The 115,343-nt window shown below is 68.5% G+C and carries 102 protein-coding genes, 1 tRNA gene and 1 pseudogene (1 of these 104 running past the window's edge); 65 read left to right on the forward strand and 39 right to left on the reverse strand.

Annotation, left to right across the window (positions count from 1 at the left end; genetic code table 11):
- Positions 1-219 precede the first annotated feature (219 nt).
- Positions 220-2,058 carry an acyl-CoA dehydrogenase gene (locus ON04_RS06485; protein ID WP_010540784.1) on the reverse strand — a complete coding sequence of 613 codons (1,839 nt, stop codon included), beginning with the start codon at positions 2,056-2,058 and terminating at the stop codon, positions 220-222.
- Positions 2,059-2,278: 220 nt separating this feature from the next.
- Here ON04_RS06485 and ON04_RS15935 point away from each other — a divergent pair, with 220 nt between their 5' ends.
- Positions 2,279-3,463, forward strand: a complete 1,185-nt coding sequence (locus ON04_RS15935; protein WP_029457917.1) for a hypothetical protein — start codon at positions 2,279-2,281, stop codon at positions 3,461-3,463.
- Positions 3,464-3,535: 72 nt separating this feature from the next.
- Here ON04_RS15935 and ON04_RS06495 read toward each other — a convergent pair.
- Positions 3,536-3,606, reverse strand: a tRNA-Gly gene (locus ON04_RS06495).
- An 82-nt stretch (positions 3,607-3,688) separates the two neighbouring features.
- Positions 3,689-3,943: a hypothetical protein gene (locus ON04_RS06500; RefSeq protein WP_010540786.1), complete on the reverse strand. Its 255-nt coding sequence runs from the start codon at positions 3,941-3,943 to the stop codon at positions 3,689-3,691.
- A gap of 181 nt (positions 3,944-4,124) precedes the next feature.
- Between ON04_RS06500 and ON04_RS06505 the strand changes: the two genes are divergently transcribed.
- The 3 genes from ON04_RS06505 to dcd all read left to right on the forward strand — a co-directional run bounded on the left by ON04_RS06505 (position 4,125) and on the right by dcd (position 6,528).
- Positions 4,125-4,940: a hypothetical protein gene (locus ON04_RS06505; protein WP_010540787.1), complete on the forward strand. Its 816-nt coding sequence runs from the start codon at positions 4,125-4,127 to the stop codon at positions 4,938-4,940.
- 213 nt (positions 4,941-5,153) lie between these two features.
- The gene (locus ON04_RS06510) at positions 5,154-5,984 is read left to right on the forward strand and encodes a DUF2470 domain-containing protein (RefSeq protein ID WP_010540788.1); all 831 of its coding nucleotides are present in this window, start codon (positions 5,154-5,156) and stop codon (positions 5,982-5,984) included.
- The gene (dcd, locus tag ON04_RS06515) at positions 5,965-6,528 is read left to right on the forward strand and encodes a dCTP deaminase (protein WP_010540789.1); all 564 of its coding nucleotides are present in this window, start codon (positions 5,965-5,967) and stop codon (positions 6,526-6,528) included. Before ON04_RS06510 ends, dcd begins: the two co-directional genes overlap by 20 nt.
- 135 nt (positions 6,529-6,663) lie before the next feature.
- Here the strand turns inward: dcd and ON04_RS06520 are convergent, their stop codons facing one another.
- The 4 genes from ON04_RS06520 to ON04_RS06535 all read right to left on the reverse strand — a co-directional run bounded on the left by ON04_RS06520 (position 6,664) and on the right by ON04_RS06535 (position 14,559).
- The gene (locus ON04_RS06520; protein WP_029457921.1) at positions 6,664-7,917 is read right to left on the reverse strand and encodes a pyridoxal phosphate-dependent aminotransferase; all 1,254 of its coding nucleotides are present in this window, start codon (positions 7,915-7,917) and stop codon (positions 6,664-6,666) included.
- A gap of 171 nt (positions 7,918-8,088) precedes the next feature.
- Complete coding sequence (locus ON04_RS06525) at positions 8,089-11,298, reverse strand: (Fe-S)-binding protein (protein ID WP_010540791.1); 3,210 nt, start codon at positions 11,296-11,298, stop codon at positions 8,089-8,091.
- A 173-nt stretch (positions 11,299-11,471) separates the two neighbouring features.
- Complete coding sequence (locus ON04_RS06530; protein ID WP_010540792.1) at positions 11,472-13,055, reverse strand: S1 family peptidase; 1,584 nt, start codon at positions 13,053-13,055, stop codon at positions 11,472-11,474.
- A 124-nt stretch (positions 13,056-13,179) separates the two neighbouring features.
- On the reverse strand, positions 13,180-14,559 hold the full coding sequence (locus tag ON04_RS06535; protein ID WP_081477138.1) for a peptidase S1: 1,380 nt from the start codon (positions 14,557-14,559) through the stop codon (positions 13,180-13,182).
- A 234-nt stretch (positions 14,560-14,793) separates the two neighbouring features.
- On the opposite strand from ON04_RS06535, the gene gdhA reads away from it, so the two are divergent.
- The 12 genes from gdhA (at position 14,794) to ON04_RS06595 (ending at position 29,131) form a co-directional block, all read left to right on the forward strand.
- Positions 14,794-16,140 (forward strand): NADP-specific glutamate dehydrogenase, encoded by a 1,347-nt coding sequence (gdhA, locus tag ON04_RS06540; protein ID WP_010540794.1) that lies wholly within the window; start codon positions 14,794-14,796, stop codon positions 16,138-16,140.
- A 299-nt stretch (positions 16,141-16,439) separates the two neighbouring features.
- Positions 16,440-18,299 (forward strand): molecular chaperone DnaK, encoded by a 1,860-nt coding sequence (gene dnaK, locus ON04_RS06545; RefSeq protein WP_010540795.1) that lies wholly within the window; start codon positions 16,440-16,442, stop codon positions 18,297-18,299.
- Positions 18,296-18,490, forward strand: a complete 195-nt coding sequence (locus tag ON04_RS06550; protein WP_010540796.1) for a hypothetical protein — start codon at positions 18,296-18,298, stop codon at positions 18,488-18,490. The genes dnaK and ON04_RS06550 overlap by 4 nt, the downstream gene beginning before the upstream one ends.
- Entirely contained in the window at positions 18,487-19,080 is a 594-nt protein-coding gene (gene grpE, locus ON04_RS06555; protein WP_010540797.1) for a nucleotide exchange factor GrpE, read from the forward strand. Before ON04_RS06550 ends, grpE begins: the two co-directional genes overlap by 4 nt.
- A 152-nt stretch (positions 19,081-19,232) precedes the next feature.
- Positions 19,233-20,435 (forward strand): molecular chaperone DnaJ, encoded by a 1,203-nt coding sequence (gene dnaJ / locus ON04_RS06560; protein WP_010540798.1) that lies wholly within the window; start codon positions 19,233-19,235, stop codon positions 20,433-20,435.
- Complete coding sequence (locus ON04_RS06565; RefSeq protein ID WP_010540799.1) at positions 20,432-20,860, forward strand: heat shock protein transcriptional repressor HspR; 429 nt, start codon at positions 20,432-20,434, stop codon at positions 20,858-20,860. Before dnaJ ends, ON04_RS06565 begins: the two co-directional genes overlap by 4 nt.
- A gap of 61 nt (positions 20,861-20,921) precedes the next feature.
- On the forward strand, positions 20,922-21,944 hold the full coding sequence (locus ON04_RS06570; protein WP_010540800.1) for an iron ABC transporter substrate-binding protein: 1,023 nt from the start codon (positions 20,922-20,924) through the stop codon (positions 21,942-21,944).
- 4 nt (positions 21,945-21,948) lie between these two features.
- Positions 21,949-23,565, forward strand: a complete 1,617-nt coding sequence (locus ON04_RS06575) for an ABC transporter permease (RefSeq protein ID WP_081477139.1) — start codon at positions 21,949-21,951, stop codon at positions 23,563-23,565.
- A complete protein-coding gene (locus ON04_RS06580) occupies positions 23,562-24,608 on the forward strand; it encodes an ABC transporter ATP-binding protein (protein ID WP_010540802.1) in 1,047 nt (348 codons plus the stop codon). The genes ON04_RS06575 and ON04_RS06580 overlap by 4 nt, the downstream gene beginning before the upstream one ends.
- 59 nt (positions 24,609-24,667) lie before the next feature.
- Positions 24,668-27,316 (forward strand): AMP-binding protein, encoded by a 2,649-nt coding sequence (locus ON04_RS06585; protein WP_141564662.1) that lies wholly within the window; start codon positions 24,668-24,670, stop codon positions 27,314-27,316.
- A 40-nt stretch (positions 27,317-27,356) separates the two neighbouring features.
- Positions 27,357-28,211, forward strand: coding sequence for a carbon-nitrogen hydrolase family protein (locus ON04_RS06590; protein ID WP_010540804.1), 855 nt, complete (start codon positions 27,357-27,359; stop codon positions 28,209-28,211).
- The gene (locus ON04_RS06595) at positions 28,208-29,131 is read left to right on the forward strand and encodes a hypothetical protein (protein ID WP_010540805.1); all 924 of its coding nucleotides are present in this window, start codon (positions 28,208-28,210) and stop codon (positions 29,129-29,131) included. Before ON04_RS06590 ends, ON04_RS06595 begins: the two co-directional genes overlap by 4 nt.
- On the opposite strand, the gene ON04_RS06600 is transcribed toward ON04_RS06595, so the two are convergent.
- Both ON04_RS06600 and ON04_RS06605 read right to left on the reverse strand, forming a co-directional pair.
- Complete coding sequence (locus ON04_RS06600; RefSeq protein ID WP_010540806.1) at positions 29,112-30,416, reverse strand: FAD-binding oxidoreductase; 1,305 nt, start codon at positions 30,414-30,416, stop codon at positions 29,112-29,114. The genes ON04_RS06595 and ON04_RS06600 overlap by 20 nt on opposite strands.
- A gap of 77 nt (positions 30,417-30,493) precedes the next feature.
- Entirely contained in the window at positions 30,494-31,186 is a 693-nt protein-coding gene (locus tag ON04_RS06605) for a hypothetical protein (RefSeq protein WP_141564663.1), read from the reverse strand.
- 162 nt (positions 31,187-31,348) lie between these two features.
- On the opposite strand from ON04_RS06605, the gene ON04_RS06610 reads away from it, so the two are divergent.
- Complete coding sequence (locus ON04_RS06610; protein ID WP_010540808.1) at positions 31,349-32,359, forward strand: DUF368 domain-containing protein; 1,011 nt, start codon at positions 31,349-31,351, stop codon at positions 32,357-32,359.
- A gap of 77 nt (positions 32,360-32,436) precedes the next feature.
- Complete coding sequence (locus ON04_RS06615) at positions 32,437-35,772, forward strand: DEAD/DEAH box helicase (protein ID WP_010540809.1); 3,336 nt, start codon at positions 32,437-32,439, stop codon at positions 35,770-35,772.
- A 10-nt stretch (positions 35,773-35,782) separates the two neighbouring features.
- On the opposite strand, the gene ON04_RS06620 is transcribed toward ON04_RS06615, so the two are convergent.
- On the reverse strand, positions 35,783-36,574 hold the full coding sequence (locus tag ON04_RS06620; protein ID WP_010540810.1) for an ROK family protein: 792 nt from the start codon (positions 36,572-36,574) through the stop codon (positions 35,783-35,785).
- A gap of 212 nt (positions 36,575-36,786) precedes the next feature.
- Here ON04_RS06620 and clpB point away from each other — a divergent pair, with 212 nt between their 5' ends.
- The 3 genes from clpB (at position 36,787) to ON04_RS06635 (ending at position 42,347) form a co-directional block, all read left to right on the forward strand.
- Positions 36,787-39,339, forward strand: a complete 2,553-nt coding sequence (gene clpB, locus ON04_RS06625; protein ID WP_010540811.1) for an ATP-dependent chaperone ClpB — start codon at positions 36,787-36,789, stop codon at positions 39,337-39,339.
- 88 nt (positions 39,340-39,427) lie between these two features.
- Positions 39,428-40,306, forward strand: a complete 879-nt coding sequence (locus ON04_RS06630) for a sulfurtransferase (RefSeq protein ID WP_010540812.1) — start codon at positions 39,428-39,430, stop codon at positions 40,304-40,306.
- A gap of 91 nt (positions 40,307-40,397) precedes the next feature.
- Positions 40,398-42,347 (forward strand): hypothetical protein, encoded by a 1,950-nt coding sequence (locus ON04_RS06635; protein WP_010540813.1) that lies wholly within the window; start codon positions 40,398-40,400, stop codon positions 42,345-42,347.
- A gap of 69 nt (positions 42,348-42,416) precedes the next feature.
- Here ON04_RS06635 and ON04_RS06640 read toward each other — a convergent pair whose 3' ends face one another.
- Positions 42,417-43,607, reverse strand: a complete 1,191-nt coding sequence (locus ON04_RS06640) for a hypothetical protein (RefSeq protein ID WP_010540814.1) — start codon at positions 43,605-43,607, stop codon at positions 42,417-42,419.
- Between the two features lie 476 nt (positions 43,608-44,083).
- On the opposite strand from ON04_RS06640, the gene ON04_RS06645 reads away from it, so the two are divergent.
- The 6 genes from ON04_RS06645 to ON04_RS06665 all read left to right on the forward strand — a co-directional run bounded on the left by ON04_RS06645 (position 44,084) and on the right by ON04_RS06665 (position 48,719).
- Positions 44,084-44,809, forward strand: coding sequence for a hypothetical protein (locus ON04_RS06645; RefSeq protein ID WP_010540815.1), 726 nt, complete (start codon positions 44,084-44,086; stop codon positions 44,807-44,809).
- A gap of 89 nt (positions 44,810-44,898) precedes the next feature.
- On the forward strand, positions 44,899-45,642 hold the full coding sequence (locus ON04_RS06650) for a hypothetical protein (RefSeq protein WP_010540816.1): 744 nt from the start codon (positions 44,899-44,901) through the stop codon (positions 45,640-45,642).
- Positions 45,643-45,673: 31 nt separating this feature from the next.
- The gene (locus tag ON04_RS15940; RefSeq protein ID WP_010540817.1) at positions 45,674-46,525 is read left to right on the forward strand and encodes a hypothetical protein; all 852 of its coding nucleotides are present in this window, start codon (positions 45,674-45,676) and stop codon (positions 46,523-46,525) included.
- Positions 46,526-46,673: 148 nt separating this feature from the next.
- On the forward strand, positions 46,674-47,231 hold the full coding sequence (gene pyrE, locus ON04_RS06655) for an orotate phosphoribosyltransferase (RefSeq protein WP_010540818.1): 558 nt from the start codon (positions 46,674-46,676) through the stop codon (positions 47,229-47,231).
- A 5-nt stretch (positions 47,232-47,236) separates the two neighbouring features.
- Positions 47,237-47,998 carry a lysoplasmalogenase family protein gene (locus ON04_RS06660; RefSeq protein WP_010540819.1) on the forward strand — a complete coding sequence of 254 codons (762 nt, stop codon included), beginning with the start codon at positions 47,237-47,239 and terminating at the stop codon, positions 47,996-47,998.
- A gap of 22 nt (positions 47,999-48,020) precedes the next feature.
- Entirely contained in the window at positions 48,021-48,719 is a 699-nt protein-coding gene (locus tag ON04_RS06665) for a TrmH family RNA methyltransferase (RefSeq protein ID WP_010540820.1), read from the forward strand.
- Positions 48,720-48,764: 45 nt separating this feature from the next.
- On the opposite strand, the gene ON04_RS06670 is transcribed toward ON04_RS06665, so the two are convergent.
- Positions 48,765-49,400: a DedA family protein gene (locus tag ON04_RS06670; protein ID WP_238529256.1), complete on the reverse strand. Its 636-nt coding sequence runs from the start codon at positions 49,398-49,400 to the stop codon at positions 48,765-48,767.
- Positions 49,401-49,537: 137 nt separating this feature from the next.
- Here ON04_RS06670 and ON04_RS06675 point away from each other — a divergent pair, with 137 nt between their 5' ends.
- A complete protein-coding gene (locus ON04_RS06675) occupies positions 49,538-50,530 on the forward strand; it encodes an MsnO8 family LLM class oxidoreductase (RefSeq protein WP_010540822.1) in 993 nt (330 codons plus the stop codon).
- A gap of 129 nt (positions 50,531-50,659) precedes the next feature.
- A complete protein-coding gene (gene fbaA / locus ON04_RS06680; protein ID WP_010540823.1) occupies positions 50,660-51,703 on the forward strand; it encodes a class II fructose-bisphosphate aldolase in 1,044 nt (347 codons plus the stop codon).
- Positions 51,704-51,794: 91 nt separating this feature from the next.
- Here fbaA and ON04_RS06685 read toward each other — a convergent pair whose 3' ends face one another.
- The 3 genes from ON04_RS06685 to ON04_RS06695 all read right to left on the reverse strand — a co-directional run bounded on the left by ON04_RS06685 (position 51,795) and on the right by ON04_RS06695 (position 55,743).
- Positions 51,795-52,376: an Rv0361 family membrane protein gene (locus ON04_RS06685; protein ID WP_010540824.1), complete on the reverse strand. Its 582-nt coding sequence runs from the start codon at positions 52,374-52,376 to the stop codon at positions 51,795-51,797.
- An 85-nt stretch (positions 52,377-52,461) separates the two neighbouring features.
- Positions 52,462-54,192: an alkaline phosphatase D family protein gene (locus ON04_RS06690; protein WP_081477140.1), complete on the reverse strand. Its 1,731-nt coding sequence runs from the start codon at positions 54,190-54,192 to the stop codon at positions 52,462-52,464.
- A gap of 63 nt (positions 54,193-54,255) precedes the next feature.
- Positions 54,256-55,743: an NAD(P)-binding domain-containing protein gene (locus ON04_RS06695; protein ID WP_010540826.1), complete on the reverse strand. Its 1,488-nt coding sequence runs from the start codon at positions 55,741-55,743 to the stop codon at positions 54,256-54,258.
- Between the two features lie 248 nt (positions 55,744-55,991).
- Between ON04_RS06695 and ON04_RS06700 the strand changes: the two genes are divergently transcribed.
- Both ON04_RS06700 and ON04_RS06705 read left to right on the forward strand, forming a co-directional pair.
- Positions 55,992-56,408: a DUF3151 domain-containing protein gene (locus tag ON04_RS06700; protein WP_010540827.1), complete on the forward strand. Its 417-nt coding sequence runs from the start codon at positions 55,992-55,994 to the stop codon at positions 56,406-56,408.
- On the forward strand, positions 56,365-57,654 hold the full coding sequence (locus ON04_RS06705; protein ID WP_010540828.1) for an FUSC family protein: 1,290 nt from the start codon (positions 56,365-56,367) through the stop codon (positions 57,652-57,654). The genes ON04_RS06700 and ON04_RS06705 overlap by 44 nt, the downstream gene beginning before the upstream one ends.
- Here the strand turns inward: ON04_RS06705 and ON04_RS06710 are convergent.
- On the reverse strand, positions 57,599-58,255 hold the full coding sequence (locus ON04_RS06710) for a hypothetical protein (protein WP_010540829.1): 657 nt from the start codon (positions 58,253-58,255) through the stop codon (positions 57,599-57,601). The two genes, ON04_RS06705 and ON04_RS06710, sit on opposite strands and share 56 nt — an antisense overlap.
- 55 nt (positions 58,256-58,310) lie before the next feature.
- Between ON04_RS06710 and ON04_RS06715 the strand changes: the two genes are divergently transcribed.
- From ON04_RS06715 to ON04_RS06730, 4 genes are all read left to right on the forward strand, one after another.
- Entirely contained in the window at positions 58,311-59,156 is an 846-nt protein-coding gene (locus ON04_RS06715) for a LamB/YcsF family protein (RefSeq protein WP_010540830.1), read from the forward strand.
- Positions 59,153-60,007, forward strand: a complete 855-nt coding sequence (locus tag ON04_RS06720; protein ID WP_033444139.1) for a 5-oxoprolinase subunit B family protein — start codon at positions 59,153-59,155, stop codon at positions 60,005-60,007. Before ON04_RS06715 ends, ON04_RS06720 begins: the two co-directional genes overlap by 4 nt.
- Complete coding sequence (locus ON04_RS06725) at positions 60,004-60,891, forward strand: 5-oxoprolinase subunit C family protein (protein ID WP_010540832.1); 888 nt, start codon at positions 60,004-60,006, stop codon at positions 60,889-60,891. The genes ON04_RS06720 and ON04_RS06725 overlap by 4 nt, the downstream gene beginning before the upstream one ends.
- Before the next feature lie 117 nt (positions 60,892-61,008).
- Positions 61,009-62,295 carry an adenylosuccinate synthase gene (locus ON04_RS06730; protein WP_010540833.1) on the forward strand — a complete coding sequence of 429 codons (1,287 nt, stop codon included), beginning with the start codon at positions 61,009-61,011 and terminating at the stop codon, positions 62,293-62,295.
- Between the two features lie 90 nt (positions 62,296-62,385).
- On the opposite strand, the gene ON04_RS06735 is transcribed toward ON04_RS06730, so the two are convergent.
- A complete protein-coding gene (locus ON04_RS06735) occupies positions 62,386-62,685 on the reverse strand; it encodes a hypothetical protein (RefSeq protein ID WP_010540834.1) in 300 nt (99 codons plus the stop codon).
- Between the two features lie 452 nt (positions 62,686-63,137).
- Here ON04_RS06735 and ON04_RS06740 point away from each other — a divergent pair, with 452 nt between their 5' ends.
- Positions 63,138-64,070 carry a hypothetical protein gene (locus ON04_RS06740; protein ID WP_010540835.1) on the forward strand — a complete coding sequence of 311 codons (933 nt, stop codon included), beginning with the start codon at positions 63,138-63,140 and terminating at the stop codon, positions 64,068-64,070.
- 194 nt (positions 64,071-64,264) lie between these two features.
- On the opposite strand, the gene ON04_RS06745 is transcribed toward ON04_RS06740, so the two are convergent.
- Both ON04_RS06745 and ON04_RS06750 read right to left on the reverse strand, forming a co-directional pair.
- Complete coding sequence (locus ON04_RS06745) at positions 64,265-64,702, reverse strand: GntR family transcriptional regulator (protein ID WP_081477141.1); 438 nt, start codon at positions 64,700-64,702, stop codon at positions 64,265-64,267.
- 2 nt (positions 64,703-64,704) lie between these two features.
- On the reverse strand, positions 64,705-65,802 hold the full coding sequence (locus tag ON04_RS06750; RefSeq protein WP_010540837.1) for a CaiB/BaiF CoA transferase family protein: 1,098 nt from the start codon (positions 65,800-65,802) through the stop codon (positions 64,705-64,707).
- Positions 65,803-65,908: 106 nt separating this feature from the next.
- On the opposite strand from ON04_RS06750, the gene purT reads away from it, so the two are divergent.
- From purT to ON04_RS06770, 4 genes are all read left to right on the forward strand, one after another.
- Positions 65,909-67,144: a formate-dependent phosphoribosylglycinamide formyltransferase gene (purT, locus tag ON04_RS06755; protein ID WP_010540838.1), complete on the forward strand. Its 1,236-nt coding sequence runs from the start codon at positions 65,909-65,911 to the stop codon at positions 67,142-67,144.
- A gap of 10 nt (positions 67,145-67,154) precedes the next feature.
- Complete coding sequence (locus ON04_RS06760) at positions 67,155-67,718, forward strand: DUF1648 domain-containing protein (RefSeq protein WP_010540839.1); 564 nt, start codon at positions 67,155-67,157, stop codon at positions 67,716-67,718.
- 149 nt (positions 67,719-67,867) lie between these two features.
- Positions 67,868-68,242 carry a hypothetical protein gene (locus tag ON04_RS06765; protein WP_010540840.1) on the forward strand — a complete coding sequence of 125 codons (375 nt, stop codon included), beginning with the start codon at positions 67,868-67,870 and terminating at the stop codon, positions 68,240-68,242.
- Complete coding sequence (locus ON04_RS06770; RefSeq protein WP_010540841.1) at positions 68,220-69,671, forward strand: alpha/beta hydrolase; 1,452 nt, start codon at positions 68,220-68,222, stop codon at positions 69,669-69,671. Before ON04_RS06765 ends, ON04_RS06770 begins: the two co-directional genes overlap by 23 nt.
- Before the next feature lie 79 nt (positions 69,672-69,750).
- Here ON04_RS06770 and ON04_RS06775 read toward each other — a convergent pair whose 3' ends face one another.
- Entirely contained in the window at positions 69,751-71,193 is a 1,443-nt protein-coding gene (locus ON04_RS06775) for an FAD-dependent oxidoreductase (protein WP_033444140.1), read from the reverse strand.
- A gap of 78 nt (positions 71,194-71,271) precedes the next feature.
- Between ON04_RS06775 and ON04_RS06780 the strand changes: the two genes are divergently transcribed.
- From ON04_RS06780 to ON04_RS06790, 3 genes are read left to right on the forward strand one after another with little or no spacing between them, the layout of a single operon-like run.
- The gene (locus ON04_RS06780; RefSeq protein WP_010540843.1) at positions 71,272-71,688 is read left to right on the forward strand and encodes a rhodanese-like domain-containing protein; all 417 of its coding nucleotides are present in this window, start codon (positions 71,272-71,274) and stop codon (positions 71,686-71,688) included.
- Between the two features lie 38 nt (positions 71,689-71,726).
- Positions 71,727-72,932 (forward strand): O-succinylhomoserine sulfhydrylase, encoded by a 1,206-nt coding sequence (locus ON04_RS06785; RefSeq protein ID WP_010540844.1) that lies wholly within the window; start codon positions 71,727-71,729, stop codon positions 72,930-72,932.
- A gap of 6 nt (positions 72,933-72,938) precedes the next feature.
- Positions 72,939-74,087, forward strand: a complete 1,149-nt coding sequence (locus tag ON04_RS06790) for a hypothetical protein (protein WP_010540845.1) — start codon at positions 72,939-72,941, stop codon at positions 74,085-74,087.
- A gap of 20 nt (positions 74,088-74,107) precedes the next feature.
- Here ON04_RS06790 and ON04_RS06795 read toward each other — a convergent pair whose 3' ends face one another.
- Positions 74,108-74,737, reverse strand: coding sequence for a hypothetical protein (locus tag ON04_RS06795; protein ID WP_010540846.1), 630 nt, complete (start codon positions 74,735-74,737; stop codon positions 74,108-74,110).
- A 286-nt stretch (positions 74,738-75,023) separates the two neighbouring features.
- Here ON04_RS06795 and fgd point away from each other — a divergent pair, with 286 nt between their 5' ends.
- The 9 genes from fgd to ON04_RS06840 all read left to right on the forward strand — a co-directional run bounded on the left by fgd (position 75,024) and on the right by ON04_RS06840 (position 85,287).
- Positions 75,024-76,043, forward strand: a complete 1,020-nt coding sequence (gene fgd, locus ON04_RS06800; protein WP_010540847.1) for a glucose-6-phosphate dehydrogenase (coenzyme-F420) — start codon at positions 75,024-75,026, stop codon at positions 76,041-76,043.
- On the forward strand, positions 76,040-76,678 hold the full coding sequence (locus ON04_RS06805) for a suppressor of fused domain protein (RefSeq protein WP_010540848.1): 639 nt from the start codon (positions 76,040-76,042) through the stop codon (positions 76,676-76,678). The genes fgd and ON04_RS06805 overlap by 4 nt, the downstream gene beginning before the upstream one ends.
- Before the next feature lie 2 nt (positions 76,679-76,680).
- Complete coding sequence (locus ON04_RS06810) at positions 76,681-77,244, forward strand: methylated-DNA--[protein]-cysteine S-methyltransferase (RefSeq protein WP_238529253.1); 564 nt, start codon at positions 76,681-76,683, stop codon at positions 77,242-77,244.
- 121 nt (positions 77,245-77,365) lie between these two features.
- A complete protein-coding gene (egtB, locus tag ON04_RS06815; RefSeq protein WP_010540850.1) occupies positions 77,366-78,658 on the forward strand; it encodes an ergothioneine biosynthesis protein EgtB in 1,293 nt (430 codons plus the stop codon).
- A complete protein-coding gene (gene egtD, locus ON04_RS06820; protein ID WP_033444145.1) occupies positions 78,655-79,680 on the forward strand; it encodes an L-histidine N(alpha)-methyltransferase in 1,026 nt (341 codons plus the stop codon). The genes egtB and egtD overlap by 4 nt, the downstream gene beginning before the upstream one ends.
- Positions 79,681-79,773: 93 nt before the next feature.
- On the forward strand, positions 79,774-80,358 hold the full coding sequence (locus ON04_RS06825; RefSeq protein WP_010540852.1) for a hypothetical protein: 585 nt from the start codon (positions 79,774-79,776) through the stop codon (positions 80,356-80,358).
- A gap of 69 nt (positions 80,359-80,427) precedes the next feature.
- Positions 80,428-81,717: an HNH endonuclease signature motif containing protein gene (locus ON04_RS06830; protein ID WP_010540853.1), complete on the forward strand. Its 1,290-nt coding sequence runs from the start codon at positions 80,428-80,430 to the stop codon at positions 81,715-81,717.
- A gap of 85 nt (positions 81,718-81,802) precedes the next feature.
- Positions 81,803-84,079: a phosphate acetyltransferase gene (gene pta, locus ON04_RS06835; protein WP_141564666.1), complete on the forward strand. Its 2,277-nt coding sequence runs from the start codon at positions 81,803-81,805 to the stop codon at positions 84,077-84,079.
- Positions 84,076-85,287 (forward strand): acetate/propionate family kinase, encoded by a 1,212-nt coding sequence (locus tag ON04_RS06840; RefSeq protein WP_010540855.1) that lies wholly within the window; start codon positions 84,076-84,078, stop codon positions 85,285-85,287. The genes pta and ON04_RS06840 overlap by 4 nt, the downstream gene beginning before the upstream one ends.
- A gap of 66 nt (positions 85,288-85,353) precedes the next feature.
- On the opposite strand, the gene ON04_RS06845 is transcribed toward ON04_RS06840, so the two are convergent.
- From ON04_RS06845 to ON04_RS06855, 3 genes are read right to left on the reverse strand one after another with little or no spacing between them, the layout of a single operon-like run.
- Positions 85,354-87,831, reverse strand: coding sequence for a serine/threonine protein kinase (locus ON04_RS06845; protein WP_010540856.1), 2,478 nt, complete (start codon positions 87,829-87,831; stop codon positions 85,354-85,356).
- Entirely contained in the window at positions 87,828-88,904 is a 1,077-nt protein-coding gene (locus ON04_RS06850; RefSeq protein WP_010540857.1) for a glutamate ABC transporter substrate-binding protein, read from the reverse strand. Before ON04_RS06850 ends, ON04_RS06845 begins: the two co-directional genes overlap by 4 nt.
- The gene (locus tag ON04_RS06855; RefSeq protein WP_010540858.1) at positions 88,901-90,349 is read right to left on the reverse strand and encodes a hypothetical protein; all 1,449 of its coding nucleotides are present in this window, start codon (positions 90,347-90,349) and stop codon (positions 88,901-88,903) included. The genes ON04_RS06850 and ON04_RS06855 overlap by 4 nt, the downstream gene beginning before the upstream one ends.
- A 163-nt stretch (positions 90,350-90,512) precedes the next feature.
- Here ON04_RS06855 and ON04_RS06860 point away from each other — a divergent pair, with 163 nt between their 5' ends.
- Together ON04_RS06860 and ON04_RS06865 are read left to right on the forward strand one after the other, a co-directional pair.
- Positions 90,513-91,538, forward strand: coding sequence for an NUDIX hydrolase (locus tag ON04_RS06860; protein ID WP_010540859.1), 1,026 nt, complete (start codon positions 90,513-90,515; stop codon positions 91,536-91,538).
- A gap of 56 nt (positions 91,539-91,594) precedes the next feature.
- Complete coding sequence (locus ON04_RS06865; protein WP_010540860.1) at positions 91,595-93,406, forward strand: alkaline phosphatase D family protein; 1,812 nt, start codon at positions 91,595-91,597, stop codon at positions 93,404-93,406.
- 18 nt (positions 93,407-93,424) lie between these two features.
- Here ON04_RS06865 and thiE read toward each other — a convergent pair whose 3' ends face one another.
- A complete protein-coding gene (gene thiE / locus ON04_RS06870; RefSeq protein WP_010540861.1) occupies positions 93,425-94,174 on the reverse strand; it encodes a thiamine phosphate synthase in 750 nt (249 codons plus the stop codon).
- Positions 94,175-94,214: 40 nt separating this feature from the next.
- On the opposite strand from thiE, the gene thiO reads away from it, so the two are divergent.
- The 3 genes from thiO to thiG all read left to right on the forward strand — a co-directional run bounded on the left by thiO (position 94,215) and on the right by thiG (position 96,506).
- Positions 94,215-95,411, forward strand: a complete 1,197-nt coding sequence (gene thiO, locus ON04_RS06875) for a glycine oxidase ThiO (RefSeq protein WP_010540862.1) — start codon at positions 94,215-94,217, stop codon at positions 95,409-95,411.
- A gap of 86 nt (positions 95,412-95,497) precedes the next feature.
- Positions 95,498-95,698 (forward strand): sulfur carrier protein ThiS, encoded by a 201-nt coding sequence (gene thiS, locus ON04_RS06880; RefSeq protein ID WP_010540863.1) that lies wholly within the window; start codon positions 95,498-95,500, stop codon positions 95,696-95,698.
- 37 nt (positions 95,699-95,735) lie between these two features.
- Entirely contained in the window at positions 95,736-96,506 is a 771-nt protein-coding gene (gene thiG, locus ON04_RS06885; protein ID WP_029457944.1) for a thiazole synthase, read from the forward strand.
- Between the two features lie 26 nt (positions 96,507-96,532).
- Here the strand turns inward: thiG and ON04_RS06890 are convergent, their stop codons facing one another.
- Complete coding sequence (locus ON04_RS06890) at positions 96,533-97,198, reverse strand: DUF1707 SHOCT-like domain-containing protein (protein ID WP_010540865.1); 666 nt, start codon at positions 97,196-97,198, stop codon at positions 96,533-96,535.
- Between the two features lie 199 nt (positions 97,199-97,397).
- On the opposite strand from ON04_RS06890, the gene ON04_RS06895 reads away from it, so the two are divergent.
- From ON04_RS06895 to ON04_RS06905, 3 genes are read left to right on the forward strand one after another with little or no spacing between them, the layout of a single operon-like run.
- On the forward strand, positions 97,398-98,312 hold the full coding sequence (locus ON04_RS06895; protein ID WP_029457947.1) for an ABC transporter ATP-binding protein: 915 nt from the start codon (positions 97,398-97,400) through the stop codon (positions 98,310-98,312).
- The gene (locus ON04_RS06900; RefSeq protein WP_010540867.1) at positions 98,309-99,073 is read left to right on the forward strand and encodes an ABC transporter permease; all 765 of its coding nucleotides are present in this window, start codon (positions 98,309-98,311) and stop codon (positions 99,071-99,073) included. The genes ON04_RS06895 and ON04_RS06900 overlap by 4 nt, the downstream gene beginning before the upstream one ends.
- Before the next feature lie 49 nt (positions 99,074-99,122).
- Entirely contained in the window at positions 99,123-100,352 is a 1,230-nt protein-coding gene (locus tag ON04_RS06905) for a CapA family protein (RefSeq protein ID WP_010540868.1), read from the forward strand.
- Positions 100,353-100,380: 28 nt separating this feature from the next.
- Here the strand turns inward: ON04_RS06905 and ON04_RS06910 are convergent.
- A pseudogene (locus tag ON04_RS06910) lies at positions 100,381-100,655 on the reverse strand (phosphomethylpyrimidine synthase ThiC); the annotation flags it as partial.
- Positions 100,656-100,845: 190 nt separating this feature from the next.
- Here ON04_RS06910 and ON04_RS06915 point away from each other — a divergent pair.
- Positions 100,846-101,142 (forward strand): GNAT family N-acetyltransferase, encoded by a 297-nt coding sequence (locus ON04_RS06915; protein ID WP_010540870.1) that lies wholly within the window; start codon positions 100,846-100,848, stop codon positions 101,140-101,142.
- 166 nt (positions 101,143-101,308) lie between these two features.
- A complete protein-coding gene (locus ON04_RS06920; RefSeq protein WP_010540871.1) occupies positions 101,309-101,779 on the forward strand; it encodes a CD225/dispanin family protein in 471 nt (156 codons plus the stop codon).
- A gap of 64 nt (positions 101,780-101,843) precedes the next feature.
- Here ON04_RS06920 and ON04_RS06925 read toward each other — a convergent pair whose 3' ends face one another.
- The 5 genes from ON04_RS06925 to ON04_RS06945 all read right to left on the reverse strand — a co-directional run bounded on the left by ON04_RS06925 (position 101,844) and on the right by ON04_RS06945 (position 106,146).
- The gene (locus tag ON04_RS06925) at positions 101,844-102,260 is read right to left on the reverse strand and encodes a CoA-binding protein (RefSeq protein ID WP_010540872.1); all 417 of its coding nucleotides are present in this window, start codon (positions 102,258-102,260) and stop codon (positions 101,844-101,846) included.
- A 395-nt stretch (positions 102,261-102,655) separates the two neighbouring features.
- The gene (gene ppk2 / locus ON04_RS06930; protein ID WP_010540873.1) at positions 102,656-103,549 is read right to left on the reverse strand and encodes a polyphosphate kinase 2; all 894 of its coding nucleotides are present in this window, start codon (positions 103,547-103,549) and stop codon (positions 102,656-102,658) included.
- 3 nt (positions 103,550-103,552) lie between these two features.
- A complete protein-coding gene (locus ON04_RS06935) occupies positions 103,553-104,353 on the reverse strand; it encodes an exodeoxyribonuclease III (protein WP_010540874.1) in 801 nt (266 codons plus the stop codon).
- Positions 104,354-104,396: 43 nt separating this feature from the next.
- Positions 104,397-105,494: a GNAT family N-acetyltransferase gene (locus ON04_RS06940; RefSeq protein ID WP_010540875.1), complete on the reverse strand. Its 1,098-nt coding sequence runs from the start codon at positions 105,492-105,494 to the stop codon at positions 104,397-104,399.
- Entirely contained in the window at positions 105,487-106,146 is a 660-nt protein-coding gene (locus tag ON04_RS06945; protein WP_010540876.1) for a peptide deformylase, read from the reverse strand. Before ON04_RS06945 ends, ON04_RS06940 begins: the two co-directional genes overlap by 8 nt.
- A 147-nt stretch (positions 106,147-106,293) precedes the next feature.
- Between ON04_RS06945 and ON04_RS06950 the strand changes: the two genes are divergently transcribed.
- The 3 genes from ON04_RS06950 to ON04_RS06960 all read left to right on the forward strand — a co-directional run bounded on the left by ON04_RS06950 (position 106,294) and on the right by ON04_RS06960 (position 107,844).
- The gene (locus tag ON04_RS06950) at positions 106,294-106,626 is read left to right on the forward strand and encodes a DUF3263 domain-containing protein (protein ID WP_010540877.1); all 333 of its coding nucleotides are present in this window, start codon (positions 106,294-106,296) and stop codon (positions 106,624-106,626) included.
- A gap of 15 nt (positions 106,627-106,641) precedes the next feature.
- Positions 106,642-107,388 carry a LytR C-terminal domain-containing protein gene (locus ON04_RS06955; protein WP_010540878.1) on the forward strand — a complete coding sequence of 249 codons (747 nt, stop codon included), beginning with the start codon at positions 106,642-106,644 and terminating at the stop codon, positions 107,386-107,388.
- A 90-nt stretch (positions 107,389-107,478) separates the two neighbouring features.
- On the forward strand, positions 107,479-107,844 hold the full coding sequence (locus ON04_RS06960) for a hypothetical protein (RefSeq protein ID WP_010540879.1): 366 nt from the start codon (positions 107,479-107,481) through the stop codon (positions 107,842-107,844).
- Between the two features lie 474 nt (positions 107,845-108,318).
- Here ON04_RS06960 and ON04_RS06965 read toward each other — a convergent pair whose 3' ends face one another.
- From ON04_RS06965 to ON04_RS06995, 7 genes are all read right to left on the reverse strand, one after another.
- Positions 108,319-108,693, reverse strand: coding sequence for a cation:proton antiporter (locus ON04_RS06965; protein ID WP_010540880.1), 375 nt, complete (start codon positions 108,691-108,693; stop codon positions 108,319-108,321).
- The gene (locus ON04_RS06970) at positions 108,693-108,983 is read right to left on the reverse strand and encodes a monovalent cation/H+ antiporter complex subunit F (protein WP_010540881.1); all 291 of its coding nucleotides are present in this window, start codon (positions 108,981-108,983) and stop codon (positions 108,693-108,695) included. Before ON04_RS06970 ends, ON04_RS06965 begins: the two co-directional genes overlap by 1 nt.
- On the reverse strand, positions 108,980-109,672 hold the full coding sequence (locus ON04_RS06975; protein WP_010540882.1) for a Na+/H+ antiporter subunit E: 693 nt from the start codon (positions 109,670-109,672) through the stop codon (positions 108,980-108,982). Before ON04_RS06975 ends, ON04_RS06970 begins: the two co-directional genes overlap by 4 nt.
- Position 109,673: 1 nt before the next feature.
- Complete coding sequence (locus ON04_RS06980; protein ID WP_010540883.1) at positions 109,674-111,299, reverse strand: Na+/H+ antiporter subunit D; 1,626 nt, start codon at positions 111,297-111,299, stop codon at positions 109,674-109,676.
- Complete coding sequence (locus tag ON04_RS06985) at positions 111,296-111,889, reverse strand: Na(+)/H(+) antiporter subunit C (protein WP_010540884.1); 594 nt, start codon at positions 111,887-111,889, stop codon at positions 111,296-111,298. Before ON04_RS06985 ends, ON04_RS06980 begins: the two co-directional genes overlap by 4 nt.
- The gene (locus tag ON04_RS06990; protein WP_010540885.1) at positions 111,886-114,930 is read right to left on the reverse strand and encodes a Na+/H+ antiporter subunit A; all 3,045 of its coding nucleotides are present in this window, start codon (positions 114,928-114,930) and stop codon (positions 111,886-111,888) included. The genes ON04_RS06985 and ON04_RS06990 overlap by 4 nt, the downstream gene beginning before the upstream one ends.
- Positions 114,931-115,061: 131 nt before the next feature.
- Positions 115,062-115,343, reverse strand: partial view of a hypothetical protein gene (locus tag ON04_RS06995; RefSeq protein WP_010540886.1) — the 3' portion only. 276 nt of this gene lie beyond the right edge of the window; only the last 282 of its 558 coding nucleotides appear in the window; its start codon lies beyond the right edge, outside the window; its stop codon occupies positions 115,062-115,064.

Genomic DNA, 115,343 nt, shown 5'->3' on the forward strand with positions numbered 1-115,343 from the left:
CCACCGACGATGAACTCGCGCGTGTCCCGCGGTACGTGCGCGAGTTCATCGTCGGTGGCAGATTTTGGGCGGGGCGCTGGGTGGGCGGGGCGCTGGGTGGGCGGGGCGCTAGCGAGCGGCGGGGAGTCCTGAAATGCAGCGAATCCGCCACCCATTGAACGGGTGGCGGATTCGCTGCGGGTGCCGCGAGGCAGATGCGGTGTCAGATCCCGGGGAGGATCAGAACGCCGCTTCGTCCAGCTCCATCAGATCGTTGCCGAGGCCGGCGACGATACCGCGGGTGGCGGTGATCAGCGGCAGTTCGTTCTTCGCGAACCAGCTGGCAGCCGCGATCTTGCCCTCGTAGAAGGCCTTGTCGTCGTCGGATGCACCGTCGAGCGCACCGATCGCGACCTCGGCGCCGACCAGCAGGCGCCAGCCCATGACCAGGTCGCCGAACGCCATCAGTAGGCGGACCGACGCCAGGCCGATGGTGTACAGACGCTTGGGATCCTCCTGCGCGGCCATCAGGTGCTCGAAGCAGAGCCCGATGATGGCCTCGACGTCGCCCATCGCGGTGGCCAAGTGCTCGCGCTCGGTGGCCAGCCGGCCGTTCGAGGCGTCGTTCTCGAGGAACTGCTTGATCTGCGCCGACAGGTGGCCCACGGCGGTGCCGCGGTCGCGGGCGATCTTCCGGAAGAAGAAGTCCTGCGCCTGGATGGCAGTGGTGCCCTCGTAGAGCGAGTCGATCTTCGCATCGCGGATGTACTGCTCGATGGGGTAGTCCTGCAGGAAGCCCGAGCCACCGAAGGTCTGCAGCGACTCGGTGAGCAACTCGTAGGCGCGCTCGGAGCCGACGCCCTTGACGATCGGCAGGAGCAGGTCGTTCACGCGGTGCGCGAGCTCGGCGTCGGCGCCGGAGACACGCTTGGCGACTTCCTCGTTCTGGTGGGCTGCGGTGTACATGTACACCGAGCGCAGACCTTCGGCGAACGCCTTCTGCCGGATAAGCGCGCGGCGCACGTCCGGGTGATGGGTGATCGAGACGCGCGGGGCGTTCTTGTCCGCCATCTCGGCCATGTCGCCGCCCTGGATGCGCTCCTTGGCGAACTCCAGCGCGTTGAGGTAGCCGGTGGAAAGTGTGGAAATGGCCTTGGTGCCCACCATCATGCGGGCGTGCTCGATCACGTCGAACATCTGACGGATGCCCTGATTGAGCTCATTGCCGCCGACCATCCAGCCCTTGGCGGGGACGCCGTGACCACCGAAGGTGACCTCACACGTGGTGGAGACCTTGAGTCCCATCTTGTGCTCGACGCCGGTGACGAACACGCCGTTGCGCTCGCCCATCTCATTGGTTTCGAAGTCGAAGTGGAACTTCGGTACGAAGAACAGGGACAGGCCCTTGGTGCCCGGCCCGGCGCCCTCGGGGCGGGCCAGAACCAGGTGGAAGATGTTCTCGAACATGTCGTCCGAGTCAGCCGAGGTGATGAACCGCTTGACGCCCTCGATGTGCCAGGTGCCGTCTTCCTGCTCGACGGCCTTGGTGCGGCCGGCGCCGACGTCCGAACCGGCGTCGGGCTCGGTGAGGACCATGGTGGAACCCCAGCCGCGCTCGACGCAGGTGGCGGCCCACTTCTTCTGCTCCTCGGTGCCGTTCTCGTACAGCACGCCGGCGAACGCCGGGCCGGCACCGTACATGAAGGCGGCAGGGTTGGCACCGAGCATCATCTCGCTGACGGCCCACACAAGGGTGTTCGGGGCGGGCATGCCGCCGAGGTCCTCAGGCAGGCCCATCGACCAGTAGCCGGCGTCGAACCACGCGCGGAACGACTTCTTGAAATCCTCGGGGATCGAGACCGAGTGGGTCTCCGGGTCGAAGACCGGCGGGTTACGGTCTGCGGAGGCGAAGGACTCGGCGACCGGTCCCTCGGTGAGCGTGGCAACTTCCGCGAGGATGCCCTTGGCCGTGTCGGTGTCGAGGTCGCCGAACTCGCCGGCGTCGAGTGCCTCGTTGATGCCGAGAACCTCGAACAGGTTGAACTCGAGATCGCGGACGTTGCTCTTGTAGTGACCCATGACGGTCTTCTCCGATCGGAGTGAGGTGTCGTTGCTGTGTGATTGTCGACGAGAAGGACTCGGTATCAGTGGACACCGAACCTACTCGCCGGTAACAAGACAGATGTTAGTGCGTCGTCAGCGAACAGTCCAAGGTGAGGAAGGCTTCTGATTTGCGGACGTGGGAACTCGGACGATCGGAACGTCCCTCCGGTCCCACGACGTGGGGCATCATCTGAGTATGTCTGATCTTCAGCCGCGGTTCCCCGGGCCGTCATCCTTCATGGACGCCGCGACCCGATTCATCGAGTGGGAACTACGGGTCTCGCGGTACATGCTGTCGATCCCGGCCCGCATCGCGCTCCTGTTGGAAGACGCCGAGCTGATCATTCTCCGGATGAACGCGATCATCGAGAACGTCGAGCGTGCGCTCCTGGCGGTCGACCAGATCATCCTGGCTGCGGCGAAGTCGTTGGACGAGGTCGACGACTCCCTCGCCCGTGTCGGCGGAGTGCTCAGCCGCGCGGATGTCGCGGTGAGTTCGGCCGAGGTGATCGTCGCCCGCGTCGAGACGGCGGTGGATACGGTCGAGCCGGTGATCGACCGGGTGGAGCCCCTCGTCGGTCGTGTGGAGGCCGTCGCGGGCACCGCCGAGGGGCTGGTCGTGCGCGTGGATGCGGCTGTCGGTGACGTAGAGCAGTTGGTCGGACGGCTGGGGGTGGCTGTAGGCGACGCGGAGGGGCTCGTCGTGCGGGTCGATTCGGCGGTGGGCGACGCCGAGGGGCTCGTGCTTCGCGTCGGGTCCGCCGTGGGCGACGCGGAAGAGTTGGTGCTCCGCGTGGGTTCAACTGTCGGAGACGCCCAGGAACTCGTGCGACTGGTCCAGACAACGGTCGGAGATGCTGAGGAACTGGTCCTCCGCGTGGACTCCGCCGTTGATGACGCGGAAGGTTTGATCCTGCGCGTCGACTCGACTGTCGGGGAGGCAGAGGGGCTCGTCACGAGGGTGGCGCCTGTCGTGGAGTTCGTGGAATCGACCATCGCGCAGGTCCAACCGGTCCTGGAGGCCCTGCTGCTCGAGGAGGGTGTCCGGACCGAGCAGGCGAAGGTCATCGCTTCCCGGGTCACCGAACTACTGGTGGTGGCGGACGACGTAGCCACCAAGCTCATGACGATCGTGGGCCGAGTTGCCGACACGGTGGCCGCGGATGATCTCGAGGCGGTCCTCGAAGTGATCGACCATCTGCCGGCAATCGTCCAGGCAGTGGAACGGGATGTGCTGCCGATAGTCAGGTCGCTCGACTCCGTGGGGCCCGAGGTGTCCGAGATTCTGGTGGTGGCCAACAACTGCCTCGAGGCCCTGAACGGCATCCCGGGTTTCCAGATGCTCCGGCGGCGTGGAGGGGATAACGGCAAGCTGAGCTAACTTGCCGGCCGCAAGTCGAGAAAAGCGAAGTCCCTGCTCGCCGCGGTGCGGTGGGCAGGGACTTCGCATCTGAGCCGATGACGGGAATCGAACCCGCGCTGTCTGCTTGGGAAGCAGAAGTTCTACCATTGAACTACATCGGCAGTGCCTGCTGGAGGCCGGTTCAGATTAGCACGCGGCGTATCCGGCGAGGCGGCGGCGGGGCCTTCTATGGGCGCGCCGGAGTCACTTGCCGGAGCTCTTGCGTTTGGCGCTGGTGGTCATCGGCCGCTTGCGCTGGTTGAGCGAAGCGCGGGGCACGAAGCCGAATCCGACGCCGCCGATCACCGCCACCGCGATGGCCCCGATGATCCACGGCGTGGGTGCGCCGCCGCCGGTGATTCCCATGACCACGATGAGTACGGCCAGTCCGACGCACACCCATGACCACTGGGTCCAGCGCCAGATGTACTTCGAGGGCTCTTCCCTGAACTCGTCCATGTGCCCATTTGACCACGTCAGCCGGGTGTGGCGCATATCCGTGGCCACTTCCGGGGCCCCACCGGCTCCTCGCGGAACGTTGATGTGTCCAGTTTCACGCACCCGGATGTTACTGGCGGGTAGCAATTCGGTCGTCGCGGGGGCTTAATGAAGAGGACAGTCCGTTTTGTGGAGGTGCGTGATGGACAACGTGATGGATTCCGTGGTCGAGCGACCGGTCGCCGAGCGTGTGCGCACTGTGCTGGCGCGCGGTGCAGCCGGATCCATGGAGACGGGGATGCTCAGGCGTCCGCTCAGGTCGGCGCGGGTCCGTGACGACGGCACGGTCGTCCTGGTTGTGGATGTGAGCGGCATGTCCCGCGAGGCCGGTGACGCCGCCCGGGTCGCGTCCGTCGGAGCCGCGGCCGCCATCGAGATCGTGGACTCTGTCTGCACCGGACGATGCCGCGGGTCGGCACCGCGCCCGTCGTTCGCCCTGGACGGGCGCCGGCCGGGAGGTGCCGGACAGTGCGACGACGAGTGCGTCGTGGCCCGCGGGATCGTCACCCTCTCCGGGATCGTGACCGCGTCGTCCGAGGCGCGCCCGCGCAGGCTGGTCGCCGCAGACGGTGTCGGGGCAGGCCGGGAAGGGGAGGGGCCCTCTCTGCGGTTGAGCGAGCTGCAGCCGCTCGAGATCACCTACGTCTCCGCTGACGGGGTGCACATGATCCCCCGTGCCGAACTGGCCGCCGCAGGGGTCGATCTGATCGGGGTGGACGAGCAGGCGTGGCTCCGGCGCCTGGCCTCCGATCCGGGCCTCGCGAGCCGTCTGGCACTGCGTGCAGGCCAGCAGATCGCGGGTACCGATCCGTGGGTCGTGGGCCTGGACCGGTGCGGTGTGGATCTGGCGATCGATTTCGTGGGAGGGGGTTTCCGCGAAACCGTTCGACTGCCGTTCTCGCAGGCCTGTCGCGATTCCGAGGATGTCACGCGCGAGCTCGCCGCCCTGTCTGGGTAGGCCGTCGGCGAAGGTTGGCAGGGGCCGTCACTGAGTCTCGTTCCCTGACTACCGGGATGCGCCGCGGAAAATATTCCCGAAATCACTTGCGCTTGAGGTAAGCCTTACCTAAGTTTATCGGCGCGGGTAGTCACGTCCCCGCCCCCGGACCGTTCCGGCGCCAATCCCTGAGGCGCCGGAACGGGTCGGGTACGACGACGAGGGAGAAGGCGAATGCGAGCACTAGTGGGGCCCGTCCCCGAACCGGCCGAGCGGGCGAGTTCAGCCCTCCGCCGCTGCCCCACCGGCACGGTCGAACTCGATGGCAGGCCCGCGTTCCATTCCGCTGGAGACAATCCAGCCGTCGCGAATCCTGCTTTCGGCCATCCCGCGATCACAACCTCGGTGCAGTTGGTGCACCAGGTCCCAGACACCGCCGACCTCTGGATGGCGCTCCCGATCGCGGACGCTGCCACGATTCCGTTCGGCGGCACGCGGGCCCGACTCGAGGTGCTCGACGAGATCACCGGGGGAGCGGCACAGGGCCAGTGTCGTCGTGTCGTCGTCGTCGACGGTCTTCTCGAGGCTCCCGGAGTGCGCGCACAGCGTCGAGCCGCCGCCGACATCGCCGCTGATCTCCCCGATTCCGTCCTGCTCGGGGTGGGCACCGACATCGCCCTGGGCCGCCTTCGCGCCGACCGCATCCGCCTCGCCGACCATCACGGCGTGACCGATATCGCTCCGGACGACCTCGCCACCTCCGGCCCCGACCCCTTCACTGACCTCGAAGGACACTGGCTCGAGCACCTCAACGACCCGCGCTGCGATGTGGTCCCGCGGATCGCCCTGCGCGTCTGCCGCTGCCTGCCCGCCGAACGGCCCCTGCTGGTGGGGATCGACCGCGCCGGCGTGGACCTCGAGATCGTTGACCGCGAGGACCGGGTCCACCGCAAGCGGCTGCCGTTCGCCGAAGCGTGCGCCGACGTGCGCGGACTGGGCACCCAGCTCAGGCTCCTCGCTGGCGACGCACGGTACCCTCTGGATCGTGCTGCTCTCCGACCGTGACCTCCGTACCGAGCTCGCCGACGGGCGGCTCATCATCGACCCGCTCGACCCGACGCTCATCCAGCCATCGAGTATCGATGTCCGCCTCGACCGGGTGTTCCGCGTCTTCAACAACTCGCGCTACACCCACATCGACCCCGCGCAGCAGCAGGACGAGCTGACTGAACTGGTCGAGGTGGCAGATGGCGATCCCTTCGTGCTGCACCCCGGGGAGTTCGTGCTGGGCGCCACCCTTGAAAGGCTGGGCCTGCCCGACGACCTCGCCGGTCGTCTCGAGGGCAAGTCCTCCCTCGGACGACTCGGCCTGCTCACACACTCGACCGCCGGATTCATCGATCCCGGTTTCGACGGCCACATCACGCTCGAGCTGTCGAACGTGGCGAACCTGCCCATCACCCTGTGGCCCGGGATGAAGATCGGTCAGCTGTGCCTGTTCCGGCTCTCCAGCCCCGCCGAGAACCCGTACGGCAGCGCATCGATGGGCTCCAAGTATCAGGGACAGCGCGGACCCACGGCGTCCAAGGCATACCTCAACTTCCAGTGAGCTGAACTCCCGGCGGGCATCCGCACCCGCAGATGCACTCCCGCCCCCGTGTCGGACAGCCGCCCGTGAGCAAGAACTCGCGCGTGCGCGCCGGCGGTGGCGGGAGTTCATCGATGGTGGCGGATCTGGCCACCGCTACTGCCGGTACGAGCTGAGGAAGTTGCCGATCCGCTCGATCGCCATGCCCAGATCCCGGCCGGCGGGAAGGGTGACCACCCGGAAGTGGTCGGGATTCGGCCAGTTGAAGCCCGTGCCCTGGGTGACCAGGATCCGCTCACGCTCCAGCAGGTCGAGGGCGAACTGGCGGTCATCGTGGATCTCGTGGACGTTCGGGTCCAGTTTCGGGAACACGTACAGCGCACCCATGGGCCGTATACAGCTCACGCCGTGGATCGAGTTGAGCTTTTCCCACGCGATGCCGCGCTGCTCGTGAAGTCGGCCGCCCGGCTCGATGAGCTCGTTGATCGACTGGTAGCCGCCCAGGGCGACCTGGATCGCGTGCTGCGCCGGAACATTGGGACACAGTCGCGTGGATGCCAGGAGTTCGAGCCCCTCGAGGAACCCCGCCGCGTGGGCCTTGGGGCCCGTGATCGCGAGCCAGCCCGCCCGGTAGCCGGCCACCCGGTAGGTCTTGGAGAGGCCGTTGAAGGTCAGTACCAGCAGGTCAGGCGCCAGCGTCGCGATGGAGATGTGCTGCGCCTCGTCATAGACGATCCGGTCGTAGATCTCGTCCGCCAGGATCAGCAGACTGTGCTCGCGGGCCAGGTCCACGATCCCCTGCAGCACCTCGCGGGAGTAGACCGCCCCCGTCGGGTTGTTGGGATTGATCACCACGATTGCCTTGGTGCGCGGGGTGATCTTGGACGCGATGTCCTCCAGCGACGGGTTCCAGTCGTCCTCCTCGTCGCAGAGGTAGTGCACAGGCTTACCGCCGGCGAGCGATGTCATCGCGGTCCAGAGCGGATAGTCCGGGGCTGGTATCAGGACCTCGTCGCCGTCGTCGAGCAGCGCCTGCATGGTCATGGTGATGAGTTCCGAGACGCCGTTGCCCAGATAGATGTCGTCCACACTGAGTCGAGGGAAGCCGGGCACCAGTTCGTAACGTGTGAAGATCGCGCGGCGGGCCGACAGTATGCCCTTGGATTCGGAGTAACCCTGCGCGTGCGGGAGCGCGGCGATCATGTCCCGCATGATCACGTCCGGCGCGTCGAACCCGAACGGAGCCGGGTTGCCAATGTTGAGCTTGAGGATCCGGTGCCCCTCGGACTCGAGCTGATTGGCTCGAGCCAACACAGGGCCGCGGATCTCGTAGAGGACGTCCTTGAGCTTGGAGGACTGGTCGAGCGTGCGCGGCTGGCGGAGCGAGCGTCCCGGATTCTCAGGCGTCATACCTGCCGATTGTGCCACCTCGGGCGCAGTGTCCGGGGTCACCCGTACTTTGCGGCGCGATCGCGAGACCGGCCAGTTGGTCACGCCACGCTGGCAGGGATCCTCCGGCGAAATGACCGCGGCCCGTGATCAGAACCTCCTGATCACGGGCCGCGGGCGTGGTGCGTCAACTCAGCCGAGCGACAGTCCGTATCCGCCGGACTTCTTCGACCGGGGGATCGCCCCGCCCGCTGCGGGCTTGGCCGTTGCGTCGGCATCCGAGGTCTCCGCAGCAGCGTCAGTGGCTGTATCGGTGGCCGTTCCGGCGGCAGCCTCCGCCTGTGCCGACCCTTCTGCCTTGACGTGCTCCGCCTTGACATCCTCCGCGTCGGCGTCCGGGGTCTCCTTCGGCTTCTCGGTTGCCGGAGCAGCCGCAGCCTTCGGGGCGCCCGGGGCCTTGGGGGCACCGGGAGCCTTGCCCGATCCCTTGAGACCCAGCCCGACGGTCGGCTTGGCCGGTGCCGCAGTCTTGGACTTCGTCTCCGCCGCCTCGCTGGCGTCCGACTGGGTCTCGGGTGCGGGAGCAGCAGACTCGGGTTCGACGGGTGCCTTGGCACCGGCCGGAGCCTTCGGAGCACCCGGGGCCTTTGGAGCACCTGGAGCCTTCGGGCCGCCGGGGGCCTTGGCTCCGCCACCGAGTGAGAGTCCACCCGACTTGGGTGCACCCTTTGTCACGCCGGTCGTGGCCGGAGCCGAGCCCTCGGCGGCTTCCCGCGTCTCCTCGGTGCGCTCGGCGTCCTTGACCGCGGACTGGGCCTCGGTGCCGGACGCCTTGCTCGCGCCCGGGGCCTTGGGGCCGCCCGGGGCCTTGCCTCCGCCGCCGAGCGAGAGGCCGCCGGACTTGGGGGCACCCTTGGAGTCGGCCACTGCTGCGCCGGTCGCGGCGGCACTGGCAGCACCGGCGGTTCCGGCTGCCGAGACCTCGGCGCCCTCGCCCTTGTCGACGACCTCATTGTCCGCTGCGTCCTCGGTGGGGGCAGTGGGAGCGGCGGACTTGGCGGCGGCGTCGCTCTCGGCCTGTTCGGCCTCCTTCTCGGCCGTGGTCTTCTCGCGCTTGGGCTTCTCGAGCCACTCCGCTTCACGCGGCTCGGGCAGGCTGCCGTCGCGGGAGACGGACTCCAGCAGAAGCTGTGCAACGTCCACGACCTCGACCTGGCCCTCGAGCTCGGTGTCGGCGGTCTGGGCGGTGGCGCCGTCGGAGAGCATCACGCGGCAGAACGGGCAGCCCGTGGCGATCTTCTTCGGCTTGACCGAGAGTGCCTCGTCGACGCGGTCGATGTTGATGCGCTTGCCGACCGTCTCCTCCATCCACATACGCGCGCCACCGGCGCCACAGCACATCGAGCGCTGTCCGTGACGGGGCATCTCCTTGAGGGTGACACCCGACCCGTCCATGAGCTCACGCGGCGCCTCGTACACCTGGTTGTGGCGGCCGAGGTAGCAGGGGTCGTGGTAGGTGACGTCGCCGTCGATCGGCGCCACCGGCACGAGCCGCTTGTCCCGCACGAGGCGGTTGAGCAGCTGCGTGTGGTGAACCACCTGGTAGTCGCCGCCCAGCTCGCCGTACTCGTTCTTGAGTGCGTTGAGGCAGTGGGCGCAGGTCACGACGACTTTGCGCTGGGCGGTGGGTACGCCGTCAAAGGCGTTGTTCATGGTCTCGATGTTCTGCTCCGCGAGCATCTGGAACAGGAACTCGTTGCCCGCGCGGCGCGCGGAGTCACCGGTACAGGTCTCTCCCTGGCCCAGCACCGCGAACTTCACACCGGCGGTGTGCAGCAGAGTGGCCACGGACTGGGTGGTCTTCTTGGCACGGTCCTCGAAAGCGCCGGCACAACCGACCCAGAACAGGTACTCGGTGTCGGAGAAGTCCTCGATGTCCGACCCGATGACCGGGATGTCGAAGTCGAGCGCCTTCATCCAGTCGTCGCGGCCGGAGTTGTTCTGGCCCCAGGGGTTGCCCTTGTTCTCGAGATTCTTGAACAGGCCAGCCAGCTCGGTCGGAAACTCGGACTCGATGAGCACCTGGTAGCGACGCATGTCCACAAAGTGGTCGACGTGCTCGATGTCGACGGGGCACTGCTCAACGCAGGCACCGCACATGGTGCAGGACCACAGGGCCTCGGGGTCGATGATGCCGGCGGCGGTCGGGTCGTCGTTCACATCGGCGGTGGTGGGGCCCACCAGCGGACGCTGAGCCTCGAGGCGGGCGGCCTCGGGGATCTTGGCCAGCTTCTTCTCGTCCGGGTTGCCATCGGCGTCGACAAGCCCGACCTCCTCGCCCATGACGGTCTTTCCACCGGCAAGCAAGTACGGAGCCTTGGCGGCGCCGTGATCGCGCAGCGACATCATCATGAGCTTGGGGCTCAGCGGCTTGCCCGTGTTCCAGGCTGGGCACTGCTCTTGGCAGCGGCCACACTCGGTACACGTGGAGAAGTCCAGCCAGCCCTTCCACGAGAAGTCTTCGATCGCGCCGGCGCCCAGCTTCGGCTCGAAGTCCTCGTCCTCTTCAGTGAGCTCTTCGACCTTCTCCATGGTCAGCGCGACGCCGTCCATGGTCATGGGCTTGAGGGCGCCCAGCGCGGTGCGGCCGTCGGCCTCGCGCTTGAAGTAGATGTTGAAGAACGCGGAGAAGCGGTGCCAGGCGACGCCCCAGGTGATGTTGCGACCCACGACGTACAGCCAGATCATGCCGGTGAGCAGCTTGATCAGTGCGAAGATCGAGACCATCAGTTCGTTGGCCGGGAGGATCGTCGACAGTGGTCCGGTGACCCAGTCGGTGGCCCAGTGGAAGTCGTTGCCGTCGGCGGCCTGCAGCGAGAGCTTGCCGGCCTTGACGAAGATCATGCCCAGGCCCTCGAGGAGCACGACGGCTTCGACGAAGTAGGCGGCCTTACGGTCGGAACCGACGAAGCGGTTGAGTCCGCGCCGATGGTTGACCTGGCGGATGATGATCAGCACGACGATGCCGATGACGGTGCCCAGGCCCAGGAACTCGTCGATGGCGTGGTACCAGGTCTGGTCCGACAGCCACGGCCAGCCGCCGCGTGGGTTGAACGTCTGGATGTAGGCCTCAAACCAGACGATGAAGCCCAAAAGGAAGCCCACCATGACAAACCAGTGGAAGAACCCGACCGAGCGTTTGCGAGCCATCCGGGTGTGGATACCCACTTCGACGACGACGTTCTTGAGCCGGGAGAACACCGGCCCGAATCGATTGAAGCCGTCCTTCTGGCCGAGCATGATGCTCCGCACCATCCGGGAGACTCCGCCTATGAAGGAGGCCCAGCAGAAGAGGCTGAGCAGGACGCCTATCGTCCCGAGGGTGATGGTCACGCCTGACATGGTTCGCGGCCTTTCGTCGCACTTATCGACGCACGGGCGCTACTGGACCAGCGTGGCGCCCGTCGACTGTGTCGAGGTCAAAGGTATGTCACGAAGGCCCCGTCGGACGAGTTGAGGCTGCCCTTACTGGAGCGGACTCGACTCGCCGGCGGGGCCTGCGTGTCATGAGGGTTTCAGTTGTCGCGCAGTGACAGGCCGGGGTGGGCGGCCAACACGTCGGAGATCGGGACCGCCGACAGGCGCGGGGTGATGCCGGCTGCGCGGGAGACGGTGTCGGCATTGGCGCAGGTCCCGGTGTCGGCGACGTTGGATGCGCTCGAAATTCCGAGCGCGCGATCGCCGGAGAACACGACGCCGCCGCTGTCGCCCGGGAGCGCGCACAGGTCGACGGTGAAGGCGTTGTCGATCACCCGCGAGCCCGACACGTCGATGGATGTGCCGACCTGCGAGATCGTGCCGCAGGAGAAGCCGGTGCGGAAGCCGGTCTTGCAGGCCTTCTGTCCCACGACCGGGTCGGCGGTGCCGATGATCTCCTGGGTGTTGCCCTCGCTGCTGCCCACGAGGTTGGTCTGGAAGCGGTCGGCGAACTCGGTGTCGACCGCGATGAGGGAGGTGTCGATACCTTCGCGCTTGGTGTCGCTCATGGTCCCGAACTCCTGGCCGTCGGCGAACGCCGCGCGCGTCCCGTCCTCCCCGGCGCAATGGGCGGCGGTGATGACGACGGGCTTGCCGTCGAGCTCACCGTTGAACCCGGTGGAGCATTCGAGGATCCCTCCGGGGACGGCGACCTGGTAGGCGGTGCCTCCCACAACCGGGCCGGAGGGCGCGGTCTCGGCCGCCTTGACCTGGCCGGCGGGGGTCGGGGTGATCGGGTTGGGCATGGCCTGGCTCATGCCGTCGATGATCGATCCGGTGCCGGGGGTGAGGCCCGACAGGAGATCGACGACCGTGCGCAGCGGTCCCTCGGGGATCACGCCGGCGTCGTTGAGCAGGCTCAGGCTGCCCAGTGATCCGGGGTCGCCGGCGGTCTCCGGCACTTCACGGGCGGTGGCGGGTTCGAGCCCGTCCATGGTCGGTCCGCCGTCGGATCCGGTCGCGCCTCCCTCGCTGCCGAAGGGCGCGGTGTCGGTGGCGGGGTCGGGAGCCTCGATCATGTCGATCTCGGCGAGGTCGCGCAGGCGGGCATCGAGGTTGCCCAACTTTGCTGCTTCGCCGCCCCGGGTGGTCACCACGACCGCGTTGCGGGTGGGATCGACGCGGACGTCGGTGACGAGTTTTTGCAGGTCTTCGGGGAAGCCCTCGACGACCTTGACGACCTGGCGCTCTCGAGCGTTCAGCTCACTCGTTGTCATGGCGACGTCTCGGACGGTGAACCCGGCCCGGGTTGCTTCCTCGCGCAGTCCCTCTCCGTTCGGCCCGTTGACCACGCCGACGAGGCCGGTTCCCGCCTCGTCGAGCCAGACCCCGCCGAACGCCTCGCGGAACTGCTGCTCCCACTTGGGGCGGGCCTCGGAAAGCCGCTCGCCGACACCTGCCTGGTCGAGGAACTGCTCCGGCGTGAGCCCGAGGTCGCGCTTGAGCGCATCGACCAGGCTCGTGAGTTGGGGGCCGAACGCGTCGGTGAGTGCCGGAAGCGTCTGTTCGGCGGCGGGGACCGGGGCGGGGGTCGTGTGAGAGGGGATCGCGCCCGCTGGTGCTGCGGAGACGACCAGCGCCGCGGCAGCGGCGAGGGCGACGAGTGTGGGTGAGGTGCGCATGTTGGCCTTCCGTGATGCACGGGTGGACGACGGCAAGTCGACCAGTTGCGGCCCAGATTACGGAGATGTGATTAACGAGTCCAGTGTGACACGTGTGATTAATGTGATTGTTGGGGTTTCTCGGTCATAGCGCACCGATCTGTAACCCCGGGAAACGCGACTCGATCGACTTGACGGTCACACCGACCATCATGGGGACCGTGCCGTGGTGGAGTCTGAGGTCGCGGTCGGCCTCGTCGCAGCTGCTGTAGGGCGCTCCGGCGGCGTTGAAGGCATTGGACAGGCTCGTGACCGCCACGGCGCCGGTAGCGGAGAACACCACCCCGCCACTGTCTCCCGCGATCACACACAAATTGATCTCCACTCCTCGGTGGTCAGATGTCGAGGCGGAGCCGACGCCGGTGACCTTCCCGCAGGTGTAGCCGGTGGTCTGACCGAACTTGCACAGGGTCTGCCCCTTGACGGGCGACTGGCTGTCCGAGAGTGCGAGAGGTTGAGCGCCCCGTGAGCGTACGTGTGAGTTACGGAAGCGCGACTGGTCCTCGGAGTCGATGGTGACGAGGGCGGCGTCGAGGATCGTGTCGGCTTCCTCGTTGGTGAAACTGCCGAGCTGAGTCCGGTCGAGAGTCTGTTCTGAGATCGTGCCGGGGGAGAAAACGGATTTGGATGTCGCGGGATCGGCGAAGGTGCTGCAGTGGGCCACGGTGATGTTGACCACCTTGTTGTTCCGGATCCCATTGAAGCCGAGGGAGCAGATGTTGGACGCGTCGCCGGAGGGGGACGTGACGTAGATGGGGGATCCACCGACCATGGAATCCGGCGGCAGCGTGGACGGGAGCGGGTCGACGGGATTCCCGGTGCCGGGCGAGGCATCCGGCGGGGCTGTCGAGGATCCGACGGAGCCCTGTGCCGGGCGGAACCCGCCGGGACGCACGCTGACCCCGAGTTCGGCAGGCGGAGGAGGAGCGGATCCGGATTCGCCGGTGACCATCGTGACCTCACCGGTGGACGGATCCACATCAATCGTCGCGATCCGGTCCCGTTGTGCCGGGGGTAGGGAGTCCGCCCAATTCTGGAGTCGATCCGCGGTCTCGTCGAGCTCACGCGCCGGTGCTGGGGCGTAGGAGACGGTGAAACCTCGTGCGAGGGCGTCGTTGATCAGCAGGTCCGAGCCGTCTGCACCGTGCACCACCGCGATCTGCCCGGAGTCCCCGACGATCTGAACGCCGGCGAAGGACGACGGGAAACTGGCGGTGTACTCGGCCGAGGCGGCGGCAAGTAAGTCCGCCAGCGAGGACTCCGAACTGAACTCTGCACGGGTGGTCCCGACCTCCGCGAGGGCATCCTCGAGTGAATGGTGTTCGATGGCGCTCGTCGCGCTGGTGCCGGCGCCAGCCCGGGTGCCGTCGTCGGGTTGGGCCTGGGCGGCGACGGGCACCGTGACAACGGCCACAGCGAGTAGGGCGCCGATACTCCACTGGCGAGGTCGCGGGAGAGGTCGCATGAAGTTTTCCTATTCGCTCATTAGTGCCGTTCAGCCGAGTCAGCCACGTGTGATCCTAAGGTGCGCTCCACATCTATGAACAGTTTCTTCCGTGTTTTTCAGTCTCGCCGGTCACGGGCTGAGTCGGAGATTCGGCACCAATACCGCTAGGCTCCCTCTTCGGCAAGGACGCACGCGTCTTCACCAATCACTTCACGCAGGTGTCTTCACCAAGACTTATCGACCGGAGGTCCCATGTCCGACGCAGACGCCGCACTTCACGACGCTCTCGACACCGTGGTGCGACGCAATCCCGGACAGGTTCTCTTCCGGCAGGCCGTCCACGAGGTTCTCGAGTCCCTTGAGCCCGTCATCCACCAGCACCCCGAGTATGTCGAGGGCGGGATCCTCAAGCGGATCATCGAGCCCGAGCGCGTGATCTCCTTCCGTGTGCCATGGGTCGACGACGCCGGTGTCGTCCAGGTCCAGCGCGGCTTCCGGGTGCAGTTCAGCTCCGACCTCGGCCCGTACAAGGGCGGCCTGCGCTTCCACAAGTCCGTGGACGAGGACACCCTGAAGTTCCTGGGCTTCGAGCAGGTCTTCAAAAATGCCCTCACCGGACTCGGACTGGGCGGCGGCAAGGGTGGCTCCGATTTCGACCCTCACGGTAGAAGTGACGCCGAGGTCATGCGCTTCTGTCAGTCGTTCATGGCGGAGCTCGCTCACCACATCGGCGAGGATCTCGACGTCCCCGCCGGTGATATCGGTGTGGGTGGCCGCGAGATCGGCTACCTGTACGGCCAGTACCGGAAGGTGACAGGCCGCAACGAGGCCGGCGTCATCACCGGCAAGGGTGTCGGTTACGGCGGCTCGTGGGCGCGTACCGAGGCCACCGGCTACGGGCTCGTCTACTTCGTGCGCGAGATGCTCCGCGACACCGAATACCAGCTTGAGGGTTCCCGGGTCGTGGTGTCCGGATCGGGAAACGTGGCACTGTACGCCGCGAAGAAGGCCGCCCAGCTCGGCGCCACCGTCGTGGCCTGCTCAGACAGTCAGGGCTACGTCATCGATGAGGACGGGCTCGACCTGGACCTGCTGTCGGACATCAAGGACGTTCGCCGTGAGCGGCTCACGGCGTACGCCGAGGAGCGCGGAAATTGCACGTATGTCGAGGGCCGTTCGGTGTGGGAGCTCGAGTGCGACATCGCGCTTCCCTGCGCCACGCAGAACGAGCTCGACGGCGACGCCGCGCGACTGCTGGCGGACAACGGCTGCCGGGTGATCGCCGAGGGCGCCAATATGCCGTGCACCGAGGAGGCCGTCCAGGTGATCCACGAGCGGGGCATCCTGTTCGGCCCCGCCAAGGCCGCCAACGCCGGCGGTGTGGCGACCAGCGGTCTGGAGATGCGTCAGAACGCCGGACGTCTGCTGTGGGACTTCGAGCGCGTGGACTCCGAGCTCGATCGCATCATGACCAATATCCACGCCACGGCCGCCGCGACCGCCGAGGAGTACGGTGCGCCTGGTGACCTGGTCGCCGGAGCCAACATCGCCGCGTTCCGTCGGGTGGCCGACGCGATGCTGGCCCAGGGCGTCATCTGAGTTGGTCCCGCGGCGCCGCCGCATCGATAAAGAGCGTTCCGCACACTCCGTCTTCGGGCGATGTGTGCGGGACGCTCTTTTTGTTGAGCTGGGCCTGCTCAAGTTTCAGTGTGAGTCCGGTCACCCCCGGAATGGATTCCGCCACCACGCGGTTGTAGGGAGTGTCAGACTTCAGTGGATCAGACTCAAGTAGGGTTGACCCGGCAACCTCCACGGAGGCATCCTAGGGTCTCAATCCGGTCCTTGAGCCGGGCCCGCTAAACACGAGTCAGAATTTGTCGAAAGAGAAGGAGATCACCATGGGACGTGCAGTAGGTATCGACCTGGGCACCACCAACTCGGCCGTCGCCGTGCTCGAGGGCGGCGAGGCCAACGTCATCGCTAATGCCGAGGGCGCTCGCACCACCCCGTCGGTGGTCGCGTTCGCCAAGAACGGCGAGGTCCTCGTCGGCCAGCCCGCCAAGAACCAGGCGGTCACCAACGTCGACCGCACCCTCCGCTCGGTCAAGCGCCACATCGGCACCGACTGGAAGTCGGATTCGATCGACGACAAGACGTACACGCCGCAGGAGATCAGCGCCCGTACGCTGCAGAAGCTCAAGCGTGACGCCGAGTCCTACCTCGGTGAGGACGTCACCGACGCCGTGATCACCGTTCCGGCCTACTTCAACGACGCGCAGCGCCAGGCCACCAAGGACGCTGGCCAGATCGCCGGACTCAATGTGCTCCGCATCGTCAACGAGCCCACGGCCGCCGCGCTGGCCTACGGGCTCGACAAGGGTGAGCAGGAGCAGACCATCCTCGTCTTTGACCTCGGAGGCGGAACGTTCGACGTCTCCCTGCTCGACATCGGCGACGGTGTCGTCGAGGTCCGCGCGACCTCCGGCGACAACCACCTCGGCGGCGACGACTGGGACCAGCGTGTCGTCGACTGGCTGGTGGAGAAGTTCAAGGCGCAGAACGGCATCGACCTCACCAAGGACAAGATGGCCCTGCAGCGTCTGCGGGAGGCCGCCGAGAAGGCCAAGATCGAACTGTCGAGTGGACAGTCCACCTCGATCAACCTCCCGTACATCACGGTTGACGCGGAGAAGAACCCGCTTTTCCTGGACGAGACGCTGACCCGCGCTGAGTTCCAGAAGATCACCCAGGACCTGCTCGACCGCTGTCGTAAGCCGTTCCAGGCAGTCATCAAGGATGCCGGGATCTCCGTGTCGACCATCGATCACGTGGTCCTGGTGGGCGGTTCCACCCGTATGCCCGCCGTGAGCGACCTGGTCAAGGAGCTCACCGGCGGCAAGGAGCCCAACAAGGGCGTCAACCCGGACGAGGTCGTGGCCGTGGGTGCCGCGCTGCAGGCCGGCGTGCTCCGCGGCGAGGTCAAGGACGTTCTCCTGCTCGACGTGACCCCGCTGTCGCTGGGCATCGAGACCAAGGGTGGCGTCATGACCAAGCTCATCGAGCGCAACACCACCATCCCGACCAAGCGGTCCGAGACCTTCACCACGGCGGACGACAACCAGCCGTCCGTTCAGATCCAGGTCTTCCAGGGTGAGCGCGAGATGGCTGCGCAGAACAAGCTGCTCGGCTCGTTCGAGCTGGCCGGAATCGCGCCGGCACCGCGCGGCGTGCCGCAGGTCGAGGTCACCTTTGACATCGACGCCAACGGCATCGTGCACGTGACGGCCAAGGATAAGGGCACCGGCAAGGAGAACACGATCGTCATCCAGGACGGCTCCGGTCTGTCCAAGGAAGAGATCGACCAGATGATCAAGGACGCGGAGGATCACGCCGCCGAGGACGCGAAGCGTCGCGAGGAGGCGGACGCCCGCAACCAGGCTGAGTCCACGATCTACCAGACGGAGAAGTTCGTCTCGGAGAACAAGGACGGCGGCAAGGTTTCCGCGGACCGCTTCGAGTCCATCGAGGCCGCTATCGCCGAGGCCAAGACCGCGCTCGAGGGTTCGGACGTCGAGGCCATCAAGGCGGCCGTGGAAAAGGTCAACACCGAGGCCCAGGCCGTCGGCCAGGCCATCTACGAGGCCTCAGCGGCCGAGGGTGCAGAAGCCGGTGAGGGCGCGTCCGCGGGCTCGGATGACGACGACGTGGTCGACGCCGAGGTCGTGGACGAGGACGAGTCCGAGGGTGGTTCCAAGTGACCCGGCCCGAAGGCACGCCCGATCCCGGCGCCCCCGAGGCCACCGATGAGGAGTCCGTGGACGAGAAGTTCGTCCAGGACACCCCGGTGGCCCCCGAGGCCGAGATCGTGGCCGAAGGCGAGTCCGACGTCTCGACCAGTGAGATCGAGAGTGCGGCTGATGATGAGACACTTCGAGGTGAGTTCGAGTGACCACACCACATGCGGACGGGCCCGAGGCGGACAAGGCCGCCTGGGCAGGCGGTGACGCCGAGGACGTGGCCGCGGCTCAGGTCGCGGACGAGCAGGCCGAGGTCGAGGGCGAGCTCGTCGAGGACCCCGACGCCGATGCCGACGCGTCGACGGACGAGGGGCGGGGCGCCGATGCGACCGCCGGGCTGCAGGCCCAGCTCGATGAGCGCACCGCGGACCTGCAGCGGGTATCGGCGGAGTTCGCCAACTACCGCCGTCGTGTCGAGCGCGACCGACAAGCGATGATCGACTCGGCCAAGGGCTCGGTCCTGTCCGAGCTGATCCCGCTGGTCGACGACCTCGAGCGGGCACGAGAGCACGGGGACCTTGAGGATGGGCCGCTGAAGGTCTTCTCCGACAAGGTCCGCGCGCTCCTCGCCTCGCAGAAGGTCGATGCCTTCGGCGAGGAGGGAGACCCGTTCGACCCATCCCTCCACGAGGCCGTGCAGGACGAGTCTGAGGGGTCCGAACCGGTCCTGGGCACGGTCCTGCGTAAGGGCTACCGCCACGGCGACCGGATCCTGCGAACGGCCATGGTCGTCGTTCGCTGAGTCCCCACCGGTGTGCAGGTGCGTCCCGTCTTCCGCCGGAGCGCACCTGCACACTGCTCTAGACCTGAATGGCGCGTGCGAGAGAAACGCGTAGAGAAGTAACCCGTAGAGAAGAAGAATCCAGTAGAGAACCTCAGGAAAGGAGGCGTCTGGTGAGTCAGCGCGAATGGGTCGAGAAGGACTACTACGCCGAACTGGGCGTCTCCAAGTCCGCAACGCAGGACGAAATCCGCAAGGCGTACCGCAAGCTCGCCCGCGAGAACCACCCGGACTCCAATCCGGGAAATACCGCCGCCGAGGAGAAGTTCAAGCGGATCAGCGAGGCCAACGACGTCGTGGGCGACCAAGCCAAACGCAAAGAATACGATGCGTTCCGGGCGCAGGTCTCCTCCGGCGGCTTCGGTGGCTTCAGTCCGGGCGGTGGCGGCGGCGGTGGCTACACAAGCACCGGCGGCGACTTCGACCTCGGCGACCTCTTCAACGGCGGCCCCGGCGGTGCTGGTGGTGCCGGCGGTGCCGGAGGGTTCTCCGACCTGTTCGGTGGACTGTTCAACCAGAGCCGCGGCGGCGCCGGTGCAGGTGCGGGCCGCGGGCGGGCCCAGCGGACGCGTGGCGGACAGGACGTCGAGACCGCACTGACACTGTCGTTCCGCGAGGCCGCCCTGGGCGAAACCGTTCAGATCAAGCTCTCTTCGGCCTCGCCGTGCCTGACCTGTCACGGCAGTGGCGCCAGGCCCGGCACCAGTCCGAAGGTGTGCGGCACCTGTCACGGTGCCGGCGTCACGCAACGCAACCAGGGCGCGTTCGGGTTCGCCGAACCGTGCGCTGACTGTGGCGGCACCGGATCGAAGATCGACGACCCGTGTGTCGATTGTGCAGGCAGTGGCGTCACCGACCGCACCCGCACCATCAACGTCAAGGTCCCCGCGGGAGTTCAGAACGGTCAGCGAATTCGTCTGTCCGGCCAGGGCGAGGCGGGGTTCCGGGGCGCGCCTTCGGGCGACCTGTACGTGACGGTCACCGTTCAGAAGGACGCGGTGTTCGACCGCGACGGGGCGGACCTGCTCGTCGACCTGCCGGTGTCCTATCCCGAACTCGTGCGGGGTGCCCAGGTGTCGGTGCCCACGCTGTCCGGCCGGGTCACCGTCAAGATCCCGTCCGGGTCGCGGGACGGTCAGATCCTCCGCGTCCGTGGTCGCGGCATCGCCCGCAAGTCCGGGACCGGCGATCTCAAGGTCACGCTCCGGGTGGCTACTCCCCCTGCCGGGACCGCGGAGGCGGAACTAGCCGCCTACGACGCCGCGCTCCGCGCCGCGGGCTTCGATCCACGGTCGGGTTGGGCCGGGTCGGCATGAGCCCCCGGCGGGACGTCGGGGAGCTGGGGCCGGACGACAGCGTCCTGGTGATCTCCGTCGCCGCGGAATTGTCCGGCCTGCACGCGCAAACCCTACGTACCTACGATCGACTGGGGATCGTCATCCCCGAACGCACCAGCGGTGGCGGCCGACGCTACTCACTGCGCGATGTCGCACTGTTGCGGGAGGTTCAGCGCCTGAGCCAGGAAGAGGGCGTCAACCTCGCCGGGATCAAGCGGATCATCGAGTTGACCAACCAGGTCGATGCACTTCGCAGTCGCGTGTCCGAACTGGTCGACGAGGTGGCCGCGCTCCGCCGCCGTACCGGAACGGCGGGTCGGGCCGGTGAGTTGGTCCACGTACCGCGCTCCACGTCGGTCGTGGTGTGGCGGCCTCGTCACGAACGTGAGCGCCGCGAAGACTGAGGTAAGGCTTGCCAATGGTAGATTTCGGGTGTTCCCGATAAGGCAATCATCGGAGTCTGTAGTGACCCATCGAACTCGCGGCCTCGCCGTCGCTCTCACCGCCGTCCTGGCGGCCTCGCTGACTGCATGCGGGCTGTCCGGAGGTAGCAGCGACGCGTTGGTCGTCTACAACGCCCAGCACGAATCCCTGACCCGCGAATGGGCCGAAGAGTTCACCGCGGAGACCGGGATCGATGTGGAATTGCGCAACGGTAGCGACTTTGACCTGGGCAACCAGCTCGTCGCGGAGGGAGATGCCTCCGGGGCGGACCTCTACCTGACGGAGAACTCCCCGGCTATCTCCATGGTGGCCCGTGAGGGACTCCTGGCGCCCGTGTCCGAGGAGACGCTGACGCAGGTGCCTGAGGAGTACCGGCCGTCCAGCGGCGACTGGGTCGGCATCGCTGCCCGCTCCACGGTTTTCGTCTACAACCAGGACGCGGTCGCCGAGGACGAACTCCCGAGGTCCTTCGCCGACCTGGCGAGTCCGCGGTGGAAGGGCAAGTGGGGTGCCGCGCCGGCAGGGGCGGACTTCCAGGCCATCGTCTCCGCCTCACTCGATCTCGCGGGCGAGGATGCCACCCGGACCTGGCTCGAGTCGCTGAGAGGTCCCGACGGTAAAACCGCCACCTACAAGGGCAACAAGCCGATCCTCGCCGCCGTCAACTCGGGTGAACTCGACGGTGGGGTGATCTACCACTACTACTACTTTGGTGACCAAGCCGGGACCGGGGAGTCCTCGCAGAACGTGGTCCAGCACTACTTCCGCAACGGCGGGCCGGAGTCGTTTGTCTCTCTCTCGGGCGGGGGCGTCCTCGCCGACGCCCCGCACGCCGAGGACGCGCAGCGCTTCTTGGCCTTCATCACCTCGAAGAAGGGCCAGGAGATCCTGCGGGACTCATCCTTCGAGTACCCCGTCGCATCCGGTGTGGAGGCGAACCCAGAGCTGGTCCCACTCGCGGAGCTCAACGCCCCGGCCGTCGACCCGTCGGGCCTGAACGGCCCGGAGGTGACCGACCTGATGATCTCGCTCGGACTGGCCTGAGCTGATGGCGATCGTCGCGCCACCACGGCCCACCGCACCGCCCGGCCCTGACCTGCAGGCCGGGCCATCAGAGCGGACTGTGCGCCCCGTGACGCGAGATCAGGTACGCCGCCCCCCGATCGCGCTGTCGGTGATCGTCGCGGCGCTCACGGTCCTGTTTCTGGTGCCGGTGGGCTACATCGTCTGGCTCGCCGCGGACATCGGACCGGCACAGGCCGCCGAACTGGTGCTGCGTGAGCGCGTCTTGCGGCTGCTCGGTTCCACACTCGCCCTAGTGGCGGTGACCGTCCCGCTCACCGTGGTGCTGGGCGTGGCCGCGGCCTGGCTGGTTGAAAGGACCACGCTGCCCGGCCGCCGGATCTGGGGAGTGCTCTTCGCGGCGCCGCTCGCGGTGCCGGCGTTCGTCATCAGTTACGCCTGGCTGGGAATCGATCCGTCGATCGGCGGACTGTCCGGTGGCGTGCTCATCGCCGTGTCGGCGTATTTCCCACTCGTCTATCTGCCGGCGGCGGCGACGCTGCGGTGGATCGACCCCGCCGAGGAGGAGGTGGCCCGGTCCCTCGGTCTGTCGGGGGCGTCGATCGTGTTCAGGGTGCTGGTCCCGCAACTGCGGCTCGCCGTTCTGGGCGGGGCGCTGCTCGTGGCGTTGCACCTGCTGGCCGAGTACGGCGCGTTCTCCATGATCCGCTTCGACACGTTCACCACGGCGATCGTGGACCAGTATCAGTCGTCCTTCGCCTCCGCATCGGGTGGCGTGCTCGCCGGGGTCCTGGTACTGGTGTGCCTTGTTCTGCTGGTGATGGAGGCCGGGGCCCGCGGGCGTGCCCGGTATGCCCGACTCGGTTCGGGCACCGCGCGTCGCACCACTCCGGTGCGTCTTGGGCGATGGACGCCGGTCGCGCTGCTCGGCGCGCTCGCGGTTGTGGTGATCTCCCTGGGCGTGCCCGTGTTTGTGGTGAGCAGGTGGCTCGTCGTGGGCGGGGTCGAGGTGTGGGCGAATCCGGACCTGGCGGAGGCGTTCGGACAGTCGGTGGGCTACGGGTTCTACGGCGCCGCCGGCGCCGTGCTGCTGGCGCTGCCGGTGGCGTGGCTGACCATCCGCTACCCCGGGCCCACTGCCAGGCTGGCCGAGGCCGGCAACTATGTGGCCAGCTCGGTCCCGGGCATCGTTGTGGCGCTGGCCCTGACCACGGTGTCTGTGCGGATGCTGCCGCAGATCTACCAGACCGTGGTGCTGGTCCTGGCCGCGTACGTCCTGCTATTCCTCCCGCGCGCCGTGGTGACCCTGCGCGCCGGCCTGGCTCAGGCTCCGGAGAGCCTCGAAGAGGCGGCCCGATCGCTCGGCTGCCCGCCGTGGCGCGCGGTCCTCACGGTGACTGTACGACGCATGGCGCCGTCGATGCTCGTCTCGTTTGCGCTGGTATTCCTGGCGGTGATCAACGAACTCACCGCTACGCTGCTGCTCTCACCGGCCGGCACCAGCACCCTCGCGACCCGATTCTGGGCTCTGGGACTGGACCTGGATTATGCGGCCGCAGCGCCCTTCGCGATGATCTTGATCGTGATGTCCGCACCCATGACCTATCTGTTGCTGCGCCAGACCACGGTGGGTGGGCGGTGAATGCGCGCCGAGACGAAGTCGGGCAGGGGCACCTCGCCGTACGCGACCTGACCAAGTCGTTTGGCGGGCGCGAGGTCCTGAGCGGGATCGACCTGGACGTCCCCTCGGGTGGCTCGGTGGCGGTGGTGGGCCCGTCCGGCTGCGGTAAGACGACGCTGCTCAGGGTGATCGCAGGCTTTGAACAGCCCGACTCGGGCTCCGTCAGCCTGGGAGGTCGTGAGCTCACCGGGCCACGCGGGGTTCCGGCGCACCGGCGGCGGATCGGGTACGTCCCGCAGGACGGCGCGCTGTTCCCGCACCTGAGCGTGGGTGCGAACGTCGGCTTCGGGTTGGCGCGGCGGGATCGGACCCGGGACAGGATCGCCAGCCTGCTCGAGCGGGTCGCCCTCGACCCCGATATGGCGCGGCGCCGCCCCGACCAGCTCTCCGGCGGGCAGCAGCAGCGGGTGGCGGTGGCGCGGTCCTTGGCCCAGTCGCCGCATGTCGTGCTGCTGGATGAGGCGTTCTCCGCACTCGACGCCGGGCTGCGTTCCGAGATTCGCTCGGCGGTGGCCGATATCCTGCGCACGGGCGGGGTGACGGCCCTGCTGGTGACCCACGACCAGGAGGAGGCGCTCTCGTTCGCCGATCGCGTGGCGGTGATGCGGGAGGGAGCCTTCGTGCAGGTGGGCCGACCGCGGGACGTGTACCTGCACCCCGCCGACGACACCACCGCCGAGTTCTTCGGGGAGGTGGTGAACCTGTCCGGGCAGGTGCGCGACGGTGTGGCCGAGACCGTGCTGGGGCCGGTCAGGGTCGATGCGGGGGATGGGCCCGTGGCGCTCACCCTCCGTACCGAACAGTTGGAGCTGAGCGCGCCGGAAGACGGCGCCGCCCGCGGGGTTGTCCGTGACACCCGGTTCTTCGGCCCGGCCGTGCGATGCGAGATCGACGTCTACGGCGCGGGGATGATGGTGGCCCGATGCCGACCGCAGAACGCGCCGGAGGTCGACGACGAGGTGGGCATATCCCTGGTCGGCGACGCCCGGCTGCGCGGTCGCTGACAGCACATTGATTCCTCTTCGATTTCTCTAAGGGTAGGATTGCCTAATACAGTGTCCGTGTGACGGCCACATATTCGCATCAGGCACTGGGGTCCCGGGCACCGATGTCGCTCGGCCTGGCCTCCGCGTTCACCGATCGCGGCAGCGCGGTGGCCGTGGTGACGGATGACGCGGAGTACTCGTACGCCGATCTCGCGGACATGGTCGACGTTCGCAGTCGCGACTACCCGAGCACGGTCACCGGACGTCGGATGGTCGGCATGCTCGCCCACAACACGATCGACTTCCTGGTGGACTACCTGGCCGCCCACGAGGCCGGCCACGCCGTCCTGCTGCTGCCCCCGGACAGTCCGGCCACCGATGCGCTGGTCAGCGCGTGGACCCCCGATGTGATCGCAGGCGACGGTCGCGCGATCCCGGATGCGGCCCACCACGCGGCGCCACGGCACGACCTGCACCGGGACCTCTCGCTACTACTGAGCACCTCCGGCTCCACCGGCGCCCCCAAACTCGTCCGACAGTCCCGTGAGGCGGTGCTGGCCAACGCCCGCTCGATCGCCGAGTACCTGCGCATCCGCGACCGGGACCGCGCCATCACCACGCTCCCGCCGCACTACTGCTACGGGCTGTCGGTGATCCACAGCCATCTGCTCCGGGGCGCATCCCTCGTGCTCAACACCGATTCGGTCTCCACGCCGGAATTCTGGGACCGGGCGGCCCGCCACGAGGTCACCACCTTCGCGGCCGTCCCGCACACCGTCGAACTCATCGAACGCGCGGGCCTGCACGTGCTCGACCGGCTCACCCGCCTGCGGTACCTCACCCAGGCAGGTGGCCGGCTCGCCCCGGACTCGGTCCGTCGGGTGGCTCATCACCTGGAATCGCGGGGTGCCGAACTCGTGGTGATGTACGGCCAGACCGAGGCCACGGCCCGCATGGGCTATCTGCCGCCGCACCTGGCGCGCAGCCGTGCCGAGGCGATCGGCATCGCGATCCCCGGCGGCTCGTTTCGCGTGGACACTCCCGCCGGAGCCGCACCGGGGGAGCCCGGCGAGCTGGTCTACGCCGGCCCCAACGTCATGATGGGGTACGCCCGAACCTCGGCCGACCTCGCACGAGGCTCCGAGCTGGCGGAACTGCGGACCGGCGACCTCGCCCGTATCGCCGATGACGGACTCGTGGAGATCGTGGGCCGCATGGGTCGCGAGGCCAAGATCTTCGGCCACCGGATCGACCTCGGCCGGGTGGAATCCGTTTTGGCGGACGGCGGGTTCGACGCCTGGTGCGTCGGGGAGCCGGCCCGGCTCGTGGTGGTGGCGCGGGCGCAGTCGCCGGAGTTGGTGGCCGCTGCCGCGTCTGCCTCGGGACTGCCGACGTCGGCGGTGGAGGTCCTCGTCGTCGTCGAACCCCCACGCACCTCCGCCGGCAAGATCGACCAGGCCGCGCTCCGCACACTCGTCGCGGATCGCGACCGCACCCACGGCCCCGGAACCGGACCAGGGGACGGCGCCCCCAGCGCGCTCGTCGCCCGCGAGCTCGGCTTGGACTCGTGCCCGCCGGAAGCCACATTCGTCGACCTCGGCGGCGACTCCCTGACCTACGTCGTGCTCTCCACCCGCCTCGAGGAACGCGTCCCTGACCTGCCGCGCGACTGGCACCTCCGCCCGATCGGCGAGCTGGACGCGCTGGCTGCCGGGCCGCCGCCCGCCCCGGTCTCGCGCTGGACGCCGTGGCGCGCGTGGACCCGCATCGACACCTCGGTGGTGCTGCGCGCGGTGTTCATCCTCACCATCGTCGGCGGTCACACCCGCGCCTTCGCGGTCTACGGTGGTGCCCACGTGCTGGTCGCGCTCACCGGATACTCCCTGGCCCGGTTCCGTCTCCACTCGCACTACACCCGGGAGCGGGCGCGCGGCGTCCTGGTCACCGCGAGCCGGATCGCCCTGCCGGCGATCGTGTGGTTGCTGCTGGTTACACCGCTGACCAGCCGATATCACTGGTACTCGCCGCTGCTGGCCACACACTTTTTCGGCCCGCACTCGTGGTCGGACGACCGCTGGTGGAACCCGTGGCAGATGTGGTTCATCGAGGCGGTGGTCTACCTCTTGCTGGGCGTGGCCGCGCTCATGGCGATCCCGGCGGTGACCCGGCTGGACCGGCGCTGGCCGTTCGCCCTGCCCGCCCTACTGGTGGCGGCGGGCCTGGTCGTGCGGTTCGGCGTGATCGACCTCGGCGGCGGGCCGCTGGTCTGGTACTCGGCGCCCGCCGTGTTGTGGCTGTTCGGCCTGGGTTGGGCGATCGCGCGCGCGGAACAGACGGGCACCGGTACGGAGGGCATCAGCCGTCGTCTCGGCCTGTGGCCCCGACTGGCCTGCACCGCCGTCGCCCTGGCGTGCGTGCCCGGGATGTTTGGGCACCCGTCGCGAGAGCTGCTGATCGTGGCGGGCATCGTGGCGCTGATCTGGGTTCCGGCGGTCCGGCTGCCGAGGCCGGTGGTCCGGCTGGTCACCCCGCTCGCAGCGGCGTCCCTGTTCATCTACCTGACGCATTTCCTGGTCTACCCGCCAATCCGCGATGCAGGCTACGAGTGGCTCTCGCTGGCCGCCTCGCTGGCCGTGGGGGTGGCTGCGTGGCTGCTGTGGGAGCGCGGGACCCGGGTGGTGCGGCGGCTCGTCGGCGCGTCTGTCGGCTCCCGCACGGACGGGTAACGTCGAACGCAGCCCGAGCACGCCGACGAGGAGGTCCTCCGTGCGCATCGCCGCCGCCCAGATCCTTACCGGACGCGACCCGCAGGACAACCTGCGTTTGGTTCGCGAATCGGTGACCGAGGCCGCCGCGCGGGGCGCCCGGATGGTGGTGCTGCCCGAGGCCACCATGCGCGCGTTCGGTGCCGGACGCCTGGACGAGATCGCCGAGCCGCTGGACGGCCCGTGGGCGAGCGCCGTCGCCGAGATCGCCCGGGAGCAGGGGATCGTGGTGGTGGTGGGGATGTTCACGCCCGGTGAGGGCGGCCGCGTCCGAAACACGCTTCTGGTCACGGGGCCGGCAGGCCGCGCCGATGGTGGCGCCGGCGAGGACCTGCACCTGGGTTACGACAAGATTCACCTGTTCGACGCGTTCGGGTACGCCGAGTCCGACAACGTCGAGCCCGGAGACGTCACCCGCGTGGTGACCGTCGACGGAGTGGGGATCGGGCTGAGCGTCTGCTACGACATCCGCTTCCCCGGCCAGTTCCGGCAGCTCGCCGCCGACGGTGCACGCATCACGCTGTGCAGCGCGGCCTGGGGGCAGGGGCCGGGCAAAGTCGACCAGTGGCGCCTGCTCGCCAGGGCCCGAGCCCTCGACGCCACCACGTTCCTGCTCGCCGTGGGGCAGGCAGACCCCGAGGTGATGGGGGTGGAGGTCAAGCCCGGCGCCCCCACCGGGGTGGGCCATTCGCTCCTCGCGGGCCCCGACGGGACCGTGCGGGCTGAAGCCGGCGCGGGCGCGGAACTTCTGGTGGTGGATATCGACGACGACGAGGTCGCCAGCATCCGTAAGGTGATCCCGGTGCTGGCCAACGGAAGGGTCACGGAGAACTCTGGCGCCGGGGTCGGTCGATGACCGGGCCCGACGGTACGCGCCCTGGCGACGACGCGCCCACGGAGAAGTTCCCGCCCACCGGCCCGGGCGATTCCGACGCGGACCCGCCCACGCAGCAGCTTCCCCCCACCGAGCAGGCCCCGCCGACCGCACACATCCCGCCCGTCCCCGGTGGAACGCCGAGCACGGCGTGGTCCGAATACCCGGATGACCCCACCGTGCCCATCCCGACCGGTGACGTGCCTCCACCGCCCGACGTGCCACCACCGGGAGATATGCCCCCGCCCGGTGGCGGAGGGTGGGACGACGACGGCTGGGACGACAACGGCGGCGGGGGCTCGACGCCCTGGATGATCGCCGCAATCGTGCTCGCGGTGGCACTGGTCGCGGGGCTGCTGATCTGGTTGGTCAACGTCACCGGCGATGACTCCGAGTCGACCGCTACGTCCACCTCGACCGCGCCCTCGACGGTCACCCGGACCTCCAGCTCCACACGGCCGACCTCGCCCACCGCCACCACGACCCGGCCGCCGAGTGCGGCCGAGCGATGCACGCCGGGGTTCGTGACCGACCGACTGGGCGAGGGCACCACCGTGCGTGAGTGTGACAGGGAGTTCCTGCTGGTCAGTGGCAAAGACGGCGAGACCGGCCTGTACACGTGGCGCGACGACAGCTGGGCGTTCCTTGCTGATCCGGGCTCTGACGTGTGCCGCGAACAGCTGGAAGAACTGGGCGTCCCGGACCGCTTCCGCCGGGTGTTCCAGCCCTGCGAGGCACCCATCCCCAGCCCCACGCGGAGCAGCACCGCCAGCTCGGAAGCCGCCCCGCCTCCCCGGGACACGGCCACCACCGACCGGACCACCACCTCGACATCGACCGACACCTCGACAAGCGAGGTCGACGAGGAGGACTCGGACGAGGTCAGGGGCGATCGAAACTGATGTGCTCGCGCGGGGTGCCGGCAGCGACCATCCCGCGGACAGTGGCCCGCAGCATGTCAGGCGACCCGGCAACGAGCACCTGCCGGTCGGCCCACGATCCCCAGCGGGTGACCGCGTCGACGAGCGTGCCCGTCTGTCGGCGGTGCAGGGTGCGGGGCAGCTCTTGGCGGGCACCCGCCCACCAGGGGTCCTCGTCCTCCTCGGAGACGGGCTGGATGGTCAGCCAGGGTGCTGTGGAGGCGAGCTCGACGAGAGTCGGCAGGTCGTAGAGATCGCCGGGGTAGCGGGCTCCGTAGAACAGGTGGACGCGTGGATTGGCGCCGTGGCGCATCATGTCCAGAAGCAGGCAGCGCAGCGGAGCGATCCCGGTGCCACCGCCGATCATCAGCACGTCGCGGAACGGCTCGGAGCGATCGACTTCGAGCAGACCGAGTGGCCGGGCGAGCACCCAGCGGTCGCCCACCCCGACTCCCCGCACCAGTGAGCCGCTCAGCGTTCCGCCGGGTACCTCACGCACGTGGAATTCGATCTGGCCGGCCGGGTTCGACGGCATCGACGGGCTCAGCCGACGCCAGACTCCGGGCGCATACGGCGTCAGCGCGCTGAGGTACTGGCCCGGGTGATAGTCGAGCGTCGAATCGCAGATGAGACGCACCACCACCACGTCGCGGGTGGGCCGCAGGACATCGACGACGGTGGCGCCCACCCGGGACGGGCCGACGTCGGAGTCCGCGCCTTCCTGCAGCGCTGTGGAGAGCACCCGGTACACGGTTGTCAGGGTGGTGGCGAGCGTGTCGTCCCAGCCCCGGCCACCGAGGTGGCGCAACGTGTCCGCCAAGGCGTCGCCGAAGTGCAGGTAATGGTGGGGCGACAGCTCGAGCTTGCGGTGGTCCGCGCCGAGGTGCCGTGCGAACTCGACCACCTCGTCGGTTCGAGCCCTGTCCCCGTGGGACGCCTCGGCGGTCTCCAGCGCCCACGTCATGGCGCGGACGAACTTCGTCAATACCGGCGTCGCGTCGCGGGGGAACAGTTCGCGGAAATCCGGGTGTGCGGCGCGGAGTGCGCGCGCGAACAGGCCGGGGAATCGTTCGTCCACGATCAGATCCCGCAGCGTGAGCAGGGGCGGCGACTGGTCGTTCACCTCGACAGGCCTGTCGAGCGGTTCGGTCAGTGGGGCGACGGGCTGCCCGAGAAAGGGGTCCAGGTCTATCCCCGACACCAGGCGTTCGACGTCGGATGCACGGAACGCATCGTCCGATTGGTCAGTTTTCGGGCTGTTGCCCACGTGGTGCACCTCCCGTCTCGTCGTGGTGCTGGCGGTGTTTTTCTTGAGTCGATGCTCACATTAGCCGCGGCGTCAGACTACTTGCCGAGCGTGATCTCGACTCCCGCCCGGAGTTCAGCCTCGGTGTAGCCGAGTTGGCCGCGGCCGGGTAGTTCGATCATGTAGATCGAGCTGCCGGGGGCGACGTCGGGGAACCGGAAGGTGAACGTGCAGGAGGCGAGGTCGCCGCCGTCGTAGACGAGTTCATCGCTGGTGACCTGGGAGGTGTCCGCCTCGTAGAGCGAGATGACGGTGCCCTCGCTGATGTCGGCGAGGGAGCCCGGCATGTCGCAGCCGGTGAGATCGCCCGAGACCGGTTCCCCGGGGGACGAGACCACGGTGAAGGTCCCCTGTACATCGAGGGGACCAGACTCACGCCCGGGGGCCGGGCCGGCCTGCGGGTACGGCCCGAGCAGGTCGGACGAGTCCCTGTCGGGCCCGGATTGACTTAAAAAGGCCAATCCGAGGACAGCGACACCGGGGATTGCCAGCCCCGCCACGATCGCCGCCGCCACGATTGTGCCGCGCGAGCGGGGTTGTTCGCGCGGCGGCTCAGGCGGTGGGCCGGAGGACTGGCCGGGGGCGAGAGCGGGAACGGGAGCGCCATCCGGACCCGGCGCAGGGTGGGGACCGGGCGTCGTGTCTGGACCTGGGACAGGGGAGGGCAGGGGACGAGGGGGGTCGCCGTAGCGGTAGGTGCCGTCGGAGAGCGGTGGATAGTGCATGGGCATGTCGCTCTCTCCTTTCCTGCCGGCCGCGACGTGAGGCGGGTCGCCTCGCGTGACGCTGCTGGTTGATTCTAGTCACCGGACGGGCGCCGGGTCGGGCGTCGTTCTGGCGCGGGTGCGGTCCACGAATGGCCGGTTGGGTGGTTCGTCGGGGAAGGTGGAGTCATGTCTGCCGAGCCCTCCCGCCCCGACTCCACCTCTCACGAGCGGGCGTATCACGATCCCGTCGATGATTCCGACCTGGATCCCCGCTCGCCCGTTCCGCAGCGACCGGGACCGGTCGGGGCTGTTGCCAACGTGGTGCGAGGAGCCCTCATCGGCATGGCAGAACTCGTGCCGGGGGTCTCGGGAGGCACCGTCGCGTTGGTAACCGGCGTCTACCCCAGGTTGCTGGACTCGGGGGCGCACGTCGTCGATGGCCTCCGCTCGGCCGCCCTCGGCCCCCAGCGGCGGGCCCGGACCCGTGCGGCGTTCCGTCACGTCGACTGGTGGCTGCTGCTGCCGATCGCGCTGGGCATGCTTGTGATGGTCTTCACGTTGGCCGGGGTGCTCAAGGGCTTCGTCGAAGGTAGTCCCGAGATCGCGCGCGGGCTGTTCCTGGGCATGGTCGCGGCCAGCATCGCCGTTCCGCTGGGGATGGCGCGGGCCACGCCGGGTGGGCGCGGCTGGGTGTCAGGATTGGTTTTTGTCCTCGCGGCCGTGTTGGCCTTCGTGCTCTCCGGCCTGCCGAGTGGATCGATCGACGAACCCTCCTACCTGCTGGTGTTCGTCGCGGCCGCGGTGGCGATCTGCGCCCTCGTGCTGCCCGGCGTCTCCGGTTCATACCTGCTGTTGGCGATGGGGCTCTACGCGCCAACCCTCGGTGCGGTGGACGACCGGAACCTCGCCTACCTCGGAGTGTTCGCGCTCGGTGCGCTGGTGGGGATCTCGCTGTTCGTCAAGGTGCTCGACAGACTGCTCGAGAGCTTTCGCAAGCCGACTCTGATCGCGATGGCCGGGCTCATGTTGGGGTCGCTGCGCGCGCTGTGGCCGTGGCAGACCGACGAGGCCGACGTCCTTGCTCCCGGTTCGGACTGGCCGGTCGTCGTGGCGGCTGTGGTGGGCGGTGCGCTCGTCGTCGGCATTGTGGTGATCGCGGAGCGGACGCTGTCTCGGCGAACGGCTGCGCGGTCGTAGGCCTTCTCGACTCCTCGGAGACGGGCGGGCAACGTGCGTGGAGACTCGTTGTCGTCGTCGTCATCTAACCTGGCGCCGTGCTCCAGTCAGACGTGTGGGTCCCCGAATCCGAGATCGAGTCCTCTGTGGGCTCGGCGGCTCTGGGACGAGCCCGCGGTTACGCGAACGCGGAGAAGATCCGGCGCGTCACCTACCGCGCGAGCGACCATCGCCTCCACGCCGAGGTCAAGGGCAGCGGCGTCCGGTGGTACTCCACGGCCGTCACCCTCACCCCTCCGCAGGCGGACGGTTCGGTGCGACCGACACGGGCCCTCTGCTCGTGTCCGGTCGCGCTGAACTGTAAGCACGCGGCGGCGCTCCTGCTGTTCGTGAGCGCCCGGGCGAACCCGGACGAGGCGCTCCCGGAGTGGCGGAGGAAGGCAGAGGAGTCTCTGCGCTCCCTCGACGCGCACCGCCCGCGGTTTGAGGAGGCTCCCGCGATCGGGTTGCAGTTGTCGTTGGTGGCCGACGACGCCGACGGTGACGGCGCCCCGAGCGCCATCCAGCCGGGCCTGGGCAACCGCCTCAAGGCGCGGATCGTGGTGCCGGGTAAGGGTGGGCGCTGGAAATCCGCGGGCGTGGAGTGGGACCGGTTGCGTTACGGCTGGGACGGCGGGATGTCCCACGCGCAATCCGGGTGGTTCCGGGCCGTCGACGCCCTCGCGCGCAGTCACCGTCAGGCGCGGGTGTGGCTGGATCTGTGCGACGCCGAGGTCCCCGCCCTGTGGCCCCTGTTCGCCACGGCGGCGGAGGCGGAGGTCGAGATCATCCCCGGCGACGGGTTGCTCGACGTCCAACCCGGGCCGCCGCGACGAGTGGGCCTGACCACCTGGAGCCCCGACGGATCGACCCTGGTGGTGACCGCTGCGGCCGAGGTGGCGCCGGATGCCGACGGTGGCCGCCAGTTCTTTGACGACGACGACGAGCTCAGCCTGCCCCTGCCCGGCGCACTCGTGGGTGATCGCGGAGACATGGTCGCGGTGATCAACGGCCGTGTGCTTGAGCTCTGCCCGGTAGGGCGGCTGGACCCCGGAGTGGCCGGGCGACTGCGCAGATGGAACGCACTGAGCATCCCCGACGAGGCGGTGGCGGAGTTCTGTGCGGAGTTCCTCCCCGACCTGGTCGAACGATTCCCGGTGATCGATCGCGTGGGCCGCCTCGAACTGCCCGAATTCGACCGGGTGGAGCTGGAGCTGACGATCCGCCCCTCGGTAGGAGGCGACGCGAGGCCCGGTCAGGGGTTGGACCTGGTCCTGATGTGGCAGCGCGTGGAGGTACTGCGGATGGCCGACGGGACCGAAGCCGGACGGCGGCATCCGCTGACCGACGATGACCTGGGCGAGGGTGGGCCCCTGGACGGCGATCCGGAGACGCTCGCGCTCACGCATTCGATCGCGGACGCCGGATGGGGCTGGCTGGTCTCGGCGGGATCGTTCCGCGTCTTCGGGCAGGACGCAGGGTCGCTCCTGGCCGAGGGTGTGGACGCACTGAACGCGCTGGACGGCGTCAGCGTGTCCGTGGCCGAGGAGGTGCCCGAGATCCGGCGGGCCACCGAGGGGCTTCGGGTCTCCGTGGCCACCGAGGATGACGGCTCGGGGATCGACTGGTTGGGACTGTCGGTCTCGGTGAGCGTCGAGGGACGCCCGGTACCGTTTGCCGCTGTTTTCCAGGCGGTCGTCCGGGGGCAGGACGAGTTCGTCACCGCCGACGGGGTCCTGGTGCCGGTGGATCTCGAGCGGTTCGGGGAGTTGCGGGTGCTGCTCGAAGAGGCGATGGCAGCGTCGGCCGATCGGGCTGGTCGTCAACCGGACGGCACCGGGATGCGTTTGGGACTGGGGCAGGCCGGACTGTTGGCGGATCTGGCAGACCTGGCTGACGACCTGGCGCCGCCCACCGGTCGCGCCAAGACTCTGCTGGACCTGGCCTCGGACACTCCAGACCCGGTTCCCGTCCCCGTCGCACTGAAGGCCGAACTCCGGCCGTACCAGCAGCAGGGTCTCGACTGGTTGGCCATGCTGTGGCGGCACCGGATCGGCGGGATCCTGGCCGACGACATGGGGCTGGGCAAGACCATCCAGTCGCTGGCGCTCATCGCCCACGCGCACGAGAGTGCGGAGGCATCCGGTGAGCCCGTGCCGGGGCCGTTCCTGGTGGTGGCGCCCTCGTCGGTCGTGCCGAACTGGGAGGCTGAATCGCGCAGGTTCGTGCCCTCGCTCCGCGTGACCCGGCGGTCGTCGACGGAGGCCAAATCCCCCACCACCGTCGCGGACGATGCGGCGGCGCACGACATCGTGGTGACCACCGCGACCGTCCTACGCCTCGACGCGGCGGCCTACGCGGGCGTCGGGTGGGCGGGCGTGATTCTCGACGAGGCACAGCAGGCCAAGAACCCCTCGTCCAAGCTTTTCGCTGCCCTGGCGGGGTTGCGGGCGGACTTCCTGTTGGCCGTCACCGGCACCCCGATGGAGAACAACCTCACCGAACTCTGGGCGGTGGCGGCGCTGTCCTGCCGGGGCGTGTTGCCCGACGCCAAGGAGTTCCGGGCGCTCTACCGGACACCCATTGAGAAGAACGGTGACGCCGAGGCGTTGCAGCGCCTGCGCCGCAGACTGCGCCCGTTCCTGCTGCGCCGCCGCAAGGAACTCGTGGCCGCCGACCTGCCGCCGCGATCCGACGCGGTGATGGAGGTGGAACTGTCGGCCGCGCACCGCCGGATCTACGAGCGCGAACTCACGCGTCAGCGGGCATCGCTGCTGGCGTTGCTCGATGACTTCGATTCGAACCGCATCTCGATCCTGGCCGGCCTCACCGTTCTGCGGCGGCTGTGCCTGGACGCGTCGCTGGTCGATCCCGACCACGCTCACATCGCTTCCGCCAAGACCGAGGAGCTCATCACCGCACTGGGCGAGGTGGTGGCGGAGGGCCATCGTGCGTTGGTGTTCAGCCAGTTCACCACCTACCTCGACACGGTGGTCGAGAGGCTGCGGAGCGAGGGCATCTCGGTGGCGCACCTCGACGGCAAGACCACCGACCGCGCCGGAGCCGTGGACGAGTTCACCCGTGGTGGGGCGCAGGTGTTCTGTCTCAGCCTCAAGGCGGGGGGCGTGGGCCTGAACCTGGTGGGGGCCGACTACGTGTTCCTGCTGGACCCGTGGTGGAACCCGGCGACCGAAGCCCAGGCCGTGGACCGGGCCCATCGCATCGGGCAGACCCGGCCGGTGCTCGTGTACCGGATGGTCGCGCGGGACACCATCGAGGAGCGCGTGGTCGAGCTGCAGAAACGCAAGGCCGAACTGTTCGCGTCCGTGCTCGACAGCGGAGAGCACTTCTCCGCGGCTCTCACCGCCGACGATCTACGGGGGCTGTTGGAGTAGAGGCCCTCGGTCACCGCGTCTCGGGCAGTGCGAGTCCGGCGGCCACGGCGGCGCCGAATAGTGCGGTGTCGCGTGAGGGGGAGTAGACGACCCGCGGAGTGGTCACGGACAGTGGCAGGCCCCCGAGCTGTTCCGCGACGGGGCCGTGCAGTGCCTCACCCAGACCCACCACGATCCCTCCGGTGAGCAACACGGTCCGCGGGCGGAACAGTTGTACGGCGTCCACGAGGAACGAGCCGAGTCGGTAGGCGTAGATCTCGGGGGCGCCGTCGCCGTGCTCGCGCTCGAGGTCGTACAGGCCGTGCCCACCGAGCGCCCACCACACCTCGGTGTTGGTTCCGTCGCCCGTCAGTCGCCAGTGCCCCAGATCCCATCCGGTGTGACCGCAGGGATGGATGAGTGCCCCGTGGTGGTTGAGCGCACCGAAGGACAAGGAGGCGCCGAGGGAGATCGCGATGCCGCCGTGCGTGACATCGGGTAGCCGGGTGAGCGCCAGCGCGTGAGCATCACCGTCACCGATCACGGAGACGGGAGCGTCGATCAGAGATACGAGTTCGGAGCGCAACCCGCCCTCGGCCCACGCGGCTGCCCGTGAAGCGAGAACCTGTCCCTTGTCGGCATCGACACGACCGTTGATGGATACGCCGACACCGGCGGGGGAACTGTCGACCGCCAGGATCGCGGCGGCCAGATCCTCGGCGGTGGACACCTGGGCGCTGTGAACGCCCACGACATTGCCGTTCACCACCGCGCCGATCCGCGTGCCACTGCCGCCCATGTCCACGACGACGCCGTTTCTCATCACCGACCTCCTGATCTCAGGCCCTATTCTTCAGCATCTGTCGGTGTAGTGCAGCCAGCGTTCTGTGGTCCGCGAGCATAGTCCATAGGCCGCGGAATTACATTGAGCGGAATAGACTCAAGTCGGGTGGCGTTACACGTACTGTCCGGCCCGAAGAGGTGCCGGTATTGACCCAGGTACGCTCCACAATACGTCGAAGAAAGGACCGGTCGATGAGCCAGTTCAACCCCACGACCAAGACCCAGGCGGCTCTGTCGGCCGCCGTCCAAGCCGCTTCCGCGGCGGGTAACCCGGACGTCCGGCCCGGCCACCTGCTCGTGGCACTGCTCGAGCAACAGGACGGGATCGCCAAACCACTGCTCCAGGCCTGCGGGATCGATCCGCAGCTCGCCCTCACCCAGGCGAAGGACCTCGTCGGCAGCTACCCGAAGGCATCAGGTTCGGGACTCGCCGCCCCCAACTTCAATCGCGACGCTATCGCCGTGATCAACCATTCCCAGACCCTCGCTGCTGAGATGGGTGACGATTACGTCTCCACGGAGCACGTCCTCGTGGGCATCGCTGCCGGGCACACCGGTGGCGACGCCGCCAAGCTTCTCAGTGAGTTGGGCGCCACCGAGGCCGCCCTCAAGCAGGCTTTTGCTGCCGTCCGCGGGAACACGCGGGTGACCACCGAGAACCCCGAAGACCAGTACCAGGCACTCGAGAAGTACGCCACGGACCTCACGGCTCGCGCTCGCGAGGGGAAGATCGACCCCGTCATCGGACGTGACTCCGAGATTCGGCGTGTGGTCCAGGTTCTCTCGCGTCGTACCAAGAACAACCCGGTGCTCATCGGCGAGCCCGGTGTCGGCAAGACCGCCATCGTCGAGGGCTTGGCCCGACGCATCGTGGCCGGTGACGTCCCGGAGTCCCTCAAGGGTAAATCTCTACTCTCGCTGGACCTGGGCTCGATGGTCGCCGGCGCAAAGTACCGCGGTGAGTTCGAGGAGCGGCTCAAGGCCGTGCTCGACGAGATCACCGCAGCCGAGGGCCAGGTCATCACGTTCATCGACGAGATCCACACGATTGTCGGCGCGGGCGCCACGGGTGAGGGCTCGATGGACGCCGGCAACATGATCAAGCCGATGCTCGCCCGAGGTGAGCTGCGGCTGGTCGGTGCCACCACGCTTGACGAATACCGCAAGTACATCGAGAAGGACGCGGCGCTGGAGCGCCGATTCCAGCAGGTGTACGTGGGTGAACCGAGCGTGGAGGACACCGTCGGCATCCTGCGCGGGCTCAAGGAACGGTACGAGGTGCACCACGGCGTGCGCATCACCGACTCGGCACTCGTCTCGGCTGCCACGCTCTCTGATCGCTACATCACCCAGCGGTTCCTGCCGGACAAGGCGATTGACCTCGTCGACGAGGCGGCCAGCCGCCTGAAGATGGAGATCGACTCCCGACCGGAGGAGATCGACGCCGTCGAACGCATCGTTCGGCGCCTCGAGATCGAGGAGATGGCGCTTCAGAAGGAAACGGACGCCGCCTCCAAGGACCGGTTGATCGCGCTGCAGGGCGAGCTCGCCGATTCCAAGGAGAAGCTCGCCGAGCTCACCGCGCGTTGGCAGAACGAGAAGCACGCCATCGAGGGTGTGCAGAAGGTCAAGGAAGAGCTCGACGCGCTGCGCACCGAGTCCGAGAAGGCCGAGCGCGACGGCGACTACGCCCGGGTGGCCGAGATCCGCTATGGCCGGCTGCCCGAGCTGGAGAAGCAGCTCGCGGACGCCGAGGAGTCCGAGGCGGCTTCGGGCGCCATGCTCAAGGAGGAGGTCGGTCCGGAGGACGTGGCGGAGGTCGTCTCCACCTGGACCGGCATCCCCGTGGGCAAGATGCTCGAGGGCGAGACCGAGAAATTGCTCCGTATGGAGGACGAGCTCGGCAAGCGGGTCGTAGGCCAGAGCGAGGCCGTGCAAGCGGTCTCCGACGCCGTCCGTCGTGCCCGCGCTGGCGTGGCCGATCCCAACCGGCCGACGGGGTCGTTCCTCTTCCTCGGGCCGACCGGCGTGGGTAAGACCGAGCTGGCCAAGACCCTCGCGCAGTTCCTGTTCGACGACGATCGGGCGATGGTCCGGATCGACATGAGCGAGTACTCCGAGAAGCACTCCGTCTCGCGTCTGGTCGGTGCACCTCCGGGCTACGTCGGCTATGAAGCCGGTGGGCAGCTCACTGAAGCGGTTCGGCGCAGGCCGTACACGATCGTTCTGCTCGATGAGGTGGAGAAGGCGCACCCGGACGTCTTCGACATCCTGCTGCAGGTTCTCGATGACGGTCGACTCACCGACGGGCAGGGCCGCACGGTCGACTTCCGCAACACGATCCTCGTGCTCACCTCGAACCTGGGGGCAGGCGGGTCGCGGGAGCAGATGTTGGACGCGGTCAAGCGGGCGTTCAAGCCGGAGTTCATCAACCGGCTCGACGACGTGGTGATCTTCGACGCGCTCAGCGAGGAGCAGCTCGAGCATATTGTCGACATTCAGATCGACGAGCTCGCGCAGCGACTCAAGAGCCGGCGCCTGGTCCTGCAGGTCGATGACGCTTCCAAGGGCTGGCTCGCACGGAGGGGTTACGATCCCGCCTACGGCGCCCGTCCGCTGCGCAGGCTGGTCCAGCAGTCGATCGGCGACAAGCTCGCCCGTGCACTGCTCGGGGGCGAGATCCGCGACGGCGACACCGTGAGGGTCTCGCTGGCTGAGGACGGGGAGTCTCTCAACCTCAACTGATCCACAATTGACGCACTCGGCGAGACGGGCCCGACCACGCAAGGGATGGTGGTCGGGCCCGTCTCGTCGGAGGGCCTATCCTTGACACGTGACCACTGACCTTGCCCCCGACCTCCAGGACAGCCCCCTTCTCGTCTCGGCGCGTGAGCTGATAAGCGACGTCGCCAGCTTGCCGACTCCGGTGATCCTCGACGTGCGCTGGCAGCTCGGCGATCCGCACGGCCGAACGCACTACTACTCCGGCCACATCCCGGGCGCCCAGTACATGAACCTCCAGGCGGACCTGGCGGGTCAGCGCAGTGCTCGCGAAGGCCGACACCCGTTGCCGAAGCGTGGCGAGTTCGAGGAAGCGATGCGCCGCATTGGTATCAACGACGACAGCCGCGTGGTGGTCTACGACGACTTCGGCAACACCTCAGCGGCGCGCGCCTGGTGGCTCCTGCGCTGGGCCGGCAAGAAAGATGTGTACCTCCTCGACGGTGGGCTCAAGGCCTGGATGGCGGAGGGCGAGGACCTGGCCGTGGGGCCCGGCAACCCGGTCGAGCGCGGCGACTTCACTCTCGGTCAACAGGATATGCGCACGGTCAACGCCGACGAGACCGCCGAGTGGCCCGACCGGGGAGTGCTCATCGACGTCCGCGCCCACGAGCGTTACGCCGGTCGCACGGAACCCATGGATTCCCGCGCCGGACACATCCCGGGCGCGGTGAACCTCCCCACGACGTCGTTCCTGGATGCCAAGGGTCACTTCCTTCCGGCGGAACGGATCCGCGAAATGTTCGCTGATATCGGTGTGACCAGTGGAAACGAGGCGGTGGTCTACTGCGGCTCCGGTATCCACGCCACTCACGCGCTGGCGGCGATGGAGGTCGCGGGCCTGGAGCCGGGCCGGTTGTACCCGGGATCGTGGTCGCAGTGGTCGGCCAATCGGCAGCGGCCGATCGCGGTGGGCGACAACCCCGGCTGACCTGGCGCCCCACGTCAGGTGGCGCACGGGGTTGGGGCTTCCCGCGCCCGCCTCACCGGCGACGGCGTAGAGGCTGACTACCCTCTGGGTCATGGTTGTGTTCTGGTTCCTCCTCGCGCTGGTGCTCCTCGTGCTGGCGATCGTCCTGTTGCGACTGGACGCGAAGCAACGCGGCGGGGGCGCAGGCCGCTCACGCCAGGCGGTGCCCGAAGCCGATCGGGCGGAAGAACAACCCGACGACGACGACGAGGCCCGGCCCGTCGCCGCGCCGGCGGACGACGTCGATCAGACGTCGGAGAACGCCGACGAGTCCGGAGTCGCCGAAGAACCCGGAGTCGCGGAGGAGAACGTCGAGTCCGACGAACCACCGACCGTGCCGGCCCCGCTGGAGCCGGCCGAGCCGACGCCGCTGGAGCCGGCCGAGCCGACGGTGGAGTCGTCGCCGCGACTACTGGATAAAGTCCGGGCCCTCCTGCCCGCGCGACGCCAGAACGGCCGCACTGTGGAACCTCCCGAGCAGGCGCCGGACAATCCGCTGGCGGACTCTCCGGTCGTACGTTGGCTGGAGGAGCGGGCCTTCGAGCCCACTCCGACGCCGGCACCCGAGTTCCGGCACGGCGACTTTGCTCTCGGCTTGAGCGCACTGGGCACGGTGTCGCACGGGATGTTCCGTGGTCGCCGCGCGATCATGGGCGTGACCGGTGGCCGCACGGTCCTGGCGATGCGACGCGACACGGCCTCTGATGTCGTTCTGGATCTGAGTCGCCCGGATGTGGACGTCGAGCCCGGGTTCCACGACGCGGGCGAGGTCGGTGTACTCGAGGCCCGGACCTCGGACTACGGCCGCCTCGATCTGGTCGACTGGGATCGCCTCGTCGACGCACTCAGTGAGGTCCCCGCCGACGTGCGCCGGATCTGGGCGGAGGCCGAGTGGGTGGCGGCGACGATCGACAGCGACGAGGACCCCTCCACGTGGGACGACGTGGTCGCGGCGTTGCACTCGGTTGCCGACGTGCTGGCTCCGTTCCCTCCGATCGGCGGGCGTGCTCGGGCGCTTCCCGCGGAGATCGACCCCGGCGCTCCCGGTGCCGCATCCGGTCCGGACGCTGATCCCACAGTGGGCATGGATGGCGAGGTCGGTACAGGAACGCAGTCGGCCCAGGCGCCCGCTGAGCAGGCCGCGGGCGAGCACGACGCGGACCCGATCGACTCCGCACCGAAGCCCGACGCGCCGACCGGCACCGAAACTACTGACGGCCCGGCCGACACTCCAAACGACGGCCCGGATGACAGCCCGGATGAGAGCCACGACTCGTCCCTGGCGCCGCAGCCGGAGCCGAGACGGACCGGGCACCTCCGATTGGTGCCTGACCGCTCGGGCGCCCGGGACCTCACCGGGCAGCCGGTGGTTGCGGACCGCGGTGACACCGATATCCAGGCCGAGACCGAGGACCAGGCGGAGCGGGACGATCACGCGGAGCATGGTGACTCGGCAGAGCCGACGCCGATCGAACCCGACCCGTTTGCCGAGATCATGGAGCCGTCGTCCCCTGTTCCCGCGCGTGGAGACGTGGCATCGGATCATCTCGCCCCGCGTCCGCCGCTGTCGCGCCCGACCAGGGGGACCGGCCAGGCCTACCCAGAGGACGCCTCAGTGCCTCCGCTCGCGGCCGGCGCGGCCACCGGCAGTGCTGGTATCAAGCCGCTTGGTTCTGACGATCCCGAGGACGAGGACGAGATCCGCGGCGAGGTCGAGCGGTTCGACGCCGCGCGCATTGACGGCGGGTCGGACCTCGACGCCGCAACCACCGGCCGCCACGGGGCGGTGGACGACGAGAGCAACCCGGGCGGACAGGCAGGTCGCCTGACGGTCGCCGATCTCGCTGCCCGGGCCGGCGTGACCCCGTCCAGCGGTGGGCGCCGGCGGCGTGCGGAGCCGGAGGACGACGATGCGCCGCCCGCCGGCCGCGAGCGTCCGGGCATAGAGCCGGACGTTGAGCAGACCGCCACCCTGCGCCTCCCGCCCGACATCCGGGACTGACCTTTCACGCCGGAAGAGCCCGCCCACGCACTCAGCGCGGGCGGGCTCTTCTGCGGTTCGCGAGCTAACTCAGCTGGCCGAACTCAGCATGCCGGTGACCGTTGGGCTCGAGAGGGGCGCGAGGTCGTAACCGGCGGAACCGGACAAGCTGGAGGTGAGTGATCCGGCGATCGCGGAATCGATCGGATCAACCAGAGAGCCGATCCCGATGGAGCCGAAGTCCAGCGACCCACTTCCTTCGGGTGCCTCGCCGGTGCCGGTCACGATGACGGGGGCTTCGGCTGTACTCGCGCCGGACCAACTGTCTCCGGACTCGTCCGTGGTCTCGACGATCTCAGCGGTGTAGCGGTGCACCTTATTTTTTGGTGCGCGCGTCAACTCATCCGCAAGAGTCACGGAGGTGCCGGTTTCCGGGATAGCGACGTCACCAATCGCTTCCCCGTCGCGGAAGACCCGGATCATCGTTCCTTCGGGGAGGTCTTTCGCAGGCCGAGCGAACGTGGTGACCACGTCCACCGGAAGGGTCGTCTCCCCGAGCGTTCCGACCTTGGCTCGGACGGTCAGATCGGTTTCCCACTCGAACGGGACCCAGGGGGCGTCACTGACGGTGGTGGAGGTGAGTGCGTCCATTCCGTCCGGGTTGGTTGGCGTACACGTGACGGCGGTGCCCGAGTTGCTCGTCCCGCGGGTGTAAAGGAACTGGCCGAGGTCGAAGTTGATCTCCGTGCCTGACGTACTCGGGGCGCGCATACTGAAGGAGACCTCCGGCAGCTGGAACGGGGTGGAGCTGGACGTCTTCGCCAACCCCGAGTTCGTCGAGGTGCCATTCTGGGGCGAAGTGCCGCCCCATATCCGGACCGTGGTGGCATCTGGGGCGGTCAGTTGCGCCGTACCGTTATTGAAACCGGTCGCGCTGCCCGTTATCCCGTATGACAGATAATCCACATTGTTTGGCACACGGATGTCGTAGGTGACCCGGCCAGTCCTTGTTTGATTCGGCTGCATGGACCCTGGGTGGATCGACACGGAAAAGAACTCACCGGGCGCGACGGTCTCGGGGTAGACGACCTCGACCTCGTTGACCCAGGCGCCCTGCCCGCCGACATTCTGCGTGGCATCGGGGGTGCAGGTGTAGGAGACGGCCACCGGCGACGGGTCGGCCGGAGTTTCCTGCGCGGTCGCCGTGGGGGAGAGAGCAACAGTGGCGGCCAGTGGCATAGCCGCACTTGCCACGATCGCCGCAGCGCGTTTCAACAACATTGGACGTCCTTTTTCTCGAGAGGGCTCGCCCGAACCAGTCCATGAACAAAAGGTGAAGTAAAGCAGGGCCCGGGCGGAAGGCGTGCGGGTCTGGTGGTCCCATGTGCCTCTAGCGTTCGAATTGTGACACAGATTACTAAGCCGCATCACGAATTCGTCGGCCCGACTTGGACAGGTTGTGTTTTCGATCCACCCGGTGGTGGGCGCATCCTCCGAAGATGTTCCCTGTTTAGAGGGACTTTTTTTGCCAAGTCTCCGGGGGGTGCCAGCGGGACGGGGGGTGCCAGCGGGACGGGAGGGAAATTTGATTACAAAGTTTTATAAAGTTATGAGAATGAGATGCCAACAAACGCACTATTGCTGTGTGGCGTGTCACAGTCTTGGGGACTATCGATGTGGGCCGAAGGCCGGGCCCCTGATGGCGGCCTGGAATCCCACCTCGACCAAAGTTAAGCTGACTCTAAGGAGAATGATCCATGGCACGCACGTGGCACCCTTCCGCCAGGTTTGCGGCGCTCGGAATGGCCGCGGCGTTCGTCGCTGCTGCAGCGCCGACCGTCAACGCTCAGATTCCAGGCAATAACCCGCGCACCACCGTGTACCCGGTCGACAGCACTCAGATCCAGCTCGACATCGAACCCGTAGATCTCGCAGCGGGGACCGTCCGGGTTGTGGTGCAGAACAACACTGATACGAACCTCAACTGCACCGGAATCGACGGCGGTCCGGCGGCCACGGTCACGACTGCCGAGGTCGTTGCCCGGTCGATCGACTACTTCACTCAGTACCCCCTATCCGAGCTCGCGGATCTCACCCTCAACCTCCCGTCCCAGGCGGGCGGTGCTCAGCAGATCAGCCTCGGCTCCGCGCAGGTACAGGCAGGCAGCGCCGCCGAATTCCTCAACCCGGAGTGGGATGCACTGAACCAGAACGATGCAGCCCTCGAGCAGGCGCGGCTCGCCGGCCACTACGGCGTGGTGGGAACGAATATTTCCATCCAGGCCAACCAGGCGTTCGAAAGGACTGTGAGGCTCGACCACCCGTCCTCGGGGCAGCGCGCCGACTTCCAGACCGGCGTGTTCATGACCTGCACTGTCGATGGCCAGCGCTACGCGTTCCATGCCTACGAGGGTGGGGTAAAGCCGAACTACGGAACGAATGACTCCACAGGCAGCCTCGGCAGCGCAGGCCTAGGCAGCTGACGACCATGGCGGCAGCTTCACTGCACGCAGACAGATTCGACAGGAACCCGGTCCCGCCACGTGGATCGGTACGACAGGAGCACTCAAGCATGATCTCATCCACCTCTACAGCAGTACGAGGGGCTGTTGCCGCGGCTGCCGTTTTCGGACTTGTCGCCGGCGCTGCCCCGGCGCTAGCTCAGGTGCCCGGCGGTAACCCGGGCGGCTACGTCGTCAAGGTCGACGACCCCTCGCTCATCGTCACGGTCGCCGACAAGGGTGAGGCTCCCAGCCAGATCACCGGGACCATCGAGAACACGACGGATGCGAACTTCCGTTGCGAGGTCCCCCAGTTCGATATCGGTGGCGTGAACACCACGCTGGGGTACGGCCAGGTGAGCACCGCAGCAGTGGCGGTGGAAGTCGAAGAGTTCTATCGGACGCGGGTGTTCACCGGGCCCGCTGACACCAACGGTGGTGGCGACCTCATCTCGTTCGGATCAGCCATGGATGCCTTCCCCGCGGGGAGCGCGATTGGTTCGGCGGAGACGGCTACGCGCCAGGCCCACAACGAGGCGCGGGTTGCCGGTCGCACTGGTGACCCACGAGTGGGTGGCGCACTTCAGTTCACGGTGAACGCCAATACGACGGTGGACTACAGCGCCACCCTCGGCGTCCCGTCCACCGCAACTGGTGAGCGTGGCGAGTGGCGGGCGGCTGCCATCTTCATGTGCCGGAACACGGAGACCAACGACTGGTACCTCTTCACCGGTCTTGAGGACATCGAGGACCCGAATTTGGTCCCCGTGCCCGAAAAATCGGGCAGCCTCAGCGCGGGCTCCCTCGGCTCATAACCCCCTCAAGACCGAAACTTCAAGGAGTCTCATGTCCACCTCCAGTACCCTCAAGGGTTTCACAGCGGCCACCGCGAGCGCCCTCCTCGTCATGGGTGGCGCCGGGATCGCAAACGCACAGAACACCGTCACAGTCGTCCCCGGTGACAACGGCGATGGCCGCACCGTCGTCGTCAACAATGCAGGAATGGACGTTGATGTCGTCAGCGTCGACCGGACCGCTGGCACAGTCGATGTGACAATGACCAACAACCTCGGCTTCACCGTCTATTGCGAGGCACCGAACGCGGACACGGCGCCCGGCGCCCGGCCTGGTGGAACAGTGTCCACGGCACCGGTCGCTGAGATGTCGGCCGAATACTACGAGCGCTTTCAGAACGTGAAGGCTGAGGAACTCAGCATCCAGAACGGGTCGGTCACCATGAACTTCTGGCCGCTCGGTCAGCTGCTTCCGCAGGGCAGTCTCGCTAACCTGGCGAGTGAGTCTGTCCAGCTACGTTCACAGATCACTGAAGCCAACACGAAGGCGAAAGTTGACGGGTTGTACGGAACGACCGGCGCCTTCCAGTTGACGGACGGCGCTACCGTGTCGCGGACGATCACGCTCGGGCCGCCGGCGACGAACCCTCGGGGTGCGGACAAGGTCGGCTACTTCACGATGTGCGCGCAGGGCACCAACTCTGCGGCTGCGCAGGGCACAGGTCAGCTCTACGCCTGGTCGGCATTCGAGGAGGGCTGGCCCCCTGCCGACGAGGGCAACGGGAACTCTGGATCGCTCGGGTCCGGGTCGCTCGGCTCGCTCGGCAGCAGCGGCCCTGCCGACGATAGCGGGGCAGGCGACGGCAACGGCGACGGCGGTGACGGCGGCGGCGGCGAGGGCTGACGTCCAACCCGCAGATAGCACCGACTGATCAGTTGAGGACGGGCCGGCCGCGTGAGGCGGCCGGCCCGTCCACGTCCGTCCGGGGGCCGTCTAGAGTCGGCAACGACGAGATGGCGTTCCCGCCGTTGACACCGATCGAAGGAGCCCGATGCCCGCCGCCCCCGATGTCGATCCCGACGCGCGCCGCAGGCTCGCCGAGCTGGTGGCCGACCTCGCCGTTGTCCACGGCCGCGTCACCCTCTCGTCCGGCCGCGAGGCGGATTACTACGTGGACCTGCGCCGCGCGACCCTCCATCACGAGGCGTCCCCGCTGATAGGCCGCCTCCTGCGCGAGCTCACCGCTGACTGGGGCTTCGACTCGGTGGGCGGGCTGACCCTGGGCGCGGACCCGGTGGCCACGGCGATCATGCACGCGCCCGGCAGGCCGATCGACGCGTGCGTGGTGCGCAAGGAGGCCAAGAAGCATGGCATGCAGCGTCGCGTCGAAGGCCCCGACATTGTGGGCCGCCGCGTGCTGGTGGTCGAGGACACCACCACCACCGGTAACTCGCCGCTCACGGCAGTGAAAGCGTTGCGGGAGGCGGGCGCCGAGGTGGTGGGCGTGGCCACCGTGGTGGACCGCGCAACCGGCGCCGACGACGTGATCCGGGCCGAGGGCGTGGAGTACCGCTCGCTGCTGGGACTGTCCGACCTGGGACTGAAGTGAGCGATATGAGCGCGACGACGACAAAGTCCTTCGCAACGACCCTCGGGCGGGCACTCCGGGCACGAGTCGAGGCACTGATGAACACCGCCCGCCTGGAGGGGCCCGCGTTCCTCGCGGCTGTCGGCGGGACGGAGATCGCCAAGGCCACCGGGGTCGGTGCGCTGGAGAAGCTGTGTAAGCCCCTGATCGTGCCGGCGGCGCTGACGCTCGCGCTGCGGGACGGTCGGCTCTCTGCTGGGGATGCGGCGCTGCTGTCGGCCACGGCGGCGGGCTACACCACGGGCGATGTGATCCTCATGCTCGGCGGTGGGCACGCAAGCCGGTCCAAGGGGCGACTTGTTGCCGGAGCTGCCGCGTTCGGCGTGGGTCACCTGGCACTCGGAACACTCATGCTGCGGTCGGGGTTGAGGTTCAAGCCGGCACAGTCAGTCGCGCACGGGACCATCGCGGCAGGTGCGGGCGCGGTGCTGCTGTCCGAAGGTAAGGAGAACGCGCCGCTGGCGGCCTACGGAGGACTGCTGGCCGCGCTGTCGGCACTGGCCACCTCCGTCGACCGCTCGCACGGCCCGGCGGCGTCGGTGCTGGCGGTCGCCGGCCCGGCATTCCTGCTCAGCGACGGCCTGATCCTGGTGCGTCGCAAGGCGAAGGCCGGGTCGCTGGCCGCGCGCGCACTCGACGTCGCAGTGATCGACACCTACGCGACCGCCGCGCTGCTGCTGCTCACCGGCACCGCCGCCGCGGCACGGTCGGCCGGCAGCGCGACGTGACCTCGTGAGTGGTGCCGACGACATGAGCGGTGCGCACGACGTGAGTGGTGCCGACGATTCCGCGGCCGGACCCACCGAATGGGGCGAGGGCCAGGTCGGCGTGGGCCCCTGGGAGTTTCAGCATCCGGGCGAGCCGCGGCCCACCGGCCACCAGTGGGATCCCGAACTGCTGGACTCCGGCGACCGCCGCAACGTGGTGGACCGCTACCGCTACTGGCGTCGCGAGGCGATCGTCGCGGACCTGGACACCCGTAGGCACTCGTTCCACGTGGCGATCGAGAACTTCGGCCACGACGCCAACATCGGGACCGTGGTGCGGACCGCCAATGCCTTCCTGGCTGCCGAGGTGCACATCGTGGGCCGTCGCCGCTGGAACCGCCGCGGCGCCATGGTGACCGACCGTTACCAGCACCTGCGGCACCACGAGGACATCAGCGCACTCATGGACTGGGCCGAGGCCGAGGGGTTGCCGGTCGTCGCCGTCGACAATCTCCCCGGCGCCGACCCGCTCGAAACGGTGAGCCTGCCACCCGCGTGCGTCCTGTTGTTCGGCCAGGAGGGGCCCGGGGTCAGTGGCGACGCTCGCTTGCGGGCCGTGCGGACCGTGTCCATCGCGCAGTTCGGCTCGACGCGCTCGATCAACGCGGGAGTGGCCGCGGGCATCGCGATGCACGCCTGGATCCGCGAGCACGCCGCCCGGTCGTCACTGGCCCGGCCCTGACTAGCCCGAGCCTGACCGGCCCGGCCCCGAGCGGCCCGGCGATTCTCAAACGGCCGGGGTCGCGGGGCCGTTGCGGATGCGAGTGATGAGCTTCGGCCCGGCCGTGATGAGCATCGGCAGTACGGAGACCAGCACGATCCCGATGAGGATCAGGTCGATGTGCTCCTTGATGAAGGTGAACTGGCCCAGCCACGCGCCCAGTGCGGTCACGCCCGCGGCCCACAGGACAGCTCCCACCACGTTGAACGTGACGAACACCCGGTAGCGCATCCCTGCCATGCCTGCGACCAGTGGCGCATACGTGCGCACGATGGGGATGAAACGGCACAGGATGATCGTGGCCGGGCCCCACTTGTCGAAGAAGTCATGGGCTTCTTTGATGTAGGCCTGCTTGAAGACCCGACCGTCGGGACGCTCGCGGAGGTGATGCCCCCAGCGGTTACCGATGAAGTAGCCCACCTGATCGCCGAGGAACGCCGCGATCGGGGCGGTCACCAGAACCACCCACAGTGGCGCGAACGGATCGTTCTGTTGGGTGAGCAGGCCCGCAGTGAACAGGAGTGAGTCGCCCGGCAGGAAAGGGAAGAGCAACCCGGATTCGATGAAGACCACCGTGAGCAGCGCCGGCAGGATCGCCTTGCCGAACGGGCCGTTGCCCGAAAGCCAGAACTCCGGGTCCATGAAACCCGGGCCCAGGGCGAGGACCTGATGGGCCTGTTCGGCCAGAAGATGCGTATTCACCGGAGAAGCATAAGCCCAGCTGACTCAGATATGGCGGGAGGCGGTACCCGAGTCGCCCGGGCCGCTACGGTGGGCTCGTGGCCACCACCGATCTGCCGGAGACCCTCCGGATCAGTCTCCTGGACAGGTCACGCACCCGACACGGCGAACCGCATGCCGCTGCGCTCGAGGCCACGCTGCGCCGTGCCGAGCGCGCGGATGTACGCCGATTCCATCGGTTCTGGACTGCCGAACACCACGCCGTGCCGGGCATCGCGAGCGGGAGTCCGCCCCTGCTGATCGCCGCCGCCGCGGCACGGACCCGCCGGATCCGTCTGGGGTCCGGGGGAGTGATGCTGCCCAATCACCGGCCGCTGGTCATCGCCGAGCAGTTCGCGATGCTGGAAGCCATGTTCCCGGGCAGGATCGACCTCGGGGTGGGCCGTTCCCTGGGTTTCACCGCGCCCGTCCGCGAGGCGCTCGGCGTGAGCGAATACGACACCGACGCGTTTGCCCGGGACCTCGCGGCCGTGCAGGACTTCTTGCATGCCCGTGGGCCGGTCACCGCACTGCCCGTGGTGGAGAATCCGCCGCCGATGTTCGTCCTGGCCACCGGTCGGGGCCTGGAAGTCGCCGCTGGGGCGGGACTGCCCGTCGTGGTGGGCGGCCCGCGATTGCTCTCCGACCCGTCTCCGCTCGACCGCTACCGCAGGCATTTCCGGGCGGGGGCTACGTCGGAACCGTATGTGGTGGTGAGCCTCGAGGTGATGGTCGCGGAGTCGACCGACGCCGCCCGCGAACTGCTGCTGCCGGAGGCGTGGTCCATGGCCCGATCGCGAGAAAATGGGGTGTTTGAACCACTGCGCTCCCGCGAGGAGATCATGGACCGCAGATTTCGGCCCCAGCAGCTCCGGCGCATCGAGCAGTGGATGGCCGGAACCGTCCACGGTGACGAGGACAAGGTCACCGCCGAGCTCGCCTCGTTGGTGGAGCGCACGGGGGCCGACGAGATCATGGCGTCCACCTCGACGTATGACCGCGATGCCCTCGACAGGGCCGACTCGGCGCTGGCGGAATTGATCCCCGGATAGCCCCCGGCGCGCGGCTGGCAGGTGCCGCGCGTCACGCTGGCCTAGGCTGGAGGGTGTGCGACCGCCGCTACTGCGGTGTGTCGCCCCGAGATCCGCACGTCGCACAGTCGAGAACCCCTGGAGGACCAGATGCCAATCGCAACTCCCGAACAGTACAAGGACATGCTCGATCGGGCCCGCAAGGAGGGCTTCGCCTACCCGGCGATCAACTGCACCTCCTCGGAGACCATCAACGCGGCCATCAAGGGCTTCGCTGACGCCGGCTCCGACGGCATCATCCAGTTCTCCACCGGCGGCTCCGAGTTCGGTTCCGGCCTGGCCGTCAAGGACATGGTGACCGGCGCGGTCGCGCTCGCCGAGTTCGCCCACGTCGTGGCGGCGAAGTACGACGTCCTGGTAGCGCTGCACACCGACCACTGCCCCGAGGACAAGCTGGACACCTTCGTGCGGCCGCTCATCGAGATCTCCCAGGAGCGCGTGGACCGCGGAGAGAACCCGCTGTTCCAGTCGCACATGTGGGACGGCTCGGCCACCCCGCTCGACCGGAACCTCGAGATCGCCAAGGAACTGCTGGAGAAGACCGCCAACGCCAAGCAGATCCTCGAGATCGAGATCGGCGTCGTAGGCGGCGAGGAGGACGGTGTCGAGAACGAGATCAACGAGAAGCTCTACACCACGCGCGAGGACTTCGAGGCCACCATCGACGCCCTGGGCGCCGGCAACACCGGACAGCGGTACCTGCTGGCCGCGACCTTCGGCAACGTCCACGGGGTATACAAGCCGGGCAACGTCAAGCTCAAGCCCGAGATCCTCAAGATGGGCCAGGACGTCGCCGTCTCCAAGCTCGGACTGAACGAGGGCGATCTGCCGTTCGACTTCGTCTTCCACGGCGGCTCAGGCTCGGCCAAGAGCGAGATCGAGGAGGCGCTGTCCTACGGCGTCATCAAGATGAACGTCGACACCGACACCCAGTACGCGTTCACCAGGCCCATCGTCACGCACATGTTCTCCAACTACGACGGCGTGCTCAAGGTCGACGGCGACGTGGGCAACAAGAAGTTCTACGACCCGCGCTCGTACCTCAAGAAGGCCGAGCAGTCTATGTCCGAGCGCGTGGTGGAGGCGTGCAACGACCTGAAGTCGGCCGGCAAGTCCCAGGGCGCCAAGGCCTGAGACCGAGCACGGCGCGACACCGCTGCGGCCTGACACCCGCCACGGCTACGAACCCCGCGTTCCCCTCTTCGGGAGCGCGGGGTTCGTCAGCTCAGCCCGGCTGCTCGGTCTGCGGCACCGCACCCATGCCGACGCCCGGCTCGCACAATTTCCAGGAACCGTCCTCGTCCCGCATCCGCACCTGCTCCTCACCAGTGCCCTCGGAATCCGACTCGACGTTGGCAGTGGCCCCGACGCCGTCATCGTCTACCTCGACGCTGGTTACCCGCAGGTCGTCCGGGAGGGTGCCCGCGATGGACTCGCGCAGCATCGCGTCCAGATCGGTGCCGGTCTGCTCCCCCGAGGCGGTGATGTTGTTGACCAGATCCTGCGGCACCCGGTTCTCGGCGCAGAGGTAACTGTTGAACTCGGAGAACGTCTCGGCGGACGTCATATCGCGGATCGCCTGCTCCACGTCACGCTCCGCCCGCGCCGACGACGACATCGGGCCGGCGACGAAGAACCACACCACCGCCGCGATCAACACCGCGGTCACCACGCCCACCGCCACGAGAACCCCGCCGAGACCGCCACGTCGGCCACCGGCCGGACGTGCCCCACCCACCGGACCGCTGCCGGAGTGATCCCCGGGCTCGGGATTCCCTGCGGGCTGTTGCTGGCTCGTCGTCGTCATCCATTACTCCCGGTACCTACGTCGCGGGCCCGGCCGGGCCGCATCGACCCGCCACCGTAGCGGACCGGCCTGTGAGAACGGGAAGTCAGGGCAGCAGGCCCGCGGGCTCCAGATGGTTGGAGCCGTGCGGTGTGCGCCAGCTGGCCATCGGGTAGGCGCCGCTGTTCGGATCCTCACGAGACACCACGGCCCAGTAGTCGGTGTGGGCGTAGTCGGTGGTGAACTCCAGGACCGAGAATCCGTGCCGATCCAGATCCACCCACCGGACGTGCTGGTTGGCCGCGGTCAGAGCGCCCTGCGCCGCGAGGGAGAGTCCGTTGCCCTCGGGTAGCCCCACCATGTCGTCGATGTTGTTGCTGGTGACCGAGGGCGTCACGAACTCCACCGCGGCCGTGTCGGCGCCCGGGTAGTCTGCCGCGGCGTAGGGGACGTCGTTGGCCCAGGACGTGTGGATGTCGCCGGTGAGGAAGACGTGGTTGCGGTTTCCCGTGGAACGGATCACCTCGAGCAGTCTGCGACGCTCCCCGGCGTAGCCGTCCCACTGGTCCGAGTTGTACGTGATGCCCTCACGCGGCACGCCCAGCAATTCGGTGAGCGCCCCGGTCGTGCGCGGGTCGAGCGGCGGGATCAGAACGGGGCTCAGCATCACGGAGTTGCCGATGACGTTCCACCGGGCGGTCGACGAGCTCAGTCCTCGCGCGAGCCAGTCGAACTGCTCCGCGCCCGTCATGGTGTTGGTGTGGTCGATCGCGTGGCCGTCGAACCGGTCTGGGCCCTCCGACCGGTACGAGCGCAGGTCCAGCATGCTCAGCTCCGCGAGCGAGCCCCACCGCAGTCGTCGGTACAGGTGTCCGCCATCGCGCAACGACTCCGGACGCACGGGCATCCACTCGAAGTAGGCGCGGGCGCTGGCGGCCTTGCGGTCTGCGTAGGGGCCCTCGTGCGGCTGATGGTTCTCGGCGCCGTGCGCCCACGAGTCGTTGGCCACCTCGTGGTCGTCCCAGGTGCAGATCCAGGGCAGGTGCGCGTGCAGCGATTGCAGATCCGGGTCGGTGCGGTGCGTGGCCAGGCGGATGCGGTAGTCGGCGAGTGTGACGATCTCGTGCGGCGGCTCATGAGGGCGGACCGCGCCGTTCTTACCCGCGTACTCGCCGCGCTGGTACTCGTAGATGTAGTCGCCCAGTTCGATGATCGCGTCGAGGTCACCACGCGCCTCGAGGTGCCGGTAGCTGGAGAAGAAGCCGGCCTCCCAGTTGGAGCAGGACACCACGCCCACGCGCCAGCGGCCGGTGGCCGGCATCGCGCCGTCCGCCGGAGCAGTGCGGGTCCGGCCGACCGCCGAAGTCTGTCCGAGTGCGCGGAAGCGGTAGTGGTACCAGCGGTCCGGGGCCAGGCCGGTGCAGTCGAGCTTGACCGTGTGGTCGCGGCCGGCGTCGGTCACCAGCGACCCGGATCGGACGATCGTCGCGAAAAGCGGGTCGGGGGACACCTCCCATCCGACGACGACGGGGGCGCCCAGCCCCGAACCCGGTGCGACTTCGGGGGAGGGCGTGACACGCGTCCAGAGGATGATGCGATCCGCCATGGGATCGCCGGAAGCGACGCCGTGGCGGAAAACGCCTTCTTGCGCTCCCGCGACCGCCGCCCGCCCCGCCACGGCGGTCGTCGCTACGGCGGCCCCGGCCAGCGCGCCCGCCCGGAGCACAGCCCGGCGAGCGATTCCGGCTACGCCCGCACCGGCCGCGCCCTCGGGGGAGGCACTGCCCGCGGTGGACACGTTCTCAGGGGACGACTCGGAGGATGAAGGCCTACGCATTGCTCCAGTCTGGCTTACGCCGGTGGCGTCCGGAGCAGACTCCGCCGAGTCGTCCCCGATTGTTCACGCCGTGCTGGCCGGCACGTCCTTTGCCGGCGCCACGACTCCGTTTGAGGAGGGTTCCGCTCCGGCCAACGCGGCCTCGGCGGTGGGCTCGGCAGTGGCCTTGGCGGTGGGCTTGGCCGGAGTGGTCGGGCCGGAATCCCCGGGCGTCGAGAGGTAGCGGTCGAGGGAGTCGTCCAGCTCCTTCAACCACGGCGTGTGGTGCGTCGCGGCCATGGTGCCGGTGATGACGGAGCGGTGGTTCTTGTCCCGGTAGGTGAGGATGTTTTTGGCCTTGTCCTTCTTCCAGTCCAGGAAGATCCGCACCACCTCGTCGATGTCGAACATCGGATAGTCGGTGGCGTCGATGAGGTCCCTGATGTAGTCGCCCTGGAAGCGCACCTCATCGGCGTCGCCGTCCAGCGACTGGAAGCGGTCACGCCACGCCCGCATGTGGTTTGCGCGCTGCTCGGCGGCGGGCAGCTTGGCCCGGCCGAGGATGAGGTCGCGGACGTACCAGGCCTGTGCATCGAACATGTTGAACGTGAACCACTGGTCCTGTGCGCCGAGGTAGTACATCTTCGGGTTCTTCTGCCACACCACGCCCCGGTAGAGACCGGCGGGGTAGATGTTGTTCGGCGACTGCAGGGAGAGTTCCGCCGGCAGGAACGGGTACTTGTGCAGGTACCCGGTGCACAGGATCACCGCGTCGAACTCGCGTGTCTCGCCGTTCGAGAAGTGGACGGTCGAGCCCTCGAACCGGTCGATGAGCGGCAGCTCCTCCATGCCTTCGGGCCAGTCGTAGCCCATGGGGCGGGTCCGGTAGGACATCGTCACCGAGCTCGCCCCCATCTTGTGGGCCTGCACGCCGATGTCTTCGGCAGAGTACGAGGCGCCGATCAGTAGCACCCGCTTGCCGGCGAGCGTCTCCGCACCGCGGAAGTCATGGGCGTGCCGAATCGACCCCGGGAACGTGGCGATCCCCTCGAAGCCCGGAACGTGCGGGAAGCTGAAGTGCCCGGTTGCCACGATCACCCGGTCGAACTCGGAGCTCGTGGTCTTGCCTGAGCGAAGATTCTCCACCGTGACGGTGAACGTGTCCTGGTCGCGGTCGTAGTCCACCCAGCGAACCGCTGTCGAGAACTGCACCTTGCTCTTGACTTTGGACCGGCGGACCCGGCCGTCGATGTAATTCCACAGCACTTCGCGCGGCGGGTAGGACGAGATGGGCCGGCCGAAGTGCTGATCAAAGGTGTACTCAGCGAACTCGAGGGCCTCCTTGGGGCCGTTCGACCACAGGTTGCGGTACATCGAGGAGTGCACGGGCTCGCCGTACTTGTCAGTGCCGGAGCGCCAATCGTAATTCCACTGGCCGCCCCAGTCGTCCTGCTTCTCATAAGCAACGATCTGCGGGATCTTCGTCCCGGCCCGCTGGGCCGATTCGAACGCGCGAAGGGCCGCGATTCCGCTCGGTCCTGCTCCGATGATGGCGATTCTCTGGTTGGACACAGGTTTCCTTCCGGCCGACGTGGCCTCTAGTCCGCTCTGCGGAGGTGAGCCTGTGGAGGCGCGTGCTTCGCGGGCCGTCAGTCCGCGTTCACGCCTCGACACAGGGTCCGAGAGTCCCCTCGTGAGACGGCGGTCAATGGACCCGCACCGGCGAGGGGGCGGCGCGCCATTTCGGGCACCGCATACCCTCCACCGTACCAAATGTCCGCTTGGTGGGGGCCGGGCGCAAATAGTGGACAATGGGCCGCATGACCCAGTTCGGAGATCTCCTCGGCCCCCCGCCCACCCGTCTTCCCGGTGATCCGGAGGCGGAGGACGCGCTTGATGCAGGCGACGATCCGCGCACCGTCGCGGCCGGCCACCCCACCGCTTCGGTGGCGTGGGCGGAGCTGGCGGAGCGTGCGCTTGAGGCCGATGACGTGATCTCGGCCTACGCCTTCGCCCGCACCGGCTACCACCGCGGCCTCGACCAGCTGCGTCGCAACGGGTGGAAGGGCTTCGGGCCCGTCCCGTACGACCACGAGCCGAACCGTGGCTTCCTGCGCAGCGTGGCCGTGCTGGCCCGGGCCGCGAAGTCCATCGGAGAAGAGGACGAGTACATCCGTTGTCTGGACCTGATCAATGAGTCAGACCCGCACGCCGCCGCGTCTCTCGGCCTGGCGTGATCGCCTAGACGCCCGCGCGCTGGGCGTCTACGCCGCGCTGCCGGTTCCGCTGCGGACGCGGACCCGGCGGCTGGCGTACGCCTTCCTGCCGATCCTGCAGTGCGGCGTGGCGGCGGGTCTGGCGTGGTTTATCGCGCACGACCTGCTGGGGCATGAGCGACCGTTCTTCGCGCCCGTCGCTGCCGCCATCGCGCTGGGCGTGGGGATGGGCAGACGACTGCGCCGGGGGATCGAATTGGTACTCGGGGTGATCGTGGGCGTCGGATTGGGCGACCTGCTCATCGCCCAGATCGGATCCGGACCGTGGCAGATCACGGCCGTGGTGGTGCTGGCGATGTCGGCGGCGGTGTTCCTCGACAGGGGTGCGCTGGTCGGCACGCAGGCGGCGTCATCGGGGATCCTCGTGGCCACACTCCTGCCGCCGGGCAGCGCGGGCGGGTACGAGCGGATGCTCGACGCGGCGGTCGGTGGTGCGGTAGCGCTGCTGCTCATGTCGCTCATGCCGGTCCACCCGCTCAAGCGGGCCCGACGGGAGGCCGCATCTCTCCTGGGCGTGGCGTCGTCGGTGCTCGCGGAGGTATCGGAGGGGCTCGATCACCGCGATTCCGAGACGATTCGCGCAGCGCTGCAGGACGCCAGGGACACACAGCCGGCGATCGACGCTATTGACGAGCAGCTCGCCGGTGCGCGAGAACTGGTACGGATCTCCCCGTTCTATCGGCATCGGCGTCCGGAGGAGATCATGCTCACCGGGCTGCTCAACCCCTTGGACAACGGCATTCGCAACATTCGGGTGCTGGCCCGCCGGGCGATCGTGGCGGTCGACGACCAGGTGGACGTGGCGCCGGCACTGAGCGCGCTGATCGGTGAGCTCGGCAACGCTCTCGTCCTGCTCGCCCGACGGGTCGCCGGGCACTCGGACGCACTGAGCGACGCCGAGATCCACCGTGAGTTGCGGGCGGTCGCCTCACGTGCGCGACGTGAACTCGTCTACGACTCGGGGATGACGGAGACCGTCATGCTGGCCCAGCTCCGCTCGATTCTCGTGGACATGATGCAGGTGGCAGGACTCAGTAAGGTCTCTGCGCTGGCCACGTTGCCGCCGACCGTGTCGACCCCCGCGGTGGAGCCGGAGCTCACCGAGGAGTGGCCGGACTCGCCGGACCGACCCACGACGGTCATGCCTCCACTCAGGGCGACACGAGCCTCCATGGCTCGGTATGACGGTAGAAAGAAGTCCTCTTGACGGCTCGTCGCCCGGTGATCCCGTCCCGGGTGATGATCCCGGCCGGGGTGCCCAGTTGCACCGCGCGTGCCGCCTGCCAGGCCCGCCGTATCACCCTGCGCGGCCGGGCGGCGGTGGCGCGCACGCCCGGCATCTCGCGGGTGGGCCGGACCGTGAAGGCGGGAATCTCGCCGGAGAAGACCCGGCTGTCGTCGGCGTAGGCCTCACCCACCAACGGCGCGTCATCGGGGCCGGTCACGATCGCCTCGCCCACCAGGACCGTGCCGGTCTCGTCGCGAATCAGTGGCATGTCGTGGGCCTCGCCCCGAACACCCAGCTTGGCCGCCTCCGAGCCGGTCGGCAGGCCGTAGGCTCGGGTCGCCGGGGTGGGCTCGTCGGCGATGTAAGCGACCTCCATGTCCAGGTTGTCGCTGCGCATCAGTCGCGTGAGTAGTGCGGCCAGTCCGGCGTCGGTACCGCAGATCAGGAGCCGGCGCCGGGGGCCGACCTCGAACAGGGCCTGATTGACCTCGTCCTTGGTGGGCACCTCGCCGACCTCCAGCCGGGGATGCTCGCCGAGGACCGTCGGTACCGGCGCTGAGCCGCAGCGGATGACGATCATGCCTCCATCATGGACTCATCCTGCCCAGGGGTCGAACCTGGGGCAGGATGGAAGGGTGCGACGAATCGATCTCAACTGCGACCTCGGGGAGGCCCGGCGGGGGACTCCGCGGTGGCCCGCGTCGCTCGCGGCGGGTGCGGGTCCGGATCCTGTGGACGCGGCGTTGCTGGACGTGGTCACCTCCGCCAATGTCGCGTGCGGTTTCCACGCAGGCAATCGCCCCACCATGAACGCGACCGCCGTGGCCGCTGCCGAGCGGAACGTGGCGCTGGGCGCTCACCCCTCGTACCGGGACGGCGCGAACTTCGGACGTGTGGAGCACAATCTCAGTCGCGACGAGGTGGCCCGCATCGTGCAGTTCCAGCTGGTCGAGCTCGATATGGCGGCACGACGTCACGGCACGATGGTGCGGTATCTCAAGCCGCACGGGGCGCTCTACAACCGTATTGTCCGCGACGTAGAGCAGGCGGCCGGCGTGATCGACGCGGTGCTGGCGTATGCCGAACTCGCCGGCGAGGACCCGCTACCCGTGCTGGGACTGCCTGGGTCCGCGGTGCATGACCGGGCGCGCGCGGCCGGGGTGCCGACCGTGTCGGAGGCCTTCGCGGACCGTGGGTACCGCCCTGACGGCATGCTCGTGTCCCGCTCCGAGCCGGGTGCCGTACTCACCGACCCGGACGAGGTGGCCGCTCGCGTGGTGGCCATGGCAACGGGGCGGGAGATCACCGCGACGGACGGTTCACTTGTCGTGGTGGAGGCGGCCTCGGTGTGTATCCACGGCGACACCCCGGGTGCGATCGATCTGGCCCGACGCGTGCGCGGTGAGCTGGAGGCCGCCGGCGTCGAGGTGGCGCCGTTCGTGTCTCCGGGCACGTCGGTGGGGCGGTCGGGTACGGGATGACGACGACGAGGATCCGCCCCTGCGGAGAAGCCGCGCTGTTGCTCGAGTGCGCTGATCTGGCGGAGGCGGTGGCTCTGGCCGGGATCCTGGAGAGGTTGCGACCGGATGCCGTGGACGTGGTGGCGGCGGCCCGCACGGTGCTGGTGACCGCGCCGGATTCCGCGACGCTTCCCAGGCTGCGGCGGCGCATGAATGCGCTCCTCGCGGGAGCCCTTCCCGACTCGGGCGGGCAGCCTCAGTCGCCGCCGGCGGCCTCGGAGTCGACGGGGTCCGGCGGGGCACTGGCAACGGGGTCCGGCGGCGCACTGGCGGCGGGGTCCGGCGGGGCACGGGAGGTGACGATCGACGTGCGCTACGACGGACCCGATCTGGCCGACGTCGCCCAGTTGGCCGGCATGTCGACCACGGCGTTCGTGCGGCTGCACACCTCCATCACCTGGCGGGCCGCATTCGGCGGATTCGCGCCGGGCTTCTTCTACCTTGTCGACGCCCGCGACCTCGACGCCCGCGAACGCGGCGACGACGGCTCCGGTTCTATCCAACGCGGCGCAGCCTCGAACGAACGCGGCGCAGCCTCGAATCGCCTTCCGAGCATTCCCAGGCTGGGCTCGCCCAGAACGCGGATCCCGGCCGGATCCGTGGCGGTGGCGGACCGCTTCTGCGCGGTCTATCCCGGCGCCTCGCCCGGGGGCTGGCGACTACTGGGCACCACCGACGCGCAGCTCTGGGATCTCGACCGCCCCGAACCCGCCCTGCTGGCACCCGGGACCAGCGTGCGCTTTCGGAACGTCGACGCGGAACCAGGCGGCGCCGCCGGGCTGCGCGTAGCCGAGCCGGACGGGGCCGGATGAGCCTCTTGATCCTGCGGGCCGGCCCGTCGACGCTGGTCCAGGACCTCGGCCGACCCGGTCACGCAGCCCTCGGGGTGACCGCGTCCGGGGTCGCCGACCGCGCCGCCGCAGCCACCGCACTGCGGGCCACCGGCACCGACCCCGCCGCCGCCGTGCTCGAGGTACTGCTGGGTGGGCTCGTGGCCATGACGGACACGCCCGCCATCGCGGTGGTGACGGGGGCTCGCGGTGTCGTCGTCGTCACCGATTCCGACGGTTCCCGCCGCACCGCAGCCACCGGCGAGGTTCTCCGGCTGGCTGCCGGCGCCACGCTCGAGATCCGCCAACCCACCAGCGGGATACGCAGCTACCTGGCGATACGCGGGGGCATCGACGCGTCGATCGTGCTGGGCAGCAGATCCCGGGACACGCTCGCCGGACTCGGCCCGGCGCCGTTGGTGGCCGGCGACGTGCTGGGAGTGGGCGACCGCGTGGTGGGGCCCTGGGCTGACGGATGGCATGCGGCCGTCGGCGGGCTGGTCGCACAGGGGAGTGCGCCCGTCGCGTTGGACCTGATCCCCGGCCCCCGCGACGATCTGTTCCCGCCTGAAGCCTGGGACGTGCTGGCCGCGACCGGCCACGTGAGCGGGCACGCCGACAGGGTGGGCGTACGCATCGACCCCGCGCGGCCGGTGCCGCGTTTGCGGACGGACGAGATCCCCAGCGAGGGGATGGTCCGCGGCGCCGTCCAGATCCCCGCCGACGGCGCGCCCGTGGTGTTTGGCCCCGACCACCCGGTCACCGGCGGCTACCCCGTGATCGGGGTGCTGACCTCCCGATCCTGCGACGCGATCTCGCAGCTCCTCCCCGGAACGCCGGTCACATTCCGCAGGCTGCACAGGTGACCGACTAGGGTGGACCCGGCTGAACAGGCTATTCTGGGGCGTTGGTGTGCGCGGAATCACCTCGAGTACTTCCGTCCCTCACCGTGCAGACGACTCATTCAGAGGTGAAAGCGAACCATGCCAGCGATCGTTCTGATCGGCGCCCAGTGGGGCGACGAGGGCAAGGGTAAGGCCACCGACATCCTCGGCGGCCGTGTCGATTACGTGGTCAAGCCCAACGGCGGCAACAACGCCGGCCACACGGTGGTGGTGGGCGGAGAGAAGTACGAACTCAAACTCCTTCCCGCCGGCATCCTGTCGCCCACGGCTGTGCCCGTGATCGGCAACGGCGTGGTGGTCAACCTTGAGGCGCTTTTCGCCGAGATCGAGGGCCTCGAAGCGCGCGGCGCCGACACCTCTCGCCTGCGGATCTCCGCGGACGCACATCTGGTGGCCCCGTACCACCAGGAGCTCGACAAGGTCACCGAGCGATTCCTTGGCAAGAAGGCCATCGGCACGACCGGCCGTGGCATCGGCCCCACCTACGCGGACAAGGTTTCACGGGTGGGCGTGCGCGTCCAGGACGTCTTTGACGAGTCGATCCTGCGGCAGAAGATCGAGGGTGCGCTGCACCTTAAGAACCAGATCCTCGTGAAGGTCTACAACCGTAGGGCCGTGGAGGTGGAGGAGATGGTCGAGTACTTCCTCTCGTACGCGGACCGATTGCGGCCCCTGGTCTGCGATTCCACGCTGATGCTCAACCAGGCGCTGGACCGCGGCGAATCCGTTCTCATGGAGGGCGGCCAGGCCACCATGCTCGACGTGGACCACGGCACCTACCCGTTTGTGACCTCGTCCAACCCGACCGCCGGCGGCGCGTGCGTTGGCGCGGGCATCGGTCCCACTCGCATCACTCACTCGTTGGGCATCGTCAAGGCGTACACGACCCGCGTCGGTGCGGGCCCGTTCCCGTCTGAGTTGTTTGATAAGTGGGGCGAGTATTTGCAGGTCACCGGTGGCGAGGTGGGCGTCAACACCGGGCGCACCCGGCGCTGTGGCTGGTACGACGCCGTGATCGCCCGGTATGCCGCGCGCGTCAACGGCTTCACCGACTACTTCCTCACCAAGCTCGACGTGCTCACCGGCATCGGCGAGATCCCCATCTGCGTGGCCTACGACGTGGACGGCGTGCGGCACGACGAGATGCCCATGACGCAGACCGAGTTCCACCACGCCACCCCGATTTACGAGACCATGCCCGGCTGGGAAGAAGACATCACCGGCGCGCGTGAGTTCAGCGACCTGCCACCGCAGGCGCGAGATTATGTGTTGCGGCTCGAAGAGCTCGCCGGGTGCCACATGTCCTACATCGGCGTGGGCCCCGGCCGCGACCAGAACGTGGTGCGACGCGACATCCTGGGGTAGGCGGGGTCTGGATCGAGCTGGCGCCGGCACTCACGGAGGCGCCAGCATCGACACAGTCGCTGCGGAGATCTCAGAGGGGCTGGGTTTCGATCAGAACGGCAGGCCCGGGATCTGCGGCAGTTCGATGCCGCCGGCGGTCACGCCTGCGCTGACCGCGAGAGCGGCCGAGACGGCGACGCCTGCGAAGAGGAGCAATCCGGCCTGGACGAACTGGTTCTCGAGCGAACCACTGTCCGCGGACCCGGAGGCTTGCGCGACGTACCGCACGGCGGCGGGGACGGCTGCTGTCTCTGCCTGGGCGGGTGCTGCGTGCGCGGGTGCAACGGCCACAGTGGTGGCGGCAGTGAGTGCGAGGGCGGCTGCGAAAGTTCTGGTGCGAGTCTTGGTCATGGACTGACTATCGCGTTCGACGCAGCCGGCATTACGCCGGGTGAGAAAACGCGGCTTCAGCCCCTCGAGCCCCGCGGCATCGAGCTTTGGGAGCAGGAGCAGGAGCAGGAGCAGGGGCAGGGGCAGGAGCAGGGGCAGGTGCCTGCGCCAACGCCCCGATCGGTCGCGTTTCTGGATGTATCCGACGAGAGGGACCCGCCAGAAACCCGACCGATTCTCACGAATTGCGACTTGATCTCACGAGATGCGACGTGACTCCCGGGAGGCGGCGGATCCGGACCCCCGGGCACCCCTCCTCGGTGCGACGGCGTGAAATTGGATTGCCCCATTTCGGAATTCGGCGTCTTTTAACCGCATTCGTGCAGGTCAATGGCTGTGGATAACCGGCGAATCATTCACATGTCGGCTCCACGTGCGGCTATCGCGGCTATCCCACGTCGGACTATATGTGAGTGACCACCGAGAACCAGGCGACCCATGAGCACCGGCTGACCGCCGCACGATTCGTCGATGCTGTTTTTGGCGGCGACCCGTTCCTGGCTCGGACCGCGCTCAGCGCCGGCATCATCAGCCGGCAGGATCTGCGCACGCGATTCCGGCAGGTGCACCCGAAGGTCTACGCGTGGAAATCGTCCGAGTTAAGCACTTATCAAAAGATTCGAGCCGCTTGGTTGTGGGCGGGCCCGGAGTCGGTTCTGTGCGGTGGCGCAGCGGCGTACCTGTTGGGTGAGCAGTATTTCGGCGCTGAGATCGTCGACGACGAAGTTCAGCTCTGGCGGCCGGGATGGCGCACGCCACCGGACGGGATCGTGGCTCGCCGATGGCGCTCAGCACCGGAGCACATCCGGCGCTCGGGTATGCGAATGACGACGCCGGCAAGGACCGCGATTGACCTTGCTCGACAGGTCACGCCGGATGTCAGGGCGATCGCCGTGATGGATTCCATGTGCCGAACCGGACACGCGGATCCGGACGCCATAGCGGAGACCGCGTTTGCCATGGCCGGCAAGCCGGGCGTGCGCCGCGTTCTGGAACTTCTGCCGCAGGTTGATCCGAAGGCGGAGTCGCCAAAAGAGACTGAATTGCGTCTGCAGATGAAAGGGGCGGGACTCCCACGGTTCGAGTCGCAAGTCGAGGTGTTCGACGAGTTCGGCACTCTCGTTTCGCGCCTCGATCTGGGGAATCGGCAGTGGAAGGTGGGGCTTCAATACGACGGCGACGGGCATTTGAAGAGGGATCGTCGCGATCATGATTCGTTGACGATGATGCGCCTGGCCTCACTGGGGTGGGAGGTGAAGCGGGTGACGCAGGGCATGCTCCGGGCCCCGCGGACGCTGAGAGGATTCGTGAAGGAGGCCTTCGAACGCCAAGGATGGGAACAGTAGGGGGTGTTCGAGGGATGCGCCACGATCGGTCGCGAACTGTGAAATCCAGTCGCAAATCTCAAATTCATGTCGCGTTTCCGGCGGAGCTAACTCGGCCGATCCATCCAGAAACGCGACGACTCGGGGAGTGAGGCCCGTGGAGTAAGGGGGAAGCGGAGTCGCGACAGGCAAAGATACTGGCTGGGGCGGCGGCGTCAGTCGAGGTGGCTGAACGCGGTGCGGACCGCGTCGATCGCCTCGTCGGCACCGAATCCGGACCCAGCGGCCTGCGCGGCGAACTCCGCCGCGGCACTGGCCAACACGGCACCGGAGGCGTCTGCGGCCGCCACGAAGGTGCCCGAGCGGCCGCGGCCCTCGAGGACTCCGGCCTCCTCGAGTTCGCGATAGACCTTGGCGGCGGTGGCAGTGGACAAACCGACATCGCTCGCGAGGGCCCGGACCGGGGGCAACCGGGTACCGGTCGTGAGTCGGCCGCGGTTGATCGCCTCGACGATCTGGTCCTTGAGTTGGCGGAACGGCGGCTCAGCCGAGGCGGGATCCACGGCCAGCAGGACCGCACCTACCCGGGAACCAGTAGACGTGCGCAGGGGGCCACTGTCCGAAGTTCGGCTGGTGGCCCCCTGGTCGCTCATGCTCAGGCCCAGACCTGATCGACGGCGGTCGCCTCGGTGGGCGGGACGGCCGGGACCGGGGCCGCCGGGGTGCGCGAGAAGCGCGGCGCGGGCGCAGGGCCCATGTCGCCGTTGACGTCGACGAACGTCTCCCGCGCTACGTTGTGCGGATGATCGAGGGCCTCGGTGTAGGTCAGCACCGGGGTGGTGCAGGCGTCAGTGCCGTAGAAGACCTCAGCCCACTCGTCTCGGGTCTTCTCGGCGAACTTCCCGGCAATGACATCGCGTAGCTCGTCCCAGCGATCGAAGTCGAACTGGCCGGGCATGCCCTCGCCGTCGATACCCAGCAGCCGGGCGAACTCGGCGTAGAACTGCGGCTCCAGGCAGCCCACGGCCATGAACTTGCCGTCCGAGCAGGTGTAAACGTCATAGAACGGGAAACCGGTGTCCAGCATGTTGGTTCCGGCCACGTCCGACCACTGGCCGCGGGCGCGCATCGCCCACTGGAACTGGCCCAAAACAGAGGCGCCGTCGGTCATCGCGGCGTCGATGACCTGCCCCTTGCCGGAAGTAGCGCGCTCGATGATCGCGGCGAGGATGCCCTGGATGAGGAACATCGAACCGCCGCCGAAGTCGCCCACGAGGTTGAGCGGCGGCACCGGACGCTCACCCTTGCGGGCGGTGGCGTTGAGATGACCGGTCAGGGAGATGTAGTTGAGGTCGTGGCCGGCGGTCTGCGCGAGCGGGCCGTGCTGACCCCAGCCGGTCATGCGGGCGTAGACCAGTCGCGGGTTAAGCTCTAGGCAGTCGTCGGGGCCCAGGCCCATGCGCTCGGTGACCCCGGGTCGGAAGCCCTCGACCAGCACGTCGGCCTTGCCGATAAGACTCCGAACCTGCTCCAGGCCCTCCGCGCTTTTGAGGTCGGCCTCGACCACGGTGCGGCCACGGCGGGTCACGTGCGCCCAGCCGTCCACCGACTTGGCCAACTCGCCGGGTCGCATGACGGTCACGACGTCAGCGCCCAGATCAGCGAGCATCATGCAGGCGTGGGGGCCGGGCCCGATGCCGTTGAGTTCAACGACGCGGATGCCGGCGAGCGGGCCGGAGAGGGAAGTGGTCACAGGTGTGCCCTTTCTTGTGGTCTTGCACACACGTTATCGTCTCGCTCACGCCGCGGGTGCCGGAGGTGGCGGCGCTCATAGTGACGGGTCTACTAGCGTGGACGCCATGACCGCTGCGCACGATCCCCTCGCCCCTCCAGAAGTGCACCGCTTCGGCACCCCCGGCACGCCCGACGCCACCCGCGTCATGCTGCTGGGCTCAGGTGAGCTGGGCAAGGAGGTCACAATCGCGCTGCAGCGGCTCGGTGTAGAGGTGATCGCCGTGGACCGATACGCCGGCGCCCCCGCCCATCAGGTCGCGCACCGCAGCCACACGATCGACATGACGGACGCAAAAGAAGTGCGTCGCGTCGTGGAGCTTGAGAAGCCGCACGCGATCCTCCCGGAGATCGAGGCCATCGCCACGGCCGCACTCGCGGAGATAGAGAAGGACGGTCTGGCCCGGGTCGTCCCGACTGCTCGCGCCGTGCAGCTGACCATGGACCGCGAGGGCATCCGCCGCCTCGCCGCCGAGGACCTGGGACTGCCCACGAGCCGCTACGCCTTTGCCGGTTCGCTGGAGGAATTGCGTGAGGCGTGCACCGAGGTCGGGTTTCCGTGCCTGGTCAAGCCCACCATGTCGTCGTCGGGAAAAGGCCAGTCCTCTCTGAACGGCCCCGACGACGTGCAGGCGGCGTGGGATTACGCGCAGTCCGGCGCCCGCGTGCAGGGGGCGCGCGTGATCGTGGAGTCGTTCGTCGATTTCGAGTACGAGATCACCCTGCTCACCGTGCGCAGCGTCGACCCCGCCACGGGCCAGATCCGTACCGATTTCTGCGAGCCCATCGGCCACCGGCAGGAGCGCGGCGACTACGTGGAGTCCTGGCAGCCGCAGGCCATGACGCAGGACGCGTACGACTCGGCGCGCTCGGTGGCCGCGCGGGTCACGGGTGCGCTCGGCGGCGTCGGCGTGTTTGGCGTGGAACTGTTCGTCAAGGGCGTCGACGTCTACTTCTCCGAGGTCAGCCCCCGCCCCCACGACACCGGCCTGGTGACGATGGGCAGCCAGGTGCTCAGCGAGTTCGAGATGCACGCCCGCGCCGTTCTCGGCCTGCCCGTCGTCACGACCATGTCCAGCCCGGGCGCGTCCGCGGTGATCTACGGAGGCGCCGACGGCGAGGGGGTCGGCTTCGAGGGGGTGGCCAGCGCGCTCGCCGTGCCCGAGGCGGACATCCGACTGTTCGGCAAGCCCACGGCCAGCGAGTTCCGCCGCATGGGCGTGGCCGTGGCGACTGCCGAGGACACCGACACCGCCCGCCAACGCGCCGTGGAGGCCGCCTCGCGCGTCACTGTGGTGAGGTAAGCAGAGGGATATGACGACGACGAGCTCGTCCGCCGAGGACGCCCGCGGACTGCCGCGTGAACCCACGGCGCGGTGGATCCTGGTTCTGATCGCCGGACTGACAGTCGTCTGGCTGGGCGCGCTCGCCTGGCAGGTGGCCGTTTTGCCCGAGCTGGTGGCAACACATTTCGACTCGTCAGGGGAGCCTGACGGCTGGTCGAGCAGGGCCAGCGCGCTGGCCATCTCGGTGCTGGGGCCGCTGGCCGTGGCGTTCCCGATGCCGCTGATGTCGCTACTGGTGATCCGGTGGCCGCAGTCGATTAACGCGCCGAACCGCGAGTGGTGGACGGCCACCGGCCCGCGATTGCGTCGCTTCGAGCGGCTGCTGCGGGAAGATCTGTGGCTCATCTCCGCGGCGACTCTGCTCTTGCTGGTCATGGTCCAGGTGGGCATCACGGAGACGGCGATCTCGGACTCGGGGGCCATGCCGATGGTCTACGTCTGGGCGCCGATCGCGGTGGTCCTCGTGGGGGTCGGCGCGGTGATGATCCGGATGCTGGGAAGCCGCTACGGCGAGCAATCCGACCTGGCCTGACCGGGCTTAATGGTCGCTGATCGCGCGTGCTGTGGATGGTCGTCCATTCCATCCACAGCCACCTTCCGTGATCCCGACTCCGCTCCGCCGGACGCCTAGCGTGATCCCTCGAGGGGCCCGGGCGTGCGGGTCGGACGGGAGCGGGTCAGATGGCGAAACACGAGGCGAGACAGGGGTCGCAGCGCGGGCCAATTCGTGCGGCGCTAGTCGCGTTTGAGCAGGCCGCGGTGACGATGGAGGCCATCCGGGTCCGCGAGGCCGGGGAGCAGACGGCTGCTGACGCCGCGGAGTTGGTGGCGGCGCTCGAGGAGGCCTCTGCCGCGGCGTCCGGGGTCCGGGCCGGCGCATCCGGCGGGCTGCTCTCCGGCCCTGCTTTGGCCGAATGCGCGGCATTACTGGCTAGACGCGCGGATCACTTGGCCGCGCGGTCCGGGGAGATCGCGGACTCGATGACCCGCGCAGCCGCGCTGCTGATCGCCGAAGACGAGGGGGTGAGCAGCCGTGTCTCCCGCACAGCTGGCTGAAGAGCTGGTCGTGGAGATCGACCGGGCGAAAGCGCGGGCGGCCGAGGCGGGGCGGGCGATAGCGGATTCGGCCGAGGATCTGGACTCCGTGGCCCGCCGGCTCGGGGTCGATCCTGACGACGGCGGGTGGTCTGGCGAAAGCGGCGACTCCGCCCGGGGCCACACAGCTGATGCCGCGGCGGAGGCGAGGCTGTTGTCCGGCAACTGCCTATTCCTGGCGGACGTGCTGCGGGTGGAGGGCTCCCGGTTGGCACGGGCCCTCATCGCGTGGGCGGATGACACCGACGCCGCCGACACTGACGTTGCCGGTGCCGAGCCCATCGACTCAACAGAAGTAGTGGACGCTGACCGCGGGCTCGTCGTGCGACTGCGCGAGGCCGCGAACTCGCTCGCCGGCAGCAGTGACCCCGGCACGCGGCCGTGCATCGACCTGTCGGGAACCACCGGTGACGATCCCCGGAAGACCGCGCAACTGTGGCATTCGCTGGATCCCGCTGACCGCGAACGCCTGGTTCGGGACCACCCGGAGCTCGGTTCTGCCCCGGGACTGTCCACGGCTACCCGGGACGCACTCAATCGGACGCGCCTGCGCCGGCTGCTGGACGTGGCCGCGAGCGGGTCCGGGGGCGCGGAACTGGCAGGCGCTGCGCCGGGCCTGTCGGCACTGGCCGCGCACCTGCAGGACGATCCGAGTCGGCACCTGCTGGAGCTGCACCCTGACGGCCGGGCCGTTGTGGCGAGCGCGGACCCGGACTCAGCCGACCGGGTAGTCACGCTGGTGCCGGGCACGGGCTCATCGCTCGAGTCGGTCGGCCGCACGGCTGAGCGCGCGCAGGCAGTGTGCGAAGCCGCCGGACCAGCGGATGCCGGCACAGAGTCGTGCGTGGCGGTGTCGTGGATGGGCTACGACGCACCGGACACTGTGTCGGAGGCAGCGGTCTCGCCGGGGCTGGCGCGGGAGCACGCGGGCGACCTGCGGACCTACGCCGCCGGGCTGGACGCGGTGGAGTCCATGGACGGCGAGAATTCCCCGCACGCCGCGGTGGGCTACAGCTACGGATCGGTGACGCTCGGCGCGGCTGCCGCCGATCCGGGAGGGTTGGCGGCGGACCGGATGATCCACGTGGGCAGTCCCGGCTCGTCGGTCGACTCCATCGGGCAGCAGTGGATCGACGAGGCAGGCGCCCCGCGCCCAGCGGCGACCGACGACGTGGTGGGCGTGGCGTCGCGCTGGGATGCGGTGCCCTGGTGGTCGATCACCGGGGTGCTGGGCGCGCGCCCGGGGACCACCGAGTTCGGGGGACTGGCAGTCGATGCGACCGAACCCGGGTCGGGACCGGCGTCGGCGCGAAGTGTGCACTCGCGCTACTTCGACCCGGGCACCGTCTCACTCGAGGAGATCGGGCGCCTGGTAGCCGAGACCGACTGACCGCGCGGTCCGGCCTACGAATCGGACGGGCCGACAGGCTGACGAGCCGACGGGCGGCCGTGCTCGTCGACTCTAGGGGCTACTCGGCGTGGGCGCCGCGGGCCACGTCGAGCATCTCGGCCCGACCCGGCAGCTTGGTGCGCTCCCGCCCTGCAGACTCACCCAATCCGCGTTCGTGGGCGTCGATGGCCAGCCAGGCGGCGCCGTCGACCAGGTCCACCCCCCGGTCGATGAGCAGGTCGCGGACGGACTGCGGGTCCGGGGACTCGGGCTCCGGGAGCGTGCCGGTTTCAAGCTGCTCGGTGAGCTGGCCGACCGTCTGCACCGCACACGAGCGGTTGGTGCCGATCACCCCGCTGGGACCGCGCTTGACCCAGCCGGCGGTGAACAGGCCGGGCAGGAACTCGCCGTCGGGGGCGTCCATGACGCGGCCGTCGATGTTCGGGATGGTGGCGGTGGCGTCGTCGAACGGCACGCCCTCGAGCGGGCCCGAGCGGTAGCCGACCGCGCTGTAGACGGCCTCCACCGGCAGGTCCTCGGTCCGACCGGTTCCGCGGACGCGGGTCCCATCCGGCTCGGTGATCTCCAGCCGCAGTCCGGACACCCGGCCATCGGAACCGAGGATCTCGACGGGCGCCCGGTGAAAGCGGAAGCGCACAACCCGATCGCCGGCGGCGAGGGCAGCCTCCTCAGCCTCCTCGGCCGTCTTCAGCCCGGCCTCACGCTGGGCATCCAGCCACTTGTCGAGCTGCGCGCAGACCTGGCCCACGCGACGATCACTTTCCCGGAGGGCGGTGGCGTCGTCGTCGTACTCAAAGTCGTCGGGGTCCACCACGATGGTCACCCCCTCCACCTTGTCCATCTCCCGCAGTTCCAGGGGCGTGAACTTGGCGTAGGCGGGCCCGCGGCGACCCACCACCGACACCACCCGCCCGGCGTTCGAGGCGAAGCCCTCGCGCACGTGCTCGGGGATATCGGTGGCCTCGAGCTGCTCGGGTGCGCGCACGAGCATGCGCGCTACGTCCAGCGCCACGTTGCCTACACCCACCACGGCCGCGCGCTCGGCGACGAGTTCCCACTCGGGATGCGAATCAGGGTGACCGTCGTACCAGGTCACGAACTCGGCAGCCCCGTAGGCGCCCTCCAGGTCCTCACCGGGGATGCCCAGCTTGCGGTCCGCCAACGCGCCGGTGGAGAAGATCACCGCGTGATAGTGCTTGCGCACGTCCCCCAGGGTCAGGTCGTGGCCGAACTCCACATTGCCCAGAAACCGGATGCGTGGATCCTGCGCGATCCCCTCCAACGTACGCGCGATGCCCTTGATGCGCGGGTGGTCGGGTGCCACGCCGTGGCGGAGCAGTCCGTAGGGGACGGGCAGGCGGTCGAGCAGGTCTACCACGATTCCGCGGCCCGACGGATCCTTGTTATCGCTCCAGTCGAGCAACGATTCGCAGGCGAAGACACCCGCGGGGCCGGATCCGACGACGGCCACGCGGAGAGCAGAATCTGAGGGGGTCGTCATATCCCGATCGTCGCACATATAGCCGAGCGAGGGACCTCGACCGGCCCGATCCGAGGTGAGGGAGCATAATCAACATCCATGAGCGACTATGCCGGGGATATCCCGCCCCTCCTGGCCTGGGAGCTGCTCGCCAGTGACCCGGACGCGGTGCTGGTGGACGTGCGGACCAGCGCGGAATGGCAGTGGGTCGGCGGTGCCGACCTCTCCGGGTTGGGCAAGCCCGTGGTGGGCATCGAATGGATGAGCTCGGACGGCCAGCCCAACTCCCGGTTCGTGGAGCAGCTCACCGAAGCCGGCATCGGTCCGGACACGCCGGTGCTGTTCCTGTGCCGTAGCGGGGGCCGGTCGGCTGCCGCCGCGCAGGTCGCCACCGCTGCAGGATTCGGGCCCGCCTACAACGTGGCCGAGGGCTTCGAGGGCGACCCCGATCCACACGGTCACCGGGGCACCCTGAACGGCTGGAAGGTGGCGGGCCTGGCCTGGCGCCAGTCCTGACCGAGTTTTTTGACGACGACGACGAGGAATAGCAGCGGATGAAGAACAACGAGCTCCCCGACGGACTCCACCCCGACACACTGGGAGTGCGGGCCGGGCAGATGCGCACCGGCTTCGAGGAGACCGCGGAGCCGATGTTCCTCAACTCCGGCTACGTCTACAGCTCCGCCGAGGCCGCGGAGGCGTCGTTCAACGGCACCACCGAGCGCTTTGTGTACTCCCGCTACGGCAACCCCACCGTCGCGATGTTCGAGGAACGCCTGCGCCAGATCGAGGGCGCCGAGGATTGTTTTGCCACCTCGTCCGGCATGTCCGCGGTCTTTGTGGCCCTTGCCGCACTGTGCGGTCAGGGCTCGCGCCTGGTGGCGTCCCGAGCGCTGTTCGGGTCGTGCTTTGTGATCTGCGACGACATCCTGCCTCGCTGGGGCGTGGAGACCGTGTTCGTGGACGGCACGGACCTCGAACAGTGGCGCGAGGCCCTCAGCGAGCCGACCGACGCGGTGTTCTTTGAGACCCCCTCCAACCCCATGCAGGAACTGGTGGACGTGCGTGCGGTGTGCGATCTCGCCCACGCCGCCGGCGCGAAGGTCGTGGTGGACAACGTCTTTGCCACCGTCCTGCACCAGAAGCCGCTCGAGCTGGGCGCCGACGTGGTGGTCTACTCCACCACCAAGCACATCGACGGTCAGGGTCGCGTCCTCGGCGGCGCCGTGCTGGGTACGGAGGAATTCGTGTCCGGCCCGGTCAAACACCTCATGCGCCACGCCGGGTTTGGCATGAACGCGTTCAACGCGTGGGTGCTGCTCAAGGGCCTCGAGACCATGAGTCTGCGGGTCGAGCGGATGTCGGCCAACGCGCTGGAAGTGGCGCGGTTCCTCGAGTCACATGACGCCGTGGAGTGGGTTAATTTCTCCATGCTGGAATCGCACCCGCAGTACGAGCTGGCCCAGTCCCAGATGTCCGGGGGCGGGTCCGTGGTGACGTTCGGACTGTCCACTTCCGGAGTGAGCGACGGCGGCAAACAGCGCTGCTTTGACCTGCAGAACGCCCTGCAGGTGATCGACATCTCCAACAACCTGGGCGACGCCAAGACCCTCATCACGCACCCCGCCACCACCACGCACGCGTCCATGGACCCCGAGGCCCGCGCCGCGGTGGGCATCGGCCAGAACGTGATCCGGCTCTCGGTGGGCCTTGAACACGCCGGCGATCTGATCGCCGACCTGGCGCGCGGGCTGAAGTGACCTGACATGGATGCCCCCGCCGGCCGGACCCGCGTGGCGGTGCTCCCGGCCGCGCACCCGGCCGCGCGGCGCATCACCGGGCTGGACGTGGACGGCCCCGTCGAGTTGGTTCCCGTACGCCCTGGCGTGGTGAACGGCAGGACCCCGTCGGTGGCGTTCACTGCCGCCGAGTGCGACCCGGCCGACGACGCTTCCGGCGACATCCACCGCGATGCCGACCCGCTGGTCAGTGTCAACGTGGCCCACGTGCACTTCGGTTACGACTATCTGGCGCCGGAGAGCGCCGACGACGTGGTGCGCCACCTCGCAGGTGTGGACGTGCCGATGGTGCTGACCGTGCACGACATCGTGTACCCGGCCGACGACGACCAGCAGCCCCATCGCAGCCACACCGGCACTCTGGTCGAGGCGGCGACCACAGTGGTGACGCTGACCGATGTCGCGGCGCGGGAGTTGTGGGTTCGGTGGGGCGTGCAGCCACTGGTCATTCCGCATCCCCGGCTGCTCAGCGAGGAAGAGATCTCGGCCGCGGTTCGTGGCTCCAAGCATCTGCGCAGCACCGATTCCGAAGTAGTGGGCGTGTTGTTGGAGCGGATGGTGGAGAACATCGAGGGCCCGGAGCTGCTCGATCAGCTCGCCTCGGTGGCGTCCGGCCGGCCCGGGGCGGAACTGCGGATCCTGGTGGAGGCGCAGGCGTGGCGGGACGCGTGTGGCGACGACGGGGCGAGCAGTAGCAATCACCTGGTGGCCGAGCTCGCGGCCGAAGGGGACTGGACCGCCGTGCGGCTGGTGCGCTACGAGTCACTCGACCTGGGTTCGTTGCTCGCCGAGGTCGCAGCACTGGATGTGTGCGTTCTGCCCTATCGATTCGCTACCCATTCCACGTGGCTCGAGTTGTGCCGTGATCTGGGCGTGGCCCCGGTGTTCCCGGCCGTGGGGTGCCTCCGGGATCAGTGGTTCGATCGCTGCGATCCGGCCGAGCATTCTGGCGAGGTCTACGATCCCCGCGATCCCGCCGCGGTGGCAGCGGCGGTACGCGCTGCCCTCGATACGCCGTTTGCGGTGCCTCCCCGCGTCGAGGGCGCCGATCCGGCCGCGGTGATGGCCGAATATTCGAGGGTGTATCGCGAGGTCGCTGGCTTTCGGGCTGAGTGACGCGATGACCTGCCTGGTTTTTACGCCTCGGCGCCGCTGCGGCTGATGTCGAGCGGCCATGCCAGCGTGAGCGTGGAATCCGGGGCAGGCGACAGCGAGTCCATGCTCAACTCCAAGCACACGGTGACGGGCGCGCCCGGTGTGGTGCGGGTAGCTCCCGGCAGTACAAGGGGTTCGGTTGCGGTCTGAGCGTCTACGGGTACGGGTCGGGTGGAGTTACCGGTGAAGATGCCGGGGGAGCCGGAGTCGAAGGTCGGCTCCGCGCACGCCCCGCCCGCGGTGGTGACGGCCCGGATGCGGACTGCCGCCGCGGCGTCGGGGTTGCCGTCCACCAGGACGCCTGTGCCGATGCTGACGTGCGCGTCGTCCTGGGAGTCGATGCTGGTGCGCAGGGTGAGGGGTTGGTAGGCGGATCGGTTACGTAGTCCGGAGGTATCTACGCGGACGGGGAAGTGCCCGCCGTACGAGGAGACAGGGGCGGTCCAAGTGGTGCCGAAGTCGGTGGAAGCTTGGACGGACCATGCGGAGGCGCGGAGTTCGGATTCGCGAACCTGCTCGTCGTGGTCGTGGATGATCATCGAGGCGCCGAGCGCGCATGCGGAGGTGGCAGCGAGGGCGACCAGTGCGCTGGCTGCGTGCCGGATCCGCATACATCCTCCGAGACGTGAGGTGCCGGGTGCTGGTCAGGGGAGGGGCCCTGGTTCGCGGTGCGGTACCGCAAGTGCAACCGGTCTCCTAGAGTATTGCGGTTCGTTCTAGTTTTGTTACATCTCGGCCGGCGAGTGAGCATTCTCACTCCCCTAGGCGAATTGTTCACGCCTCAGCGGGGGGTGCGCTGTCAAGTCAGGCAGGACTGTCGTGGGTCGCTGGCATACTCGGCGCCAGACCCCGGCACGCGTGTCGGTGACATGACTTGCCGTCCATAAGGAGACCCCCATGCCCGACACCCCGTCCCTCAAGCTCGGCTACAAAGCCTCCGCAGAACAGTTCGGACCGCGCGACCTGGTCGAATTCGCGGTGCTCGCGGAGCACGCGGGGATGGACTCTGCCACGGTGTCCGACCACTTCCAGCCGTGGCGCCATGACGGCGGCCACGCCCCGTTCTCGCTTGCGTGGTTGACGGCGGTGGGGGAGCGCACCGAGCACCTCCAGTTGGGCACCTCGGTGCTCACCCCGACGTTCCGGTACAACCCGGCGGTGCTGGCCCAGGCGTTCGCGACCATGGCGTGCCTGTACCCGGGGCGGGTCTTCCTGGGGGTGGGAACGGGTGAGGCGCTCAACGAGATCGCCACCGGCTTCCAGGGCGAATGGCCCGCGTTCAAGGAGCGTTTCGCCCGCCTGCGCGAGTCCGTCCGCCTCATGCGTGAGCTGTGGACGGGTGAGACGACCACCTTCGAGGGCGACTACTACAACACCAGAGACGCATTCCTCTACGACGTCCCCGAGGGCGGGGTGCCCGTGTACATCGCCGCGGGCGGCCCGGTCGTGGCCAAGTACGCCGGCCGCGTCGGCGACGGATTCATCTGCACGTCCGGCAAGGGCATGGAGCTCTACACCGACAAGCTGCTCCCGGCTGTCGAGGAAGGCGCCGGTATCAACGAGCGCGACTCCACAGCCATCGATCGGATGATCGAGATCAAGATCAGCTACGACCCCGATCCGGCCGCGGCGCTGGAGAACTGCCGCTTCTGGGCGCCGCTCTCGCTCACCCCCGAGCAGAAGCACTCCGTGGATTCCCCGCGCGAGATGGAGCGTCTGGCTGACGAGCTGCCCATCGAGCAGGTGGCCAAGCGCTGGATCGTGGCTTCCGACCCGGACGAGGCCGTGGAGCAGGTCAAGCAGTACGTGGACGCGGGCCTCAACCACCTGGTGTTCCACGCACCCGGCCACGACCAGAAGCGCTTCCTCGACCTGTTCAAATCCGACCTCGAACCCCGTCTGCGAGCACTTGCATGAGTGACACAAACACACCGCCGGGCCCCGACCAGTCCGACCTCGCCGGCCTCGAGGGCATCCTCGCCGGCAAGGAGTCTGTCCGCGTCCTGCGCTATCCGCACGAGACCGAAGCCGACGAGGAGGGCAACACCACCGAGTGGCACTGCGACATCGTGATCGTTGACGACATGCCCGCCGCCGGATTCTCCACCTACGCCACCGCGGGCGCCCGAGACCTCCCCACCAACGTCACCACACCCGAGGGGCGGCAGATCCGCAGTGAGTTCGTGATCGTCGGCCGCACCGGCCACCGGGCCATGGCAGACGTGCTCGACGCGTGCGCTCTCGCCGTCGCGACCGGTTCTATCCACGTGGCCCCCGGCGCCGTGATCCCCAACGCGGTGGGGTTGGTCGACTCCGGCCGCAGCTGCGAGCACCTCGTCTTGACCCCACCGTTCCTGTGGCCAGACCTGGAGGTCGTCGACGAGTCCGGCGGCGAGGATGGCACTGGGCCCCTGCTCACCCGTCTGCAGGCCGTGCCCATCACCACCGCCGAGATGTCCTTCCTCGTGCGCGAGGGCCCCGACGCCTTGTTCGAGAAACTCGACAGCGCCGACGCCGACGTCACCAACCCGGACCGTCCGAGCGTCGTGTGAGCGTGCCCGCGCCCCGGTCGCCCGGTGGCGTGGTGCGCCTGCTCGACACCGCGGCCGGGCCGATGATCGTCGAGGCCACGTCCGAGGGCGTCGCGCGCCTCCAGCAGGTCGAGGCCCCCGACTTCTACGCTGCTGATCTCCACGCTTCCGAGATCGAAACGTCCGAGGCTAGCGGCGCGGAGAGTCATTTCGCCCGCCTGGCGGAACAGTTGGAGGCGTACCTGGCAGGAACGGCCCGCGAGTTCGATGTGCCGCTGGACTGGGCTGCGGCGGGGGTCCACGACGAGTTCTCCCGTGAGGTCTACCGCGAGATCCAGCACATCCCCTACGGCGAGACCGCCACCTACGGGCAGATCAGCATGGACGCCGGTCGTCCGCGCAACGCCCGCCGCGTGGGCAGACTCTGCTCGCTTGTCCCAGTGCCGTTCGTCATCCCCGTCCACCGCGTGATCCGCGCCGACGGCGGCATGGGCAACTGCCCCGAATACCGGCTCCGACTGCTCCACCACGAGCGCAATGCCATCGAAGCCGAACGCGCAGGGAAGCCGGCACCTCCGTTTGCATAGGGCGTTGCCGCGATCGGTGGGCGGACGGCCGCTGCGTGGTTAGTGTGGCTGTCAGCATTCGGTAGCCGAGAGGCCCGCCGTCGCCCACGACCTGCCGTCGACACAACCCACGGGGGAACCCATGACAGCCGGAACCGTCGCCACCACCGCGCACGCCGAGAGCGTGGCCGAGAAGTTCTTGCGGGTCCGCGGACTCACCGATCTGCTCGCGTCCCGGCTCAGTCCCGAGGACCAGATTCCGCAGTCGATGACCGCCGCCAGCCCGGCCGCATGGCATCGCGCGCACACCACGTGGTTCTTCGAGGAGTTCGTCCTGGGTCGGCTGCCGGGGTACACCCCGCCCGACCCGGTCTTCCGGTTCCTGTTCAACTCCTACTACGAGGCGGTGGGCCCGCGGCAGCCCCGACCGGACCGTGGACTCATCACCCGTCCGTCTGTGGCCGAGATCGGGGACTTCCGCGCGCGGGTAGACGAGTCCGTGGTCGAAGCGCTCGAGGCGGGCCGGGTCGACGAGCGCGGGCTGGAACTGATGGAGCTGGGCTGCCACCACGAGCAGCAGCACCAGGAGCTGCTGCTCACCGACATCAAACACCTCTTCTCGCACAACCCCACCGATCCGGTGTACGTCCACAGGTCTGCGGATTCGGTTGCGGCGGCGCCGGGGGAGACCGGCTGGCTCGCCGTCGTCGAGGGGGTCGCCGAGATCGGCGCGCAGAACCCCGTCGACGGCGACCCCGGCGCAGCGTTCTCGTACGACAACGAGCGCCCCCGCCACCGCGTCTGGATCCCCGGCGGCGAGGTGGCGACCCGCCAGGTCACCGTCGGTGAGTGGAAGCAGTTCATTGCCGACGGCGGCTATTTCCGGCCCGAACTGTGGCTGTCCGACGGGTGGGCCACGGTCCAGGCCGAGCGCTGGGACGCGCCCGGGTACTGGCGGCGCGAGGACGACGGCCCCACCGCCAGCGCCGCAGACGGCGAGTGGACGACTTTCACCCTGAGCGGTCGACGCCCGACCGTGGACGCCGAACCGGTCATCCACGTGTCCTTTTACGAGGCCGACGCCTACGCCCGCTGGGCCGGCGGACGACTGCCCACCGAGTTCGAGTGGGAGGTCGCCACCACCGGCTGGGAGGTCCGCGACGAGCTCGACCCCGACAGGTGCCACCCACAACCCGCTTCGGAGCGTACAATCGGCGGCGTGTGGGAGTGGACGTCCAGCGCCTACCTGCCGTACCCGGGATTCGTCACCGAAGAGGGCGCGGCCGGCGAGTACAACGGCAAATTCATGTCCGACCAGCACGTCCTGCGCGGAGGCAGCGCCTTCACGCCCGCCGGTCACACCCGCCACACGTACCGGAACTTTTACCCCGCCGCGTCACGGTGGGCGGCCGCCGGGCTGAGGCTCGCCCGGTGAGCGGCGCGCAGGACGTGGACGCCCAGCGTGGAACGACCAGCACGACCACGACGACGACGAGCCCCGCCGATCCTGACACCGCTGCCCTTGAATCCGACCTTCTCGAGGGGTTCTTCAACGACCCGCCAACGCTGCCGCCCCGCTGGTTCTACGACGAGAAGGGCAGTCTGCTGTTCGATCAGATCACCAGGCTGGCCGAGTACTACCCCACCAGGGCGGAGGCGGAGATCCTGCGGGCGCGGGCCGCTGACATCGTCGGCAGCGCGGACACGATGGTCGAACTCGGGGCCGGGACCTGCGAGAAGACGAGGGTCCTGCTGGACGTCTTCGCGCCGGAATCGAACTCGGACCCGGACGCCGCCGGGCCGCTGTTCGTGCCGGTCGACATCAGCACCGAGATGCTCTTCGGTTCGGCCCGGGCGCTGGCCTCCGAGTACCCCGGGCTTCGAGTCGTCCCGGTCGTCGGCGATCTCACCGCCCTCGTCGGACCCCTTCCGGGCGAACCGGGCGGACGGATGGTGTTGTTCCTCGGCGGGACGATCGGCAACTTCTCCGAAACCCAACGCGCCGACTTCTTCACGATGCTGCGCGGCATCATGGACCCGGGCGATCGTCTGGTGATCGGATTCGACCTGGTCAAGAGTGCCGAGCGGCTCGTCGCGGCCTACGACGACGCGGCCGGGGTCACCGCCGAGTTCGACCTCAACATGCTCGACGTGATCGCCCGGACAGTCGAGTGCTCCGGACTGGACCGCGCCGATTTCCGGCACGAGGCCGTGTGGAACCCCGTCGAGAGCCGGATCGAGATGTGGCTGCGCGCGGTCCGCGACGTGCTCATCGATTTCCCCACCCTGGGACGCTCGCGAACTCTCGCCGCTGGGGAAGGCATCCGCACCGAGATCGCGCGGAAGTTCGAGCCGGACGTCCTCGCCGACGAACTGGCGGGCTACGGGTATGTCCGCCCGACCGTGTGGACTGACGAGGCAGGGGACTTTGGGCTGCTCGTCGTCGTCGTCGACTAGAGGCGGTCCCCACCGCCCACGGCGAGGATCGTTCCTACGGCGGGGACCGTTCCCACGAGGGGCGCAACGCTGCCCAGATAGGAGGAGTGGTCGGTGAGCTCGGACAGATCGGATCTGGCGGACCGGGCGCGCGGCCTCCTCGAGGATGCGCGGGCAGCCGAGGAAGCCCTCGACTCGGCGGCCGCGGCGATGTTCAGGCTGGGAGGGGACGTCGCGCGGGCCGGCACCCGGCGCCAGGCGGCGCGGAGCGGGGCGCACGTGGCGGCCGAGCGGGATTTGGTGAGCGGCTTGGTCGACGAACTGCAAGCGATCACGCAGGTCGCTAACCGGCTCGGCCGGGAGATCGACCGCGCGACCGACGGAGCTTCATCCGACGCCGACCGCGGTGCTGCGGAGGCGCGGGCTGAGCTGCGCTCGGTGCGGCGCAGTATTCAGGCGGCGGGTAGCCGGGGCCGCGAATGCGTGTGGATGGGTGAGCTCGCTGCCGACCGGGTGCGCGAGTTCGCCGAGTTTGAACTTCTCTACTCGCAGACCTCTCGGCACCTCGACGACGAGAACTTGGACGCCGCCGACGCCGCTTTTCCGCGGCTGATCGCGCTGGACCGGGCGCTGCTGAGTGCCGAGGTCGGGGCGATGCTCGACGAGCTCAAGTTCCGGGCCATCACCTCCCGCGGCTGACCGGATCGGAGATGTGCGGGACTCGTTGTGGGCGGCTTTGTGTCGTACGTGTGTTCTATGGTGTGAGGCATGGATCAGGAAGTGCGAGACGCGGATGCGTGGGCCGGTGAGCGCGATGCGCCGGCTCCGCTGACCGACGTTCTCGCCTTCCTCGAGGCGTCGGTGGAGACGCTGTGTGCGGTTGACTGGGCTGAACACGACGCGGAGATGATCGCCGCCGCCGTGGGGCGCGTGGAGGTGGTCGCACGACGGCTGGACGCCTGCGGCGCCCGGGCCACCGCCGAGCTCGCCGCGTTGCACCGGCTAAAGGGGCGCAGCGCCGGCGGTGTCGCCGCGATGCTCGCCGAGAAACTGGGTCTGGCCAAGGGAACGGTGCACGGACGGATCGAGGCCGGCGGACGCCAGGCCACCCCGGCGGGCCGAGCGGCCGCGGGCGGGGAGATCACGGGCGAGCATGAGCGGATCATCGCCAAGGCGGTCTCTGGGCTGCCAGGGACGATGGGCGGCGACGCCACACTCCGCTTTGCCGAGGAGCTCACGCAGTTCGCGCGCTCGGCAGCTCCCGCCGACCTGCGAGCCGAGGCAGCGCGTCGTGTCGCGGCCCTTTGTCCCGACCGGGGTAGGGACCGCGAAGAGCACCAGGAGCGGCAACGTACCGCCCGGCTCGGCGCGGTCCGGTCCGACGGCACCAGCACTCTGACCATGACCCTCACGCCTCGCGCTCGCGCGCTTGTCGAGCGGGCCCTGTGCGACTTCGGCGGGCCCGGCGGCGCCGTGGAATGTGAGCCCGGGACCGACGATCGCACACCCGAACAGCGCGCGCACGACGCGCTCGTGCACCAGTGGGCCCTCGGGTCAACCGTCGACCCCGCACGGCCCAAGGGCATCGGGACCATCATCGTGCGGGTGACCCCCGAGCAGCTCGAGGACCCCACCGTGCTCGTGCGGACCGACGCCGGCACCCAGCTCAGCGTGCGACAAGCGGTGTCCCTGGCGGGCGCGATGCCGTGGTTCGTCTCGCTGCTGCGGGACGGGCGCGAGGAACTGCACCGGATCGACGTGGACTCCCATCCCGACCGTCGACTGGCGTCGGCGATCCAACGGCTGGTCCTCTACGCAGCACACGGAGGATGCACATACCCCGGGTGCAGCGCACCAGCCAGACGAAGTCAGTTCCACCACGTGAGGCAGTGGTCCCGAGGTGGGCCCACGACCGTCGCCAACGGCGCGCTCGCCTGCCCCGTTCACCACGGGTTCGTCGGCGATGGCCCGAGTGGGTGGAAAACCGTGGTGGACGCCGCCTCTCCCGGGCTGTGCAGGTGGCTGCCGCCCGGTGTCGACAGGCTCACCGATGTCTGACGAGCGGTCCCGCGCTGAGGTGCGGGATCGGGGCTCCGGGTGTGTACGAGGTGTGCTGCGGGGCCAGCGCTGTCACAATGCCTCCGTGCCCGATTCTCTTCCGCCCGAGTCCGTTGTGTCCGCGTCTACTGCCTCTACTGAGCCAGCCGGAGCCGAACTATCCGAGGCCGAGGTCGCTGCTCTGTCGATCCCCTCCCAGTCGGCGGGCGAACCACTCTCGTCATCGGCGGTCTACGTCGTGGCCCCCGAAGGTGACACTGGAAAGTCAACGGTCGCACTCGGGCTACTCCGTATCCTCGCCGGGTCCGTCCAGCGGGTCGGCGTGTTCCGACCCGTCACTGTGGCGCCGCGCGCAGCCGCCGCGGGACGCGGTGACGGTGAGCCCGCCCGCGACCGGATAGTGGAGATGCTGCTGCAGCACACTACTGCGGACCTGGAATACGAGGACTGCGTCGGCGTGAGCAACTTGCGGGTCCACGAGGATCGCGATGCTGCGCTGAGCGAGATCGTCGACCGCTACCACGTGGTGGCCCGGCAGTGTGATGTCGTAGTGATCGTCGGTACTGACTACACCGGCGTGCCCAGCCCCACCGAATTCGACTTCAACGCCACCATCGCCGTGAACCTCGGCGCGCCTGTCCTGTTGGTGATCCGTGGCGCGGACCGCACCCCTGAGGAGATCGGCACCAACGCCAGGCTCACGCTGGACGAGTTGAGAGCCGAACACGCGCACCCCGTCGGAGTCGTTGCGAACCGGTGCGACCCGGAAGCGCTCGACCAGATCCGGGCCGAGCTCAGTTCGCTGGGTGTCTCCTCCTGGACGTTGCCCACCGAGTCAGTGCTCACAGCCCCCACGATGGGCGAACTCATGGAGGCCGTCGACGGCGACCTCTACTCGGGTGACCCGGCCCTACTCGACCGCGAGGCGATGGCCGTCATGGTCGGAGGCATGACCGGCGACAGGATTCTCGAGCGTCTGGTCGACGGGATGGTCGTCATCGTCCCCGCCGACCGCACCGATGCGGTGCTGGCGATCCTCGCCGCGCACGCCGCCGAGGGCTTCCCTTCACTGGCCGGGATGATCTGGAACGGCGGGGTCAAGCCGAACTCGGCGATGGACAAGTTGGTCTGCGGCATGCGCTCCACACTGCCGATCATCTGCACAGATCACGGAACCTACGACACCGCTCGTCTGGCGGCGGAGACCCGCGGGCGGGTGTACGCGGGATCGGGACGCAAGGTGGAGACCGCGCTCAGTCTGATGGAAAAATACGTCGACACGGAGGAATTGCTCGCACCACTGCGCGTCGATGCCCCGGATGTCATGACGCCGCAGATGTTCGAGTACCAACTGCTCGAACGCGCCCGGACCGACAAACGCCACATCGTGCTCCCCGAGGGGGACGACGACCGCATCCTGCACGCCGCCGGCCGGCTCCTGCGACGCGAGGTGGCGGACCTGACGATCCTCGGCGACCCCGAGTCGATCCGTCGCCGCGCGGACGAACTGGGCATCCAACTGGGTGGTGCGAATGTGCTGGATCCGCGCACGAGCGAGCACGCCGACCGGTTCGCCCACGAGTACGTCGAATTGCGTAAGCACAAGGGCATGACCCTGGATGTGGCGCGCGACCGCATTCTCGACATCTCGTACTTCGCCACGATGATGGTGCACACAGGCCTCGCCGACGGCATGGTCTCCGGTGCCGCACACACCACCGCACACACCATTCGCCCCGCCCTGGAGATCATCCGCACCCGACCCGGCGTGAAGACGGTGTCCAGCGTCTTCCTCATGTGCCTGGCCGACCACGTCCTGGCCTTCGGGGACTGCGCGGTGGTACCCGACCCCACCGCCCAGCAACTCGCGGACATCGCCCTGTCATCCGCCGAGACCGCCTCACGTTTCGGGATCGACCCGCGCGTGGCCCTGCTCTCGTACTCCACCGGCGATTCCGGCACCGGGGCCGACGTCGACAAGGTGCGCGAGGCGACCGCGCTCGTGCGGTCCAGGATCGACGAGGCTGCCGAGGACGACCCCGCGGCCGGCCTCGTGGTAGACGGACCGCTGCAGTTCGACGCCGCCGTCGACCCCACCGTCGCACAGAAGAAGATGCCCGAGTCGCCGGTCGCCGGACGAGCCACCGTCCTGGTGTTCCCCGACCTCAACACGGGCAACAACACGTACAAGGCCGTGCAACGGACCGCCGGCGCGGTGGCGATCGGCCCGGTCCTGCAGGGGCTCCGCAAGCCCATCAACGACCTCTCACGGGGTGCGCTGGTCGAGGACATCGTCAACACGGTCGCGATCACTGCCGTGCAGGCGCAGGGCGTCGCAGACTCTCAGGAGGAAAACTCATGACCCGAGTGCTCGTCATCAACTCGGGCTCATCCTCGCTGAAACTGCAGATTCTCGACACCGCCCTCGAGAGCGAGCTGGCCTGGGCGCTGGTCGAGCGGATCGGTGACGCCCTCGGCACGGTGACCGTCCGCCGCAGTGATCTGCCCGGAGCTCCCGGTGACCAGCGCACCGTCGAGGAGTCGTTCCCCGACCACACTGCCGCGCTCTCCCGCGTACTGGAGCTGACACGCGAGTTGCACGTGCACCCGACCGAGCTGGGGGTTCAGGCGATCGGCCACCGAGTGGTCCACGGCGGTCCGGCCTTCCACGACCCGGTTGAGGTCACACCCGAAGTGGAGGCGGACATCGAGGAGCTCGAGCTCCTCGCGCCATTGCACAATCCAGCGAACCTCCGCGGAATTCGTGTGGCCCGCGACTTACTGCCCGGGCTCCCGCACGTCGCCGTGTTCGACACGGGCTTCTTCCACACGCTTCCCGCCGCAGCGCACACCTACGCCATCGACCTCGAGACGGCCCGGAAGTGGGACCTGCGTCGATACGGGTTCCACGGCACCAGTCACGAGTTCGTATCCCGCCGGACAGCCGACGTCCTGGGTCAGCCCTACGAGCAGCTGAACCAGATCGTGCTCCACCTCGGTAACGGGGCGTCGGCGTCAGCGATCGACTGTGGCCGCGCCGTGGACACCTCCATGGGCCTGACGCCGCTTGAGGGGCTGGTCATGGGGACGCGGCCCGGCGACGTTGACCCCGGACTGCTCATCCACCTCATCCGAGACCGTGGCATGACGCCGCAGGACGTCTCCACCCTCCTCAACAGGAAGTCCGGGCTGGAAGGAATGTGCGGGGCGCGCGACTTCCGCGAGCTGCTCACCAGGGTGGATGACCACGACGACGACGCCATTCTCGCCTACGACGTGGTGATTCACCGGCTGCGTCGCTACATCGGCGGCTACTGGGCGATCCTCGGCCGAGTGGATGCGATCACGTTTACCGCCGGGGTGGGAGAGAACGTCGCCCGCCTGCGGGCCGATGCGTTGTCCACCTTGGCAGGCTGGGGCGTGGAGCTCGACGCCGACGCTAATGAGAACGGCTCCGGCGAACGCATCATTTCTTCACCAGGCAGCTCGGTGAAGGTCCTCGTGGTGCCCACAGATGAGGAGTTGGCGATCGCCCGCGCGTGCGACGATGTCCTCGGGCTGAAGAGTTGATGCGGCCCCTGCTCCGGCTAGGACGGGGACTAGTCCGACGGGTGCTGGAACGCGGTCCCCGACCGGTCAGAACAGGGTGCGGGGCCGGATGCTGTTTGCCTGATCCACCAGCCGGAAGCGTTGCTGCCGTGTCTCTGTGGATCGGGCCAGTGTCCGCAGCACGCTCTCGGCACCCGAGCGCAGTCCGAATTCCGTGAACGGCACGCCCCGCATCAGAGGCGACGGCGACGGGTCGCTGCCGGGCTGCTTGATCCAGGCCAGTGCCGTGGTCAGGACGGTCAGACGGATCTGGAACGCGCGGTGTTCGCCGGCGGGCAGGTTGTGCACGCGGCGGGCGGCTTCACGCAGGTGCGACTCTTCTGTCTCCTCGATCGGGCGGCCCTGGCACAGCAGGAGGATGGCGGTCAGTTTGCCCAGGGTGGCGTAGCGGGAATTGGCGGGAACCTGGTCGAGCTCCTCGATGGCGGCGGTGACTTCGCCGCGTCGCTGGAGCTGACGCGCCAGGCCAAACGCGGAGCTGATGACCGACCGGTCGACTGACCACACGGTTCGGTAGAAGTGTTCACTCGAGCGGGCCCAGCGAGTGCGGTCGCTCTCGGGGCACACGTCGAGGATCAGTTCGGCAGTCGCGGCCAACGCTAGTTTGGGACCGTTTTCTCCCGGCATAGCGGAGAGCACCTGCTGGAACTTGGGGTAGGCGCCCACCGGGTCGCCCTTGAGGAGGGCGATCACTCCGCGATACCAGACGAGACGCCATTCGGATCTCATGCGATGGGCGTTCTGATCCAGTAGGGCCTCGGCTGCGGCGAGGTCGCCGCTCTCCAGGTAGGCGCGCGAGAGGGACATGATCACGCCGACGCTTTCGTGGGCCTCGGACTCGGCATCCGAGTACAGCTCGCGCAGGGTGTCGATCCGCTGCTCGACCGAGGTGTACGAAGTGGCCGCGAGGATGCGGCTGGCCGGGTCGGAGGCCTCCATGAGCGGGACCGGGAGGGCGTCGACGAGTTCAGATCCGGTGAGGGTGGTGTCGCGGGCGTGGCCGTCGACGAGGAAGTCGGTGGGCTCGACCGTGAACAGGGTGCCGAAGGTCGACCGCTGAGGCGAGAACACCTGTGAGAACGCGGGATGCGGTACCCCGGTCCGCAGGGCCAAGACCTCGCGCAGGACGCCCATCAGCTGGCCGGCCATACCGATGGCGCTGCGGAACCGCATGTCGGGGTCCTCGTTGGTGGACCGCAGCAGGAACCGGTACAGAGAGTCGTACCGGCTGAACACCGGCTCCTCCATGGGGGAGGGGATGCCGTCGGCGTAGCGCCCCTCGACCACGGGCAGGCGGACGATGAGCGCGGCCAGAGTGCGGCCGACGGTGTAGAGGTCCGAGGCGATGGTGGGCCCGGTGCGGGGGATCTCCGGGGCCTGGAAGCCGGGGGTGCCGTAGATGTGGCCGTAGTCGCCGACGCCCGAGACGGCGCCCATGTCGATGAGCTTGACGTGGTCCTCGGTGAGCATGATGTTCTCGGGCTTGAGGTCGTTGTAGACCAGCCCCACCGTATGGAGGTACGAGAGCGCCTGGAGGACCTCAAGAATGTAGGCAATGGCCTTCTCGACGGGCAGGACTCGACCGGGCGCGGCGCGCCGGACGTCCCGGAGGCTGGGCCCGCCGACGTACTCCATGACGATGTACCCGCCGTGCGTGGGCGAGGTGGCCCAGTCGTCGTGGATGAAGTTGTAGATTCGCACGATCGAGGGGTGCGACAGTTCTGCGAGGATCTCCCGTTCGGCCACGGCCACTTCCTGGGCCTCGGCCTGGTCCGCGTGGAGCAGGCCCTTGAGCACCACCCAGCGGTCGGAAACGTTGTGGTCGACCGCCAGGTAGATCCAGCCCATGCCGCCGTGGGCGAGCGCGCCGCGGACCTCGTACTGGTCGGCCACCAGATCGCCGGGCCGCAGTTCGGGGCGGGGAAGCCGGCCGTTCGACGCCTCGCATTCGGCCTCGATGTCCTCCGGCGACAGCATGGCCGAAGTGGGGTCGACGGGGATGATGTATGGCAGGTCGACCAGGCCTTCGGCCGCCTGGCTGGGGCGGTCCTCGGGCTTGGTGGGTTGCCGGAGTCGGAATGGGGCCGAGGTGGCCCGCTCGCCGGTGGGGGCATCGCCCATCCGGCTGGAGTGCCCGGCGCCGGGCACCGATTCGGTGCGGGATTCAGGATCGTGGTCGGCGTTGGCGTCGGCGTCGGGTTCGCCCGGCCCCGTGTCCTCGAGGAGACCGGTCATGGGCACGGCCCCGGTGGCATCCATCGGCCCGGTGGCGTCTGTCAGCCCGGTGACCTCCATCCGGCCGGTCACCTCCGTGGGCCCCGTGTACGCCACGCCGCCGGAGGCGGTGGCACCAGTCTCGGCCATCCCGGCAACCGCTGCCTCGGTCACCGCCACGGCCTCCGTCCGCATGACGGCCTGGGTGCCGACGGTGGGCTCGCCGTCATCTGAGACGGGGTCCGATGCCGACGAGGCTCCGGCGCCGTCCTCCCACTCGTGCGCGCTCATCGCGGCTCCTCCGGGATGTACTGCGGCGCGGGCATCCCGGGGTTGGGTCCGAGCCCGGAGAGCCAGGTCGAGTACATGCGGCTCCAGGTGCCGTCGTTGCGGATCCTCTCGAGAGTCGAGTTGACCTGCCGCACCAGCCCGTCGGTGTTGTGGCCAGGTCCGGACTTGGCGATGCCCACCCCGTACGGCTCGGCATCCAGCTGAGGGCCCACGATCTCCAGATACGGGTCCTGCGCGGTGATGCCCACGAGGATGGCGTCGTCGGTGGTGATGGCGTCCACCTGGTTCTGCTGGATTGCCACCAGGCAGTCGGCCCACGTGTTGACCGAGAGGACGGTGATCCGGTCCAACTCGGACCACAGACGCGAAGCGGAGGTTGTCCCGGCCGCCACGCACACGCGCTTGCCCTCAAGATGTTCGATTTCCGTGATTCCTGACCCTCGCACGGCCAGGACCCGCTGGTACGCCTCGTAATACGGCACCGAGAAAGTCACCCGCTCGCGTCGCTCACACGTGATGGACATCGACCGGATCACCACGTCCACCGAGTCGTCCTCCAGCGCCTCGATCCGGTTGGCTGACGTCAGGGACCGGAATTCGACCTGGCGGGGGTCGCCAAAGATGTCGGTGGCTATCTCGCGGGCCAAGTCCACGTCAAAGCCCGTGAGCTGGCCGGTGGCGGGGTCGCGGAAGGAGAAGAGGTTGGAGCCCTGATCGAGTCCCACGATGAGCCGTCCCCGCTCCTTGATCCGGGGTACGCGCTCTTCGGGCGGGGCGGCGTCCGGTCGGAGGCTGGGCAGTGGGTTGCACGAGTCGTCATTGTCGACGGGGAGACCGGCGGGCAGTTCGGTACTGATCACGGCCCCGGCCGGGAGCGGCATCACGGCATCGACTTTCGGGATGCCAGCCCCCGAGGCCGCCGCGAACTCGGAACCCACGTCGGAGCCGGGATCGCGCACGCCGGAGCCGCCCTCGTCGTCGTCGACCCCACAGGCGCCACCGACCGCCAGTGCCGCCACCAGCGCGCCCCCGATCGCACTCCGCACGACCCGCGCCCGCGCCCGCGCACTCACAGGTACTCCCTGATCCGCGGCGCGATTCCCACGACCACGGCGAAGGCGGCCAGTGTGGATAGCGCGATGATGAGATTGGGGCCGCTGGAGGAGGTGCGGCGCGCCTTGTCGATGCGGGTGCGCAGGGTGTCGCGGGCTTCCTCGATGGCCTCCTGCATGGACTCGTCGAACTCGTCGAACGCGGCGCCCGAGTCCCCGGCGTCCTGCCCGGAGGAGATGGTGATCGCGCCCAGGTAGTCGCCCTGTTGGTAGAGGGAGTCGGCACGGTTCTGGGCGGCCATCCACTCGTCGAGGGCACCGATGGCGTCAGTGACGGACCCGTCGGCGTCGAGACTGATGCTGTTGTCGGACGCTTCGTCGTCGTCGAGGTACACCGTCAACGTGTCGCGCACGCCGCCGAGGATGGCCGCCCGATCGGCCGCGGAGCCCTCGGGGTCGGTCCGCCGCACCAGGTTGAGGGTCTCCTGCGCCCGCACCTTCTGCGCGTTGATGCGCTGGCGGGTCAGCTCGTTCATCGGCGCCGCGCCCTCGGACAGGCCCTTGGCGTTGTCGTTGGCGGCCAGGAACCCGGCGACCATCGTCAGCAGGAACGTGGCCACCATCAGCAGCGTGGCCAGGGCCAACGCCGGGTTGGCCCGCCGCCCGGTGAGCCGCCACAGCCACTGCTGCATCAGCACCAGCACACCGATCGCCAGCCCCAACAGCAGGAACGACCCCCATGGCGGCGACGACCACTCCCGATCCGACTCACCGACCGACGTGGCCTGCCGGTCGTAGAGGTCGGCGGCCGCCGGAAGAATGGTGTCCTGCATCAGCGCCGATGCGGACGCCAGGTACGCCGAACCGACCGGGTTGGCCACGCGGTTGTTGGTTCGCGCCGTCTCCACGAGGCCGGTGTAGGTGGTCAGTTGCGCGTTGATGTGGGCGAGCTGGTCGATGGATTCCACGTCGGTGCGGTCGAGGCCCTGGGAGGCGGCGATGATCGACGACGACGACGTGGCGATCGCCTGCAGGTAGCGGTCGCGCAGTTCCGCGGGCTCGATGCCGCCCGTGATGAAGGCGGTGTTGGCAGCCGAGTCCGCGATGGTCAGGGAGCTGTACAGCGATTGCGAGGCGTTGGCGACGGGCTCGACCTCGGCCAACAGGGTCTCGTGGTGACTCTGACGTTGGGTGATGGTGTTGGACGCCACGATCCCGCCCGCCAGCACCGCGATGATCGCCAGCAGCGCGAAGACCGACATCCGGCCCGGCGTGGTGAGGACGTCGTTCCAGTAGCGGGCTGCGCGCCGGCGGACCGGGCGCCGCGCCTGGACCACGGTCGAGGTGCCGGTGGCCGAGGAGGCGGTGGCTGAGGCGGAGGCGGCCGCGGCGACCGCGGTGGGGGACCTGCGGGTGCCGGTGGGGGCCTCAGACGCATTTCCTTGCGTGAGTATGGGGGCGCGCATCGTGTCCGCTCACCTCCCGATCCTCGCTCTCCGGACATGGCGTCCGACGGCAGTGAGTACCAAGGTTAGTGAAGTGCGAGCGTGGAGTCGGGCAGACTGGTCGACGAGTACTCAAGGTTTCGCCCGATCCGGGGTGGAACCTGTCCCGGGAAGTGGGTGACCAGTGGCCGCGAGCGAGGGTGACGGCAACGCCTGGGTGGTGTCCGCCGACGGTGATCGGCGGTGGGGGAGGTTCGGCGCGGCCGGCCTGCTGCTGCGAGCTGCAGACCCCACGGATCCGGACATCCCGCTGGTCCTGCTGCAGCATCGGGCCGTGTGGACCGCCTCCGGTGACACGTGGGCGCTGCCGGGTGGTGCACGCGATTCCTTCGAGGACGCCCCCGAGGCCGCGTTGCGTGAGACGGAGGAGGAAGCCGAGATCCGCCCCGCCGACGTGGTGGTTCGCACGGAGATCGTGACCTCCCGCATGCCGGGCACCGTGTGGCATCGGCCCGGCATGGACATGCGGCACGTGGCCGAGATGCTGCGGCGTCTGCGGCCCGACCAGAAACACTCGGAAGAGGCGGACCCGGAGAGCGGAGGGGACTCCCCGCCTCGAACCATCCCACCGTTGGTAGAGGCCTCGGCCGACCCCGTCGAGTGGACCTACACCACCGTGGTGGCCGATGCGCCGCGCCCACTGGAGACGGTGGCCAACAACGAGAGTCTGGAACTGCGGTGGGTGCCCGAGACGCGGGTTTCCGACCTTCCGCTGATGCCCGCCTTCGCGGTCGCGTGGGACGACGGACTGCGCAGCCACCCGGTCGAGCTGGTGGTGGACGTGGCCAATGTGCTGGGCTCACGTCCGGACGGCTGGTGGAAGGACCGCGCCGGCGCCACCGGGCGGTTGCTCGACGAACTGGGTGCCGGGATGCCGCGCACCATCGAGCTCGCCGCCACCGGTCCGGCCCGCTTCGGCTGGGTGTCCCGCGCCCATGCGGTGATCGAGGGGGCCGCCCGCTCCGCCCGACACGACGGGCCCTTTGTGGTGCACCATGCTCCGGGCTCCGGCGACGACGCGATTGTCCACCTGGCCACCGAGCTGGACGGCGGGCCCCGCCGGGTGGTGGTGGTGACGGCTGATCGGGGCCTGCGGGCCAGGTTGCCGGGCGGGGTCGTCGTCGTCGGTCCCCGGGCTCTTCTCGGATAGCACCCGCTCCCGCGAGAACGCGCGGAGATCGTCCGCGCGGGGGCACACTGGTCCCCATGACCCCGACCTCCTCACGCCCTGAGATCCTTGTCGGCCCGATTCTTCGGTTCGTCGACCGGACCGCCGCCACGGTGTGGATCGAGGTGTCCACGCCGTGCCGGGTGACCATCCGCGCCGCCGACGAGGTGGTCACCGATCAGACGTGGGGTGTGCACGGGCACCATTTCGCGATCCTGCACCTGCGCAACCTGCCGGAGGGCGTCGCGACGCCGTATGAGGTCGAGCTGGACGGCACTTCGGTGTGGCCGATCGACCCCGAGCGACCCAGCGTGATCGGCACTCCGCGCGTGGACGACACGGTGCGGCTGGCATTCGGATCGTGTCGTCGCGGCGAGAGCCAGACCCCCAGGGCCCTGCGCAAGATCGGTGCCGACGCACTGGTGGCGCTGTCGCACCAGATGGCCCGCACCGATCACGACGAGTGGCCCGACACGATGCTGCTGCTCGGCGATCAGGTGTACGCGGACATCCCCAGCGGTGACATCGCTCAACGGCTGGCGGAACGTCGCCGCGCGGGGCTTGGCCCGCAGGCCGTGCGTGATTCGGCCGGCGCCGGTGGTGACCGCGACGTGTCCGAGGAGATCTGCGACTTTGAGGAGTACTCGTGGCTGTACCACGAATCGTGGAATGACCCGGACGTCCGCTGGCTGCTGTCGACGGTGCCGAGCTGCATGATCCTGGACGACCACGACCTGCGCGACGACTGGAACTCCTCGCACTCGTGGCGCCGCGAAATGACCGCGCAACCGTGGTGGCGCGATCGCGTGATCGGCGCGTTCTCCAGCTACTTCGTCTACCAGCACCTGGGCAACCTCCCGCCCGACGAGCTGCAGTCGAACGAGACCTACCGGGCGCTGCGCGCCGCTGACTCCGACGCAGAGCGGGAGCGGATCCTCGCCGACTTCGCCGTGTCCGCCGACGCCGAGCGCGGGACCTCCCAGTGGAGTTTCAAGCGGGACTTCGGTCGGGTGCGCGTGGTGATGCTGGACGTGCGCGCCTCCCGCGACCTGGACCCCGACAACCGCCGCGTGATGGATGCGGACGAGTGGGAGTGGGCACGCCGGTCCTGCCTGGACGCCGACGTGGATCATCTGGTGATCGGTTCGTCGCTGCCGGCGTTCATGCTCCCCGCGCTGCACAACCTGGAGGGGTGGAACGAGGCGGTGGCCCGAGACAGGCCGAACAAGCCGCTCAGCGCGCGGATCGGAGAGCGGATCCGCCTGGCGGTGGACCTCGAGCACTGGGGCGCGTTCCGTCGCAGCTTCGACGACCTGGTGGGGCTGCTCACCGAAGTGGCCACCGCCGGGCCATCTGGCCCCGCGTCGATCCTCATGCTCGGCGGCGATGTCCACTGCTCGTACCTGGAGGAGGTGGAGCTCACCTCGCAGCGCGTGGCTGACTCGCCCACGCGGGTGCACCAGCTGGTGATGTCGCCGTTCCGTAACCCTTTACAAAAGTCTATTCGTGTGGTGAACCGGCTGTCGGTGCGTGAACCCATGCCCACTCTGACCCGCCGACTGGCCCGTGCGGTGGGGGTGCGCGATCCCGAGGTCCGGTGGCGGGTCAGCGATGGGATCTGGTTCGACAACGGTGTCATGTCCCTCGAGCTGCGCGGCCGCCGTGCCACCGTCAACGTCGACCATGCGGTGGTGGAGTGGCCCGCGCTGGGCCTCGGCCGGGCGCTCACGTTGGTGCCGGGGTTGGCCCCGAGTTCCTGGGGACGACGACGAGGCGAGAAGGGCGACGCACTCGACGAGAAGCCTCGACAGGTGTTGCGGAGGACTCTGACCAAAGAATTGGCGGAATAGCCGGTCTGCGCTGCGGCGCTACCTCGTCACGGCGTCGCGCAGTTCGCGGGCTGCGGCGGTGGGGTCAACGGCATCCGTGATGGCGCGCACCACCACGATCCGCTCCGCGCCCGCGGCCAGCACCTCGGGCAGGTTGGCGGCGTCGATTCCGCCGATCGCGAACCACGGCTTCCCGGCCAGACCCACTCCGGCGATCTTGGCCGGGCTGCTCAGTCCAGCCGCGTGCCGCACCAGCTCCGGCCCCGGCGCGTGGCGGCCCGGCTTGGTCGGGGTGGGCCACACCGGGCCGGTGCAGAAGTAGTCGAAGAGCGGGTCGGCCGCGGCCGCGTCCACCTCGTCCGTGGCGTGGCAGGAGATCCCGAGGATCACGTCGTCGCCGATGATCCGGCGCGCCCATTTCCCCGGTAGATCGTCCTGCCCGACGTGCAGCACGTCGGCGCCGGCAGCCGCGGCGATGTCAGCGCGATCGTTCACCGCCAGCAGCGCGCCGTGAGCGTCGCACACCTCGCGCATCACCGCCAGCGCCCGCAGTTCGTGCCCGGCCTCGAGCGGCCCGTGCTCCCGCTCTCCGGCGGAGTTCTTGTCCCTGAGCTGCACGATGTCCACGCCGCCGGCCAGCGCGGCCGTGACATCGCGGCGTAGCGCCGGGTAGCTGCCGGTCCAGCCCTGCGCACGGGCGTGCTCGTCGAGGTGCCGGCGGGTGTCGATGCAGAGATAGAGGCGGGCGTCGGCGAGGCGGGATCGGAGGTCGGCTGCGCGGGAGGTCATGGTCTCAACCGTAGGACACGTCCCGACTAGGCTTGCCGCCATGACCGCCGACGTCCGCCCGCCCGCCGCGAGCAGCTCCGTCTCTGACGCAGGAGTGGGCGCGCGCCGGGTAGCGGTGGTGGGTGGATCGGTGATCGGCCTGGCCTGCGCGTGGTCGCTGGCCCGCTCGGGAGTGGCCGCGGAGGTGGTGATCCACGAGCCCGACGACTCCGGGCCCGACGGAGTCCCCACCGGCGGCGCCTCCTGGGTGGCGGGAGGCATGCTCGCACCGTTCAGTGAGGCCTGGCCGGGGGAGGAGACGGTGTTCGCGCTCGGGGTGAGCTCGCTGCGCATGTGGCCGGCGTTCCTGGAGGCGCTCGAGGCGCATCGCCCACCCGGGCCGCCGATCCGCACGGCCGCGTACACGCACCTGTTGGCTGTCGACGACGCCGACGCCCGTGATCTCGATATGGCCATGAGCTGGGCTGCCCGCCAGCCGGAGCCCGCCACCGGCTCTGCCTCCTCCGCGATCACGGAGGCGGACCTGCGCCGCGTCACCCGCCGCCAGCTCCGCGAGGCCGAACCGTCCTTGGCCCGCGTCGCCCGTGCCGCCTACCGCATGGACTCCGAGGGCTCAGTTGACAACCGGATCCTGCTCGCCGCGCTGACCCGCGCCTGCCGCGCCGAGGGTGTGACGTGGGTGCGCCGGGCCGTGACCGACCTCGACGACGTCGACGCCGATCGCGTGGTCCTGTCCGCGGGCTCCGGCTCGGCGGAACTGGCGGAGCTGCCCGTCCGCCCGGTCAAGGGCGAGGTGCTGCGACTGCGTGCCCGGCCGGGCTGCGAGGACCCGCCCGTCGGTGTGGTGCGTGCGTTCGTGCGGGGTCGGCCGCTGTATCTGGTCCCGCGCGAAGGCGGACTCGTGGTGGGCGCAACCCAATATGAGCACGGCGATGACCGACAGGTCACCGTTGCCGGAGTTCGCGATCTGCTCGCGGATGCGGAGACCGTCTTCCCCGGCATCGGCGAGTACGAGCTGGCGGAGACCATTGCCGGATTGCGGCCGATGTCCCCGGACAACCTGCCGATTCTGGGCGCCGACGCCAACGACCCGCGCCTGATCCACGCCACCGGTCACGGGCGTAACGGGATCGCGCTGACCCCGGTCACGGCGGCCGCCGTGCGGGCCGAGGTGCTAGGACTGCCCGTGCCGACCGCCGCGCTCGCCGCCGGACCGGATCGGTTCACCCGCGCGTGATCGGCTCCGCCGCGCCGGGTTCACCGGACCCGGCGTGAGTTGACTACCGTGGAGGGCATTGCACCGTCTTTTCCGCAGGAGGAATCATGATCGTCCGTGTGAACGGGGAGGACCGCACCCTCGAGGATGGCGCGACCGTCCGGGCACTCGTCACCGAGCTCGACCTGCCCGAGGAGGGCGTGGCGATCGCGGTCGACGGCATGGTGGTCCCCAGCTCGGGCTGGGACGCGGCCCCGTTGGGCTCCGGCGCGGAGGTGGACGTCCTCACGGCGGTCCAGGGTGGCTGACAACACCGGCCCCACAACCTCGGACCTGGTCGCGAGCGTGTTGGATTCCCCGCTGGTCATCGCCGGCGAGGAACTGGGTTCGCGACTGATCACGGGCACCGGCGGCGCCGGCAACCAGGAGGTGCTGCGCGAGGCATTGATCGCCTCCGGCACCGCCCTGACCACCGTGTCAATCCGCAAGGTGGACCTGCGGCTCGGCTCGGACGGCGTCGGGCTGCTCGGACTGCTGAAGGAACTCGGAATCCGTCCACTGCCCAACACCGCGGGCTGTCGGGGCGCAGCGGAGGCGGTCAAGACGGCCCGGCTGGCCAGGGAGGCGCTCGGCACCAACTGGGTCAAACTCGAGGTGATCGCCGACGAGCGCACGCTGCTGCCCGACGGGGTGGAACTCCTCGAGGCTGCCGAGGACCTGGTCGATGACGGCTTCGTCGTCCTCCCGTACACCACCGACGACCCGGTCCTCGCGCGCCGACTCGAGGACGTGGGCTGCGCGGCGGTCATGCCGCTGGGCGCGCCGATCGGCACCGGGCTGGGCATCTGCAACCCGCACAATATGGAGATGATCGTCGAGCGTGCCGGGGTGCCGGTGATCTGTGATGCCGGGATCGGCACCGCCTCCGACGCCGCTCTGGCCATGGAACTGGGCTGCGATGGCGTGCTGCTGGCCACCGCCGTGACGCGCGCCGAGAATCCGCCGCTCATGGCCGCGGCGATGCGCGAGGCGGTCCGGGCCGGGCATGCCGCCCGCGTGGCCGGCCGTATCCCCAAGAGGTTCTGGGCGCAGGCGTCCAGCCCGCCGGTCGACTGACCCCTGGCCGGGTAGGCCGCGCGGACCTAACTCTCCCGTCGGGGAACGCGCCTGACCCCGACCCCGCCCATCAGCGCCAGTCCGGTCACCCGGACGGTCGGGGCACCGGGAGGGGCCTGCCGCACCGGCCTGGGGTCCTGCTCCCAGGCGCCGGACTCCTCGGCGAAGCCACCCATCAGCCCGAAGCCGTCCATCACGAGGTTTAGATCGTCCGGAACGAGGATCTCGATGCCACCCCACACGGCGAACGCCCGGACGGTCACCTCGCTCGACTGCAGGTAGGCCTCCCGCAGATCAATCGTGATGCCGCCCATGACCGCCACCGCGATGTGACTGGTGGCGAGGGTCCACGGCCCCGAGCGGTCGCATCCGCTCATCACCGCCACCGACGCGATGGTTCCGGTCTGGCCCGTGACGCGGCTGGCCGGAGTGCGGTCATCCCGAGAATCGGGCCACAGGGCCGGAGGAAAATCCATATCGCCGTGGGCGGGTGACAGGTCGACTGTCAGCTCGGCGAGCTCGGTCCGGAATCGCGCCTGGTAGACCTGTTCGGTGCGTTCGTCGAACTCGCTCACGGTGAGCCGCCCCTCCGCGAACGCCTTCTGGAGGAGCCTGGCGGTCTCGTGACGCTCCGCATCCGAGGCCCGCACCGCGGGGCGATTGTGGTCCGGGTCGGACGTGCCGTGGTCCATACCAGCCGAGCTTAAGGGGTTACCAGCCGTGCCGTAGCCGTCTCTGCCCAACTCCACTAGACCAATTACAGGGCGCATTCCACGACCCTGCACGACAGCTTGCGCGGCGGCACTGCGGTCGGTGACCTCGATCACTCCTGTATGCGCGCTGAGTAGGTGGGCCCACGCTCTCCGAACCTCGTCAGGCACACTGGTGACCATGATCGAGGTACGGAATCTCACCAAGCGCTTCGGCGCGTCCACGGCGGTGGACGATCTCACCTTCACGGTGCGCCCGGGCGTCGTCACCGGCTTCCTCGGGCCCAACGGCGCGGGAAAGTCCACGACCATGCGGATGATCGTCGGACTGGACACGCCCACATCGGGCGAGGCGTTGGTCAACGGCACGCCGTACCGGGAGCTGGAGAACCCCGCGCACACGGTCGGCTGCCTGTTGGACGCCTCGTGGACGCACGCCAACCGCTCGGCCGGTTCTCACCTGAAGATGATCGCGGCGGCCGGCGGTTTCGCACCCTCCCGCGTGGACGAGGTGTTGGGTCTGGTCGGCCTCTCCGACGTTGCGGGCCGCAAGGTCGGCGGCTACTCGCTGGGTATGCGTCAGCGTCTCGGACTGGCCACCGCCATGCTCGGTGACCCGGACGTCCTGCTGTTCGACGAGCCGGTCAACGGTCTCGATCCGGAGGGCATCCTGTGGATCCGCCGGTTCATGCACTCGCGCGCAGCCGAGGGCCGCACGGTGCTGGTCTCTTCGCATCTGCTGTCGGAGATGGCGCAGACGGCCCAGGACCTGGTGGTGATCGGTCGCGGAAAGCTGCGTGCCGAGACCTCCGTGGAGTCGTTCCTCTCGGCCGCTAAGTCCTCGGTCGTCCTGCGGACGCCGCACGTGGAGGAGTTCGCGTCGGCAGCACGCGAGGAGACAGTCAACGCCACGTTCGACCCGGCGCAGGGCGTTTTCCTCATCGAGGGGGCCAAGGCCGAGCAGATCGGGGACCTGGCCGCGAGCCTCGGGATAACCGTCCATGAACTGCACGAGAAGCGGGCGTCCCTGGAGGAGGCCTTCATGGCCCTCACCGAGCACGACGTCGAGTACCACGGTCAGGAGTCCGCCCGATGAACCTGCTGAAATCCGAGTGGATCAAGGTCACCTCCACCAAGAGCGCCTACTGGCTCTACGGGATCGGGATCTTCCTGGCGGTGGGTCTGGCGGTGCTGTTCGGTCAGCTGGAGCAAAGCTCGAGCGGTGATCCGATCGTGGGTGAGCCCGGCGGCGGCAGCGACCCGCTGTTCGCGCTCGCGGGCGTCAGTGTGTTCACCGTCCTCCTGACGTGGATCGCGGCGATCGTCGCGGTCACCGGCGAGCACCGCTATCACACGATTCGGTCGACGTTCCTGGTCACGCCGTCGCGCTGGCCCGCCATTCTCGCCAAGACGGCGCTGTTCACAGTGCTGTCGATGGTGGTGGTCGCGGTGGCCGTCGTCGTCTCGCTCCTCGTGGCGGGCGGACTGTCGGGCAACGAGTCGTGGACCCCGTTCTCCGGGGACGGGCTGCAGTACATGTGGCGTTTCCCCGTCTACGCGGGCCTGGGCACGGTCGCGGTGATGGGCCTGGCGAACATCATGCGCAACGCCGCGGGTACTATCTCGCTGTTCCTGGTCTGGATCCTGGCCCTGGAGGGCATGGTCTCCATGATCCCCAAGGTCGGTACCGATATCGCCGGCTGGATGCCGTTCGCCAACGGTGATTTCTGGACGCAGGGCGAGACTGCTCGCGGACACATCACCTGGGGTGAGTGGCCCGCGTTCGCCCTGTTCGCGGCCGTATGCGTGGCCCTGTGGCTCGTCGGCCTGGTGGTCACGCTGCGCCGGGACGCCTGACCCCGCGACGCCGCGCCCGGTGTCGCCCGAGTGAAGCGAGTGACATCCGTTGGCGTCGTTTTCCACCCCTGCCGCCCGGGCCCGGGATGCCGCCGCGCGGGCTGAGCGTTCCGCCGCCCGCCGAGCCGCACTCCGCGGTCCGGGGGCGCGGCGCGGGCTGGCCGCTGGCACGGTCGGGCTCGTCGTGGTGCTTGCGGTCGGTCTGCTCGGGGGAGTGGCGCTGGGCCGAGTAGGGACGCCCTGGAGCGGCGCGGAGTCTGCGGAAGCCCGCGTTCGGGCCGGCGACGACGAGGCCACGCAGAACACCCCACCCGTGCGGCCCGCGGAGCGGATCACACTGGCCTTTGCCGGGGACGTCCACTTCGAGAACCATCTCGCGCAGCTGGCCACCACGCCCGGCGCGCTGGCCGAGTTGCGCTCGACTCTGGGCGCCGCGGACGTGTCGATGGTCAATCTCGAGACCGCGCTCACCGAACGCGGCACACCGGTGCCCGGGAAACCCTTCACCTGGCGAGCACCGGCCCAGGCGTTGGATGCGGTCGCGGGTGCGGGCGTCGACCTGGTGACCATGGCCAATAATCACGCGGTGGACTTCGGCGATGAGGGCCTGGCCGACACGTTCGACGCGATCGAGGCCTCCCCGATCCCGGTGGTCGGCATCGGTCGCGACGAGCAGGAAGCGTTCGCGCCCGTGGTCGTTGATGTGCGGGGAGTCAAGGTCGCTTTTGTGGGCGCCTCGCAGATAGTCGAGGAGACCACTAGCTATTACGCGGCGGGACCGTCGAGTGCGGGGATCGCCTCGGCGCTGCCCCGGGGCCGGCTCCTACAGGCGGTCCGCGAGGCCCGCGAGGAGGCTGACGTAGTGGTGGCCTACGTGCACTGGGGGCTCGAGGGCTACACCTGTCCTGGTGACGAGGCGATCGCCTCCGCCGAGGCGTTGGAGGCCGCGGGAGCGGACGTGATCCTGGGCGATCACGCCCACCGCGTCAACGGCGCCGGCTGGGTGGGCGACTCGTACGTCCACTTCGGACTCGGAAACTTCGTTTACTACCTGAACACCGAGCCGGCCGGCCACACCGGCGTGCTGACCGTGACCGTGGACGTGCCCGCCTCTGACGAGCCGCGACCCGATAGCCCACTGGTGACCGACGCCGACTGGGACGCCATGCTCATCTCCGGTGACGGCATCCCGCGCAGGCAGGACGAGTACACCACGCAGCGGCTGCAGCAGACGTTCGAGGCGTCTAGAGAGTGCACGCCGGCCCGGGCGACCCCGTAGCCCGCACGAGCCCTGCTCGAGCTCGGCCCGACCCGGCTCGCGGCCCGGTGGCCCGCTTCGCCACGAGCGGCACGTGACGCAGCAGCAGGCCGGCGTGGATGGTCATTCGACGCACTGCTCACGCTGCTCGATAACTGTGTCGCGGTACAGCTCCCAGGTTAGGGCTGCAGGGTCGCCGTCGACCTTGTCCAGAGTCTGGTAGATCGGCTGGGTTCCCACTGGGACCGGCAAGTTCCGTAGGATCCACTCCCGCGTGGCGTGGATGTCCTTGCCGGTGGACAGGTCCATGATCGTGTCCGCACCTCAGCGGGTGGCCGGGGTGGGACACCTCGCGGTGGGCGGGCAGGTTCGACCATCGACAACCCGACTGGCCGTGCTCTCAGCCCGCGCTCCGAAGCGGGCCCCCGTGTGGATTCGATATGAAGTTGTGTCGGACGAGCGTAATGCGGGGGTAGGGTCGCAGGGGAGAAAAGGTCGTCCCTAAGGAGTCCTCATGGCCGCCGGTACGTCGCTGAAGTTGGTCCACAACACCGATAGAGATCGGTTCGAACTCTGGGACGATGACGAATTCTTGGGCCTCGTCGGATACGAGATGGACGGCGATGTCTTTATCCTGCTCCACACCGTGATCGAGGAACACTACGGACAGCAGGGCATCGCCCGACTGCTGGTCAGCCTCGTTCTGACCCGGATGCGACTGGACGGTTCCAAGATCCGGCCGGTCTGCAGTTACGTGCGTCGCTTCCTCACCCGCTTCCCCGAGTACCAACTGCTCGTGGCAGCCCACTGATTCCGATCGGCTGACCTCGGCCGGCTGACCTCGGCCGGCTGAACCCGGCCGGCTGAACCCGGCCGGATGAACCCGGCCGGCTAAGCGGACCAGACCGCGGCCGGCGGCGTCCCGGGCTCGCCGTAGGCTGGGAGTCCAGACGACCCGCTACCGCAGAGGACAGTTGATGACTTACCCGCCGCAGGATGACATTTCCGGCCAGGACTCCTTCGGACAGGAGCCCTATGGCCAGGGGCTCTATGGTCAGGAGTCCTACGGGCAGCAGGGCTCGTACGGTCAGGAGTCCTATGGGCAGCAGGGCTCGTACGGCCAGGGCGGCTACGGTGCGCAGGCCGCGCCGTACCCCGGGCAGGATTCCGTGACCGCCAACCCGGCCGGAGCTCCCGGGCCGCCGTCGAACGTCGGATGGGCCGTCGCGTCGATCGTGTTCTTCTGGCCTCTCGCGTTTGTCGCAATGACTCGCGCTCTTGAGGTCTATCCGCTGTGGGCGGCTGGCCGCCACGCCGAGGCGGAGGCCGCGAGCGCCACGGCCAAGAAGCTCGGAATGATCTCTCTCGCCGTGATCGCGGCGTTCTTCGTGCTGTACGTGGTCTTCATCATCGTCATGGTCGGGTTGGCTTCCTACAGCGGTTACTGACCCGCCACCCGACGCGGCGGCCCGGAGCCCGTAGCCCAATCCGCAGCCCGGCCGCCGTGCGGTGTCAGCCGATGCCCAGGAGCGGCGCTTCGATCGCCGGGCAGGTGTTCATGACCACGTCGAGTCCCGCATCCTTCGCGCGCCTGGCCGCATCCTCGTCGATCACGCCTCTCTGCAACCAGACAGCTTTGGCGCCCTTGGCGATCGCGTCGTCCACCACGGCGCCGGCGAGGTGGGAATTCACGAATATGTCCACCACGTCGATATCGCCGGGAACGGATGCGAGATCCGGGTAACCCTGCTGGTCGTGAACTGTCTCGGCCTTGGGGTGGACTGGAACGATCTCGTGACCGAGGTCCCTGACGTATTCGGCGATCCCGTATGCGGTGCGCTCCGAATTCGAGGACAGGCCCACCACTGCCCACCTGCCCTTTTCGGTGAGTAGGCGCTTGATGACATCTCGATCGTTGAAGTGGCTCATACCAAGTGCAATGCCCGCGGCCGCGCAGACATTCCCGCCGCCTCACTCTCGGCCACCCCCGGGCATCCGCACCCGCGCCTGTTCTGCCACACCCGGCACTTCCGCACCCGCGCCTACCAGCTCTCGATAGTTTCAAGCAGCTCCTGCCCGCGTTGTCCGCCCGCCCCGCATCCGCTACCCGCCATGCACTCGCGCGGCGACCGCGGCGGTGGCGGGAGTTCATCGCGGGTAGCGGGTGCGATTTAGGTGTACAGGCGCGGGTGCAGATGCGCGGGAGCTGGGGAGGCGGACGTGTTCGGGCAGTCCCCGACTGGGCGTGTGCGCGGTGTCTGCCCTCGCCCGCTCGGTCAGTCCCCGACTGGGCGTGTGCGCGGTGTCTGCCCTCGCACGCTCGGTCAGTCCCCGACGGCGTCCTTGCCGCGCCGGACGATCTTCGGATCCGGAGCAAACACGACCTGGGGATCCTTTTCCGGGTAGTCGTACTGGTTGAGGAAGTAACGCATCGCGTTGATGCGCGCCCGCTTTTTGTCGTTCGACTTGATGGTGATCCACGGCGCGACGTCGGTGTCGGTACGCCGGAACATGGCCTCCTTGGCCTCGGTGTACTTGTCCCACTTGTCCAGCGACTCCAGGTCCATCGGCGACAGTTTCCACCGACGCACCGGGTCGAGCTGACGGATCGCAAACCGGGTCTTCTGCTCCTCGCGCGTGACGGAGAACCAGAACTTGGTGACCCCGATCCCCGAGTCCACCAGCATCTTTTCGAACATGGGCGCCTGCTCCATGAACGTCTCGTACTGCGAGTCAGTGCAGAAACCCATCACCCGCTCCACGCCCGCCCGGTTGTACCAGGAGCGGTCGAATAGCACGAGCTCACCGTGGCTGGGAAGGTGGCTGACGTAGCGCTGGAAATACCACTGGTGCAGCTCCGTCTCCGTCGGCTTGATCAGTGCCACGACCCGGGCCTGGCGCACATTGATGTACTCGGTGAATCGCTTGATCGTCCCGCCCTTGCCGGCCGCGTCACGGCCCTCGAACACGATCACCTGCCGGTGTCCGGTCTCGGCCTGCCACCGCTGGAATTTCAGCAGTTCGATCTGCAGGAGGTACTTCTCCACCTCGTACTGATTGCGGTCCATCCGCTCGTCGTACGGGTAGTTCTCGCGCCAGGTGTCCACCGCCCTGCCGTGGATGTCGATCAGGTCGGGGTCCTCGCCTTGGTCGTCGCGGACCGTGAACCCCTCGGCGCGTAACCGGTCGATGTAGTGCCGCAGCTGGAAGGTGGACATGACTCAGCCGAGGTCGACGACGACGGGGGCATGGTCGGAGGCGCCCTTGCCCTTACGTTCCTCGCGGTCGATCGACGCTCCGGTCACGTGGGCGGCAAGAGCGGGGGAGTGCAGCTGGAAGTCGATGCGCATCCCCTTGCGCTTGGGAAAGCTCAGCCCGGTGTAGTCCCAGAAGGTATAGACGCCCGGGCCCGGCGTGTACTGACGGGTGACTTCGCGGAAGCCGGCGCCGTCGAACGCGGCGAACGCCTGCCGCTCGGGCTCGGAGACGTGGGTTTTGCCGTCGAAGACCTCCATGTCCCACACGTCTTCGTCGAGCGGGGCCACGTTGAAGTCGCCCACAAGAGCCACCTGGGCGTCGGGGTCGGCGGCGAGCTCAGCGGAGGCGTGGTCACGCAGTCGGGCGAGCCATTCCAACTTGTAGGTGTAGTGCGGGTCTGCCAGCTCGCGGCCGTTGGGCACGTAGAGGCTGTAGACGCGGACGCCGTCGCAGACCGCGGAGATGGCCCGCGCTTCCGGATCCTGCGAGGCCTCGGGGTCCTTGTGGAAGCCGGGCATGCCATCGAATCCCAGCTGCACGTCCTCCAGGCCGACCCGCGAGGCCACGGCGACGCCGTTCCATTGGCTGAGCCCGTGGTGGGCAACCGTGTAGCCGATCTCCTCGAATGCCTCGTGCGGGAACTGCTCGTCCTTGCACTTGGTCTCCTGCATGGCCAGGACGTCCACATCGGAGCGTTCGAGCCACGCCACCACCCGGTCACGACGAGCACGGATTGAGTTGACGTTCCAGGTGGCCAGGCGCATGAACCGCAGTCTATTACCCGTGCCCGCACCCCGCACGGAGCGATCAGGTGGGGTCGACGACGACGAGGTGCCGCAGCGAATGGTGTGGCTGCAGTCCGAGCTTGGCCCAGAGGCCGCGGCCGGCGGTGTTGTCGGCAAAGACGTGCAGGTTCACCTCCTGCGCTCCCAAGCCGAGTCCCCATTCGGTGAGCGAGCCGGTGACGATCTCGGCCAGGCCACGCCGGCGGTGGCCGTCGGCGGTCTGCACGCAGGACACGGCGATGCGGGGCGCGCCGTCCGGGCCGGCGGTCACGGCGCCACGGGCGATCGCGGCCAGTTCGCCCCCGTCGGAGAGACGGGCAAAGACGACGTGGCCGCCGGGCCCGGGATCGCCTGCGGCCGCGTCGGCGGTGGCGAGCATCGCGGGTCGCACGCGGTCGGGGGCCAGGTCGGCGGTGGCGTGGTAGAGCGCCAGCCAGTCGTCGTCGGGCGACTCCGCCAATGTCACCGCGGGCCGCGAGTGCGCCGGGAACGCGGCATCCACCACGTCCAGCAACTCGCGGCTGTCGGCGGTGCACAATAGCAGGTCGCGGTCGGCCCGGATCCGTGCGGGATCCACGGGCACGCCGTCGAGCATCATCTGATCGGACTTGACCAGCCGGTCCACGTCCACCAGGCGCAGCGGCAGACCGCGGGCCGCATACCAGTCGCGCACCCCGTCCACGTCTCGGCAGTCGGCCCACGGCAGTACCGGCACCGCCGAGTCACCGCGGTAGGACCAGTCGTCCCCGGCCCGGCAGAACCAGCCGTCGACAATCTCGAACTCCGTGCCCGGCCACGCCAGCGCGCTCGCGAACTCGCGGGCCCGGACATCGCGGGCCCGCACCGGCTTGGGCGGAAGAACCTTGAGCACGGCGATGTCGGCGTCCGGGATCCGCAACTCCTCGCCGGACTCGCGGCGCACGACGAGCTCCGGCTCGAGCGACACCACGTGACCGATCACGTCCGTGTACAGGTGCGAAGCCTGACCCGGCTCGAGATGCCGACGCACGACCACGCGTTCGCCCACGGCCACCTCGCGGCCCGCGTTCCAGCGCGATCGGCCAGAGAGCCCACGGTCGGGCTGGGCCGGATCCGAAGAACCGTGGGGCTGCTCAACCATGGAGGGGGCTGATCTCGTCGTCGTCATCATCGTCGCCGAACGGGTCGGGTTCCGTGGCCGGATCCCAGCTCAGGCCCGGCACGCCCCACCCCTCGTCGCGGATATGGCGCTTGGCGGCCTTCTTGTTCCGGCCGATCAGATGGTCTGTGTAGAGGAAGCCGTCCAGGTGGCCCACCTCGTGCTGGAGGCAGCGGGCGAACAGACCGTAGCCCTCCACGGACACGGGTTCACCGTGCTCGTTGGTGCCGGTGACGCGGGCCCACCAGGCGCGGCCGCGCGGGAAGTTGATGCCGGGAACGGAGAGGCAGCCCTCCATGTCCTCCTCGGGATCCGGCATCGTCTCCGGGATCTCGCTCGTCTCGAGCACGGGGTTGATCACGCATCCGCGACGCGTCACCCAGTCGCCGCGGGCCTCGACCTCCTCGCGGGACAGGCTGCCCCCGTCCTCGGTGTCCAGATCGGGGCAGTCGAAGACGAACAGTCGCTTGCTCACGCCGATTTGATTGGCGGCCAGGCCCACGCCGTGGGCGGCGTCCATCGTCTCGTACAGGTCCCGCACGAGCTCGGCGAGCTCTTCGGGGGACTCGGTGACGGGCTCTGTGGGGGCGTGGAGTGCGGGGTCGCCGAGGATGACGATGGGACGGATGGCCATGGCCACAGATCCTAATGCGGACCTGGCATCGTGTCGGATTCGTGTGGTTCACTACGGGGGAATCACATTGGTGTGATCCGAAGATCTGACGTCATCACGGTGGCGGGTCACGGATTTTCGCACTCACCCGAATCAGGAGGCGCGCACATGGGTCGAACGGCCGCATCGGCACGCGTGGATCAGGTTCAGGGCGACCAGGACACAACTGAATTGCACGCCGCCGACCCCGTCCTGTCCGACCGGGACCAGGCGATGCTCGAGTTCGAACGGCAGTGGTGGAAATTCGCCGGATCCAAGGAGGAGGCGATCCGGCAGAAGTTCGACATGACGGGCACCCGCTATTTCCAGATCCTCAACGATCTCATCGATCGCCCCGAGGCCCTGGCCGCGGACCCGCTCCTCGTCAAACGACTCCGCCGCATGCGCTCGAGCCGACAGAAGGCACGCGCGGCGCGCAACCTGGGAATGCGCCTCGACTGACCTACACTCGGTCGCGTGAGCTCCCCCGAGAACCCGCAGAACGACGCCCCGCAGTACGACGCGGACCAGTACGACACTGATCCGCGCGACGCCGATCCGTACGCGCCGGGCGACCCGGAAAACGAGCCCGGCGGCCCGCCCTACCGCGCCATCGCCATGGTGCTGTTGGCGGCGGTAGTGCTCGCTGTGGGCGTGGGGCTGGTCCAGCTGTTCGGGAGCGACGACGACGAGACTCCCACCGCTACCGACGAGACCACCTCGCAGGTCGAGCAGAGCGAGCAGAACGGGCAGGACGCCGCTGGTGAGGGCACTCCCGGCCAGGCAGGTCAGTCCGGGCAGGACGGCCAGCCCGACGCCTCCGCCCCCGGTACACCGGGCTCAAGCGACGGGCGGAACGGTCAGCCCGGGGACTCCGATGCTCCCGGCGAGCAGTCCACCGGCTCGAGCCCCGGCGATGTCGTCCCGGGCACCACCACCGTGCCCGTGCAGATCTACAACAACAGCAATGTCACCGGATTGGCTGCCCGCACGGGTGAGTCGCTGCGTGAGAACGGCTTCGCCGTGGGCGATGTGGCCAACATGCCCTCCAACCGGGGCGTGGTGGCCGAATCGACCGCGTTCTACGGGACGGGCCCGGGTGAGCAACAGGCCGCCGAGGCCGTCGCGGCTCAGTTGGGGATCTCAGCCAAGCCGCGACCGGCGGATATGGCGGGGGATGCGCCCGGGGTGATCGTGATCGTCACCCAGGACCTCGACCGCTGACCCCTGAGGATATGATGAGCCCACGGATTCCGCCTCGCGGCGTTCGTGCACCGTAGCGACTTGCAGCTTCCCGAGATCGAAGGAGCCCCCATGGCCCCGCGTCAGACCGCCCGCCGCCTCCTGGTCGCGGCTCCCGCACTCGCCCTCGCGCTCGCCGTGACCGCGTGCAGCCCGCCCAATGAGCAGCCGGCCGACCCCGATACGCCGTACACGCTGCCCACGTACTCCGAAGAGGCTAAGCCCACCACCTCGTCGACCGCTCCCGAGGCCGCCGACGGTGCGAACGCTGGCGCCGAGGGTGCCGAGGGCTCCATGGGTGAGGGTGCTACAGCTGAAGGCAGCGAGGGCGCCGCTGGCGAGAATGCGCCGTCCGGCATGGGCACCAACGGCGCGGCCACTGGCGCCGACCAGCAGGCGGGCCAGGGCATGAACGCTCCCGCGGCCCCGCCGGCGTAGCTCGACCACTGGTCGGTTCCCGCTGAAGCAATTGAACTTCCGTTCGGTGACCCACGGCCGCTGAACCCACATGAGCTCATCGCGCTCGAGCCCTGCCCCTGATGACGGGAGGCGGGGCTCGGGCTATTTCAGCCCATCGCCGTCTGCTGCCCCTGCACACGCCCCCGCCCCGCCCCTGCACACGCTCCGCCCGCCCGAGTTGCCCCCCACCGCCCGCCCGCGCACCCCGCCCGCGCACCCTGCGCGGCATCCGCTCCCGCGCCTGTACGCCGCCAACGCAGCCGCCACCCGCGATGCACTCGCGCACGCGCCGGCGCGGTGGCCGGAGTTCATCGACAGTCGCGCCTGTTTGCCGGTTGCGCAGGCGCGGGTGCAGATGCGCGATGGCGACTGTGGATCTAGCCGCAGATGCCCGATGCTGGCTGCGGCTGCGGCTGCGGCTGGGCGCGGGCTGCGTCTGGGGCGCAGGCCGGGTCAGTCGGTCCGACGACGACGGCGAGGGGACTCGCTGCTATTGAACTTCTCCAGCACGGGAGCCTCGTGAGTGATGGTGCCGTCCTCGACACTCTCCCGGTAGGCCACGTTGCCGACGCGGTTGGCGATCACGGGCGCTGTGCAGACGGCCACGATCGCGGCCAAGACGAGCATCCCCAGGTCGGTGTTCGGGTAGATCCGGATGCCGGCGCCGAACAGCACCAGCACCAGGCCGAGGACCTGTGGCTTGGCTGCCGGGTGCATGCGGCTCAGGGTGTCGCGGAAGCGGACGAGCCCGATAGCGCTCGCCAGGGTGAGCAGAGAACCGGCGAGGACGAACAGTGCGGAGATGATCTCCAGCAGGTCATCGTTCATCAGTTGGCCTCCTCGGGCTGTCCGGCGTTGTCACTGACACGGAACCGGGCCACCGATACCGACCCGAGGAACGCCACGAGTGCGAGCGCCACGAGTGCCGCGGATGCGGTGGTGTCCCTGGTCCAGGCGATGTAAACGCCGAGGCCGCCCTGCGCGATTGCGGCCAGCATGTCCAGCGAGATGAGTCGATCGAGCGTGTTGGGCCCGCCGACGAGACGAATCATGGCGGCAAACAATGCTGCGGTGAGCGCGATGACTGCCAGAGACCACAGAACGAGAGAGATGCTCATCGGGGGGTCTCCTGTTCCGCCGCGCTGTCACTGTCCGCCGAGCCGCGGCCCGCGCTGTCACTGTCCGCCGAGCCGCGGTTCGCGGGGCGAGTGTCTGCCGGCCCGCGGTCTGCCGGCCCGCTGTCCGCCGGTGCGGTGTAGTGGTCCGGGTCTGGCCGCCAGTTCTCAGGACGCTCGAAGGCTCGCTGGTACAGCTTCTCCACATTTGCGGTCTGGCGGCGGAACGCCTCGATGGCCTCGTCGGAGCCGGCGTCGAGCACGTGGACGTACACATACCGCGCGACAGGATCAACGCGGACGACGATGCCGCCGGGCATGAGGTTAAGCGAGTTGACGGCCAGTGCCAGCGTGAAGTCGGACTTCAGACGCATCGGAGCCCGGAGTACGGCCGGTTGCGGTGGAGCCTTGGGGCGGACGGACAGCCACGCCACGATCAACGACGAGCGGACGAGGTAATAGCCCACCATGATGACCAGCCACGCCGTCGAGACCGGGCGCATCAGTCCCTCGACGGGGACGCGGGGCAGTGGCAGCACCAGCATCACGAAGGTGGCCACCAGCACTCCGGCGGTGATGGTGCCGACATTGAAGGAGCCCCAGAGCAGTACCCAGGCGAACGCCAGCCACAGTGTCATGAAGACGCGGGAGGCGAACACCCGGAATTCCAGCCTCACCTTGCTGCGTGCCACGTCAACGCACCCCCGTCACGGAATCGACGTTTCGGCCGGGTGTGGAGTCGGCCGGGACCGTGCCCAGGTATTCGCTGCGTTGAAGCAAGCTCTCGGCGGCCCCGTCGGTCACAGTCAGCAGGGGGCCGGCGAAGACGGTCATCAGGAGCGAGACCACGATGAGCGCCCAGGTGGGAGCGAGCATGCTCAGCGGCATCCGGCCCACCTCCTCGCGTTCGTCGAACTCCACGTATTCGTCGGAGGGCAGCAGTGCGAGCGGCTTGGCCAGGGCGAGTGCACCCTCCGGGGCGTCGGCGCGGGGCCGCCAGAACGCCTTGGTCCACACGCGGACCATCACGTACAGCGTCAGCAGGCTGGTGACCATGGCGCCGCCGACGAGGACCCACATCAGTGGCCCGCCCACTTCGGCACCGGCCTGGACCACGGCGAGCTTGCCGACGAACCCGGAGAACGGCGGGATGCCGCCCAGGTTCAGCGCCGGGATGAGGAACGTGACGGCGAGGACGGGACTCGCCACTGCGAGCGAACCCAGGCGGCGCAGCGACGACGACCCCGCCTGCCGTTCGATCAGGCCCACCACAAGGAACAGGGTGGTCTGGACGATGATGTGGTGCCCCACGTAGTAGATCGCCGCGCTGAGCCCCGATTCAGTGGACAGGGCGATTCCGAAGATCATGTAGCCGATGTGGCTGACCAGGGTGAACGACAGTATTCGTTTGATGTCGGACTGGGCGACCGCGCCGAGGATGCCCACCACCATCGTCAGCAGGCCGGCTACCAGTAGGACCCCGTTCATGCTCCCGCCGGGAAAGACGAGTGTGTGGAAGCGGATGATCGCGTAGACGCCGACCTTGGTCAATAGCCCGGCGAACACGGCGGTGACCGGCGCGGGAGCTGTGGGGTAGGAGTCCGGCAGCCAGGTGGACAGCGGGAACACGGCGGCCTTGATGCCGAACGCCACCAGGAACACCGCGAAGATCGTGTTGCGCAGGCCTTCCGGTACCTCGGACATCCGGTTGGCGAGCTGGGCCAGGTTGAGGGTGCCGGCGGCCGAGTAGGTCAGGCCGATGCCGAGCAGGAACACCATCGAGGAGACCATCGAGACAACGGTGTACGAGACGCCGGCGCGGACGCGCTCCTGACTGGCACCCAGAGTGAGCAGCACGTAGGACGCCGAGAGCAGGATCTCGAAACCGACGAACAGGTTGAACAGGTCACCGGCGATGAAGGCGGCGTTCAGCCCCGCGGCCAGAGCGAGATAGGTGGGCAGGAAGATCGAGGTGGGCTGGTCGCCCTCGCCGTCCCGGACACCCTGCCCCACGGCGTAGATGATCACCGACAGCAGGACAACTGCGGAGACGCACAGCATGAGCGCGCTGAGCCGGTCCGCTACCAGGGTGATGCCGACAGGGGCGTCCCAGCCGCCGACCTGCACGGTGTGCATTCCGTGGCTCTCGGTCAAGACCAGCAGGATCCCGGAGATCGCCAGCACGGCGGTCAGGGTGATGATCGTGATGATGTTCTGGACACGCGGGCGCCGGGAGACCACCAGGCACAGCGCCGCGGCCAGCAGCGGCAGCAGGAATACCGACGGGATGAGGTAGCCGAAGAGGTCGGGGGAGATCACGAGCCCTCCTGCCGTCCGGGGTTTCGGGGCTTCCTGGTGCGCAAAGTGCGCGCCCGGGCCTCCGCCGCCGCTTTGGCTTCTGCATCCGCGCGGGCTTCGGCCTGTGCTTCCGCTTCCGCTTCTTCGAGGTCCTCGTCGTCGTAGTCGACGTATTCACCCAGTTCGGTGGGCTGACCGGTGAGATGGTCGTCGGACAGGTCGCGGTCCGGCGCCGACCAGGCGTCGGTCGGGGAGCGCCGCGCGATCTTGGTGTCCTCGGCGTCGTCGGCCACCTCGTCCATGGTGGTGAACTGGTAGGAGCGGTACGCGAGCGCGAGGATGAACGCCCCGACGCCAGCGGTGATCACGATGGCGGTGAGGATCATGGCCTGCGACAGCGGATCCGAGTCGACGGTGTTGTCGCCCCAGCCGCGACCACGGATGGGTGGATTCCCGGGAGGTCCGCCGGCGGCCAGGATGAGCAGATTGACGCCGTTGGACAGGATCATCAGGCCCAGCAGGATCTTGATGATCGCGCGTTCCAACAGCAGGTAGACCCCGGCGGCGCTGAGGATGCCTGCGAGGAGTAGCAGTGTGAAGTCAGCGGTCATGGCATCCCCTGGGGCGTGGCGCCCTGGTTCTCGGCGGCTTCGAGGCGCGCTGCGCGGCGGGCGGCGAGGTCGGAGCGTGGCCCGGAGGGGTCGACGCCCTCCACGCTGCGGAGGGCGGAGGTCGACGGCGAGTCGGTGGCGTCCACGTAGACGGCACGGAGCTCCTCGAGGTCCTCGGCGTCGAGATCGAGCCTGGCGCCGAGGCTACGGAGGATGTCCAGGACGAGCCCGACGACGATGAGGTAGACGCCTGCGTCGAAGAACAGTGCCGTGACGAGCTTGACGTCCCCGAACACCGGGAGCGTCCACTCGAAGGTGGCGCTGGACAGGGCGGGCGCTCCGAACGCCATGGAGGCGGTCGCCGTGCCGGCGGCGAGCAGGAGCCCGACCCCTAGGATGCGCCCGGCGTCGACGGGGATCGCCTCGCCGAGTTCGTACCGGCCGCCCGCGAGGTAACGCAGGACCAGGGCCAGCCCCGCGACCAGACCCCCGGCGAATCCACCGCCGGGGTTGTTGTGGCCGGCGAAGAAGAAGAACAGACTCAGGATCATCATCGTGGGGAAGATGAGTCTGGTGGTGACCTCGAGGACCAGGGAGCGGGCTCGCGGATCGCGGACGGTCGCACCGACCAGCCAGCGGCCGGGGGAGGCACCGGGCGCTTCGATGACAATCCGGGCGGCCTCCATGCCACGGCGACCCGACAGTGTCTTGTCGGCGTCGGCGATCCGTGGTCCGGAACCGTACCTGCGATTGCGGAAGACCAGGCTGGCCACGCCGGTGGCGGCGACCAACAGAACGGTGATCTCCCCGAGGGTGTCCCATGCGCGGATGTCGACCAGTGTCACGTTGACGGAGTTGGCGCCGTTGCCGATGCGGTAGGCGAGGTCCGGGAACGCCTGGGACACCGCCGGGTGCTGGCGGGCGTTGATGGCGTACGCCCCGACGATCATCACGAGCAGACCCACGCCGATGCCCAGCCAGGCCCGGAGCCGACGGAACCCGTTGGACAGGGGCACTTCGGCCGGCATGGTGCGCAGGACCAGGACGAACGCGACCATCATCAGGGTCTCGACGAGGACCTGCGTGAGCGCGAGGTCGGGAGCGCCATGGAAGGCGAAGATGATCGCGAGACCGTAGCCGGTCACGGACATGCATATGACCGCTGCGAGACGGTTGCGTAGGACCGTGGCGGCGACCGCGGCGACGGTCATGGGGATCATGACGAACAGCACGACGGGATTGCCGGACAGTTCCATCCGGAGTCCCTCGCGCGTTCCGACCAGCAGCGCACCGAACGGGAACACCACCAGCGTGACCAGGATGATGCCCAGGGTCAGCGGGAGTGAGCCGCGCTGGATGCTCGCGGTGAGGCGCAGTGACAGAACGTCGAAGAACCGGAGGACCGCGTCGTAGATCCGGTCGGCGTTACCGAGGGCCGGCGATTCGAACTGCATTCGCTCGACGACTCGCTGTGCGATGTAGAGCAGCGAACCGAGGACGTAGACGACGAGCGTCAGGGCGAGCGGTATCCCGATGCCGTGCCACAGTGCGAGGTGGTGCACGTCGTCCGCGCGCCACGCGCTACCGGTCGGGAACGCCCCGTCGACAAACCGGACGATCTGGCCCTCCACGGGCGCGGACCACACGCCCAGGAGGAGTCCGGTGGTGGCGAGGATGGCGGGCACGGAGAGGAAGAGCGGGCCGGCGGGACGGGAACCGGCCACGGCGGGGCTGATGCTGTCGGAGAACTCGTGCTTGGAGCGGAAAGCCCCCATGACCAGACGCGCCGTGTACGCGAAGGTGAGAACGGAGCCCGCGACGAGTCCGGCGGTCACGACTATCGCAGGCATGCCGTGGAGTCGCTCCTCGGACAGCACCGTGGCGAACGAGGCCTCTTTCCCGACGAAACCGAGGAACGGCGGCAGCCCGGCCATGGACGCCGCTGCCATGGTGAAGAACACCGCTAATGCGGGACGGGTACGGCCCAGGCCGGAAAGCTCGCGGATATCGCGCGTGCCGGTGGTCTTGTCGATCACGCCGACGGCCATGAACAATGCGGACTTGAACAGAGAGTGGGCCAGCAGCATGGTCAGGCCGGCGAGCATCGTGTCGCGTGACCCGATACCCACCAGCACCAGCATGAAGCCCAGCTGGGAGACGGTGCCGAACGCCAGGACCAGTTTGAGGTCGGTCTCGCGGAGCGCACGCCAGCCGGCCATGAGCAGGGAGATCAGGCCCAGGGTGATGAGCGGCAGCTGCCACGTCGACGAGCCGGACATGCCCGGGCTGAAAGCGGCCACCAGGAACACCCCGGCTTTGACCATGGCCGCGGAGTGCAGGTACGCACTCACCGGGGTGGGGGCGGTCATGGCTCCCGGGAGCCAGAAGTGCAGTGGCGCGATAGCCGATTTGCTGGTGGCGCCGACGATCACCAGGACCAGTGCCCAGTGGACGGGCTCGCCTGATGGTGGCGTCGCCACGACATCGCTGAGCAGGTACGATCCGGCTTCTTGCGCCAGGATGATCATGCCGACGAGCATCGCCAGACCACCGAGGGTGGTCACGAGTAGTGCCTGGGTGGCTGCGCGCCGCGAGGACGCTCGCGCGGAATAGTGGCCGACCAGCAGGAAGCTCAGGACGGAGGTGATCTCCCAGAAGATGTAGAGCAGGATCATGTTGTCGGCCACCACCAGGCCGAACATGACGCCGGCAAACGCCACGAGCTCTGCCGCGAACAGGTGCAGACGAGGTTCAGAGTCCTCGAAGTACCAGGTGCAGTAGAGGAGCACGAGCGCACCCACGCCGAGCGCGATGAGAGACATCAGCGCGGACAATCCGTCCATCCGCAGGTTGAACGCCAGGTTGATAGCCGGGGCCCACTGGATCGTCTCGGTGGGCACCTGGTTGAGGTTGGCCGCCACCCAGACTGCTCCGGCGGCGGGGACCAGAGCGAGGAGCGGGAAAGCGCGACGTCCGAGACGAAACACCAGTGGGATCGCGATCAGAGCGGCCACGGCGTGGGCCGCGAGGATCACAATCACCGGCGGCTCCTCTCGTTGCGTCGAACGGACGACGACATGCGATTACCCCGCCCAGTGGGGGCGGTGTGCCAGCGATCGACCGGGGCGAGTTTCTCTGGGTTACTTTACAGAACGGTGTTTCGAGGACGCCTTCAGCGCAGGTGGAGACGGGTCGCGGCGCTGAGGAGTGCAGCGATTGAAGCCGCGGAGGAACTTTCCCCGAACCCCACGGCCCAGACGGGGCGTCGTCCGCAGGTGGCGCGCAGGATCGTGCACCACGATTCGGTCTGGTCGAACGCGTGTCCCTCGTACTGGTGGAAGCGTTCGATCTCGACGCGCGCCCCGATCTGTCCCAGCATCTCGGACATCGCGGTGAGGTCGCCACAGGACTCGGTGGTCAGTCTGTGCGCGGTGAACTCCCCGGGTGCGTCGTG

This window comes from Dietzia alimentaria 72, from assembly GCF_000226215.1.
GTDB lineage: Bacteria > Actinomycetota > Actinomycetes > Mycobacteriales > Mycobacteriaceae > Dietzia > Dietzia alimentaria.

Excerpts from the sequence above, each read along its gene's own strand:
- ON04_RS06485 (WP_010540784.1), bottom strand. The coding sequence starts at position 2,058 with ATGGGTCACTACAAGAGCAACGTCCGCGATCTCGAGTTCAACCTGTTC.
- ON04_RS15935 (WP_029457917.1), top strand. The coding sequence starts at position 2,279 with ATGTCTGATCTTCAGCCGCGGTTCCCCGGGCCGTCATCCTTCATGGAC.
- ON04_RS06500 (WP_010540786.1), bottom strand. The coding sequence starts at position 3,943 with ATGGACGAGTTCAGGGAAGAGCCCTCGAAGTACATCTGGCGCTGGACC.
- ON04_RS06505 (WP_010540787.1), top strand. The coding sequence starts at position 4,125 with ATGGACAACGTGATGGATTCCGTGGTCGAGCGACCGGTCGCCGAGCGT.
- ON04_RS06510 (WP_010540788.1), top strand. The coding sequence starts at position 5,154 with ATGCGAGCACTAGTGGGGCCCGTCCCCGAACCGGCCGAGCGGGCGAGT.
- ON04_RS06520 (WP_029457921.1), bottom strand. The coding sequence starts at position 7,917 with ATGACGCCTGAGAATCCGGGACGCTCGCTCCGCCAGCCGCGCACGCTC.
- ON04_RS06525 (WP_010540791.1), bottom strand. The coding sequence starts at position 11,298 with ATGTCAGGCGTGACCATCACCCTCGGGACGATAGGCGTCCTGCTCAGC.
- ON04_RS06530 (WP_010540792.1), bottom strand. The coding sequence starts at position 13,055 with ATGCGCACCTCACCCACACTCGTCGCCCTCGCCGCTGCCGCGGCGCTG.
- ON04_RS06535 (WP_081477138.1), bottom strand. The coding sequence starts at position 14,559 with ATGCGACCTCTCCCGCGACCTCGCCAGTGGAGTATCGGCGCCCTACTC.
- gdhA (WP_010540794.1), top strand. The coding sequence starts at position 14,794 with ATGTCCGACGCAGACGCCGCACTTCACGACGCTCTCGACACCGTGGTG.
- dnaK (WP_010540795.1), top strand. The coding sequence starts at position 16,440 with ATGGGACGTGCAGTAGGTATCGACCTGGGCACCACCAACTCGGCCGTC.
- ON04_RS06565 (WP_010540799.1), top strand. The coding sequence starts at position 20,432 with ATGAGCCCCCGGCGGGACGTCGGGGAGCTGGGGCCGGACGACAGCGTC.
- ON04_RS06575 (WP_081477139.1), top strand. The coding sequence starts at position 21,949 with ATGGCGATCGTCGCGCCACCACGGCCCACCGCACCGCCCGGCCCTGAC.
- ON04_RS06595 (WP_010540805.1), top strand. The coding sequence starts at position 28,208 with ATGACCGGGCCCGACGGTACGCGCCCTGGCGACGACGCGCCCACGGAG.
- ON04_RS06605 (WP_141564663.1), bottom strand. The coding sequence starts at position 31,186 with ATGCCCATGCACTATCCACCGCTCTCCGACGGCACCTACCGCTACGGC.
- ON04_RS06610 (WP_010540808.1), top strand. The coding sequence starts at position 31,349 with ATGTCTGCCGAGCCCTCCCGCCCCGACTCCACCTCTCACGAGCGGGCG.
- ON04_RS06620 (WP_010540810.1), bottom strand. The coding sequence starts at position 36,574 with ATGAGAAACGGCGTCGTCGTGGACATGGGCGGCAGTGGCACGCGGATC.
- clpB (WP_010540811.1), top strand. The coding sequence starts at position 36,787 with ATGAGCCAGTTCAACCCCACGACCAAGACCCAGGCGGCTCTGTCGGCC.
- ON04_RS06635 (WP_010540813.1), top strand. The coding sequence starts at position 40,398 with ATGGTTGTGTTCTGGTTCCTCCTCGCGCTGGTGCTCCTCGTGCTGGCG.
- ON04_RS06640 (WP_010540814.1), bottom strand. The coding sequence starts at position 43,607 with ATGTTGTTGAAACGCGCTGCGGCGATCGTGGCAAGTGCGGCTATGCCA.
- ON04_RS06645 (WP_010540815.1), top strand. The coding sequence starts at position 44,084 with ATGGCACGCACGTGGCACCCTTCCGCCAGGTTTGCGGCGCTCGGAATG.
- ON04_RS06650 (WP_010540816.1), top strand. The coding sequence starts at position 44,899 with ATGATCTCATCCACCTCTACAGCAGTACGAGGGGCTGTTGCCGCGGCT.
- ON04_RS15940 (WP_010540817.1), top strand. The coding sequence starts at position 45,674 with ATGTCCACCTCCAGTACCCTCAAGGGTTTCACAGCGGCCACCGCGAGC.
- pyrE (WP_010540818.1), top strand. The coding sequence starts at position 46,674 with ATGCCCGCCGCCCCCGATGTCGATCCCGACGCGCGCCGCAGGCTCGCC.
- ON04_RS06660 (WP_010540819.1), top strand. The coding sequence starts at position 47,237 with ATGAGCGCGACGACGACAAAGTCCTTCGCAACGACCCTCGGGCGGGCA.
- ON04_RS06665 (WP_010540820.1), top strand. The coding sequence starts at position 48,021 with ATGAGCGGTGCGCACGACGTGAGTGGTGCCGACGATTCCGCGGCCGGA.
- ON04_RS06670 (WP_238529256.1), bottom strand. The coding sequence starts at position 49,400 with ATGGACCCGGAGTTCTGGCTTTCGGGCAACGGCCCGTTCGGCAAGGCG.
- fbaA (WP_010540823.1), top strand. The coding sequence starts at position 50,660 with ATGCCAATCGCAACTCCCGAACAGTACAAGGACATGCTCGATCGGGCC.
- ON04_RS06685 (WP_010540824.1), bottom strand. The coding sequence starts at position 52,376 with ATGACGACGACGAGCCAGCAACAGCCCGCAGGGAATCCCGAGCCCGGG.
- ON04_RS06690 (WP_081477140.1), bottom strand. The coding sequence starts at position 54,192 with ATGCGTAGGCCTTCATCCTCCGAGTCGTCCCCTGAGAACGTGTCCACC.
- ON04_RS06700 (WP_010540827.1), top strand. The coding sequence starts at position 55,992 with ATGACCCAGTTCGGAGATCTCCTCGGCCCCCCGCCCACCCGTCTTCCC.
- ON04_RS06705 (WP_010540828.1), top strand. The coding sequence starts at position 56,365 with ATGAGTCAGACCCGCACGCCGCCGCGTCTCTCGGCCTGGCGTGATCGC.
- ON04_RS06710 (WP_010540829.1), bottom strand. The coding sequence starts at position 58,255 with ATGATCGTCATCCGCTGCGGCTCAGCGCCGGTACCGACGGTCCTCGGC.
- ON04_RS06720 (WP_033444139.1), top strand. The coding sequence starts at position 59,153 with ATGACGACGACGAGGATCCGCCCCTGCGGAGAAGCCGCGCTGTTGCTC.
- ON04_RS06725 (WP_010540832.1), top strand. The coding sequence starts at position 60,004 with ATGAGCCTCTTGATCCTGCGGGCCGGCCCGTCGACGCTGGTCCAGGAC.
- ON04_RS06730 (WP_010540833.1), top strand. The coding sequence starts at position 61,009 with ATGCCAGCGATCGTTCTGATCGGCGCCCAGTGGGGCGACGAGGGCAAG.
- ON04_RS06735 (WP_010540834.1), bottom strand. The coding sequence starts at position 62,685 with ATGACCAAGACTCGCACCAGAACTTTCGCAGCCGCCCTCGCACTCACT.
- ON04_RS06745 (WP_081477141.1), bottom strand. The coding sequence starts at position 64,702 with ATGAGCGACCAGGGGGCCACCAGCCGAACTTCGGACAGTGGCCCCCTG.
- purT (WP_010540838.1), top strand. The coding sequence starts at position 65,909 with ATGACCGCTGCGCACGATCCCCTCGCCCCTCCAGAAGTGCACCGCTTC.
- ON04_RS06760 (WP_010540839.1), top strand. The coding sequence starts at position 67,155 with ATGACGACGACGAGCTCGTCCGCCGAGGACGCCCGCGGACTGCCGCGT.
- ON04_RS06765 (WP_010540840.1), top strand. The coding sequence starts at position 67,868 with ATGGCGAAACACGAGGCGAGACAGGGGTCGCAGCGCGGGCCAATTCGT.
- ON04_RS06775 (WP_033444140.1), bottom strand. The coding sequence starts at position 71,193 with ATGACGACCCCCTCAGATTCTGCTCTCCGCGTGGCCGTCGTCGGATCC.
- ON04_RS06780 (WP_010540843.1), top strand. The coding sequence starts at position 71,272 with ATGAGCGACTATGCCGGGGATATCCCGCCCCTCCTGGCCTGGGAGCTG.
- ON04_RS06785 (WP_010540844.1), top strand. The coding sequence starts at position 71,727 with ATGAAGAACAACGAGCTCCCCGACGGACTCCACCCCGACACACTGGGA.
- ON04_RS06790 (WP_010540845.1), top strand. The coding sequence starts at position 72,939 with ATGGATGCCCCCGCCGGCCGGACCCGCGTGGCGGTGCTCCCGGCCGCG.
- ON04_RS06795 (WP_010540846.1), bottom strand. The coding sequence starts at position 74,737 with ATGCGGATCCGGCACGCAGCCAGCGCACTGGTCGCCCTCGCTGCCACC.
- fgd (WP_010540847.1), top strand. The coding sequence starts at position 75,024 with ATGCCCGACACCCCGTCCCTCAAGCTCGGCTACAAAGCCTCCGCAGAA.
- ON04_RS06805 (WP_010540848.1), top strand. The coding sequence starts at position 76,040 with ATGAGTGACACAAACACACCGCCGGGCCCCGACCAGTCCGACCTCGCC.
- egtB (WP_010540850.1), top strand. The coding sequence starts at position 77,366 with ATGACAGCCGGAACCGTCGCCACCACCGCGCACGCCGAGAGCGTGGCC.
- ON04_RS06830 (WP_010540853.1), top strand. The coding sequence starts at position 80,428 with ATGGATCAGGAAGTGCGAGACGCGGATGCGTGGGCCGGTGAGCGCGAT.
- ON04_RS06840 (WP_010540855.1), top strand. The coding sequence starts at position 84,076 with ATGACCCGAGTGCTCGTCATCAACTCGGGCTCATCCTCGCTGAAACTG.
- ON04_RS06845 (WP_010540856.1), bottom strand. The coding sequence starts at position 87,831 with ATGAGCGCGCACGAGTGGGAGGACGGCGCCGGAGCCTCGTCGGCATCG.
- ON04_RS06855 (WP_010540858.1), bottom strand. The coding sequence starts at position 90,349 with ATGCGCGCCCCCATACTCACGCAAGGAAATGCGTCTGAGGCCCCCACC.
- ON04_RS06865 (WP_010540860.1), top strand. The coding sequence starts at position 91,595 with ATGACCCCGACCTCCTCACGCCCTGAGATCCTTGTCGGCCCGATTCTT.
- thiE (WP_010540861.1), bottom strand. The coding sequence starts at position 94,174 with ATGACCTCCCGCGCAGCCGACCTCCGATCCCGCCTCGCCGACGCCCGC.
- thiO (WP_010540862.1), top strand. The coding sequence starts at position 94,215 with ATGACCGCCGACGTCCGCCCGCCCGCCGCGAGCAGCTCCGTCTCTGAC.
- thiS (WP_010540863.1), top strand. The coding sequence starts at position 95,498 with ATGATCGTCCGTGTGAACGGGGAGGACCGCACCCTCGAGGATGGCGCG.
- ON04_RS06890 (WP_010540865.1), bottom strand. The coding sequence starts at position 97,198 with ATGGACCACGGCACGTCCGACCCGGACCACAATCGCCCCGCGGTGCGG.
- ON04_RS06895 (WP_029457947.1), top strand. The coding sequence starts at position 97,398 with ATGATCGAGGTACGGAATCTCACCAAGCGCTTCGGCGCGTCCACGGCG.
- ON04_RS06900 (WP_010540867.1), top strand. The coding sequence starts at position 98,309 with ATGAACCTGCTGAAATCCGAGTGGATCAAGGTCACCTCCACCAAGAGC.
- ON04_RS06915 (WP_010540870.1), top strand. The coding sequence starts at position 100,846 with ATGGCCGCCGGTACGTCGCTGAAGTTGGTCCACAACACCGATAGAGAT.
- ON04_RS06920 (WP_010540871.1), top strand. The coding sequence starts at position 101,309 with ATGACTTACCCGCCGCAGGATGACATTTCCGGCCAGGACTCCTTCGGA.
- ON04_RS06925 (WP_010540872.1), bottom strand. The coding sequence starts at position 102,260 with ATGAGCCACTTCAACGATCGAGATGTCATCAAGCGCCTACTCACCGAA.
- ppk2 (WP_010540873.1), bottom strand. The coding sequence starts at position 103,549 with ATGTCCACCTTCCAGCTGCGGCACTACATCGACCGGTTACGCGCCGAG.
- ON04_RS06935 (WP_010540874.1), bottom strand. The coding sequence starts at position 104,353 with ATGCGCCTGGCCACCTGGAACGTCAACTCAATCCGTGCTCGTCGTGAC.
- ON04_RS06940 (WP_010540875.1), bottom strand. The coding sequence starts at position 105,494 with ATGGTTGAGCAGCCCCACGGTTCTTCGGATCCGGCCCAGCCCGACCGT.
- ON04_RS06945 (WP_010540876.1), bottom strand. The coding sequence starts at position 106,146 with ATGGCCATCCGTCCCATCGTCATCCTCGGCGACCCCGCACTCCACGCC.
- ON04_RS06950 (WP_010540877.1), top strand. The coding sequence starts at position 106,294 with ATGGGTCGAACGGCCGCATCGGCACGCGTGGATCAGGTTCAGGGCGAC.
- ON04_RS06960 (WP_010540879.1), top strand. The coding sequence starts at position 107,479 with ATGGCCCCGCGTCAGACCGCCCGCCGCCTCCTGGTCGCGGCTCCCGCA.
- ON04_RS06965 (WP_010540880.1), bottom strand. The coding sequence starts at position 108,693 with ATGAACGATGACCTGCTGGAGATCATCTCCGCACTGTTCGTCCTCGCC.
- ON04_RS06970 (WP_010540881.1), bottom strand. The coding sequence starts at position 108,983 with ATGAGCATCTCTCTCGTTCTGTGGTCTCTGGCAGTCATCGCGCTCACC.
- ON04_RS06985 (WP_010540884.1), bottom strand. The coding sequence starts at position 111,889 with ATGACCGCTGACTTCACACTGCTACTCCTCGCAGGCATCCTCAGCGCC.